Source organism: Streptomyces sp. NPDC037126 (assembly GCF_055605965.1).
Map to the genome: position 1 here is coordinate 509,944 of NZ_JBVJTD010000003.1, position 110,815 is coordinate 620,758.

Below are 110,815 nucleotides of genomic sequence, written 5' to 3' on the forward strand. Positions count from 1 at the left end.
GGACGCACGCGCGCCACAGGTCGGGCGAGCGCCGGACGATCCCGGGCAGCGAGGTCAGCCCGCCGAACAACGGGCCGGTGCGGCGCGGGCGGTGTTCCGCCGGGAGGGCCCGGGCGGTGGCCAGCCCCAGCAGCGCGGTCAGGACGGCGGCACCGGCGAAGACCACCCGCCAGCCGAAGGCCTGCCCGATCAGCCCGCCGAGGACCCGGGCGGCCACGATGCCGGTGAACAGCCCCGCTATGACGGCGGCGACATGACGGGCCCGCCGGTCCTCGGGGGCGCGGGCGGCCACCAGCGGGACCAGCAGCTGGGGCACGACGGTGGCGGCTGAGGCCACCAGGACGGCGGCCGCGAGCGCGGTGCTCCCGGGCGCCGCCGCGCCGGCCGCCAGCGCGGCCGCGGCCACCAGCGAGAGCACGCCGACCAGCCGGCGCCGGTCGACGCCGTCGCCGAGCGGGGCGAAGAAGAGCAGGCCGGCCGCGTAGCCGAACTGGGCGACCGAGGCGATCCAGGCCTCCGCCTGGGGTGTGGCGCCGAAGTCGTGGGCGATCAGCGGGAGAAGCGGGGCCGCGAGGTAGATGTTCGCGGCGGTGACAGCGGTGCAGGCGGCGATCAGGGCGAGGAGGAGTCCTGGGGCTCGGGTGCCCCTGCCGGGCGCGGATGCCCGGACCTCGCGGCTGGTGGCGGTGCTTGGCTGCGGCATGAGCGGGAGACCCCTTTGCGCCCGGTCTAGCAACTAACTGGTTGGTTGGACAATGCCGGAACAGTCTGCGAGTGGACGGAATTCCGTGTCAACCAAATAGTTGGTTCCTTGCCTGTGCGCCCCTACCCTGTCCCCATGGCACCAGTGAGGGACCCCGAGGCGACCAAGGGCCGCATCTTCGACGCGGCCGTCGCCGAGTTCGCACGGCACGGCATCGCGGGTGCCCGCATCGACCGCATCGCAACCGCGGCGAAGGCCAACAAGCAGCTGATCTACGCCTATTTCGGAAACAAGGCGGAGCTGTTCTCGCAGGTCCTGGGCAGATGCATGGTCGATCTGGCGGCGGCCGTCCCGGTCGATCCGGACGACATCGACGGCTGGATCGACCGCCTCCTCGACTACCACGCCGCCCACCCCGAGCTGCTCCGCCTGCTCTTCTGGGAGGGCATCGAGTACGGCAGCGCCGAGCTGCCCGACGAGGCGGCCCGCCAGGAGCACTACGCGCGCAAGGTCGGCGCGCTCGCGGACGGCCAGGCCCGCGGGGTCGTCACCGACGCCATCCCGCCCGGCGACCTGCTGCTCCTGCTCGTCGCCCTCGCCAACTGGACGGTCGCGGTGCCGCAGATGCGGCGCATCGTGGCCGGCGGCGAGGACAGCGACCGCGAGCGCCTGCGGGCCTCGATCAAGGAGGCGGCCCGCAGGCTGGTCGCGAAGTGACCCAGGGCCTGTCGTTCGGATCATGCCGCGCGGCGCGGGGTGTGGCACGCGCATCTGGCGTTGTCGTCGCTCGCCGACGCTCCGCGTCGACTCCCTCCTCCGCCTCGCAGCTGCACGCACCACACCCCGCTCGGGTCGGCTGACAACGCACCGTGGGCCAGGCCGACCTGATCCGAACGACAGGCCCTGGCTAGTTGGTGCCGATCCGGGCCAGCAGGTCCACGATCCGCGCCTGCACCTCGGCGCTGGTGGACCGCTCCGCGAGGAACAGCACCGTCTCTCCCGAGGCCAGCCGCGGCAGGTCGGCCTGGTCGACGGCGGCGGTGTAGACGACGAGCGGGGTGCGGTTGAGCTGCCCGTTCGCGCGCAGCCAGTCCACGATCCCGGCCTGCCGCCTGTGCACCTGCATCAGGTCCATCACCACGAGGTTCGGCCGGAACTGGCCCGCCAGCGTCACCGCGTCGTTGTCGTTCGCGGCCCGCGCCACCTGCATCCCGCGCCGCTCCAGCGTCGAGGTCAGCGCCAGCGCGATCTCCGCGTGCTCCTCGATGAGCAGCACCCGCGGCGGATGCTGCTCGCTGTCCCGCGGAGCCAGCGCCTTCAGCAGCACGGCGGGGTCGGCACCGTACGCCGCCTCCCGCGTCGCCTGCCCGAGCCCGGCCGTGACCAGCACCGGAACCTCGGCGGCCACGGCGGCCTGACGCAGCGACTGCAGGGCGGTGCGGGTGATCGGCCCGGTCAGCGGGTCCACGAACAGCGCGGCAGGGAAGGCCGCGATCTGCGCGTCGACCTCCTCGCGGGAGTGCACGATCACCGGCCGGTAGCCGCGGTCGCTCAGCGCCTGCTGGGTGGTCACGTCCGGCGCGGGCCACACCAGCAGCCGGCGCGGATTGTCCAGCGGCTCCGGCGGCAGCTCGTCGTCGAGCGGCTGCGGACGCGGGTGGTCCGCCACCTCGACGGCACCGCCGGGACCGTCCAGCGGCTCGGGCCCCTCGGCCGCGTCGGCGTCCGGGGCGCCTATGGCGTACGACCGCCCGGCGCCCTCGGTGGCCGGGACGAGCCGGGACTGCCCGGCGAGCGAGGGCTGCGGTACGGGCGGCTGCGCGGCGGGCGACGGCTGCGCGGGCGCCGGATCGGCCGGCGGCTGCGCCTTGGCGGCCTGCTCCGGCTGCGGCTCGGGGCGCGCGGCCGGGTCGGGCGGGGTGCCCAGCTTGCGCCGCCGGCCGGAACCGCCCGGCGCGTGCGGCGGCGGGGTCGCCGTCGGCTGCTGGACCTGCAGGGCCTGCCGGGCGAACGGCACGCCCTGGCCGAGCGTCCGGACGCTGATCGCCCGGCCCTGCGTCGAGTTCGGGTCGGCCGCGGCCTCGGCGGGCAGCGGCTGCGCGGCACGCCCCGGCCGGGCGCCGGGGTCCGCCGCGGGAAGCGGGGTCCCGGACGCCGGGGTGCCGGCCGTGCCCGCCCGCGGTACGGGCGTGCCCGCGCCGGAGGTGTCGTCGGCGCCGGGCCACTGCGGCACGCCGGGCGCGGCCTGGCCGACCGCCGGCACCTGGCCGGAGACGGCCTCCGCGGGCAGCGGGCGGGCCGCCGGGGTGGCGGGCTGCCGCGCCTGAGCGGGGGCCTGCTGCCCGGGGGCCACCGGACTGCCCTGCTGGGGTGCGGGTGCCGCCTGCTGACCGGGGACGGCAGGCGGCACGGCCGCGCCCGGTGCCAGCGGAGCGGCCGCGCCGGGCTGTGCGCCGGGCTCCGCCTGCGCGGCCGCCGGGAGCGCGGCGGGCGCCTGCGCCGGAGCGGGGGCGGTGCCCTGTGCCGGAACGGCCTGGCCCGGGGTGCCCTGTCCGGGTGCCGGAGCCGTGGCCGCGCCCGCCGGGAGCGCACCGGGTACGGCCGTAGCCGCGGCTGTCTGCGGGGAACCCGCCTCGCCGGGAACGGCCTGGTCGGGGGCCTCCTGCGCGGTCTGGGCCGACGCGGCCACGGCACGGCGGCGCCGGCCGGTCGGGGCGCTGGTGGGATGCGGCTGCGGCGGGGTGTGGTCCTCGGACTGGCTCGGCGGCACGGCGTCGTGCCGGCCCTCGCCGGGGACGTGCCCGGCGGGCACCGGCGGCTGGGCGGGCACCTGCATCTGCCCGGGCACGCCGGCCGGAGCGAGCTCCGCGGCGCCCGGGCCCGGCGCCCCAGCGGGTTCCGGCGCGCGGTCGGCCTCGGCCGGCGGCAGGGCGAAGACCGTACGGACGCCCGCCTCCTGTGCCGCGGCACGCTCCGCGGCGGCGGCCAGCGCACGCCGGCGCCGCCCGGTCGGCTGCGCACCCTCGGGGTCGTCCTCGGTCCCGGCAGCCGACGCCGGCTCGCCGCCGGCCGCGGGCAGCGCGGGCGGCAGTGCGGCCTGCGGGGCGTCGGAGTCGCGGCGGGCACGCCGGCCCGTGGGCGCGGGCACACCCTGCGGCGGCACGGCCGCACCGAGTCCCGTGCCGGAGGCGGCGGCACCCGCGGCATGCTCGGCCGCGGTCATGACGGCACCCTCGGCCACGCCCGCGTCGTCACCGGCGCCGGTCTCGGCGGGCCGTCCACGGCGGCGCCCGGTCCCGTTCCCGCCGGACGCGGCGTCCGCGCCCTCGGCCGGGACCACGGCGGCCTCGTCGGCGGCCGTGCCCGCGCGCCTGCGGCGGCGGCCGGTCGGCACGCCTCCGTCCGGCTCACCGGCCTGGGCCGCGCCGGGCACGTCACCGTCCAGGAAGGCGTCCGTGGAGCCGCGCCGGGCCCGCCGCCGGCCGGCGACGGCGCCCTGCTCGGCCGCGGGAGTCCCGTCCGGGGGCGTCTCACCGGCGGCCGGTGCCGGCGTGGCGGGTGCCAGCGCGGCGGGCGCCTGCGCGGCGACGGCCCCGGCGCCACCGCCGAGCGGCACCTCCAGCACGTACGCGCTGCCGCTCATGCCCGGCACCTCGTGCGTCTGCAGCACACCGCCGTGGGCGCGCACGATCCCGCGCACGATCGGCTCGTGCACCGGGTCTCCCCCGGCGTACGGCCCGCGCACCTCGATCCGTGCGACCTCACCGCGCTGCGCGGCCGCGACCACGACGGTGTTGTCCAGGTAACCGCCCGCGGAGACGGGCGTGTTGCCGGTCGCGTCGACACCGGCGACATCCGCCACCAGATGCGCGAGCGCGGTGGCGAGCCGCTGCGGGTCGACCTCGGCCTCGATGGGCGGCGCGTGCACGGCGAACTGCACCCGGCCGGGGCCGATCAGCTCCACCGCGCCGTCGACTCCGGCGGCGACGACGGCGTCCAGCATCACCTTCGTGCGGGTGATGTCCTCGGCGCCCGCGTCGAGCCGCTGGTAGCCGAGGACGTTGTCGATGAGCGTCGTGATCCGCGCGTACCCGGCCGACAGGTGGTGCAGCACCTGGTTGGCCTCGGGCCACAGCTGCCCGGCGTCGTCGGCGGCCAGGGCGGCCAGTTCGCGCCGCAGCTCGTCCAGCGGCCCGCGCAGGGACTGCCCGAGCAGGGTCAGCAGCTGCTCGTGCCGGCCCGCCAGCGCCTCGTACCGGTCCTTCTCCCGCTCGCCGAGCGCGGCGTACCGCTCCTCGCCCGCCGCCAGCTCCTCCGCGTGCTTCTCCTGCAGCTCCTCCAGCTCGGTGACGTGCTGCTGGCGGAGCGCGGTGAGATCGGAGGCGTGCTCCTCGGAGAGCCGCTCCAGTTCCTCGGCGTGCGCCTTCTCCTGCGCGGCCTTCTCCTGCGACAGGCTCTCGTAGGGCCGCCGGTCGGCGAAGGTCATCACGGCGCCGACGAGCTGGTCCCCGTCCCGCACCGGAGCGGTGGTCAGATCGACCGAGACCTTCTTGTCGCCCTTGGACCACAGCACCTGCCCGCGCACCCGGTGCTTGCGCCCGGAGCGCAGGGTGTCGGCGAGCGGCGACTCGTCGTACGGGAAGGGGGAGCCGTCGGCGCGGGAGTGCAGCACGAGCGTGTGCAGCTCCTTGCCGCCGAGCTCCCCGGCGCGGTAGCCCAGGATCTGCGCGGCGGCCGGGTTGACGAGCACGATCCGCCCGTCGGTGTCGGTCCCCACGACGCCTTCGGACGCGGCGCGGAGGATCATCTCCGTCTGCCGCTGCGACCGCGCCAGCTCCGCCTCGGTGTCGACGGTCCCGGACAGGTCGCGTACGACGAGCATCAGCAGCTCGTCGCCCGTGTACCCGTAACCGTCGTACGCCTGCTGCCCGTTCTCCAGATTCGCGCTCGTGACCTCGACCGGGAACTCGGTCCCGTCGGTCCGCCGCGCGATCATCCGCGTCGGCTTGGTCCGGCCCTGCGGATCCATGTGATCGGGGCGCCGCATGGACCCGGGGATGAGCCGGGAGTCGAACTGCGGCAGCAGATCGAGCAGCCCTCGCCCGACCAGCGCGGTCCCCGGAGCCTCGAAGGCCTCCAGCGCGATGGTGTTGGCGTTGACGACGGTTCCGTTCGCGTTGACCAGCACCAACGCATCCGGCAGCGCGTCGAGTATGGCTGCGAGGCGAGCAGCGCCTCGGGATGGCCTGCTGCTCACGAGACGCTTCCTCCCTGTTACCGCACCTTGCCGACCGCTCGGGCCATCTTGCCAACCGGCCCGCGACGTGTCACGCGAGGGAGTCTAAGCGCACGCGTTGCGCTCGCGACGCCGGATGAGAGGGAGGTCCCACGAGGAAGTGACGCCGAAGCCGTGACCACGTGCTTCGGATGCACCGGACCTTCGCGGGACCTTTACCGCACCGGTGGGTCCGCCGGGCGGACCCCCTCTAGGCGGCGCCGCCGAGCGCCGGCAGCAGCGGCACCAGCCGGTCCCACCGCCCGATCTCGCACCCGTCGCCGCGGTCGTAGGAGGCGTCGACGGGCCGCCCGGCCCAGGTGCCGGTGACATGGGCGGTGGCCGGGCCGCCGTAGAGCATGGTGCAGACGCTGCCGGGCGGCACCGGGGCGAAGGTGTCCCGGCCCCACTGGGTGTTCGAGTCGAGCACCCGGCAGGCCCCCGCCACGTCCGGGTGACTGCCGCCACCCGGATGGCAGAACAGCTCGTACGTCCCGTTCCGCCCGGCGCCGGCGTGCCGGACGGTCACGGTGAGGTGATCACTGCGGACGCCGCCCGGCCGGGCGGCCGGGGCGAGGTGACCACCGTCCGGCTCCGGGGCCCGGTCCTCCGGCCGGACGGGCGGCGGTGCGGCACCGGCCGCGGCGGCGGGTACGGCGGTCAGCGGGACCAGTGGGACCAGGGAGGCCACGGCGGCGAGGGACGACACGAGGACGCGCCGCCCGGCGGCCGGCAGGACGGAAACCATGTCCTGCCCAACGCGCACGCGCCCCGGACGTTGCGCCGCAGGCGGTCCCCGGCGCCCCGCCGGAGGAAGCCCTTTGCCCTGCGGCCTGCCTGCCTAGTACCGTGGGGGGCGATTGGTGACACCGCACTCGACTGTGTCATCATCTGCACGCACCACTCGCGCGCTCGCGTGAGCGGTTGTGCTGGAGGCGTCGCCTAGTCCGGTCTATGGCGCCGCACTGCTAATGCGGTTTGGGCCTTAAAGCCCATCGAGGGTTCAAATCCCTCCGCCTCCGCACCGATCGCCGAAGCCCCGGTCCTCAGGACCGGGGCTTCGGTGTTCCCGGTGCTCTTCGCCGGACCCCGCCCCGTTTGACGTTTTCGCAGGTCACAAGGGGTGTGCGAATCGGATTTCACATGGCGGCGGCAGTCATGTAATGTTCTTCCTGTCGCCGCGAGCGGGCCGGAAGGGCCGGGAGCGAAGGCAAAACAAAAGAACAAGCACTCGTAGCTTAACGGATAGAGCATCTGACTACGGATCAGAAGGTTGCAGGTTCGAATCCTGCCGAGTGCACACAGATCAAAGGCCCCTCAGGTTCATCCTGAGGGGCCTTTGACATCAACGGCTGACATCAACGCGGCCCGAAGCGCCGTTCACTCCTCGGTGCGCGGCTCCCGCTCGTCGTCTGGTTCCTCCTCCGACTCGTCCAGTCCGAGGACATCGTCCGTCCGGTCGGCGGCGGCCTTGAGCGTCGTGCTCATCACGTGCGCGTACGTGTCCAGCGTCGTCGTGATCGTGCTGTGCCCGAGTGTTTCCATGATCGTGCGAGCGTCCACCCCCTGGGCGAGCAGAAGCGATGCGCACGTGTGCCGTAGATGCAGCTTCGGGAGGGAGATCAGCTCACGCCGGAGGCGCTGGACGTTCCGGCGGACGCGAAGCTGACCGTTCGTGAGGTCGGCGTCACGCGCCACTTCTCCACCCTGGCTTCGTGCCGCCACGACCCGCAGACGTGCGAAGTGCTGGAGAGTCGACGCGTCACTCCGCTGTACCGACACGAAGGCTGAGCATGCGCGTCGCCATTGACACCCAACCAGGTGGAGCCGCTCCCAACGAAGACCGGGTAGCCGGCACGCCGACGCTGGCCGTCGTGCTGGACGGAGTCAGCACGGCGGGGCTCGACACGGGATGCCGCCATGGCGGATGCACTCGAACGGGTGGCGGCACTGCATCCTGAATGCGACCTGGGCAACCCCGGAACACCCTCGGCGACAGTCGCGCTTCTCCGCCAACGGGAAGGGGGCCTGGACCATCTGGTCCTGGCGGATTCCCCCGTGGTTCTCGAAGGGCATCGCGGCTTCACTGTGATCACGGACCTGCGGGTTGACGAAGTTGTTCCCGAAACTACGGGCCGAGGCCGAGCAGTACGAGACCCATACGCCGGAGCACAAAGAGGCACTGCAACGATTCGTCACCGCACAGCGGCAGACCCGCAATACGCCTACCGGCGGTGCATCTCAAACCGGTTATGGCGGGATCCCGCTGAGTTACTCCTTCAGGCTGTCGTCACCGTCCTCAATTGGCGTGTCGGGAAACACCGCATAGTCGCCCCGTTACCGTGCGGGGGTCGCCACAAAGGACTGCCCGGCGGGTAAGGGCTCCCTCAGCCACGTAGCGGCGTAGCCCGATCGAGAGGATCTGGACCTTGAGTGATTTTTCCCGCCGCTACCTGCTCAGGGCGTCAGCGGCCGCCGGCGCCGGGGCGGTCGTCGTCCCGGGGCTTACGGCCGCAGGCGCGCCGGACATTGCGGCCGCGAGCACCTCGGGCCTCCTGGCCGCGAGCGACCCGACCAAGGGGTCGTCGAAATGTCCGCCGGCGAAGCTGACCGGTCGCGTCGTCCGCCCCGGTGACGCCTCGTACACGGATGATCGCATCGACTACGACCAGCTGTTCTCTCACTACCCGCTGGTCATCGTCTTCGCCCAGGAGACCCAGGACGTGGTGCACGCCCTCACCTGGGCGCGGCAGCACAACGTCGCACTGCGGGTACGCAGCGGCCGCCACGCCCTGGAGGGCTGGTCGAACATCGACAACGGCATCGTGATCGACGTCAGCCAGCTCAAGTCGGTCCACATCGACACCGGCGCTCGTATCGCGACGGTCGGCGCCGGCCTGACCCAGTTGGAGGCGGTGACGGCGCTCGCCAAGCAGAACCTCGCGGTGACGACCGGAAGCGAGGGCAGCGTCGGCTTGGTCGGTGCGACGGTCGGCGGCGGCCTCGGCCCCCTCAACCGCTGGCTCGGCATGGCCTGTGACAGCCTGATCGGGACCGAGGTCGTCGTCCCGTCGGGTCGCGACTGCGCCGAGGTGATCCGTGCCGACCTGAAGGACCACTCGGACCTGCTCTGGGCGCTCCGTGGGGCGGGAAACGGCAACTTCGGAATCGTCACGCAACTCACCTACAAGGTGCACCCGCTCAAGCGCATCGCCTATGTGCAGGCGACCTGGGACGGCCTTACGGACCTGCATGGGATCTTCGATGCGTGGCAGCGTACGGTACCGTTCGCCGACAACCGCCTCGGATCCGAAGTCGAATTCCACAAGTCCCAGATCCTGCTGTTCGCGTGGCTCGCGGAGGGCACGGAGGCAGAGGCCAGAAAGATGCTGGCCCCGATCCTGTCGATCGGCACGCCCGATGTGAAGGTGCAGGTCGGTAACTGGGGCCCCATCTTTGCCGGAGCCCAGGTCCCGCGCTCGCAGGAGCCCGCCAACGTCAAGTTCTTCTCACAGTTCGCCAAGAAGCTGTTCCCGAAGAAGGCGATCGACGTCATCGGCTACTACATGCGAAACGCTCCCACGGAGGACAGCAACTACTTCGTCGATGCCTTCCGCGGGGCGATCAAGAAGGAGCCCCGCGGCGGCACCGCGTTCTCGCACCGCGACGCGATCTTCTACGGCGAGATCGGCGCAGCCTGGGGGACTCCTTCAACGACACCGGGCGTCTGCGACCCGCTCACCTCGACGTGCCAGGCCTGGACCGCCGAATTCAGCCAGGCGATGCGCAGCTTCGTGGACGGCGCCTACGTCAACGTGCCGAACGTCGGCATGCAGGAGTGGGAGACCGCCTACTGGGGGAGAAGCCACTTCGAGCGGCTGCGCAAGATCAAGGCGAAGTACGACCCCGACAACGTCTTCCAGTACGAGCAGAGCATCCCGCCCGCGTCATGCTGATCGGCAGTTCGCCGTCGGGGCCCCGCCCTGGTCAGGCTCGGCCTTTCACGCAGAAGGGCCCGACGCAGTCGAAGGGGTGCCGTTAGCCTCGATCTTGCGTGAGGGATCGTCAGCCTGCTGACGATCCCAAGGCTGCAGGTTCGAATCCTGCCGAGTGCACACAGGTTGAAGGCCCCGGAGAGATCCGGGGCCTTCTGCGTTTTCCGGACGCCGGTGACGGAGAGAGCCCGCGGACTCCGCATCGATCTTCGTGCCCGCAGGCGCCCGGCCTCCGCGGGGCGCGGCGGCACGGCGTTGTCGGACCCGGCGCCTACCCTCACGGGTGATGGTGCGGACATGGAAGTGCTCGGGGTTGCGGTGGGCCGCCGACGGGCCCGGTCTGGTGTGGGACGGCGGGCGGCGCAGTGGGCTGTTTCGGGGGAAGCGGGTCGGCTTCGCCGTGCCGGAGGACGGCGTGCGGACGTGCGTGGGGGCGCGCGGGCACGCATGTCCGGTGAAGGCCGTCGTGCCGGGGCGCAGTACCGGTGCCCGGTGCGAGGAGTGCGCGCGGCTGGACCGGGCGCACTCGGTGGCCGCCGACACGCTCGCCGACGATCCCCGGCCGTACCGCGTGTACCTCGCGTGGTTCGGCCCGGGCATGGTCAAGGTCGGGATCACCGCCGTCGAGCGGGGCCCGGCCCGGCTGCTGGAACAGGGCGCCGTCGTCTTCAGCTGGCTCGGCACCGGTCCGCTGATGGCCGCCCGGCGCACGGAGGAGCTGCTGCGGGCCGCGCTGCGGGTCCCGGACCGGATCCCGTACGCCGAGAAACGGGCGGTGCGGTCGGCGCTGCCCGGCTCGGATGCGGAGCGCGCCGCCGAGGTGCGGGAACTGCACGCGCGCGCCGTCGCGCTCGCCAGGTGGCCCGAGTCCCTTCGCCCGGAGCCCTGCCAAGTCGAGGATCACACGGAGGTGTTCGGGATCGGCGATGCGCCGGCCGCCTTCGGCGACGTCGTGGAACTCGTCCCGGGCGGCGCCGTGAGCGGTGAGCTGGTCGCCGCCGCGGGACCGGATCTGCATCTGGCGGTCGAGGGCCGCGGAGTCGTCGTGCTCGACACCCGGCTCATGCGCGGATGGGAGCTGGCGCCGTCGGCCCCGGCCGCCGGACTCGGCTTCCCCGTCCGGGAGTTCACCCGCGGCCAGGAACAGGACGGTCTCTTCTGAGCCCCCGGGTAAAGACTCGGATCCCGCACGGATCCCTTTCGGCAAGGACCGTGGACGCCGTGGGGCCCCGCCCGCGACCGTGGTCGGCATGAGCGATCACCCCACTCCCGTCCTTCCCGAACCCCCCTACTACGCGGTCCTGTTCACCTCGCACCGCACCGACCAGGACACCGACGGATACCGCGAGACCGCCGAGCACCTCTCCCGCCTCGTACGGGACGTCCCCGGCTTCCTCGGCGAGGACTTCGCCCACACGCCCGGTGGACTCGCCATCTCCGTCGCCTACTTCCGCGACCTCGCCGGCATCGAGCGGTGGCGTCAGCATCCCGAGCACCTCACGGCCAAGCGGCGCGGGCGCGCGCACTGGTACGAGCGGTACGCGATCCACATCGCCCGGGTGGAGCACAGCCACGGCTTCGAGCGCTCCCGATGAGCTTCCCAGCGTTTGCCTGAGAGCCTCCTGTGTGTTTCTCAGGAAAAACACAGATTCGTGAAAGCGTGTTCTCAGAGGGCGCCGACATGGTGTCCACCATGACCACGACCTCGCCCCAGGGGCGCACCGAACTGCTGAGGCCGGACGGGAGCCCCGTCCGAGTGCTTGTGGTGGACGACGAGCTGTCGATCACCGAGCTGCTGAGCATGGCTCTTCGTTACGAGGGCTGGCAGATCAGGAGCGCGGGGGACGGGCAGGGAGCCGTCCAGGCGGCCCGCGAGTTCCGCCCGGACGCCGTCGTGCTCGACATGATGCTGCCCGACATGGACGGGCTCACCGTCCTCGGCCGGCTGCGCCGCGACCTGCCCGATGTGCCGGTCCTCTTCCTGACCGCCAAGGACGCCGTAGAGGACCGTATCGCCGGGCTCACCGCCGGCGGCGACGACTACGTCACCAAGCCGTTCAGCCTGGAGGAGGTCGTGGCCCGGCTGCGCGGGCTCATCCGGCGCTCCGGGGCCGCCGACCGACGGTCCGAGTCCGTGCTCGTCGTCGGTGACCTCACCCTGGACGAGGACAGCCACGAGGTCTCGCGGGCGGGGGACTCCATCCACCTCACCGCCACCGAGTTCGAACTGCTCCGGTTCCTCATGCGCAACCCCCGGCGGGTGCTCAGCAAGGCGCAGATCCTGGACCGGGTCTGGTCGTACGACTTCGGCGGGCAGGCCAACGTGGTCGAGCTGTACATCTCCTACCTGCGCCGGAAGATCGACGCCGGGCGCGAGCCCATGATCCACACCAGGCGTGGGGCCGGTTATCTGATCAAGCCCGCCGTGTCATGAGCGGACGACGACGGCCGCGTACGCGGAGGCGGCGCGCGGGACAGCCGCGCACCCTGCGGACGCGGCTCGTCGTCGCGTCCGTGGTGCTGATCGCCGTGGTGTGCGCGGTCATCGGCACGGTCACCACGCTGGCGCTGCGCTCGCATCTGTACGACCAGCTCGACGGCCAGCTGTTCGAGGTGGGAGCGCGGGCGTCCGGCGAGTTCGCCCCGCCAGGCCAGGGCAAGGACGGCATCGGGCCCGCAGAACGGCCGGACGACCGGCAGAACGGCCGGCCGGTCAACCTCGACCAGTTCGTGTCCCGGGGCCCGCAGCCGCCCGGCACTCTGGTGGCCCACATCGAGAAGGGCGAGGCGACCGAGGGCATGGTCGGGCACAAGTCCGACGACGACTTCTCGATGATCCCCAAGCAGCTGAACCGGGCGCAGCTCGCCGCGCTGGACACCGTTCCCCACGACATCCACAAGCACACCGTGGACGTCCCCGGCCTCGGCAGCTACCGCACCGCGTACGTCACCGGCCCGAACGGCACCTACTACGTCGCCATCCCGACCAAGGAGACCGACGACAACATCAACACGCTGATCCTCGTGGAACTCAGCGTCACCGCCGCCGGTCTCGTAGCCGCCGGCATCGCCGGCTTCGTGCTCGTCGGTGTCGCCACGCGCCCCCTGCGCAAGGTCGCCGCCACCGCCACCCGGGTCTCCGAACTCCCGCTGCACACCGGCGAGGTGAACCTCAGCGAGCGGGTCCCGGAGTCGGAGTGCGACCCGCACACCGAGGTCGGCCGGGTCGGCTCCGCGCTGAACCGGATGCTGGACCACGTCCACGGCGCCCTGCACGCGCGCCAGCAGAGCGAGACGCGGGTACGCCAGTTCGTGGCCGACGCCAGTCACGAGCTGCGCACACCGCTCGCCTCCATCCGGGGGTACGCCGAACTCACCAGACGGGGAAGGGAACAGGTCGGCCCCGACACCCGGCACGCCCTCGGGCGGATCGAGTCCGAGGCCGGGCGGATGACCCTCCTCGTGGAGGACCTGCTGCTCCTCGCCCGGCTGGACGCCGGACGCCCGCTGCAGTTCGGGCAGACCGACCTCATCCCGCTCGTCGTGGACACCGTCAGCGACTCCCGCGCGGCCGGCACGGACCACAACTGGCGCCTGGAACTGCCCGACGAGCCGGCCCTGGTCTCGGCCGACGCGGCCCGCGTCCAGCAGGTGCTGGTCAATCTGCTGGGCAACGCCCGCAAGCACACCCCGCCCGGTACGACCGTGACCGCGCGCGTGCAGCGGCGCGGGCCGTGGCTGTGCGTCGACGTCGAGGACAACGGGCAGGGCATCCCGCCCGACCTGCTGCCGCACGTCTTCGAACGGTTCGCCCGCGGGGACTCCGCGCGCTCGCGGGCCACCGGTTCGACCGGGCTCGGGCTCGCCATCGTGCAGGCGGTCGCGACCGCGCACGGGGGTGCCGTCACCGTCGACAGCGTGCCCGGCCGCACGGTGTTCACCCTGCACCTGCCGACGCTCACGCCCGCCCCCGAAGTCGACCGGCGGCCGCACTCACAGGCACAGCACAGCGCCACCACATCGGTGCGACAGGGCGCCTGACGAGAGTCGGTTCCATGCGAACCGACTCTTCTCCCGGCACCCTGCCGGCGCGGGAGCACCTCCCGGCCACAGACGCCGGAACGCCTGTCCTGGACGTAGTGATCCCCGTCTACAACGAGGAGAAGGACCTCCAGCCGTGCGTCCGCAGACTGCACGAGCACCTCACGCGCACCTTCCCGTACGCGTTCCGCATCACGGTCGCGGACAACGCGTCCACCGACACCACCCCGCTGGTGGCGGCGCGGCTGGCAGCGGAGCTTCCCGAGGTCGCCCACTTCCGCCTGGAGCAGAAGGGCCGCGGTCGCGCCCTCAGGACCGTGTGGTCCGCGTCCGAGGCGCCGGTCCTCGCCTACATGGACGTCGACCTGTCCACCGACCTCAACGCCCTGCTGCCGCTGGTGGCGCCGCTGATCTCCGGCCACTCCGATCTCGCGATCGGCTCCCGGCTCGCCCGCGCCGCCCGGGTGGTGCGCGGCCCCAAGCGCGAGTTCATCAGCCGGGCCTACAACCTGATCCTGCGGGGCTCGCTCCAGGCCCGCTTCTCGGACGCGCAGTGCGGCTTCAAGGCGATCCGGCGGGACGTGGCACAGGTGCTGCTGCCGCTGGTGGAGGACACCGGCTGGTTCTTCGACACCGAGATGCTGGTGCTGGCCGAGCGGGCGGGCCTGAGGATCCACGAGGTGCCGGTCGACTGGGTCGACGACCCGGACTCCACCGTGCACATCGTGCGGACCGCGACCGACGACCTGCGGGGCGTGTGGCGGATCGGCAGGGCGCTGGCCACCGGTTCGCTGCCGCTGGACCGGCTCACCCGGCCCTTCGGTGACGACCCGCGCGACCGTGAGCTGACCGACGTGCCCCGGGGCCTGGCCCGCCAGCTCGTCGGGTTCTGCGTGGTCGGCGGCCTGTCGACCCTCTTCTACCTGGCGCTGTACAGCCTCTTCCGGCAGTTCTCCGGCTCCCAGGTCGCCAACGCCCTCGCGCTGCTGGTGTCGGCGGTCGCCAACACGGCCGCCAACCGCCGGCTCACCTTCGGGGTGCGCGGCCGGGGCGGGGCGGTCCGGCACCAGGCGCAGGGACTGGTCGTCTTCGGCATCGGGCTCGCCCTGACCAGCGGCTCCCTGGCCGCCCTGAACGCGGCCGGCGGCAGCCCGGCGCACTCCACCGAACTGGCGGTGCTCATCGCCGCCAACCTCGCGGCGACCGTGCTGCGGTTCCTGCTCTTCCGCGCCTGGGTGTTCCCGGACCGGGGGGAGCCCGCCGCGTGCCCGCCGGTCACCGCGCACACCCCGGCCCCGCCGGACCGCGGCACGACGGCCGCGTACACACCGCGGCCGCTGCCGTACCGGCAGCCGTACCCGCAGCAGTCGTACCAGACCATCCAGGTCCGCGCCGGTGAGGCCGCGGACGGCAGCTGGAGGGACGCCACCATGAGCCTGCAGCCGGTGCGCCCTCACGACACCGACCCGGGGGATCCCCGATGACCACGCAGCAAGAGAACAGCTCGCCCGTCTGGGGCCCGCCCCCGGCCGCTCCCCCGCCGGCCCCCGGGACCGGCGAGCCCGGCCGCACCGCTCCACGCGGCCCGTGGCTGGGCCGGCCCGAGGACCCCCGCTGGGTCCGCCCGGCCTTCCTCGGCCTGCTGGCCGTCACCCTGCTGCTGTACCTGTACGACCTCAGCGCCTCCGGCTACGCCAACTCCTTCTACTCGGCGGCCGTCCAGGCGGGCAGCAGGTCCTGGAAGGCGTTCTTCTTCGGCTCGCTGGACGCGGGCAACGCCATCACCGTCGACAAGCCCCCGGCCTCGCTGTGGCCGATGGAGCTGTCGGTCCGCATCTTCGGGCTGAACTCGTGGGCGATCCTGACCCCCGAGGTGCTGATGGGCGTCGCGACGGTCGCCGTCGTGTACGCCGCCGTGCGCCGCCGGTTCAGCGCCGCGGCCGGTCTGATCGCGGGCGCGGTGCTCGCGCTCACCCCCGTCGCGGCGCTGATGTTCCGGTTCGACAACCCGGACGCCATGCTGGCCCTGCTGATGTCGGTGGCCTGCTACCTCGTCGTGCGGGCCGTGGAGGACGGCCGTACGAAGTGGCTGGTGTGGGCCGGGGTGGCGATCGGCTTCGCGTTCCTCGCCAAGACGCTCCAGGCGTTCCTGATCCTGCCGCCGCTCGCGCTGGTGTACGCGGTGTGCGCGCCGGTACCGCTGCGCAGGCGGCTCGGGCAGCTGGCCGCGGCGACGCTCGCGCTGGTCGTCTCCGGCGGCTGGTGGGTCGCGGTCGTCGAACTGTGGCCGGCCTCCTCCCGCCCCTACATCGGCGGCTCGCAGAACAACAGCTTCCTGGAGCTGACCTTCGGCTACAACGGCTTCGGCCGTCTCAGCGGCGACGAGACCGGCAGCGTCGGCGGGGGCGGCGGTGGCGCCGGCGGCACCGGGATGTGGGGCGCGACCGGGTGGGACCGGATGTTCAGCTCCGAGGTCGGCGGCCAGATCTCCTGGCTGCTGCCCGCCGCGCTGATCCTGCTGGCCGCGGGGATCGTGGTCACCCGGAGGTCGGGGCGCACATCCGTCACCCGGGCCTCGTTCCTGGTCTGGGGCGGCTCCCTGCTGATGACCGCGGCGGTCTTCAGCTACATGGCGGGCATCTTCCACCAGTACTACACGGTGGCCCTCGCCCCCTACCTGGCGGCCGTCGTCGGCATGGGCACCGGGCTGATGTGGGAGAGGCGGCGGCAGGCGTGGGCGTCGATCGCCCTGGCCGCCTCCGTGGTCGCGGCCGCGGCCTGGGGGTACGTCCTGCTCAACCGCACCTCCGGCTATCTGCCCTGGCTCAAGTGGCTGGTGCTGGTGGGCGGTCTGGCCGCGGCGCTGGGGCTGGTCTTCGCGGGCCGGGTCTCCCGGCGGCTCGCCCTCTGCGCCGCGGCGGTGGGCCTGGTGGCCGCGCTCGCCGGGCCGACGGCCTACACCCTCAGCACGGTCCGGCAGGGCCACACCGGCTCGATCGTCACGGCCGGTCCGGCGGGCGCGAGCACGATGGGCGGCCCGGGCGGCGGCCCCGGCGGCCGGGGCGGTATGCCGGGCGGCTTCGGCGGGGGCGTGCCGGGGCAGAGCCGGCAGGGTCAGGGGACCGGCAACGGCGGCACCCAGGGACTGCCCGGCCGGCCGGGCAGGCAGAACGGCAACGGGTTCCCGGGCGGTGGCTTCGGCGGGGGCGTGCCGGGCCAGAACCAGCAGGGCAGCCAGGGCAGCCAGGGCAGCCAGGGCGGCCCGGGACTGCGGAACGGCAACGGGTTCCCCGGCGGCGGCCGCACGGGCGAGGGCGGCACGGGCGGCGCCGGTGGCGCCGGCGGGCTGCTGAACGGCGCGAGCGTCTCCGCCGGGGCCAAGAAGCTGCTGGAGGCGGACGCCTCGAAGTACACCTGGGTCGCCGCGTCCGTCGGCTCCCAGAACGCGGCGAGCTACCAGCTCTCCACGGGCGACCCGGTGATGGCCATCGGCGGCTTCAACGGCACCGACCCCTCCCCGACCCTGGCCCAGTTCGAGAAGTACGTGGCGCAGGGCAGGATCCACTACTTCATCGCCGGCGGCGGCATGGGCGGGGGCATGGGCGGCGGCAACAGCGGGACCGCCTCGCAGATCAGCTCCTGGGTCGAGAGCACGTTCAAGAAGGTGACGGCGGGCTCGGCCACCTTCTACGACCTGACGCGGAAGAAGGCCGGCTGACGAGGAGGGCCGGTCGGCGGAGGAACACGTCGTACCCCGTATGGCGGTCGCCGTACGGGGTACGACATCTCGTCGTCGCGACGGCACCCGCGGCGTCGGCCGGTCCCGGCCACGGCCGCGCGGGGGTGCGGCCCCGCGCCCCTATGGTGGGGGCAGCGGCCGGAGTTCGGGAGGATGCGCCGATGGCTCAGCAGGATGCGCGGTCGGCGCGGGACAGCGTGTGGCTGCGGGAGAAGCCGCGGCGGGGCGGCCGCGCCGGGCAGCCCTCCGGACTGGACCGGGAGCGGATCACCGCGGAGTCGGTACGGCTGCTGGACGCCGAGGGGCTGGCGCGGTTCTCCATGCGGCGGCTGGCGGGTGAGCTGAACGTCACCGCGATGTCCCTGTACTGGTACGTCGACACCAAGGACGACCTGCTCGAACTCGCCCTGGACGCGGTGTACGGCGGGCTGCGGCTGCCCGCGCGGGAGGACGACGCCGACTGGCGGGAGCAGCTGCGGGCGCTCGCGGCCGAGTACCGGGCCCTGCTGGTGCGTCACCCCTGGCTGTCGCGGCTGGCCGGGCAGTACCTGAACATCGGCCCGAACTCGCTCGGCTTCTCCCGCAGTGTGCGGCGCACCCTCGGCCGCTCCGGGCTGCCGCCGCACCGGGTGATGGGCGCGATCTCGGCCGTCTTCCAGTTCGTGTACGGCTACGGCACCATCGAGGCCCAGTTCATGTCCCGGATCGCGGACTCCGGCCAGAGCGCGGACGACTACTACCGGCAGGCCATGAACTCGGTCCGTGAGGACCCGACGACCGCCGACTTCGTCCGCGAGTCCCAGCAGATCATGGACGCCCGCGGCGGCGGCACGGTCGCCGAGATGATGAACCGCGACTTCACCTTCGCCCTCGACCTGCTGATCGCCGGCATCGAGGCGATGGTCGACCGCGGCTGATCACTCGCCGTCCGACACCAGCCGGGCCGGGAAGCCGCCGGTGGCCACCGGGCCCCAGCGTTCCGGGGTGATGCGGATGATGGACTTGCCCTGCTTCAGCATCGCCGCGCGGTACTCGTCCCAGTCGGGGTGGTCGCCGGCGATGTTGCGGTAGTACTCGACCAGCAGTTCCACCGAGTCGGGGGAGTCGATGACCTCGGCGGTGCCGTCGATCTGCACCCAGGGGCCGTTCCACTCGTCGCTCAGCACGACCAGGGCGACCCGGGGGTCCCGCCTGGCGTTGCGGGTCTTGGCGCGCTCCGGGTAGGTGGAGACCACGATCCGGCCCGAGTCGTCGACGCCGCAGGTCAGCGGGGAGGCCTGCGGGGCGCCGTCGGCGCGGCGGGTGAGGAGCAGGGCGCGATGGCGGGGACGTACGAACTCCAGCAGCTCGTCCAGCGATACACGGGTGTTGGTCGCGATGTTGGAAGCCATGGGCGCAGCCTAGAGGCCGGGCCGGGCATTCAGCCTGACCCTGCTGGGCACAGGCTCGGCGCGTCCGTGTCCGGGCGCCGACCGAAGGTCACTTCACCGCAATGGAGCAGCTACAGTTCTGATGTCCTGTGCTCGCAGTCGGGAATGTGCTGCGGAGCTCTCCTGCGCATGGCCGTATGGCCATGTACGTCGAGAGGTTCGTGGTGGCTGCATCCGACTTTTCCGAAGTGTCCCGTTTTTCCGGTGGTCTTGAGCTGGCCGAGGCCCTCACCGCCGCGGCCCACGAGCTGCACACGACGACGACTCCCGGCGCCACGCTGAACACGGCGGTCCGCCTCGCGGTGAACCTGCTGCCCGGCGCCGAGCACGCCGGGGTCTTCGAGATCGAACGCGGGGACACGCTGCGCACGGTCGCCTGGACCGACGACATCGTGCGCGACGCCGAGACCCCGGACCGCCCGCACTGGGAGCGGCTGTGGACCTCGCCGGTGGTGCGCGTGGAGGACAGCGGCGGCCACGACGGCGAGCGGCAGGAGCTGCGCTCGGTGCTGTCCATGCGGCTGCGCGCGGACAAGAGACGGCTCACCGTGCTCACGGCCTACTCCCGGGAGCCGGGGGTCTTCGACGAGAGTGCCGCCCGCCTCGGCCGGCTGTTCACCGCGCATGTCAGCCTCGCCCTGAACTCGGTGACCGTACGCGAGCAGTTGACGGAGGCCATGCATACCCGGGACCTGATCGGACAGGCCACGGGTGTGCTGATGGAGCGCCTGGACATCGACGCGGCGGCGGCCTTCGAGAGCCTGGTGCGGGCCTCCCAGCGGGAGAACATCAAGCTCCGCGACCTGGCCCGCCGCATCGTCGGCGCGACGGAGAACTAGGCCGGGCTAGGCGGCCGGCAGCGAGTCGCCCTGGACCGCCTGGATGTCCAGTTCCACCTTCAGGGTGGTGCCGATGGCGGCGATGCCCGCCTGGAGGACCTGGTTGTAGTTCATCGCGAAGTCCTCGCGGTGCAGTTCCGCGGTGGCGCGGAAGGCGGCGCGGGTGCCGCCCCAGGGGTCCGCGCCGGTGCCGAGGTAGGCCAGGTCCAGGTCGACCGGGCGGACCACGCCGTGCATGGACAGCTCGCCCCGCACGGTCCAGCGGTCCGGGCCCGCCTGCGTCAGACAGGTCGAGCGGTAGGTGATCTCCGGGTGGCTCTCGACGTCGAGGAAGTCGCCGGAGCGCAGGTGCGTGTCGCGCATGCCGTTGCCGGTGTCGATGGAGGCCGCCCGGATCACCGCCTCCACCCGGGACTTGGTGACGTCGTCGGGCGCGATCTCGATCGTGCCGCCGAACTCCGTGAACCGGCCGTGCACGCTGGAGATGCCCAGGTGCTGGGCGACCGCGGCGACGGAGGAGTGGGCCGGGTCGATCGTCCAGGGGCCGGGCGGCGGCAGTTCGGTGCCGCCCTGGCGGGCCAGCGTCACGGTGCCCACCTCGGCCCGCCCGCTCGCGGTGACGATCGCGCTGGACGCGGCGGGCGCGTACCCGATGGCCGTCACGATCACGGTGTACGCCCCCGGCGCCAGCTCGGTGGCGTCCCGTACGGCGCCCTCGGCGTCCGCCTCGGCCCGCAGCACCTGCGTCCCGGTCATGTCGGTCACCGTGACGACCGCGTGCGACACGGCCCACCCGTCCCGCGTCCGGATCTTCGCGGACAGTCCCATCCCGTTTTCTCCCTGAAAAGCCTTGCAAAGCGGTCGTGTGCGACCGGCCCGTGGCGGGGGTGCGCCGCCGCTCGAGGCGCACCCCTCCACGGGCCGGGGTCCAACTACTCGCCGGAGTGGGCGAGTTCGATGTCGTGGCCGTCCGCTCCGGGGCCGGAGACGGTCAGCGCGGTCGCCACCGGCGGGTAGCCGGTCGCGATGACGGTGTAGTCACCACTGTCCAGATCGGTGAAGGCGTATGCACCGTCCGAGCCGGTGGTGGCGGTGCCGACCACGTTGCCGGCCTGGTCGACCAGGGTCACCCGGGCGTCGGCCAGCGGACCGTGCGGGGCCCGGACGAGACCCTGGAGCCGGGCGCCGGCGTCCAGGTCGACCTCGACCCGGGTGATCCCGGTGGCGCCGACCTCGACCGGCAGCGCCCGCGGCCGGAATCCGCCCGCGTTGACCGCGACGGTCACCGGGCCCGGCACCAGCTCGGTGAAGGCGAACTGGCCCTGCTCACCGGTGGCGGCGGTGGCCAGCAGGTCACCGCGCACATCGGTGACGATCACCATCGCGTCCTTGACCGGCAGCGCGCTCCCGGCGGCCCGGACCACACCGGTCAGCCCGCTGGTGCCGCTGAGCAGGATGTCGTACGACAGCGGTTCCCCGCCCACCACGATGGTGGAGGCCTGCGGCTGGTAGCCGTCGGCGGAGGCGATCAGGACGTAGCTGCCGGTGCCCGGGGCGTCGAGGCCGTAGGAGCCGTCGGCCTGGGCGACCGAGCGGCCCAGCTGGCGGCCGGACAGCGAGATCAGGGTGACCGCGGCCTGGGGGACCGGGGCGCTCTCGGCGCCGCGGACGTAGCCGTGCACCGGGGTGCCGCCGGAGGCACCGGGCTCCGCCACCGTGGCGAGGGCGGTCAGCTGACGGGTGGCCGTGGCCGTGGCCGTGCCGTCCGCCTGGGCGGCCGGCGCGGCCCAGCTGGACACGTTCTCCTGGACGGGTTCCTGCACGGTGTTCTCCATGACGTTCTCCACGCGGGCGACGGCCTCCGCGACCGCCCCGGCCTTCTCCTGCGCGGCCTGGGCCAGCGCGCCGGACGTCCGCAGCGGGACCTCCTTGATGAACAGCACCGTGACGAGCGCGATCAGCGCGAACGGGGCCGCGTAGAGGAAGACGTCCGCGATGCCGTGGCCGTAGGCGCCCTCCAGCCAGTTGCGCACCGGGGTCGGCAGCGCGTTCATGTCGGGCAGGTTGCTGCTGCCGGCGGCCTTGGCCGCGGCCTCCTGCGCCCTCGGGCTCAGTTCGGTGATGGTGTCCTTGGCGTGGTGGGTGATCCGCTCCGCCATGACCGAACCGAGCACGCCGACGCCGACCGCACCGCCGAGGGAGCGGAAGAAGCTGACCACGGAGGAGGCGGCGCCCAGCTCGCTCGGGGCGACCTGGTTCTGCGTGGACAGCACCAGGTTCTGCATCATCGTGCCGACGCCGATGCCCAGCAGCGCCATGTAGATCGACAGCTCCCAGTACGGGGTGTCGTAGCGCATCAGGCCGAGCAGGGCGAGGCCCGCGGTGAGGGAGACACCGCCGCCGACCAGCCAGCCCTTCCAGCGTCCCGTGCTGGTGATGAAGCGGCCGGAGACCATGGACGCGACGAACAGGCCGCCGATCATCGGGATGGTCATGACGCCGGACATCGTCGGGGACTTGTCACGGGCGAGCTGGAAGTACTGCGAGAAGAAGACGGTGCCCGCGTACATGCCGATTCCGACGAACAGCGAGGCCAGCGAGGCCAGCGTGATCGTGCGGTTGCGGAAGAAGCGCAGCGGGATGATCGGCTCGGCGGCCTTGGTCTCGGTGAACACGAACAGCAGCGCCAGCACGATCGTGCCGCCCACCATCGTGTACGTCTGCCAGGACAGCCAGTCGTACTTGTCGTTGGCGAAGGTGACCCAGACCAGCAGCAGCGAGGCGGCCGCGGTGATGAAGAAGGCGCCGGTCCAGTCGACCTTGACCTTCCGCTTGGCGACGGGCAGGTGCAGCGTCTTCTGCAGCACGACCAGCGCGATCAGCGCGAAGGGGATGCCGACGAAGAGGCAGTAGCGCCAGCCGAGCCAGGAGGTGTCGGTGATGACGCCGCCGAGCAGCGGGCCGCCGACGGTGGCGAGGGCGAAGGTGGCACCGGTGTAGCCGGAGTACCGCCCGCGCTCGCGGGGGGAGATCATCGCGGCCATGATGACCTGCACCAGGGCGGACAGACCGCCGGCGCCGAGGCCCTGGATGACACGCGCGCTGATCAGCATCGCCGGGTTCTGCGCGAGACCCGCGACGACCGAGCCGGCGACGTAGATCACCAGGGATATCTGGACGAGGGCCTTCTTGCTGACCAGGTCGGCGAGCTTGCCCCACAGCGGCACGGAGGCGGTCATGGCGAGCAGTGCCGCGGTGACGACCCAGGTGTAGGCGGACTGGCCGCCGCCGATGCTCTTGATGATCGTCGGCAGGGCGTTGGTGACGATCGTCGAGGAGAGGATGGCGGCGAACAGGCCCAGCAGCAGGCCGGACAGCGCCTCCATGATCTGCCGGTGCGTCATCGGGGCGTGGCCCGCCGAGGAGCCTCCCCCGTGCTTGGCGTGAGCCCGCACACCGGCTGGTGTGGTCGTTGCCATGGGCTTCCTTTGCTTACGTGCTTGCGGGTGTACGGGTGGTCTCTTCGACTACGGGAGCGGGCAGCCGGACCGGGGCGGACCGGCAGTCGCCGAAGGACGAGCGGAGCCGGGTCATCAGCCGGATCAGCTGGCCGACCTCCTCGTCGGTCCAGTCGCTCAGCCGCTCGGCGAGCAGATGCGTGGTCCGCAGCGACAGCTCGTCGAGCTGCGCGAGGCCCTCGGGCGTCAGGCGCAGGATGCGCGAGCGCTTGTCCGCGGGGTCCGGGTGCCGCTCGATCCAGCCGCGTGCGGCGACGTGCGCGACATGCCGGCTGGTCACCGACAGGTCCACCGCGAGCAGCTCCGCGAGCTTGCTCATGCGCATGTCGCCGTGGCGGCCGAGCAGGGTCAGCACGGCGGCCGAGCCGGCCGGGCAGTCGGGCGGCAGGATCCGCCCGAGGTCCCGTTTCACGGCACCGACGGCACTGAGCTGACGCGACAGCTCTTCGTACTGCGCCCGCTCGGCCATCACACCTCCCGTATTCGTTGCTTGGGGCAACCATAAGGGAGATTGGTTGCTGCAGGCAAATAAGTCAGGGGTGATCGGCGTAAAAACTCGGCAAAGACAAGTATTGCTCTCGCACATATGCAGGTCGGTGCGGGGCGAGGTGCCCCCGTCTGTCCCGGTGGCCCCCCACTTGGGCGGCCCGCCCCGTCTTCGCTAAGGTCTCGGGCCATGGCTAACACCCAGGGCCCCCAGGGCAATTACGACCCCGCCGGCAGCACCCAGATGTTCCGCGCGTTCGTCGACGAGGCTCCCCAGGGACGGCAGCAGCAGACGGCCGCCGCCTCCCCCTCCGGCCCCCGCGTCGGCGTGATCATCGGTGTCATCGTGGCCCTGGCCGTGGTGGCCGGCGTCGCCTGGCTGGCGCTCAAGTAGGGATCACTTCCACCGGACGGACACGTCCCGCGTCTCGATGTGCATGCCGAGCGGCACGCGCCAGGCGTCGACGCACACCGTCCAGGTGAGGTCCTTCCGCGCGCCCGGCGCGAGCGGCACGGGCAGGTCCACGGTCGACCCGATCGTCGCCCAGTCGATGCCGAGCGCGCCGATGACGTGCGTCCCGAACGTCACCGTGCCCGAACGCACCGCCGTGCCGCCCGAGTTGTGGAAGGCCACGGTCACCTTCTGGCACCAGCGCTGATCCGTCGCCTGCGTCGCCGGACCGCCCCAGGAGAGGTCGGCGGGCGCGGGCGCCCTTGTCCGGCTCGGTGCCGGGGCGGGCGAGGACGGATCCGGCGTCGTACGGCCGTCGCCGCCGGCCGGCCGCGGTGAGCCGGGGGGCGTGCCCGCGCCGGAGGGGCGTTCCGGCGTGCCCCGGTCCGGAACCCCGGCCCCCGTCCGCGCCGGGCCGCCGGACACCGAAGCGGCGTTACCCGAAGGGGAGTTGCCGGCGTCCTCCGTGCCCGCGCCCGTGCCGCCGTGTCCGCCCTTCGCCCCGTCCAGCGGCACCAGCGTCACCGACCCCGTCGGGGTGGCCGCGGCCGGGCTCACCCGGCCCGGGCCGCCCACCGCCACATAGCCGCCCCCGCCACCGGAACCGGCACACGCCCCCAGCGCCGCGCCCAGACACACGACGGCCGCCGATGCCCCCGCCAGGGCGCCTCGGCGGCCATGTGTCCATGTCGTCGTACGAAGCATTCCGGTACGAAGCATCCGGCCATGGTGGCTGACACCCCGTCAGATGGGAAGCCTCAGTCGGAGATCAGGCCCTCCCGCAGCTGGGCCAGGGTCCGGGTGAGCAGCCGGGAGACGTGCATCTGGGAGATGCCGACCTCCTCGCCGATCTGCGACTGGGTCATGTTCGCGAAGAAGCGCAGCATGATGATCCGCCGTTCCCGGGGCGGGAGTTTGGCCAGCAGCGGCTTGAGGGACTCGCGGTACTCCACGCCCTCCAGGGCCGAGTCCTCGTAGCCGAGCCGGTCCGCCAGGGAGCCCTCGCCGCCGTCGTCCTCGGGGGCGGGGGAGTCCAGGGAGGAGGCGGTGTACGCGTTGCCGACCGCGAGGCCGTCGACCACGTCCTCCTCGGAGACGCCGAGCACGGCGGCCAGCTCCGTCACCGTCGGGGAGCGGTCCAGCTTCTGGGACAGCTCGTCGCTCGCCTTGGTGAGGGCGAGGCGCAGCTCCTGCAGCCGGCGCGGGACGCGCACCGACCACGAGGTGTCCCGGAAGAAGCGCTTGATCTCGCCGACCACCGTCGGCATCGCGAACGTCGGGAACTCCACGCCCCGTTCGCAGTCGAAGCGGTCGATCGCCTTGATCAGGCCGATGGTGCCGACCTGGACGATGTCCTCCATCGGCTCGTTGCGCGAGCGGAAGCGCGCGGCCGCGTAGCGGACCAGCGGCAGGTTCAGCTCGATCAGGGTGTCCCGGACGTAGGCGCGCTCGGGGCTGTTCTCGTCGAGTGCGGCGAGCCGCAGGAACAGGGAGCGGGACAGGGTGCGGGTGTCGATGGCCTCACCCGCGGAGGGAGCGGCCGGAGCCGGGACGGCTTCGAGGGCCGTGACGCCCTCGATGCCGTCGAGGACGTCGAGAGCGTCGAGTTCCTTGGGCGCTGCCTCGCTCTTCGTGGGCGTCAGCACCTTCGAGCTGCCCTGTTCTGCGGACATGCCACCCCCTTTGGGTCGCGGGACGGTCGGGGCGGCGCCGTCATTCGAGCAACGCAGCCTTCACCTGAATACCGGCGCCGGGGCCCCGGCAAACGCGCTTCCCGCAGAATGTCACATGTCGGCAACACGCTGTAGTGACATGTCGACATGCAAGATGCGAATCGGCCCTGGGAAGAAGGGGTCTGACGCTTTTTCGGGAGGCAACTGTCGGCAACAGCCCTGGTGAGCGATTCGCTCGTGCCGGTGAGCGCTCGATCGGGTTTGCGATGCAACCCCATGGGGGCCGTGTGCTTCCGTGCGCCCGCTATGCATCGGCCCGGCGCACGCTATGCACCCGCCGGTATCTGTTACGCGTCGATCCGATTCGCGGACCGCAGCCGCTGGAAGCTACGCGCGAGTAGCCGCGAGACGTGCATCTGGGAGACGCCGAGTTCCGCGCTGATCTGTGACTGGGTGAGATTGCTGTAGTAGCGCAGCAGAAGGATTCTCTGTTCCCGCTCGGGAAGTTGGACGAGGAGATGGCGGACCAGGTCGCGGTGCTCCACGCCGTCCAGGGCCGGGTCCTCGTAGCCGATGCGGTCCAGCAGCCCGGGCAGCCCGTCGCCCTCCTGCGCGGCCTCCAGGGAGGTGGCGTGGTACGAGCGTCCCGCCTCGATGCAGCTGAGCACCTCCTCCTCGCTGATCCTGAGCCGTTCGGCGATCTCGGCGGTGGAGGGCGAGCGCCCGTGGAGCGTGGTGAGGTCCTCGGTCGCGCTGTTGACCTGCACCCACAGCTCGTGCAGCCGGCGCGGTACGTGCACCGTGCGCACGTTGTCCCGGAAGTACCGTTTGATCTCGCCGACCACGGTCGGCATCGCGAAGGTGGGGAACTGCACCCCCCGGTCCGGGTCGAAGCGGTCGATGGCGTTGATGAGGCCGATGGTGCCGACCTGGACGACGTCCTCCATGGGCTCGTTGCGGGAGCGGAAGCGGGCGGCCGCGTAGCGCACGAGCGGGAGGTTCGCCTCGATCAGCGCTCCCCGCACCCGGTTGTGCTCCGGCGTGCCGGGGGTGAGGTCCTTCAGCTCGGTGAAGAGCACCTGGGTCAGGGCTCGGGTGTCGGCGCCACGACGCTTCTCGGCGGTCGGAGGCGCGGGGGCGGGCGCCTCCTCCTGGGGCGGCGCAGTACTGGCCGACACGGTCAACGCCACCTCTTCGGTCAATCATCCGTCAAAAGCGGTCATAGCATCACAAGACATGTGCACTGTGTGCAAGCACCGCATAACGCCGTGTTGTGTTCAAATATCGACAAGTTGGGGCCCAGGGCGCAGTGAAGCCCCCCGCCGGAACGGCGGGGGGCTTTCGGGGCGCGGGGGCTAGAACTCGTAGTCGGCGATCACCCACGTGGCGAACTCACGCCACAGGGCGACGCCCGCCTGGTGGGCCGGGTGCTCCAGGTAGCGCTTCAGGGCGTCGGTGTCCTCGACCGCCGAGTTGATCGCGAAGTCGTGGGCGATCGGCCGGTCGCTGATGTTCCAGCCGCACTCCCAGAAGCGCAGCTCCTCGATCTGGCCGCCGAGCGCCCGGAAGGCCTCCACGCCGGCCACGACCCGCGGATCGTCGCGCTCGACGCCCTCGTTGAGCCTGAAGAGGACCAGGTGGCGGATCATGGGGCTACCTCAGTTCTTTCCGCCGTTGGCGAGCCACGTCATGAAGTCGCCTATGGCCTTGGCCGCGTCCGAAATGCCCTCGAAGCCTATCTGGACGTAGTCGGCCGCCTTGGCCGGGTCCGTGATGATCACGTAGAGCGCGAAGACCACGAGCGCGTACACGGCGATCTTCTTGGCGTTCACCGCCACCGCGGCCTCCCCTGTGTCCTGTCCGACGGGCCCCCTGCTGCCGGCGGCGAGTGTAACCTTCGCGCCTCGGCGGGTCGCCAACGGCCCGCCGGAGCAGGTCATTTGGGACGATATACGCGACATGCAGGAAGGGCCCCGCCGTGAGACGGGGCCCTTCCGAGAGCGGTAGCGGAGGGATTTGAACCCTCGGTGACTTGCGCCACACTCGCTTTCGAGGCGAGCTCCTTCGGCCGCTCGGACACGCTACCGAGGGAGACCCTACAGCAAGGTGGGGCAAGGTTTGAAATCGGTATTCACCGGTCCCGGAAAAACTCCGTGAGCAGCGCCCCGCACTCCGCGGCGAGCACGCCCTCGACGACCTCCGGGCGGTGGTTGAGCCTGCGGTCGCGCACCACGTCCCACAGCGAGCCGGTCGCGCCCGCCTTCTCGTCCCGGGCGCCGTAGACCAACCGGTCCACCCGGGACTGCTGGAGCGCGCCCGCGCACATGGTGCACGGCTCCAGGGTGACCACCAGGGTGCAGCCGGGCAGGCGCCACTCCCCGAGCTTCGCGGCGGCCCGCCGGAGCGCGAGTATCTCCGCGTGGGCCGTGGGATCGGCGGTGGCCTCGCGCTCGTTGTGCCCGGTCGCGAGCACCGTCGTACCGTCCGGGGACAGTACGACGGCGCCGACGGGGACGTCGCCGCCCCGCACGGCCAGCCGGGCCTCGTCCAGGGCGAGCCGCATCGCGGGCCGCCAGCGGTCGCGTACCGGGTCCGGGCCGGCCGGCGTGTCCCCGGCGGTCAGCGGACGGTCTCCAGCACCTCCGAGGCACCCAGGGCCTCGGCGATCGAGCTCAGCGCGTCGTCGGCGTCCAGGGCGCGCAGTTCCTTCTCGCTGATGCCCAGGTCGTCGAGGATCTCGCTGTCGCCCACCGGGCTGTGCGGCACCGCGTCGGCGGCGGCTCCCGTCTCCTCGGCCTCGTCGTCGGCCTCGGACTCACCGTCCTCGGTGCCGTCGAGGTCCAGGGAGTCCAGGTCGGGGCCGTCGTCGGCGCCCGGCTCCCGGCCCAGCAGCTCGTCGGTGAGCAGCAGCTCACCGTAGGCGCTGCGGGCCGCGGCGGCCGCGTCCGAGACGTAGATGCGAGGGTCGTCCTCGCCGTCCACGCGGACGACGCCGAACCAGGCGTCCTCCTGCTCGATCAGGACGAGCACCGTGTCCTCTTCGGGAGAGGCTTCCCGGGCCAGGTCGGCCAGATCCGACAGGGTCTCCACATCGTCGAGCTCTGTGTCGCTCGCTTCCCACCCGTCTTCGGTGCGCGCGAGCAGTGCGGCGAAGTACACCGTGACTCTCCCACTGGTCATAGGCGTGCCGGTTGGGGGTCCCCCCGGCGGAGGTTCTTGGGTGGAGAGAGCTGGGCTCCGAGCCCCACCCACTCGGAATCGTGGCAGAAACAAGGCGTTCAGGGGACGTCTTCGGCTCCCTGTGTCTGGCTGTTTCGATCGTGATTGGTCCATCGGCCCAACCGACCACTCGTTGCCGCCACCTGCGGATCGTACGCGGCTTTTCCCAGCGCCAACGCACGCCCACCTCGGAAACGTCGGCATGCGCGTCGATCTTCCTCACCCGGTTTTTGCCTTCCGGGCCTTGCTCACGTTTCCTTCCTACCAGCGGAAGGTCCGCATGCGCATCGCATGACGCAGCCGGGCCGCCTTGGCGCGTCGCGGCTGGACCCGGGCACGCAGGGCGCGGGCCTCGGCGAGTTCGCGCAGGAACCGGGCGCGCCGCCGGCGGCGCTCGGCGTCCGTCTCGGGCCCGGCCGTCTCGTGGTCGGCCGCGTCGTCGGGCACATCAGGCAGGTCAGGCACGTCGCACACCACCCCAGTCCGTCCCTCCCACCTTCCCCCGGACGGGCGGTTTGACGCCAGCAGCAGGGGGTCCGGGGCGCAGGTACCGTTATGGGCATGCGTCTCCACGTCGTCGACCACCCCCTGGTCGCCCACAAGCTCACCACGCTGCGCGACCAGCGCACCGACTCCGCGACCTTCCGCCGGCTCGCCGACGAGCTGGTCACCCTGCTCGCCTACGAGGCCACGCGGGACGTGCGCACCGAAGCCGTCGACATCAACACGCCGGTCGCGCGGACCACCGGCGTCAAGCTCGCCCGGCCGCGTCCGCTGGTCGTGCCGATCCTGCGCGCCGGCCTCGGCATGCTGGACGGCATGGTGCGGCTGCTGCCGACCGCCGAGGTGGGCTTCCTGGGCATGATCCGCAACGAGGAGACGCTGCAGGCCTCCACGTACGCCTCACGCATGCCGGAGGACCTCTCGGGCCGCCAGGTGTACGTCCTCGACCCGATGCTGGCCACGGGCGGCACGCTGGTCGCGGCCATCCAGGAGCTGATCAAGCGCGGCGCCGACGACGTGACCGCCGTGGTGCTGCTGGCCGCGCCCGAGGGCGTCGAGCTGATGGAGCGCGAACTGGCCGGCACCCCGGTCACGGTCGTGACGGCCGCGGTGGACGACCACCTCAACGAGCACGGCTACATCGTCCCCGGTCTCGGGGACGCGGGCGACCGGCTGTACGGCGCGGCGGAGTAGGCCGCACCCTTCGGGGGCTCAGCGGAGCAGGCCGCACCCCCGGGGGCTCAGCAGCCCTTCTTCGCCGTGGGCGACGCCGTCGGTGCGGGGGCGTTCAGCCTGGCCAGCGCCTGTTCGGCGTCCGCCGGCCGCGCCAGGCCCCTGAAGCCGTCGCCGAGGATGAGGTCGAGGTCGGCGCCCTTGCGGGCGTCGGCGCGGCTCTCGGCGTCGGCGAGCTGGGCGCCCAGCACCGGCAGCGAGGTGTTCAGCGCGGCGGCGGGGCCCACCAGTACCCCGGTGCCCTTCACCTTCTTGTCGTACTGCTTGGCCGCGTTGCCCACGGCACCGATCTTGAAGCCGCGCTTCTTCAGCTGGTCCGCCGTGTCCTTGGCGAGGCCGGCGCGGGCGGTGGCGTTGTAGACGTTCACGGTGATCTGGCCGGGCCGGGGCAGCGCCTTCGCCTCGGCCGCCGCGGCCGTCCTCGTCCGGCAGTGCGCCGCGGTGCCGGCCTGCGCCGAGCTGCCGCCGCCGGTGAAGACGTCGATGAGCTGCAGAACGCCCCAGCCGAGCAGGCCGAGCGCGCACGCGGACGCGACCACTACGGCGACCAGCCGGCCGCGCCGCCGGGGCGGGCGCATCCGCGGGTACTTGTCCCCCGTGATGCGGTACTGGCCACCCATGCCGGGGGGAGTCAGCATGCTCATGGGCGCAGCGTAGTGCGCCGGGGCGGCGATGCCTATTAGATGATCAGTCGAGGCCGCTCAGCGGAACCCGAAAGGGTCAAAGGCCGTGTCGGCCGGGTCAGTCGAGTTCGAGCACGCGCGCGTGCAGCACCTGGCGCTGCTGGAGGGCGGCGCGGACGGCGCGGTGGAGGCCGTCCTCCAGATAGAGGTCCCCCTGCCACTTCACGACGTGCGCGAAGAGGTCGCCGTAGAACGTCGAGTCCTCCGCGAGCAGGGTCTCCAGATCGAGCTGCTGCTTGGTGGTCACGAGCTGATCGAGGCGGACCGGGCGCGGCGCGACGTCCGCCCACTGCCGGGTGCTTTCCCGGCCGTGGTCGGGGTACGGCCGGCCGTTTCCGATGCGCTTGAAGATCACACGGAAAGCCTACCGGTCAAGACGTTCCGGGCGCAGCCATGGCGGGCGAGTGCGACCCTTGAAAAGATGCCGCAAAACAGTCATACGGGCTACTACCGGGAAGCGGGGCCCCGAGATGAGTGACAGCGACACCGCGCCGCTCGCCACCCCCGAGGGGGTTCCCGGGCTCCCCGCCGAGGCGCGCGAGATCGCCTCCGGGTACGCCTTCACGGGCCCCGCACTCGACCTCGGCGCGCTCCTGTGGGACGGGCGGTGCCACCCCGACGCCCCCGTCCGCATCCCGCTGCCGATGCTCAACCGGCACGGTCTGGTCGCGGGCGCCACCGGCACCGGCAAGACCAAGACCCTCCAGCTGATCGCCGAGCAACTGTCCGCGCAGGGCGTGCCGGTGTTCCTCGCGGACATCAAGGGGGACCTGTCCGGGATCGCGCGGCCGGGGCAGGACGGCGACCGGGTGCGCGGGCGGGCCTCGGAGACGGGGCAGCGGTGGACGCCGGCCGGCTTCCCGGCGGAGTACCTCGCGCTCGGCGGCCTCGGCCACGGCATCCCCGTGCGGGCCACCGTCACGAGCTTCGGGCCGGTGCTGCTGGCCAAGGTGCTCCAGCTCAACCGGACCCAGGAGCAGTCCCTCGGTCTGATCTTCCACTACGCCGACACCAAGGGCCTGGAGCTGATCGACCTCAAGGACCTGAGGGCGGTCGTCGCCTTCCTGACCTCCGACGAGGGCAAGCCGGAGCTGAGGAACATCGGCGGGCTGTCCACCGCCACGGCCGGGGTGATCCTGCGCTCGCTCACCGCCTTCGAGGCCCAGGGGATGGCGGACTTCTTCGGGGAGCCGGAGTTCGACACGGCGGACCTCCTGCGTACGGCCGGGGACGGCCGGGGCGTCGTCTCGGTCCTCGAACTCCCCGCGGTGCAGGACAGACCGCAACTGTTCTCCACGTTCCTGATGTGGCTGCTGGCCGACCTCTTCCACGACCTGCCCGAGATCGGCGACGTGGACAGGCCCCGGCTGGTGTTCTTCTTCGACGAGGCGCACCTGCTGTTCAACGGCGCCTCCAGGGCGTTCCTGGACTCGATCACCCAGACCGTGCGGCTGATCCGCTCCAAGGGGGTCGGGGTCTTCTTCGTGACCCAGACGCCGAGGGACGTGCCCGCCGACGTGCTCGGCCAGCTCGGCAACCGCGTCCAGCACGCCCTGCGCGCCTTCACCCCCGAGGACCAGAAGGCCCTGAAGGCCACCGTGCAGACCTTCCCGAGGTCGGCGTACGACCTGGAGGAGCTGCTGACCGGCCTCGGCACCGGCGAGGCCGTGGTCACCGTGCTCAGCGAGAACGGCGCCCCGACCCCGGTCGCCGCCACCCGGCTGCGCGCCCCGGAGTCCCTGATGGGCCCGGTGGACGCGGCCGGTCTGGACGACGCGGTGCGGGCGTCGCCGCTGTCCGGCCGTTATGCACAGGCTGTGGACCGGGAGTCGGCGTACGAGAAGCTCACCGCCCGGCCGGTGCAGCCCGCTGCCGCGCCGCGGTCCGGGGCGCCGCGGTCCGGGGCGCCGTCCAAGGAGGAGCCGTCGCTGGTCGAACAGGTCGTCGCCAGCGGGATGTTCAAGTCCCTGGCCCGTTCCGTCGGCACCCAGATCGGCCGTGAGATCACCCGCTCCCTCTTCGGCACGGCCCGGCGGAGGCGGTAGCCCGCCTCCGCCGGTGTCTCGGCGACCCTGCTCCTTCGCGGGCCGCCGGGGTTCGGGTCGTTGCGGCTCCGGGGCGCGGCGTGTGCCGCGCCCGGCCTCCACGCGCAGCAGGGTGCGCAGGGCTGCGCAGGGGTCCGTGGGCATGACTGTGCTGCTCCTTGTGTGTCGAACCGGCCGTGTGCGGGGCGCGGGTCCCTCGGCAGCGCAGGACGACGGTGCGGAGCAGGAGCGGGGCGTGCGGCGCCCGCGGTGCGGCGGGGCACGGGGGCGCCGCCGGCCGGGTGGGCGCCGGGCCGGGGAGGGGGGCCGGGCGCTCGGGCGCGTCGGCCCGGTGGACGGCGGCGGGCGGCCGCAGCGCCGTGTTGAGGACGTCGTGCTCGGCGGCGGCGCCCGCGGTCAGGGCGGGGGCCGCCTGGGCCCACGCATGGGCGGCGGGCACCCACAGGGCGAGGAGCAGCGTCAGCACCCGCAGCCAGGTGCGGCCACGGCGGCCGGTCGCGCTCCTGTTCACGCCGGGTGTCTGCCCGGCGCCGGCCGGAGGGTGCAGCACCCCGCACACCGGATGCGCCCGCACGGCGTATCCGTGCGCCGCGCGGTTGACGCCGTTCACACGTTCCGCGGCAGCCTCTGGGACCGGCCGCGGATGCGGAACGCGGTGACGATCTCGGTGACCCCCACCAGGAGCAGCCAGATGCCGCCGACCAGGGTCAGCACGGCGACCGAACGGAACGGGGAGTCGATGAGCACGATCCCGGCGACGAAGGTGAGGATCCCGAGGCTGATCTGCCAGCCCCGGGCGGGCATCCCGGAGTCGGACACGGCGGCCACGACCTGGGTGATCCCGCGGATCAGCCAGCCGATGCCGATCCACAGGGCGAGCAGCAGGATCGACTGCATGGGCCCGCGGAAGCAGAACAGGCCGAGCACGATCGACAGGGCGCCGCTGATGAACGCCAGCACCCGCAGCGAGGTCGCCCGGTGTGTGCCGAAGGCGGCGACCAACTGGAAGACGCCGCTGATCACGAGGTAGACGCCGAAGAAGACACCGACCACGACCAGGGTCTCGCGGGGCCACACGAGGACCAGGACGCCGAGGACCAGCGAGACGATCCCGGTGCAGAGGACGACCTGCCAGGCGGCCCGGGACAGGGCGTGCAGGGGGCCCTCGAAGGGCGGTTCCGGTTCATGGTGCTCGTGCCGGGCGCCGGGCGGGTGCCCCGCGTGGACGCGCTGGTCGTCGTACTCACGGCCGCCGGGGCCGCTGCTCGGTACCTCGGTCATGCTCCATGCTCGGACCGGCGCCGCGCTCTCCGCCACCCGGGTGGGCCGGCGGGCTTACCTCCCCCCGGCCTTGGCGGCCTTCGCCGCCGCCTTCATCTCCTGCTTGTGGGCGCGCACCTTGGCCAGCGACTCCGGTCCGGTGATGTCGGCGACGGACCGGAAGGACGCGGCCTCGCCGTAGGCCCCGGCGGCCTCGCGCCACCCCGAAGGCGCGACCCCGAGCTGCTTGCCCAGCAGCGCGAGGAAGATCTGCGCCTTCTGCCGGCCGAAGCCCGGCAGGTCCTCCAGCCGCTTCAGCAGTTCCGCCCCGCTGCCGACGCCCCGCCAGACCGCCTCGGCGTCCCCGTCGTAGTGCTCGACCAGGTACTGGCACAACTGCTGGATCCGCTTGGCCATCGAGCCCGGGTAGCGGTGCACGGCCGGCTTCTCGGAGAGCAGCGCCGCGAAGGCCTCCGGGTCCGCCGCGGCGATGTCGTGCGCGTCCAGGTCCCGGGCGCCGAGCCGGTCGGCGATGGTCCGGGGCCCCTTGAACGCCCACTCCATGGGGACCTGCTGGTCGAGCAGCATCCCGGTCAGCGCGGCGAGCGGGGAGCGCCCGAGCAGCGCGTCCGCGTCGGGGTCCTGGGCGAGGTGCAGGGTGACGTCCATGCGTCGATGATCCCGCGCGCCGTCCGGCGCCGCGCGCCGGTACCGTACGATGCCAGTAACTTAGGCAAGGCTAACCTAAAGTGAAGGGAGGTCCGGGGTGACCGCCGAGACCTACCGCGACGCCTGGGGCATCCCCCATCTGCGCGCGGCCGGAGTCCGTGAACTCGCCCGCGCCCAGGGCCGCGTCACCGCGCTCGACCGGGCCTGGCAGCTGGAGGTGGAACGCCACCGCTCCCAGGGCACCTCGGCCTCCTTCCTCGGCGCCACCGCGCTCTCCTGGGACGTCCTCGTCCGCCGCGCCCGCCTCGACGACACCGCGCGCCGCTGCTTCACCGCGCTGGAGCACCGGGACCCCGAGACGGCGGACTGGGTCCGGGCGTACACCGACGGCGTCAACGAGGGTCTGGGCCACGGCGCCCGCCGCGCCCCGGAGTTCGCCCGCACCGGCCTCGCCCCCGGCCGCTGGCGGCCCTGGACACCGCTGGGCGTCTGGCTCGCCACCCACCTCCTGTTCGCGGGCCTTCCCGCCAAGCTCTGGCGCGAGCGGGCGACCCGGCACCTGGGCCCGGACGCCGTGCGCCTCTTCGCGACCGACGGCCCCGGCACGGCAGGCAGCAACGGCTGGCTCGTCTCCGGCGAGCGCACCGCCACCGGCCACGCCCTGATCGCCGGCGACCCGCACCGCTTCATCGAGGACCCCGGCGTCTACCAGCAGATCCGCCTGTCCTGCCCCGAGTTCGACGTCGTCGGCCTCGCCGTGCCCGGCGTCCCCGGCATCGCCCACTTCGGCCACACCGGCACGGTCGCCTGGGCCATCACCAACGCCATGGCCGACTACCAGGACCTCTACCGCGAACGGCTCCGCCGCACCGGCGCCGGCGTCGAGGCCCTCGGCCCGGACGGCCGCTGGCACCGCGTCCACCGCCACACGCAGACCGTGCACGTCGCGGGCGAACCCCCGCTCGACGTCGAGGTCGTCGAGACACCCAGGGGACCCGTGATCGCGGGCGGCCCGGAGGGCCCGCCCGACGGCGAGGGCGAGGGGCTCGCCCTGCGCCACCCGCCCCGCGTCACCGAGGACCTCGGGTTCGGCGCCCTGCTCCCGCTCCTGCGGGCCACCCGGGTCGCCGACGTCGACCGGGCCCTGGACGCCTGGACCGAGCCGGTGAACGTCGTCCAGGCCGCCGACACCGCGGGCGGCACCCTGCACCGCGTCGCCGGCCGCGTACCGGTGCGCGCGCAGGCCAACCGCCTCCACCCGGTCCCCGCCTGGCGCCCCGGACACGAGTGGCAGGGCTGGCACGAGACGCCGTACGCGACCCTCACGGACGGCGTCGCCGTGATGGCCAACCAGCGCGGGCCCGCGGCCCCCCTCGGTGTCGAGTTCGCCCCGCCGCACCGCGCCGACCGCATCTACGCCCTCCTCGACGCCCGCCGCACCTGGACGGCCGAGGACATGCCGGCCGTCCACACCGACACCCACCTCGCCTCCGCCGCCCCCCTCCTCGACCACCTCGCGGCGCTGCGCGGCCTCACCCCCGAAGCGGCCCGGCTGCGCGACCGCCTGCTCGCCTGGAACCGCCGCATGGACGCCGACAGCGCCGACGCGGCGGCCTACGCGGCGCTGCGCGGCACGGTCGTGCGCCACCTCGCCGCCCACCCCGTGTTCGCCCCGCTGACCGAACCCCCGGCCTGCCCGGAGGTGCTGCGCCCGTGGCTGGCGCTCGTCCCCCGCATCGGGTACGCCCTGGAGCACCTGCTGCGCGCCGAGGAGCTGTACGGCATCGACCGCCCCGCCCTGGTCCGCGCGGCCCTTGAGGAGTCCGCCGCCGCGGCTCCCGCCGGGGCCTGGTCGGCGACCCACCGGCTGGCCGCCTGGCGGGCCCTGCCGGGGGAGCCGTACGACCCGCCCGGCCTGGCCGGCGACCACGACTGCGTGCTGTGCACCTCGGCCGTCCCCGGCCTCACCGACCTCGCCGCGCGCGGCCCGGCCGCCCGCTACGTCTGGGACCTCGCCGACCGGGACAACAGCCGCTGGGTGGTGCCCTTCGGCGCCGACGGCGTTCCCGGCAGCGCCCACCACCACGACCAACTCCCCTTGTGGCTCAGGGGGGAACTGGCCCCGATCCGCACCGACTGGACCCTGCTCACCCGCGACCGCACCGAGGAAACCGATGACCACTGACCCGGCCGACCCCTACGAGCAGCACGTCGACGGCTTCGGCACCGTCCGCGTCCGCCCCCTCGACCCCGCCGCCGACGCGGACGTGGTGCACTCCTGGGCGAGCGGGGAACGCGCCGTCTTCTGGGGCATGAACGGCCTCACCAGGGACCAGGTCGCCGGGATCTACGCCCACCTGGCGGACCTCGACACCCACCACGCCCACCTGGTCACCAAGGACGGCGCACCGACGGCCCTGTTCCAGACGTACGAACCGGCCGCCGACCGGGTGGGCGAGTGCTACGACGTGCGCCCCGGCGACCTCGGTGTCCACGTCCTGCTCGCCCCCGCCGGCGCGGCAGGCCCGCGGCCCGGCTGGACGTCCGCGCTGCTGGGGGTGATGACGGCGTACGCGCTCAGGGGCCTGGACCGGCAGCGGCTCGTGGCCGACCCGGACGTGCGCAACACCAGGGCCGTCGACCGCTTCGTGCGCCAGGGCTTCGTGCCCGGACCGGTGGTCGTCCTCCCCGAGGTGGACGTCCCCGGCGTGTACCTGCCGGAGAAGCGCGCCCAACTCGCCTTCCTGGAACGGCGGGTAGCCTTCCCCGGGTGACGATGACGCCGGACGAGCTGATCGCCCACTACGGACTCGAACCGATCCCCCGCGAGGGCGGCCTGTACCGGCAGACCTGGGCGGGGCCGGAGCGGCCGGACGGCCGGCCCGACGGTGCCGCCATCGTCGCGCTGCTCACGGCGGACGACCACTGCGCCCTGCACCGCCTCCCCTACGCCGAGGTCTGGCACTTCTATCTCGGCGACCCGCTGGAACTGCTGCTCCTCGCCCCCGACGGCACCACCCGCACCGCCGTCCTCGGGCCCGGACTGCCCTCGGGCCAGCACGTCCAGCTCACCGTGCCGGCCCGCACCTGGATGGGCGCACGGGTGGCCCCGGGGGGCGCGTGGACGCTCTTCGGCTGCACGACGGCCCCCGGATTCACCTACGCGGACTACGAACACGGGAACGCGGAGGACCTGACGGCGCGTTACCCGGCCGAGGCGGACCGGATCGGGAAACTCTGCCGCCCATGAGGCTGCTCGACGGACAGACCGCCCTGGTGACCGGCGCGGGCGGCGGCATCGGCCGCGCCATCGCCCTGCGGTTCGCCCAGCAGGGCGCGGCGGTGGCCCTGCACTGCCGTACGTCGGTCGCGGTGGCCCGCGAAGCCGCCGGGCGCATCCGGGACGCGGGCGGCGAGGCGGTCGTGCTCCGCGCGGACCTGACGGACGAGGAGGCCTGCCACCGGCTGGTGCGCGAGACCACGCGGTGGTCGGGCGGCCGGCTCACCGCCGTCGTCAACAACGCGGCAATCCAGCCGGTCCGGGCGCTGCCCGGCATGACGGCGGCCGAGTGGCGCACCGTCGTCGACACCAACCTCACCAGTGTCTTCGCCTGCACCCAGGCCGCCGCCGCCCATCTGCGCGCGCACGGCGGGGGCACCATCACCCACATCGCCTCCATCGAGGCCGCCCACCCCGCGCCCGGCCACGCCCACTACGGCGCGGCGAAGGCGGCGGTGGTCATGCACGCCCGCGCGGCCGCCCTGGAGTACGGCGCGGACGGCATCCGCGTCAACACGGTCTCGCCCGGCCTCGTCGAGCGCGAGGGCCTCGCCGACGACTGGCCGGACGGCGTACGCCGCTGGCTCGCCGCCGCCCCCACCGGCCGCCTGGGCCGCCCCGACGACGTGGCCGACGCCTGCGTCTTCCTCGCCTCCCCCCTCGCGTCCTGGATCACCGGCCACGACCTGGTCGTGGACGGCGGGGTGTCGGCCCGGCCGACCTGGTGAGCCCCCCGGGGGTGACGGGTTCGGCAACGGGCAGCGGGTGGCCCCGTGGGGGAGGACCGCTGCGGGGCGACGACGGATCGGGCGAGCGGTGTTCTTCCGGGCCCGGCGGTGAGCGGAGTGGGCGGGGGATGCGTATGTAAGCGGAGGCGGCCGGGGACGGAGGGGTGAGGTGGGCGAGGGACATCGGCGGGTGCGACGACTGACGCTGCTGTGCGCGGGGCTGCTCCTGCTGCTGCTCGGCACCGCGGCCCCCGCGTCGGCCCACGCGGCGCTCCGCGCGACCGACCCCGCCGACGGCACCGTCCTCGCGGCGGCCCCCCGGCACGTGACGCTCACCTTCAGCGAGTCGGTCGGCCTGCTCACCGACTCCTTCCGGGTGTACGACCCCGGCAACCACCGGGTGCGCACCGGCCCCGCGGGCCACGCCCCCGGCCGCTCCGACACGGCGCGCGTCTCCCTCCCGGCCCGGCTCGCCACCGGCACCTACACGGTGGCCTGGCGGGTCGTGTCGGCCGACAGCCACCCCGTGTCCGGCGCGCTCACCTTCTCCGTCGGCAAGCGCACGGCGACCACGGTCGCCGCGGCCCCGGACACCACCGAGAACCCCGCCACGACGGCCCTCTACAACATCGCGAGCTACCTGGCGTACCTCTCCCTGGCCGGCCTCCTCGGCACGGCGGCGTTCGTGGCGTACTGCCGCCCGCCGACGGTGGCCCAGCTGCGCACCCCGGCCCTGGCCGCCGCCTGGACCCTCGTCGCCTCGACGGCCGTCCTGTTCCTGCTGAGGGTGCCGTACGAGGAGGGCACCTCCCCGCGGGCCGCCCTCTCCATGGCCGCCCTCGCCCACACGGCGGCGACCCGCCCCGGCGCCCTCCTCCTCGCCCGGCCGGCCCTGCTGCTCCTCGCCGGAGCCGGCGCGGCGCTCCTGCGGGCCCGCCGCAGAAGGCTCCCCCGGCGCGAGACGCTCGTCCTGGCCGCCGCGGTGTCCGTACCCCTCGCCCTGACCTGGGCCGCGGCCGAACACGCCGCGGCCGGCATCCAGGTCCCCGTGGCGATCACTGCGGCGACCCTGCACCTGCTGGCCATGGCGGCCTGGCTGGGCGGTCTGGCCGCGCTGCTGCGCACCCTGAACCGCACACCGGCCCTCCCGGCCTCCGTCCCGGCCCGCTTCTCCCGGCTGGCCCTCACGGCGGTGACCGTCCTGGTGCTCACCGGCGTCTACCAGTCCTGGCGGGGCCTCGGCTCCCTGCAGGCCCTGACGGACACGACGTACGGCCGTACCCTGCTGGCCAAGCTGGCGGCCGTCGCCGCCCTGCTGCTCGCCGCGGCCTGCTCCCGTACCTGGACGGCCCGGCTGGTCCAGGGGGCCCGGACCCGGACGACCGCGCCCGACCGCGTCCCCGCGGCGGTCGGCGGCCCCCCGCCCCCGGAGCCGCCGGACGCCCCCGAGCCGCCCTCCGCCGTCGTCGTCCAGCTCAGGCGCTCGGTGCTGGCCGAGGCGGCCGTGGCCGTCGTGGTCCTGCTCCTGACGACGCTGCTGACCAGCACGGTCCCGGGCCGTACGGCGGAGACCGCCCCCACGGCGGCCACGGCCGGCATCCCCGCCGCATCGGTCCTCACCATCCCCTTCGACGTGGGCACCCCCGGCGGTCACGGCAAGGTCCAGATCACCCTGGACCCGGGCCGGGTCGGCCGGAACTCCGTCCAGGCGGTCGTCTACGGCCCCGACGGCGGACTCGCCACGGTCCCCGAACTCCGCGTCACCCTGACCCTTCCCGCCCAGCGGATCGGCCCCCTGGACACCCGGATCACCGACCGCGGCGGCTACTGGGCCACCGACTCCCTCGACATCCCCCTGCCCGGCACGTGGACGCTGAAGGCGACCGTGCGGGTGTCCGAGGTGGACCAGGCGACGGTCTCCAGGACGGTGCGCGTGCCGCGGTGACGGCACGCGCACGCGGTCCGCTCACAACTCGCTGTCGTCGAACTGCTCGAGGAGGAAGTCCACCGGCGTGTGCCCCATGGCGGCGGAGCCGCCGTCCTGGAGGGTCTGTTCCGCCCAGATGACCTTGCCGCGGGTCGTGTACCGCGTTCCCCAGCGCTGGGCGAACTGCGCCACCAGGAACAGCCCCCGGCCGCCCTCGTCGGTGGTCGCCGCCCGCCGCAGACGCGGCGAGGTGCTGCTGCCGTCCGACACCTCGCAGATCAGACTGCGTCCGTGCAGCAGCCGCAGGGCGACCGGCGGCGAGCCGTACCGGATCGCGTTCGTCACCAGCTCGCTGACGATCAGCTCGGTGGCGAACACCGTGTCCTCGAGCCCCCATTCCAGCAGCGTGTCCCGACAGCGGGCCCGCACCGAGGGGACCAGCGCCGGATCCGACGACACGTCCCACTCGGCCACGCGCGAGGGCGGGTAGCACCGGGTGCGCGCCGTGAGCAGCGCGATGTCGTCGGAGCAGTGGTCCGGCTTCAGGGCGTCGATCACCGCCTGGCAGGTCTCCTCCGGAGTGCGGTCCCCGGATCCTTCCAGCGCCCTGCGCAGCCGTTCGAGTCCGACGTCGATGTCGCGGGTGCGGTCCTCCACCAGACCGTCGGTGTACAGCACCAGCTGGGAACCCTCGGGCAGGGACAGCTCGACGGTCTCGAAGGGGTAGCCGCCCAGGCCGAGCGGCGCCGAGGCCGGCACGCCCGGGCAGGTGACCGTTCCGTCCGGGAGCACCAGCACGGGTTCCGGGTGCCCCGCGCGGGCCATCGTGCAGACCCCGGTGACCGAGTCGTAGACCGCGTACAGACAGGTCGCCCCGGTCACCCCCGCCCCCTCGCGGCCCTCCGCCCCGTCCGTCTCCTCCTCGTCCATGCGGACGACCAGGTCGTCCAGGTTCCCGAGCACCTCGTCGACGGGCAGGTCCAGGGTGGAGAAGTTGTGCACGGCGGTGCGCAGCCGGCCCATGGTCGCCGCCGCGTGCAGCCCGTGACCGACGACGTCACCCATCACCAGCGCCACCCGGGCACCCGGCAGCGGGATGACGTCGAACCAGTCCCCGCCCACCCCCGCCTCCGCGGGCAGGTACCGCCAGGCCACCTCCAGCGCGTCCTGCTCCGGCTGCGCCCTCGGCAGCAGACTGCGCTGCAGCGTCACCGCCATCGCGTGCTCCCGGGCGTACCTGCGGGCGTTGTCGATGGCCACCGCCGCCCGCGCGGCCAGCTCCTCCGCGAAGAAGAGGTCTTCCGGCTCGAACGCCGGGGAGTCCTCGCTCCGGTAGAAGTTCACCACGCCGAGCGGCACGCCCCGCGCCCGCAGCGGCACGGTCACCAGGGAGCGCAGCCCGCGCTCCAGGGCACTCCGGGCGCGCACGGGATCCTGTTCCTGCCAGCCGTGCGCCTCGCGCAGGTCCGGCTCCAGCAGGCCGCGTCCCTCCTGGAGCGTGCGCATCTGCGGGGTGACCGGCAGGAACGCGATGACCTCGCCCAGCGGATACACCGGCACCTTCGACTGATCGCCGCCGATCGCCGCCCGGCGCAGGTGCCGCCAGCCCTCGGCCGTCGGCTCCCAGCCGCGCAGCACCGCGTCCAGCAGGTCCACCGTCACGAGGTCGGCGAACCGGGGGACGGTCACGTCGGCCAGCTCCTGGGCCGTGCGCTCGACGTCCAGCCTCGTCCCGATCCCCACGCCGGCGTCGTACAGCAGCTTCAGCCGCTCGCGCGCGGCCTCGGCCCGCCCGGTGACGGCCGCCAGCTCGGTGGTGTCCCGCAGCGTCACCACGCCGCCCTCCCGGTCGCCCCGCGGGTAGGTGCGCCGCTTGTTCACCGCCAGCCACCGGTCACCGACGAGGTGCACCTCGTCGGTGACCACGTCCGCAGACGTCAGCAGGCGCACGATCGGCTCCTCCAGGCCCAGCTCCCGCACGGGCTGCCCGCGTACGTCCGACGGCAGCCCGAGCAGCCGCGCCGCCTCGTCGTTGGCCAGCACCAGCTTGTCGTCCGCGTCGGTGATCAGCACCCCCTCCCGCACCGCGTGCAGCACCGCCTCGTGGTGCTCGTACTGCTGCGCGAGCTCCTCGGGGGCCAGACCGTGCGTCTGCCGCCGCAGCCGCCGGGACACCAGCGTCGTCCCGGCCACGGCGAGCGCCAGCGCCACCGCTCCGCTGCCGAGGATGATCGGCAGCTGGGGCATCCACAGCGCCGAGACGTTCCTGACCGTGATCCCGGCGGAGACGAGGCCGACGACCTTGCCATGGGCGTCCCGCACCGGGACCACCGCCTGCACGTCCGTCCCCCTGCCCGCGGGCAGCGGGGGCCCGCCGGCCTGCTCGACGACGGTGTGGCCCTTCAGCGCCGGCCCGATGGTGCCGACGAACTTCTTCCCGATCTCACTCGGGTAGGGGTACGTGTAACGGATTCCGTGCGTGTCCATGGCGACGATGAAGTCCAGGCCGGCGTGCTTGCGCGCCGCCTCGGCCCGCGGCTGGAGCACGGCCGACGGGTCCCGGCCCTGCATCGCCTCGGCCACCCCGGGGGCGTTCGCGAACGACTGGGCGGAGACGACCGACTCCCGCTGCCCCTGCTGCAGCGCGTCGTGGGCCGCCTGGATCAGCATGGCCGCCACCCCGGCCGCGACCAGCAGCACCACGACGACGACCTGGAGAAGGAACACCTGACCGGCCGCGCTGCGCACGTCCAGCAGGGGAGCGCTGCGCCGCGGGCGTCCGGTGGGCGGATGACCCTCCGGGCCCCTGGGGCGCCCGGAAAATACTCCCATACACCCTTCATAACACTCTGTACGGACGCCGACCGGGTCATTCGCCCGATGCCGCCCGCGCCGAGACCACGCGGAAAGCCGGCCGGGCCGGGGCAGAGGGAGGCCCGTCCGGCCGCGCCCGGTGCTCCGGAGGGCGGCTCGAGTGGCGGACCACGGGCCGCGACGCGAGGGTGACTCTCGGGGAGCATCACAGAAAGAGCGAGAGATGCCCGAAGTCACCACTCCGTACCCGACCGGCACCCCGTGCTGGGTCGATCTGATGTCGCAGGACCAGCAGGCGGCGCTGGACTTCTACCGCGACCTGCTCGGCTGGCAGGGCCGGCCCGGTCCGGCCGAGTTCGGCGGATACGCCGTCTGCGAGCTGGGCGGCAGGGCCGTGGCCGGGGTCGGCCCGGCGGCGGCTCCCGAGGGGATGCCGGAACCGCCGACCCTGTGGACCAGTTATCTCGCCAGCACCGACGCCCAGGCCACCCAGGACCAGATCGTCGCCGCGGGCGGCACCCTGCTGGTCCCGGTGGTGGACGTGGGCGACCTCGGCCGGATGCTCGTCGCCGCCGACCCGCAGGGCGCGGTGTTCGGCGTCTGGCAGCCGGGCGAGTTCTTCGGCGCCCGGGTGGTCAACGAGGCCGGCGCGCTGACCTGGAACGAGCTGCACACGAGCGACGTGGGCGCCGCCACCGCCTTCTACGGCGAGGCGTTCGGCATCCAGATCGAGCCGCTGGAGGGCGCGGACGCCTACTGGGAGCTGCGGGTCGGCGGGCGCGCGGTCGGCGGTGTCACGCTGCTGGCCAACGACCCGCCTGGCACCCCCGCCCACTGGCTGACCTACTTCGCGGTCGACGACGTGGACTCCACCGTGGACGCCCTGGTCAAGCGCGGCGGCAACGTCCTCGTCCCGCCGTTCGACATGATGGCCGGCCGCATGACCGTGGTCACCGACCCGCTCGGCGCCCCGTTCGCGATGATCAGGCCGACTCCGATGTAGTCCACGGCCCCCGAATGTGACGGGAGTCATTCCATCGGGAGACGGAGAGCCCGGCCGGAGAACCGGAAAGCCGGGCCGCGCGGACGCCGGGGACCGGACGAACGCCAGAGGGCCGGGCCGCTTTCGCGACCCGGCCCTCTGAACCGGCGGAGGATACGAGATTCGAACTCGTGAGGGGTTGCCCCCAACACGCTTTCCAAGCGTGCGCCCTAGGCCTCTAGGCGAATCCTCCGCCGGAAACATTACATGACCGAGGGGAGTGCTCGCGAACTCGTTCCGGCCGGTCCGCATCGGGGTACTGACCGTCGGCCGGGATCGGGTACTGTGGGGCGCAGCCCCTCACGTGGCGCTATCTGACTGAACTCCCCCAGGGCCGGAAGGCAGCAAGGGTAGGTCGGCTCTGGCGGGTGCGTGGGGGGCCCTTGCGTTCCCGGGCGGGACCGGTTGTCGGTGGGCGCCTATAACCTCGTAAGCGTGTCGTCTCTCGCGCTGTACCGCCGCTATCGCCCGGAGACCTTTTCCGAGGTCATCGGGCAGGAGCATGTCACCGACCCGCTGCAGCAGGCGCTGCGGAACAACCGGGTCAATCACGCGTACCTGTTCAGCGGTCCGCGTGGCTGCGGCAAGACGACCAGCGCACGCATCCTCGCCCGCTGCCTCAACTGTGAGCAGGGTCCCACCCCGACCCCGTGCGGCGAGTGCCAGTCCTGCCGCGACCTGGCGCGCAACGGGCCGGGCTCGATCGACGTCATCGAGATCGACGCCGCATCCCACGGTGGTGTGGACGACGCCCGTGAGCTGCGCGAGAAGGCCTTCTTCGGCCCCGCGGGCAGCCGGTACAAGATCTACATCATCGACGAGGCCCACATGGTCACGTCGGCCGGTTTCAACGCGCTGCTGAAGGTCGTCGAGGAGCCGCCGGAGCACCTCAAGTTCATCTTCGCGACGACCGAGCCCGAGAAGGTCATCGGGACCATCCGGTCCCGGACCCACCACTACCCCTTCCGGCTGGTGCCGCCCGGCACCCTGCGGGAGTACCTCGGAGAGGTCTGCGGGCGGGAGGACATCCCCGTCGCGGAGGGCGTCCTGCCCCTCGTCGTGCGCGCGGGCGCGGGTTCCGTGCGTGACTCCATGTCCGTCATGGACCAGCTGCTCGCCGGCGCCGGAGCGGAGGGTGTGACGTATGCCATGGCCACGTCCCTCCTCGGCTACACCGACGGCTCGCTCCTCGACTCCGTGGTCGAGGCCTTCGCCACCGGTGACGGCGCGGCCGCCTTCGAGGTGGTCGACCGTGTCATCGAGGGCGGCAACGACCCCCGCCGCTTCGTCGCCGACCTGCTGGAGCGGCTGCGGGACCTGGTGATCCTCGCGGCCGTGCCGGACGCCGTCGACAAGGGCCTGTTCGACGCCCCGGCCGATGTCCTGGAGCGGATGCAGGCCCAGGCCTCCACCTTCGGCGCGGCCGAGCTGAGCCGCGCGGCCGACCTGGTCAACGAGGGCCTGACCGAGATGCGCGGCGCCAACTCGCCCCGCCTCCAGCTGGAACTCATCTGCGCCCGCGTGCTGCTCCCGGCCGCCTACGGCGACGCGCGCTCCGTCATGGCCCGCCTCGACCGCCTCGAACGGGGCGTCGGCTTCTCCGGGGGCGGCGGCGCGCCCGCCATGGGTTACGTCCCCGGTCCCGAGGCCCACGGCGGCGCGGGCACGGCGGCCGGCGCGCCCGTGACCCCCGGCGGCGGTCCCGCGGCGGCCCGCGCGGCCGTACGCGCGTCCGGCGGACCGGCCGGCCCCGGGCCCGGTGGCCCGGCTCCGGCCGCCCCGGCGCCCACGGCTCCGAGCGCCCCCGCTACGGCGCCCGCCCCTGCCCCGGTCGCCCCGGCAGCGGCGGCTCCCGCTCCCGCCGCCCAGACCCCGGCGCCCGCCGCGGAGGCTCCCGCGCCTGCCGCGGCCCCGGCCCCCGGCCCCCAGACCCCCGCCGCTCCCGGTGCTCCCGGCGCGTGGCCGACCGCCGCCGCCGTCGGAAGCGGCCGGCGACCCGGTGGCTGGCCGACGGCCGCCGCGGCGGGAGGCGGGCAGCAGGGCCAGGCCCCCGCCCGGCCCCCGGCCGCCCCGCAGCCGTCCCCGGCGGCCTCCGCATCGGCCGCCCTCTCGGCACCGCAGCCGCCCGCGGCCGCCCCCGCCGGCGGGCTCGACCCCCGCATGCTCTGGCCGAACATCCTGGAGGCCGTCAAGAACCGCCGCCGCTTCACCTGGATCCTGCTCAGCCAGAACGCCCAGGTGACCGGCTTCGACGGCACCACCCTCCAGCTCGGCTTCGTCAACGCCGGTGCCCGCGACAACTTCTCCGGCAGCGGCAGCGAGGACGTGCTGCGGGCCGCGCTCGCCGAGCAGTTCAACGTGCAGTGGAAGATCGAGGCGGTCATCGACCCGTCCGGCGGCACCGCCGCGCCCCCGGCGGGCGGCTCGTCCGGCTACGGCGGCGGGGGCGGCGCGCCCGCGGGAGGCGGTGGCTACGGCGCCCCTTCGGCACCGCGTCCCGCGTCCCCCCAGCCTGCCCCGCAGGCGCCCGCCCCGGCACACGGCGGTCCCGCGTCAGCCTCGGCCGCCCCGGCGCCCCAGCGCCCGTCGGCCCCCGAGCCGCCCCCCGTCGCCCCCGAGGACGACATCCCCGAGGACGACGACCCCGACCTGGACGAGTCGGCCCTGTCCGGCCACGAACTGATCGTGCGGGAACTGGGGGCGACCGTGGTGGAAGAGTTCTCGAACGAGTAAGCGAGCGGCGCGCGGGCAAGCCGAGCGGGACTAGGGCTGGCGGCGGGTAGGCCTAGCGGCGAGTGGGCCGAGCGGGCAGCCGAGCGGGCCGAACGGCGAGCGGCCGAGTGGCGAATCGGCCGAGCGGGCTCGCGGGCCGGGCGGCGGGTAGGCCGAATGTCGAGCGGGCGAGCGGGCCGAACGGCGAATAGGTCGAGTCGAGCAGGCCGAGCGGGCAGGCGAGTGGGTCAAGCGGCGAACAGGCCGAATGTCGAGCGGGTGAGCGGTGCATGGGCCGAATGGCGAGCGGGCGAGCGGCGAATGAGCCGAACGTTGAGCGGGCGAGCGGGCCGAACGGCGAATAGGTCGAGTCGAGCAGGCCGAGCGGGCAGGCGAGTGGGTCAAGCGGCGAACAGGCCGAATGTCGAGCGGGTGAGCGGTGCATGGGCCGAATGGCGAGCGGGCGAGCGGCGAATGAGCCGAACGTTGAGCGGGCGAGCGGCCTGAACGGCGTAGGCCGAGTCGAGCAGACCGAGCGGCGAGCAGGCCGAGCGGCGGCCAGGCGAGCGAGCCGAGCGGTGAACAGCGAACGGCGCGAGCGGTCGGCAGACCCCTGCGGTGGGCCCCGTGAGAAGCGCTCGCCGGCGTCGTTGGTAGGAACGCACAGCTTCCCCGGGCCCGGGTCTTCGGCGACCTTGCCAGTAGGCTGACCCCGTGAAGGTCCTCGTCATCGGCAGCGGCGCCCGCGAACACGCCCTGTGCCGCTCCCTGTCCCTCGATCCCGACGTCACCGCGCTGCACTGCGCCCCCGGCAACGCCGGCATCGCCGAGGTGGCCGAGCTGCACCCGGTCGACGCGCTCGACGGCACGGCGGTGGCCGCGCTGGCCACCGGCCTCGGTGCCGAGCTGGTCGTCGTCGGCCCGGAGGCCCCGCTGGTCGCGGGGGTGGCCGACGCCGTCCGCGCCGCGGGCATCCCGGTGTTCGGCCCGTCCGGCCAGGCCGCCCAGCTGGAGGGGTCCAAGGCCTTCGCCAAGGACGTCATGGCCGCGGCCGGGGTGCCGACCGCCCGGTCGTACGTCTGCACCACCGCCGAGGAGGCCGCCGAGGCCCTCGACGCCTTCGGTGCCCCCTACGTCGTCAAGGACGACGGACTCGCCGCCGGCAAGGGCGTCGTCGTCACCGCCGACCTGGAGGCCGCCAAGGCGCACGCGGCGGCCTGCGAGAGCGTGGTGATCGAGGAGTTCCTCGACGGACCCGAGGTGTCCCTGTTCGCCGTCACCGACGGCGAGACCGTCGTCCCGCTGGTGCCCGCGCAGGACTTCAAGCGCGCCCTGGACGGCGACGAGGGCCCGAACACCGGTGGCATGGGCGCCTACTCGCCGCTGCCCTGGGCCGACCCCAAGCTGGTCGACGAGGTGCTGCAGACCGTGCTGCAGCCGACGGTGGACGAGCTGCGGCGCCGCGGCACCCCGTTCTCCGGCCTGCTCTACGCCGGCCTGGCGATCACCGGCCGCGGGGTGCGGGTCATCGAGTTCAACGCCCGCTTCGGCGACCCCGAGACCCAGGTCGTGCTGGCCCGCCTCAGGACTCCGCTGGCCGGCCTGCTGATGGCCGCCGCCACCGGCAACCTCGCGGACCTCCCGCCCCTGCGCTGGAGCGAGGACGCGGCCGTCACCGTCGTCGTCGCCTCGCACAACTACCCCGGCACCCCGCGCACCGGCGACCCGATCACCGGTCTGGACGAGATCGCCGCCGAGGACGCCCCGCACGCCTACGTGCTGCACGCCGGGACCCGGCGCGACGGCGACGCGGTCGTCAGTGCGGGCGGACGCGTGCTGTCCGTCACGGCCACCGGCGCGGACCTGACCGAGGCGCGCGAGCGGGCGTACCGGGCCGTGGACCGGATCCGGCTGGACGGTTCGCAGCACCGCACGGACATCGCGGCGAAGGCGGCCGAAGGCCTCTGACCTGCCCGCACACCGCCCAGGCCCCGGATGCCCATCCGGGGCCTGATCTTTGCTTTCTGTCACCCAGCTCTGACCAAAGCCATTCCATCGGGTGAGCGATCGTCCATCCGGCTGACGCGGGCCGAGGCCCCAACTAGGGTGCCGCGCAAGCGTTCCGGCACTTGGCCCACCGGCATTGCGTTGTCAGTGGCGGGTGCCACAGTGGGGGAGTGAGCAGCACCAGGACAGCACGCCATCGGCAGGGAGGGGGTGAGGTCGGCACGTGACCGGAATCGGAGTGGAAGCGGGCGCGCAGGCCGCGCGCTCCCGGGCCCTCGGGGTGTTGCGGGTCCGGGGCCGGGCGCTGGCCGTGGCCGTGCTGCCCGCGGGCGTCGCGGTGATCCTGCTGGCCGGAGGTTCCACCGGCCATCTCGTCGGCCCCGGCTGGGACGCCGCGCGCTGGGCGGTGGGCGTGCTCGCCGTGCTGGTGCTGCTGGCCGCCGCCGGGGTCGCCCTGGTCGTCGCCCGGGCCCGCCCCGCCATGAGTCCCACGGTGTCCGTCGCGGAGGAGTCCGCCCCGGACCTGTACCGGATGGTCCGCGACCTCGCCGACCGCCTGGACGTGCCGGCACCCTCGGCGATAGCGCTCACCCCGGACTGCGACAGCTGGCTGGAGGACCGCACCCACTCGGCCCACGGCCCGCCCCCGCGCCCAGCGCCGGACGAGTTGGAGGGTCCCGGCCCCCGCGCCCAGCGCCGCGCCCCCGTCGCGCCGGTCCTCGTCATCGGCTCCCCCTTCCTGTGGTGGATGCGGGTCGGCGAGCTGCGCGCGGTCCTCGCCCCGGTCATCGCCGGTACGGGCCCCTCCGCGCACCCGGACATAGCCGCGGCCCGCCGCTTCGTCCGCGGTCTCGACGCGACGGTGGCGGTCGCCGCCACCCCCGGCCGCTGCCGGCTGACCCGTGGGGTGTGCGCGGCCCTCGGCTGGGTGGCCCGGCTGCTGCTGCGCGGCTGCCGGGAGCACGCGGCGCAGATGGAGCGCGGGGTCGCCGCGGCGGCGGCCGAGCGCGCACAGGCGGTGGACTACGGCCTGCGGATCGTCGCCCAGGAGCAGGTCGGCCTCGCCTACGCCGGCTGGGACCGGCTGCTGACCAGGGTCGCCCTGCCCGCCTGGCGCATGGGCCGGTGGCCCTCCCGGCTGGACGCGGGGGTGGTGGCCGCCCTCACCGAACTGTCCCGGCGCGACCGGCTCGCCGAGGGCTTCGCCTCGCGCCTTGGCGAGCGCCCCGCCTGCGACCTGCTGGAGGAGCCCGGCGCGGTGGACGAGGCCGCTTCCCTGCTCGCCGCCCGTCTCTTCCACGGCGGCCCCGCCGAATGCGGCCCCGACTGGGCTCCGGTGGACTGGGGGTCGTATCCGGAGGAGGTCGTGGACCGCACCTGGCGGGCGAACGCGGCCCGTCTCCACCGCGTCCTCGACGCCCTCGGCGTCCGCCCGGGGCCGAACCCCGGGGCCCCCTCCGGCGGCCCCACCCTGGCCCGTGTCCTGGACCACCTCGCCGAGCCCGCCGGCTCCTCGCCGCACCGGGCCGCGCCCGTCTGCGAGGACGGGGACGAGGACGACGACACCGAGCCCGGCACGGAGCGCAGCGCCGCCCTCGCCGCGGGGCTGAGCGCGCAACTGGCCCGGGAGGAGGCCGCCGCGCCCAGGGGCGCCACCGCGGCGGGGCAGAGCCCGCAGAGCGCCCTGTGGGACGACGGCGGGCTTCCGCTGCTCCCCCTGCAGCCCCCGCGCACCGCCCGCGAACTGCTGGCCGACCACGTCACGGCCATGGTGTGCTGCTCGGCCGTGGACACCGCGGGAGCGGTCCCCGCCCTCGACTGGCTGGACGGCCCGTCCCTGCTGCTGCACGGTGAGAGGGCGGCCGATCTGACGCCCAAGGTGCTGAGCCTGATCGAGGAAGGGGACCCGGGCCCGCTGCGTGACTGGCTGGCCGCGTCGGGCATACGCCCGGAGAAGCCGGTTCGGCTCGTTTAACGGGAGTAGCGTCTTCCACTTCAGGTCAATTCGCAACGAGTAGTGACCGAGCCCGTGCGTTATGTGATGTGCTGGGAGCGACCAAGCACCTGGCAAAGGCGTGCGACATACGACAGCACGGTCGAGCGCCGCCACGAGCCACGAGCGCAAGAGCACAGCGAGCACCACCGAGACAGGACTGCACGGGGGTATCGAGGGAGGGGAGCGATCATGGCCTCGGACCACATCCGCCGCTGGGAGTCCGGAGCACTCGCGCACGCCGTCACGGACCCCTTCGGTCAGGGCCCGGTTCCCTGGCTGCGCGGCAGTGAGACCTACTTCGACGACACCGGTCACGTCGTGCCCTGGTACCTCGACGCGGGCACCCAGCAGCACACCACGGGAGCCGCGCGCGTCCCCGCGCCGCGCTCCTCCTCCGGCGGCCCCCGCTCGGCCGACGACGTGCACCGGCAGATCAAAGGTTTCACCGCCACCGGCGCGGTCGCGCCCGGCGCGGCGATCGACTTCCACATCACGGTCGACCCGCCGCAGGAGTTCGGCGTCGACATCTACCGGATCGGCCACTACGCCGGGGACGGCGCCGCCAAGATCACCACGAGTCCGCGGCTCTCCGGCATCGTCCAGCCCCCGCCGCTGACCGCCGACCGCACCGTCTCCTGCCACCACTGGTGGCTGTCCTGGCGCCTGCAGGTCCCCGCCACCTGGAACATCGGGGCCTACGTGGCCGTCCTGACCACCGCCGACGGCTACCGCTCCCACGTGCCGTTCACGGTCCGCGACGACCGCCCCGCCGATCTGCTCCTGCTGCTGCCCGACATCACCTGGCAGGCGTACAACCTGTACCCGGAGGACGGCCGCACCGGCGCCAGCCTCTACCACGCGTGGGACGAGCGGGGCCGGCTGCTCGGCGAGGCGGACGCGGCGACCACGGTGTCCTTCGACCGCCCCTACGCGGGCGCGGGCCTCCCGCTCCACGTGGGGCACGCCTACGACTTCATCCGCTGGGCCGAGCGCTACGGATACGACATCGCCTACGCCGACGCCCGCGATCTGCACGCCGGCCGCGTGGACCCGGCGCGCTACCGGGGCCTGGTCTTCCCCGGCCACGACGAGTACTGGTCCGTGCCGATGCGCCGCACGGTCGAGCGGGCCCGCGACCGCGGCACCTCGCTGGTCTTCCTGTCCGCCAACACCATGTACTGGCAGGTGGACCTGGGTCCCTCCCCGTCCGCCGTCCCGGACCGGCTGCTGACCTGCCGCAAGCGCAAGGGCCCCGGCAGGCCGGTGCTGTGGCGGGAGATCGACCGGCCCGAGCAGCAGCTGGTCGGCATCCAGTACGCGGGCCGCGTACCCGAGCCGCACCCGCTGATCGTCCGCAACGCCGGCCACTGGCTGTGGGAGGCGACCGGCGCGCACGAGGGCGACGAGATCGAGGGCATGGTCGCGGGCGAGGCCGACCGGTACTTCCCGCGCACCCCGCTGCCCGAGCACGAGGAGCGCGTCCTGCTCGCCCACTCCCCCTACACCGACGGCGACGGCGCCCAGCGCCACCAGGAGACCTCCCTGTACCGGGCCCCGTCCGGCGCCTGGGTGTTCGCCTCCGGCACCTTCGCCTGGTCCCCGGCCCTGGACCGCCCCGGTCACGTCGACCCCCGCATCCAGCGCGCCACGGCGAACCTGCTGGACCGCATCTGCAAACGCGACTGACCGCCGGCGGACCGCGGCGGACCCCCTGGCCGAAACCGATCACCCGCATAAGGGAGAATCGAGGCACTTGGACAGAACCACGGGGAGGAACCGTGTCCGGATTCGTAGAAAAGCCCGAACCGATCCAGGTTCCGGGCCTGGTGCACCTGCACACCGGAAAGGTGCGCGAGCTGTACCAGAACGAGGCGGGTGACCTCGTGATGGTCGCCAGCGACCGCATGTCCGCCTACGACTGGGTGCTGCCCACCGAGATCCCCGACAAGGGCCGCGTCCTCACCCAGCTCTCCCTGTGGTGGTTCGACCAGCTGCGCGACCTGGCCCCCAACCACGTGATCGGCACCGAGCTGCCCGAGGGCGCCCCCGCCGACTGGGCGGGCCGGACGCTCGTGTGCAAGTCGCTGAAGATGGTCCCGGTCGAGTGCGTGGCCCGCGGCTACCTCACCGGCTCCGGGTTGCTGGAGTACGAGGAGTCCCGGACGGTCTGCGGCCTCGCCCTCCCCGAAGGCCTCGTCAACGGCTCCGAGCTGCCCGCCCCGATCTTCACCCCGGCCACCAAGGCCGAGGTCGGCGAGCACGACGAGAACGTCCCCTACGAGGAGATCGCCCGGCAGGTCGGCGCCGAGACGGCCGCCCAGCTGCGCCAGGCCACGCTCGCCGTGTACTCCCGGGCCCGGGACATCGCCCGCGACCGGGGGATCATCCTGGCCGACACCAAGTTCGAGTTCGGCTTCGACGGGGACGACCTCGTCCTCGCCGACGAGGTGCTCACCCCGGACTCCTCCCGCTTCTGGCCGGCCGACCGGTGGCAGCCGGGCCGCGCGCAGCCGTCGTACGACAAGCAGTTCGTGCGTGACTGGCTGACCTCCGCGGAGTCCGGCTGGGACCGCAGGAGCGAGCAGCCCCCGCCGCCGCTGCCCGAGGAGGTCGTCCAGGCGACCCGGCAGAAGTACGTGGAGGCGTACGAGCGGCTGACGGGCCTCGCCTGGCACTGACGTGCGAGCCCCCGGCGGCCGCCGGGGGCAACGCGAGAAGGCCCCCGGTGACCGGGGGCCTTCTTCATGGAGCGGACGACGAGGCTCGAACTCGCGACCTCAACCTTGGCAAGGTTGCGCTCTACCAACTGAGCTACGTCCGCATTGCGCCGTGGCGCGAGAGCAACTATACCCAACCTCGCTCCCGTGCGAGACGCACTGCCGCATGACGGTTCTCGGCGCCGAGTTTCGTGACGGCCGAGGAGAGGTAGTTCCGCACGGTCCCCTGGGACAGCGCGGCCCGCTCGGCGATCTCCGCGACCGGCGCCCCGTCGGCGGCCAGCTCCAGCACCTCGGCCTCCCGCGCGGTCAGCGGGGAGTCCCCGGCGGAGATCGCGTCGGCGGCCAACTCCGGGTCGACGTACCGGTTCCCGGCGTGCACGGTCCGGATGATCTCGGCGAGCCGCTGGGCGCTGACGGTCTTCGGGACGAACCCGCGCACACCGGCCGCGAGCGCCCGCTTCAGGTGCCCGGGGCGCCCGTGCCCGGTGACGATCAGGACCCGGCAGCCGGGCAGTTCGGCGCGCAGGGATGTGGCGACCTTCACACCGTCCGCGCCGGGCATCTGGAGGTCCAGCACGGCCACGTCGGGTTCGTGGGCGCGTGCCATGGCCAGTGCCTCGGGCCCGCTGGCCGCCTCGGCGACCACGAGGAGGTCGTCCTCCAGGGAGAGCAGCGCGGTCAGGGCGCCGCGGATCAGATGTTCGTCGTCGGCGAGCAGCAGCCGTACCGGAGCGTTCACGGGGTGACTCCTCCCACCGTCGTCAGGGGCACCTGGGCCACCACCCGGAAGCGGTCCGTGCCGCCGTCCACCAGTCCCGCCTCCAGCGTCCCGCCCACCGCGGCGAGCCGTTCCCGCAGCCCGGCGAGCCCCGAGCCACCGGGACCTCCCGGTGCCACGGCGCCGTCGTTCTCCACCGTCAGCACCACATACCCCTCTCGCATCCACAGCCCCACCTCGCACCGGCCCGCGTCCCCGTGCCGCAGCACGTTGGTGGTCGCCTCCCGCACCACCCAGCCGAGCGCGGACTGCACCTGCCCGGGCAGCCCGGCGGCCTCCGCGCGGACCTCGCACGCGATGCCGGCCGCCGCCAGCACCCCCTGGGCGCCGGTGAGTTCGGCCCCGAGATCGGCCTCGCGGTAGCCGCGTACGACGGCCCGCACCTCGCGCTGGGACTCCTGCGCGATGCGCTGCACCTCGATCATCTGGTCCACGGCCTCCGGCCGCCCGCGCCGGGCCAGTTGCACCGCCAGCTCGCTCTTGAGGGAGATCACGGACAGGTTCCGCCCCAGCACGTCGTGCAGATCCCGGCCGAACCGCAGCCGTTCCTCGGCGACGGCGAGCCGGGCCCGGGTCTCACGCGCCTCGTCGAGCTCGTAGACGGCGTTGAGCAGCCACACGGAGAAGAGACCCGTGAAGGCGAGGAATCCGGCGCCCAGGAACACCAGGACCGCGCCGGCCAGGGCGAGCGGCCCGGGCACCCCGAGCGGGAAGGAGACCAGCCCGGCCCCGCACGCGAAGCCGGCGACGACGGCGAACATGCGCAGCCGGTTGCGCACACCGAGGGTCAGAGTGCCCCCGCCGAAGGAGAGGATGCCGCCGAAGACCGTGCCGGCGGCGCTCCCCGCGCCCCTGCCGGTCGGGCCGTACTGGTGCAGCGCGAGCGCGGCCACCGCGAGCGCGAAGGTGAGGGCGCCGAGCACCCACAGGACCCGCACCGGCTGGGCGCGCCGGCCGAGGGTCCAGTCCAGGGCCCGGGAGGCGGTGACCCCGCACACCACCGCGTGCACGGTGACCAGGGCGATCAGCCAGCAGGCGAGCCAGGTCGACACCTGCCCGAGGGCGGGGAGCCCGATCGCGGTGATCTCCACGAGCGCGAAGAAGTGGAACGACCACCGCGTGTACGTCTCCACCTTCGCCGGCGTGGTCTTGCCCCGCCACCAGCCGCTCGGCCCGCTCATCCTCGTGTCCCCCGGGTCATGTCCCGCCCTCTCACCGCCGCGGCTCCCACCGGAACCGCCGCCGTACAGCAAACACCGCCACGATCGCCCAGGCCAGGGCGGTCGCGAGGGCGACGAGGGTGTCGTACCCGCTCAGCCGCCCCGTCCAGCCCCCGCGGAAGAGCCGGATCGCCGGGGACAGCGGGAGCAGTTGGCAGAGGTCCGCCAGTCTGCCGGGCAGGATCTCGACCGGGAACGTGATCCCGGAGCCGATCATCGACACGAACATCAGCGGCAGCGTGGTGACCTGACTGCTCTCCACGGTCCTGGTGAAGGAGGCGGTGAGCGCGGCGAGGGCCGCGCTGACCACGAGTCCGGCGGCCAGTCCGGGCAGGAGCAGGTACGGTGCCCTGGGCGCCCCGGTGTGCAGCAGGGTCGCGCACCCGGCGCAGAGCAGCAGCGCCTGCGCGAGTCCGATGCCGGCCGCGGGCAGGGCGGTGCCGACGAGGATCTCCGGGTCGGAGAGTTCGCCGGTGCGCAGCCGCTTGAGGACGAGTTCCTCGCGGCGGGCGACGTAGACGTTCACCAGGGACGAGTACACCGCGAAGAGGAACGAGAAGCCGACCGCACCCGTCAGCAGCGTGGTGGCGACGGTCAGCCCGTGCTGCTTGAGATCCAGCTGGTCGAGGGCCGGCCGCACCGTCAGGGGCAGGGTCAGCGGCACGAACAGCGCGGTGACCACGACTCCGCGGTTGCGGCCGAGCAGGGCGAGTTCGGCCTGTCCCAGCGCCCGCAGCCGGCGCAGCGCGGGCCCGGAGGCCGCCAGGGTCACGCCGCTCATGCCGCCACCTCCCGCTCCCGCGCGATCCCCAGGAACGTCTCCTCCAGTGAGGCGGAGCGCAGGTCGAGGCCGCCCAGTTCGACGCCGGCCGCCTCCGCCCAGGCCAGCACCCGGGTGGCGGTGCGCTGCAGCTGTGTGGTGCGCAGCCGTACGACCCTGCCCTCGGTCTCGTGCCCGCAGACGCCGATGTCGGCGAGCGGCGGCAGATCGCCGAGGAAGTAGCCGGCGGGCAGCTCGAAGGACATCCGCGAGGGCCGGCCGGCGGTGACCTCGGCCGGTGTGCCGGCGACGGCGATGCGGCCCTCGTGCAGAATGGCGAGCCGGTCGGCGAGGCCCTCGGCCTCCTCCAGGTAGTGCGTGGTGAGCAGCACGGTGGTGCCCGCGTCGCGTAGTGCGCGCACCAACCGCCAGGTGTCCCGGCGGCCTTCGGCGTCGAGCCCGGTCGTCGGCTCGTCGAGGAACAGCACCTCGGGCTCGCCGAGCAGGGCGAGCGCGAGGTCGAGGCGGCGCCGTTCGCCGCCGGACAGCTGCTTGACCCGCACCTCCCGCTTGCCCGAGAGCCCGACGAGCGCCAGGGTCTCCGCCTCCGGCCGCGCCCCGCTGGTGCATCCGGCCCACATGCGGGCGGTCTCGGCGACCGTCAGCTCGGAGGGGAAGCCGCCCTCCTGCAGCATCACGCCGGTGCGGGGTCGTACGGCGGCCCGCTCGTGGAACGGGTCGTGGCCGAGGACCCGGATCCGGCCCGAGGCGGGGGCGGCTAGCCCCTCCAGCAGTTCCACCGTGGAGGTCTTGCCGGCGCCGTTGGTGCCCAGCAGGGCGAAGATCTCCCCGCGCGCCACGGAGAAGGTGATGCCGCGGACGGCCTCGAACTCGCCCCCGTAGACACGCCTGAGGTCGGTGACCTCGATCACGTGCTCGTGCTCGTCGATGTTCATGCCCTCAGCGTTCCCGCGGCGGGGGCGGACCGGCAGTGCGTGGTGTCATCGCCCGGCATGACAAATGTCAGAGCGGATCACGGCAACGAAAAGACCCCGGTCCAGTGGACCGGGGTCTTTTTCCCGAGCGGACGACGAGGCTCGAACTCGCGACCTCAACCTTGGCAAGGTTGCGCTCTACCAACTGAGCTACGTCCGCACTGCTCCCGACCGGCTCCCACCGATCGGTGCGAGCACCAGCCTACCTGATCCACAACAGTGGTCGTGTCGGCGGTGCAGAGCGGGTGACAGGAATCGCACACTGCGCCTTCCCCCTGGAAGGGGGATGTTCTGCTACTGAACTACACCCGCATGGTCCTCGGGATTCGGCCTTCGGCCTCGCCCCTCGGTGTGTCCCAGACATTAGCTGATCAACAGGGGGGTAGCGCAAGTCGGTTCCCCCGGCGGCCCTCCGTACGGCCAAGTGCACAGCCCTCAGGGTCCGCTGACGGACCCTGAGGGCTGCCCCTTCGCGGGCCTCACTGCGCGGCGCTGAACGCCTCGTAGACCTTCTTGGGGATGCGTCCGCGGGCGGGGACGTCCATCTTGTTGGCCTGGGCCCAGGCGCGGACGGCCGCCGGGTCGGGGGCGACCTCCGTCTGCTTGTACGCCTTGCCGGACCGCGACCGCTTGCGGCCGGCCTCGACGTAGGGCGCAAGTGCCTTGCGCAGTTTCTTGGCGTTGGTTTCGTTCAGGTCGATCTCGTACGACTTGCCGTCGAGTCCGAAGGCGATCGTTTCCGCCGCTTCCGAGCCGTCGATGTCGTCAAAGAGAGTGACCACGACCTTTTGCGCCACGAATATCGGTCCCTTCGTGCGGCACGTCGATACAGCTCATCGGCGATGACGTGCCGAGTATCGGCTATTGCCAATTCATTTGTACAGTGCCCGGCAATGCAAAGTGAAGCCCGACTAAATCCGCCCGCGTGTCCGAGCACAATAGGCGGATCGGGCGACCTGTCGAACTTTCCCAGAACTTTTCACGACGGCAGGGCTCCGACACCCGATCGTGATGCGCCTCACGTAGTTTCCTACAACTCTACCCGCGTAGAAATTTCGTGCGGGTAGTCTGAAGGAACCTGCTCAGCACCACACACCGGGAGTGCCAGTGGCACGCGTCGTAGTCGACGTCATGCTCAAGCCGGAGATCCTCGACCCCCAGGGCCAGGCGGTCCAGCGTGCGCTGCCGCGCCTGGGTTTCGAGGGGATCTCGGACGTACGTCAGGGAAAGCGTTTCGAACTGGAAGTTGACGGGCCGGTTGACGAGGCCGCGCTCGCCCGCATCCACGATCTTGCGGAATCCTTCCTCGCCAACACCGTGATCGAGGACTTCACCGTCAAGGTGGAAGAGGCGGCGGAAGTCGCGGAGGCCTCGAAGTGACCGCTCGTATTGGCGTCGTCACTTTCCCGGGGAGCCTCGACGACCGGGACACGCAGCGCGCGATCCGCCTCGCGGGTGCCGAACCCGTCGCCCTGTGGCACAAGGACAAGGACCTCAAGCAGGTCGACGCCGTGGTACTTCCCGGCGGATTCTCCTACGGCGACTATCTCCGCGCCGGTGCCATCTCCCGGTTCTCGCCGGTGATGGAGTCCGTGATCGAGCAGGCGAAGGCCGGCCTTCCCGTCCTCGGTATCTGCAACGGTTTCCAGGTCCTCACCGAGGCCCACCTCCTCCCGGGCGGGATGCTCGGCAACGACCACCTCCACTTCATCTGCCGCGACCAGAAGCTGCGGGTGGAGAACGCGGAGACCTCCTGGACCGGCGACTACCGCCAGGGCCAGGAGATCCACATCCCGCTGAAGAACATGGACGGCCGGTACGTCGCCGACGAGTACACGCTCGACAAGCTGGAGGCGGAGGGCCGCGTGGTCTTCCGTTACCTCGACTTCAATCCCAACGGCTCGCTGCGGGACATCGCCGGCATCACCAACGAGGCCGGGAACGTCGTCGGCCTCATGCCGCACCCCGAGCACGCCGTCGAGCCGCTGATCGGTACCGGCCGTACCGACGGGCTCCCGTTCTTCACCTCGATCCTCAAGAAGCTGGTGGGCGCATGAGCCGGACGCCTCTGGACACGGTCGAGCACGCGGCCGCGACCCCCGACGTCGAGCTGCCCTGGGCCGAACTCGGCCTGAAGAAGGACGAGTACGAGCGGGTGGTGGAGATCCTCGGCCGCCGCCCGACCGGCGCCGAGCTCGCCATGTACTCGGTCATGTGGTCCGAGCACTGCTCGTACAAGTCCTCCAAGGTGCACCTGCGCCAGTTCGGCGAGAAGGCGCCCCAGTCGGACGCCATGCTCGTCGGCATCGGCGAGAACGCCGGTGTGGTGGACGTCGGCCAGGGCTACGCGGTCACCTTCAAGGTCGAGTCGCACAACCACCCCTCCTACGTCGAGCCCTACCAGGGCGCGGCCACGGGCGTCGGCGGCATCGTCCGCGACATCATCGCGATGGGCGCCCGCCCGGTCGCGGTCGTGGACCCGCTGCGCTTCGGCGCGGCCGACCACCCCGACACCAAGCGCGTCCTGCCGGGCGTCGTCGCCGGCATCGGCGGCTACGGCAACTGCCTGGGCCTGCCCAACATCGGCGGCGAGGTCGTCTTCGACTCCTGCTACCAGGGCAACCCGCTGGTCAACGCCGGTGCCATCGGCGTGATGCGGCACGAGGACATCCACCTCGCCAAGGCCTCGGGCGCCGGCAACAAGGTCATCCTGTACGGCGCCCGGACCGGCGGCGACGGCATCGGCGGCGCCTCGATCCTGGCCTCCGAGACCTTCGACGACGCCAAGCCCTCGAAGCGTCCCGCCGTCCAGGTCGGCGACCCCTTCCAGGAGAAGCTCCTCATCGAGTGCACCCTGGAGGCCTTCAAGGAGAAGCTGGTCGTCGGCATCCAGGACCTGGGCGCGGCAGGCCTGTCCTGCGCGACCAGCGAGCTGGCCTCGAACGGCTCCGGCGGCATGCGCGTGACGCTGGACGACGTACCCCTGCGCGACTCGACGCTCTCGCCCGAGGAGATCCTCATGAGCGAGTCGCAGGAGCGCATGTGCGCCGTGGTCGAGCCGGAGAAGGTCGACCGCTTCCTGGAGATCTGCGCCAAGTGGGACGTCATCGCCACGGTCATCGGTGAGGTGACGGACGGCGACCGCCTCGAGATCTTCTGGCACGGCGGGAAGATCGTCGACGTCAACCCGCGCACGGTGGCCCACGAGGGCCCGGTCTACGAGCGTCCGTACGCGCGCCCCGAGTGGCAGGACGCGCTCCAGGCCGACGACGCGAACAAGCTGCCGCGCCCGGCCACTTCGCAGGAGCTGCGGGACCAGGTCCGCCGGCTGGTGGCCTCCCCGAACCAGGCCTCCAAGAAGTGGATCACGTCGCAGTACGACCACTTCGTGCAGGGCAACACCGTCCTCGCGCAGCCGGAGGACTCCGGCATGATCCGCGTGGACGAGGAGACCGGGCTCGGGGTCGCGATCGCGACCGACGGCAACGGCCGCTACGCCAAGCTGGACCCGTACACGGGCGCGCAGCTGGCACTGGCCGAGGCGTACCGCAACGTCGCCACCACGGGTGCGAAGCCCCTCGCGGTCTCCGACTGCCTGAACTTCGGCTCGCCGGAGGACCCGGCGGTGATGTGGCAGTTCGCGGAGGCCGTGCGCGGTCTGGCGGACGGCTGCCTCCAGCTCGGCACCCCGGTGACCGGCGGCAACGTCTCGCTCTACAACCAGACGGGCGAGGCGGCGATCCACCCGACCCCGGTCGTCGCGGTCCTCGGCGTGATCGACGACGTGGCCCGCCGCACCCCGGTCGCCTTCCAGGAGGAGGGCCAGCTGCTCTACCTCCTCGGCGACACCCGCGAGGAGTTCGGCGGCTCGGCCTGGTCCCAGGTGATCCACGACCATCTGGGCGGCCTGCCCCCGAAGGTCGACCTGGAGCGTGAGCGGCTGCTCGGCGAGATCCTGATCTCCGCCTCCCGCGACGGCATGATCGACTCCGCGCACGACCTGTCCGACGGCGGCCTGATCCAGGCGGTCGTGGAGTCCGCGCTGCTCGGCGGCAAGGGCGCGCGGCTGGTCGTCCCGGACGGTCTGGACGCCTTCACCTTCCTCTTCTCCGAGTCGGCGGGGCGCGCGATCGTCGCCGTGCCGCGCTCCGAGGAGCTCCGCTTCAACGACATGTGCGGTGCGCGCGGCCTCCCGGTCACCCGCGTCGGTGTCGTGGACGGCGACTCGGTGGAGCTGCAGGGTGAGTTCACCCTCTCGCTCGCGGAACTGCGCGAGGCGCACGAGGGGACCATCCCGGCCCTGCTCGCGTAGCGGTCCGTACGGCTCAGGGGCCCGCCCGGAACTCCCGGGCGGGCCCCTCGCCGTCGCCGGGGGCCAAGGCGGCTCCCGTGAGGGCGAGTCGGCGCACGTGCCGAGAGGCCCGGGGGAACGCGCGGGCGGGGCTGGGGCCTGTCGTTTGGATCAGGCCCCGCGCCACGCGACATGATCCGAACGGCAGGCCCTAGGCTCGCCGTCATGCCACCGGCCAAGAAGCGCGCGCGCAGTTACGACCCCGCCAGGACCCGAGCCGCGGTCCTCGCCCAGTTCGACCACGTACGGGAAGCCGTGCGCGGGCTCACCGGCGAGCAGTTCGCGCTGCCCACCCGGCTCGGCGACTGGACCGTGCGGGACCTGGCCGCCCACTTCGGCATGGCGCTCACCGCCGTGCGGCGCGCCCTGGAGCTGCCGGCCCCGCCCCGGCAGGAGGTCACCCCGGCCGAGTGGGCGTTCTCCACCGTCCGGCGCGCCGGTGCCATCGCCGCTCTCGCCGGTGAACTCGCCGGGGCCCACCCCGATCTCGACACCTACCTCGCCGACGTCGGCACCGGCCTGCGCGCCCTGCTCGCCGAGCACTCCGGCGGCCGGCTGCTGGACACCGGGGCGGGCGCGATGCCCCTGGACGACTACCTGGTCACCCGTACCGTCGAACTCGTCGTCCACACCGACGACCTCAACGCCGCGGTCCCGGGACTTGAGGTGCCCTACGATCGCCAGGCCCTGGCCGCCGCCACCCGGCTGCTCGCCGACGCCCTCGCCGTGAAGGCGCCCGGCGGCTCCACGGAGGTGCGGGTGCCGCCGTACGCCGTCGTGCAGTGCGTGGAGGGCCCCCGGCACACCCGTGGCACCCCGCCCAACGTGGTCGAGACCGACCCGCTGACCTGGCTGCGGCTCGCCACCGGGCGGCTGGCCTGGAAGGACGCCCTGGCCGAGGCCAGGGTGAGCGCCAGTGGGGAGCGGGCGGACCTCGGTCCGCTGCTGCCGCTGATGTCGTGACGGAACCGGCGGCACCGGTTCGCCGTCGAATCCGTATGAACCGGCACAAGCAGCACATGACCCTGGCGGTGGCGTCCCTGCTCGTCCCGCTCACGGTGGCCTGCGGCAACGAGATGGCGGAGAGTGGTGCGGTGACCTCCGGTGAACCGGTGACCGGCGTCGAGTGGCGCGTCGTGAGCGTCACCGCCGACGGCACCACCCACAGCGCCCCCGCCGTCGCCCGCCTGCGCATCGACCCCGACGGCGGGGCGGCGGGCAACCTCGGCTGCAACACCTTCAGTGCAACGGCCACCGTGAACGGCGACCGGATCACCTTCGGCGCCCTGCGCACGACCAAGATGGCCTGCGACAGCGCTCGGATGGCGTTCGAGCGGCTCCTCGCCCGGGCGCTCGGCGGCCAGACGCTCACCGGTACGAGCGAACACGGGGGGCTCACGCTCACCACGAGTCACGGCGAGCGCGTGAACCTCACCCGTGGCGCCTCCGAATGATGTGCGACACCTCACTCACGTACCCGGCGAACAACCCGGAGAGCGGCCCCCGCCGGCGGTGAGGCGACCGCCCCTGCGTCCATGAAATCTGGCTGACCTGCGGAAACGCAGAAACCACCAAGGTGATCGCGATCGGTGGCCTCGTCGGGACCGCCCATCCCCAATTCGGACCAGTGGTCGACCTCGCCTACACTCGGTGCCGTGCCACGTGGTGACGGTCGACTCAATCACGATCTGCTTCCCGGCGAAAAAGGCCCCCAGGACGCTTGCGGCGTCTTCGGTGTCTGGGCTCCTGGTGAAGAGGTCGCAAAGCTCACGTACTTCGGGCTCTACGCCCTCCAGCACCGGGGTCAGGAATCCGCGGGAATCGCGGTCAGCAACGGCTCCCAGATCCTCGTCTTCAAGGACATGGGCCTGGTCTCCCAGGTCTTCGACGAAACCTCGCTCGGTTCGCTCCAGGGTCACATCGCGGTCGGACACGCCCGCTACTCGACCACCGGCGCCTCCGTGTGGGAGAACGCCCAGCCGACGTTCCGCGCCACCGCGCACGGCTCGATCGCGCTCGGCCACAATGGCAACCTGGTCAACACGGCGCAGCTCGCCGAGATGGTCGCCGAACTCCCGAACGACAACAACAGCCGCTCCACCCGCGTCGCGGCCACCAACGACACCGACCTGCTGACGGCCCTGCTGGCCGCCCAGGTCGACGAGGACGGCAAGCCGCTGACCATCGAGGAGGCCGCCCACACGGTCCTCCCGAAGGTGCGGGGCGCCTTCTCCCTCGTCTTCATGGACGAGCACACCCTCTACGCCGGCCGCGACCCGCAGGGCATCCGCCCGCTGGTCCTCGGCCGCCTGGAGCGCGGCTGGGTGGTCGCCTCCGAGTCCGCCGCCCTCGACATCTGCGGCGCGAGCTTCGTGCGCGAGATCGAGCCGGGCGAGTTCGTCGCCATCGACGAGAACGGCCTGCGCAGCTCCCGATTCGCGGAAGCGAAGCCCAAGGGCTGTGTCTTCGAGTACGTGTACCTGGCCCGCCCGGACACCGACATCGCCGGCCGGAACGTGTACCTCTCCCGCGTGGAGATGGGCCGCCGGCTCGCCAAGGAAGCCCCGGTCGACGCCGATCTGGTCATAGCGACGCCGGAGTCGGGCACCCCGGCCGCCATCGGCTACGCCGAGGCCTCCGGCATCCCCTTCGGCAGCGGCCTGGTGAAGAACGCCTATGTGGGCCGTACGTTCATCCAGCCCTCGCAGACCATCCGCCAGCTGGGCATCCGCCTGAAGCTGAACCCGCTGAAGGAAGTCATCAAGGGCAAGCGCCTGGTCGTCGTGGACGACTCGATCGTGCGCGGCAACACCCAGCGGGCCCTGGTCCGCATGCTCCGCGAGGCGGGCGCGGCCGAGGTCCACATCCGGATCTCCTCGCCGCCCGTGAAGTGGCCCTGCTTCTTCGGCATCGACTTCGCCACCCGCGCCGAGCTGATCGCCAACGGCATGTCGATCGAGGAGATCGGCACCAGCCTCGGCGCCGACTCCCTCTCTTACATCTCCATCGACGGCATGATCGAGGCGACCACCATCGCCAAGCCGAACCTGTGCCGCGCCTGCTTCGACGGCGAGTACCCGATGGAGCTGCCGGACCCGGAGCTGCTCGGCAAGCAGCTGCTGGAGACCGAGCTGGCGGCCGGTCCCGCCGCCACGGCCGCGGCCGACGCGATCCGTCGCCCGTAAGCCCCGTAGAAACCAACCCGAAAGATCCCAGGCAATGTCTGAGAGCCGTTCCACCGGTGCTTCCTACGCGGCTGCCGGAGTCGACATCGAGGCGGGCGACCGCGCCGTCGAGCTGATGAAGGAGTGGGTGAAGAAGACCCAGCGCCCCGAGGTCCTGGGCGGCCTCGGCGGCTTCGCCGGACTCTTCGACGCCTCCGCCCTCAAGCGCTACGAGCGCCCGCTGCTCGCCTCCGCCACGGACGGCGTCGGCACCAAGGTCGATGTCGCGCGCCGCATGGGCGTCTACGACACCATCGGCCACGACCTGGTCGCCATGGTCATGGACGACATCGTGGTGTGCGGTGCCGAGCCGCTGTTCATGACCGACTACATCTGCGTCGGCAAGGTCCACCCCGAGCGGGTCGCCGCCATCGTCAAGGGCATCGCCGAGGGCTGTGTGCTGGCCGGCTGCGCGCTGGTGGGCGGCGAGACGGCCGAGCACCCGGGCCTGCTCGGCGAGGACGACTTCGACGTCGCCGGCGCCGGCACGGGCGTCGTGGAGGCCGACCGGCTGCTCGGCGCGGATCGTATCCGCAAGGGTGACGCCGTGATCGCCATGGCGTCCTCCGGGCTTCACTCGAACGGGTACTCCCTGGTCCGCCACGTCCTGCTGAACACCGCGGGCCTGGCCCTGGAGTCGGAGGTGGCCGAGCTGGGCCGCACCCTCGGCGAGGAGCTGCTGGAGCCCACCAAGATCTACTCGCTGGACTGCCTGGCGCTGACCCGCACCACCGACGTGCACGCGTTCTCGCACATCACGGGCGGCGGCCTCGCGGCCAACCTGGCCCGGGTGATCCCGGACGGCCTGCACGCCGTGGTCGACCGCGCCACCTGGACCCCCGGCGCGATCTTCGAGCTGGTCGGCAGCACCGGGAACGTCGAGCGCCTGGAGCTGGAGAAGACCCTCAACATGGGCGTCGGCATGATGGCGATCGTCCCCGAGGAGTCCGCCGAGGTGGCCCTGGCGACGCTGGCCGACCGTGGTGTCGACGCATGGGTGGCCGGCGAGATCACCGACCGCGGTGACCGGGAGACCGGCGCCGAGCTGGTCGGTACGTACGCGGTCTGAGGCGCCGGGCGCTGAACCCGCAGGTAGCACAGAACCCGGTCGGTGGCAGTGCCACCGACCGGGCGGGTGCTAGTACTGGGTCAAGCGCCGCGACGGTGCTGTGAGGGACCCTCGTCCTCGTCCTCGTCGTCGTCCTCATAGAGGTCGGCGTAGCGAGAATAGAGATCGTCGTCGTCGTTCTCATCGTCCTCGAACGGCTCGCCGTTCGGCGGCTGGCTCGAAGTCGATGCGCCCAGTTCACTGGCCAGACGTGACAGATCAGTCCCACCGCTGTTGTACTTCAGCTGGCGGGCGACCTTTGTCTGCTTGGCCTTGGCCCGGCCGCGCCCCATGGCTCGACCCCCTCGGTGACGGGGCTCGACGGCCCCAGAGTCTGACACGCGTTCATGATCCGGAACGGACCCTCCGTAGAGAGGCCGGTCCGTAGGGCTTCCACGGTACCTGAGCCCGCGCCCATACGGTACGTCGCCCGCAGCACGCGCGTGTGCACAGGACCTTCGAGGCGCCCCGTCCTCGCTGGTCAGTGGCGATTTTAACCACTTATCGGGGAACGACCCGCCGGTGGGAGTGAGAGTTCTCTCTAAGTTCCCGCCGGCGGGTACCGCTCACGTGTGCGACGGAGTCACCGGGCGGGGTGGCCCGCGCGTGCCTCGGCCATCCGCTGCTCGGCGATCCGGTCGGCCGCGGCGGCCGGCGGAATCCCGTCTTCCTTCGCACGTGCGAATATGGCCAGCGTGGTGTCGAAGATCCTCGCCGCCTTGACCTTGCACCGGTCGAAGTCGAACCCGTGCAACTCGTCGGCCACCTGGATGACCCCGCCCGCGTTCACCACGTAGTCCGGCGCGTAGAGGATCCCGCGGTCGGCGAGGTCCTTCTCCACGCCCGGGTGGGCGAGCTGGTTGTTCGCGGCGCCGCACACCACCCGGGCGGTGAGCACCGGCACGGAGCCGTCGTTCAGGGCGCCACCGAGGGCGCAGGGGGCGTAGACGTCCAGTCCCTCGACCCGGATCAGCGTCTCGGTGTCGGTGACCGCCGTGACGCCCTCGGGGTGCTGGTCGAGGATCCGCCGGACGGCGTCCGCGCGCACGTCCGTGACGACGACCTCGGCGCCCTCGTCCAGCAGGTGCCGGACCAGGTGGTGGCCGACCTTGCCGACACCGGCGACGCCGACCTTGCGGCCGCGCAGCGAGGGGTCGCCCCACAGGTGCTGGGCGGAGGCGCGCATGCCCTGGTAGACGCCGAAGGCGGTGAGCACGGAGGAGTCGCCGGCGCCGCCGTTCTCGGGGGAGCGGCCGGTGGTCCAGCGGCATTCGCGGGCGACCACGTCCATGTCGGCGACGTACGTGCCGACGTCGCACGCGGTCACGTAGCGACCGCCGAGCGAGGCGACCATGCGCCCGTAGGCGAGGAGCAACTCGTCGGTCTTGTCGCGCTCCGGGTCGCCGATGATCACGGCCTTGCCGCCGCCGTGGTCCAGACCGGCCATGGCGTTCTTGTACGACATTCCGCGCGCGAGGTTGAGGGCGTCGGCCACGGCGGCGGCCTCGGTCGCGTACGGGTAGAAGCGCGTCCCGCCGAGGGCCGGGCCCAGGGCGGTGGAGTGGATGGCGATCACGGCTTTGAGGCCGGTGGCGCGGTCCTGGCAGAGCACGACCTGCTCATGGCCGCCCTGGTCCGAGTGGAACAGGGTGTTCAGGACATCAGCAGACGCGCCGGTTACGTCGGTCACTGTGGTGACTCCTGTGTAAGTAGCGGCGAGTGGGGACGGACCCCGTGCGGGTGGCGGGGTGCCGTGGCATGAGCGTAGAGCCTCGGCACGACCACCATCCGCGCAGTGTTCAGGATCACTCTCCCGTGGCGTTCGCGCACGCATGAGCGTGGCACGATTTGCAGTGTTTCGAGCCGGGTCCGATGGGGAGGGAGCAGGCGTGCCGAAGGTGTCCCCCGTGGTCGTCCCCTATGCCGCGTACCTGCGCGTGTACGAGCCGCTGGCCGCCTTCCCGGAGCCGGAGCGCAGCCACTGGGCGCGCTACGCCGGCCGCCCAGGGCGTCCCTCCTATCAGGACGAACTGCGCCGCTCCCTCGCCGACTTGCTGCCCACCCCGCCGGTCGCGGTGCCGGTGCACGAGAGCAGCGACGCCTTCGTGCTGGAGGTCGACGGGGTGACCTGCGTGTGCCCCTGGCGGACCAGGCTGCGCGGCTGGCAGGCGCTGGAGGACCTGCCGGGGGAGCTGCCCCCGACGGTGCTGGACGCGGTGCTGCCCCCGGTGGTGCGCAGGCAGGCGGCCCAGGACTACGAGCGCTGGCTGGCCCGCAATCCCGACGCCCGCCCGTGGATCCGCACGTCGACCTGGCAGGTGCCGCTGAACTGGTTCGTGCTGGTCTCGGACGAGGAGCGCCTGCACGAGAAGGGGACCGCCGAGGTGCCCCCGGTGCTGCGCTACCGCACGCCCATGGTCCAGGCCCGGCGCCGGGTGGCGCGGGCGCTGCGCACCCTGAAGGACACCGTCGAGGAAGGCCCGCTGATCGACGGCCTGGTGGACGTCGGCCGCTGGCTCGAGGAGTTCCACCCGCGCTCGTTGGTGGAGCTGGACTACGGCGGTCTGGTGCACGTGGTGCCGGCCGGTGAGCTGGAGGACGACCGCTCGGCGGCGGACGTGGCCGCCGGCATCGAGGCGCTGCGCCGGGGCGACGGGGCGGCGGCCGGGGAGGCCTACACCCGGCTCGTGGAGCGGTGGCGGGCGGTCCGGGACCTGCGTTCGGCGAACTGACGTTTCAACAGAAACGCCACGAACGTGGCGCACGTCACAGCTGAGACGGCGTCGAACAGCGTACGGTCAAGGGCACTTCACCCCAGCTGACGAGATGTCCGCCCTGATCCGGGCGATTGCGTCAAGGATGGCTGAAGGGTGACGGACCGCACGTACGGGGCTCTTGCGCCTCTTCCCCCTCCTCATGCCAAAATAGGACAAGGAGTCCGGGGAGGGCTCCTTCCGCCCAACTGTGGTGCACTATGGGCGGAATCTCAGCATTGCACGCTTTGGGGGGTCTGGTGACTCCTGATCGTCCTGTGACTGATCGTCACAGTGGCGTGACTGTCCGCTATGGCATGGTCCATCGGCTTCCGTCGCTGATGAACACCTGGGAGGGCAATTCCATCGGTTTGGCCGACCGGGCTGGACAGATGGTGTAGTTGTAGTGCCGAGGACAAGCCGTTCGTCCTATAACCGACTCGACTCGCGTCCGCCATTTCGGGCAACGCGGGTCAAGGTGCAGAATTTAGAGGAAAGAACCGAGAAGGTTCGGTTCTCCCGAGGAGGCCGCTCATGACCGCTCGCACCCCTGATGCCGAGCCGCTGCTGACCCCGGCTGAGGTCGCCACCATGTTCCGTGTCGACCCCAAGACGGTCACGCGGTGGGCGAAGGCCGGCAAGCTCACTTCGATCCGCACGCTCGGCGGGCACCGCCGCTACCGCGAGGCCGAGGTCCGTGCCCTGCTCGCGGGCATCCCGCAGCAGCGTAGCGAGGCCTGAACAACTCAATACCGGGCAATACGGCAGGTCCCCCAACTGGCCGTGGCGCCCGAAACCCTAGCTCCAAGCGACGCGGGACCTGCCCCAACAGGACCCACGCCCAGGCCGAAGAGAACGTTGTAGGCAAGCGACACAGGGTGCGTCGTAGATCGCGCTGGACTCCGCCGGGTCCAGCGCGATCTTTTTTGTGCGCAGGTCGGGGGTGTGACGGCGGCTCTGTGGGGGGCCTTGTCGGAGTCTGGGGAGGGCTGTCGGAACGGCTGTGCGCGGCCCCGGGGAGCGGTGCAATTGCACATATTAAATTGACCCGTTGTAGGACGGGTGTAAATACCGCGGTTTTCAAAACTCATGCGGTGACTCCCGTCACATGCCGGGCCACTTGTTGCCTCCGGCATAGGTGCGCTAATGGAAGCGCCGGTTCCAGCGACCCGCGCGCACACGCGAGTTGGGGCCGCCGGCGGTCACGCCGTGCGGGGGCTCTCGTCCTCGGCGCTCTCCCCGTCGGCCTCCTGGGGGAGGGTGCCGGGGTCCATCGCCAGCCGCAGCAGGCGATGGCAGATCGGGCAGTGGCGGGTGAAGTGCCGGTAGGACGAGGCGGCCGACAGGTGTGCCCTCAGCAGCGCCCGCGTCTCGTGCCTGGCCGATGCCGCCATACGCCACCTCCGCGGACCGACGGGGGAACGGGCCCTGGTCCCTGGGTACCGGCGGAACGTGACGTCGTCAAGGGCGCGGGCGGCCGCCGGGACCGTGTCCGGCGCCCTCGGGCGGGTCCGGGGCGGTCACCGGCTCCTCGCCCGCCGCGCGGGCCCGCGCGCCATGCCCCCGGCCGCTCCCTCGGCCGCGTGGGCGGTGGCCTCGCGCGTCCCTGGTGCGGACGCACGACGAGGCCCGCATCCCCAGGGGATGCGGGCCTCGTTCGCTGTGCGGTCCTGACGGGATTTGAACCCGCGGCCTCCACCTTGACAGGGTGGCGAGCACTCCAAACTGCTCCACAGGACCAGGTTTCGCTTCGCTCCGCTTGCCGCGTTGCGCTGCGAGAACAGACTGTACAGGAGGGTGAGCCCCCTGGTCGAACTCACCCTCCGTGCGGGCCCGGCTACGGAACGGCCGCGTCGATCGCCTTCACGATCCGCTTGTCGGAGACGGGGTACGCGGTGCCCAGCGCATGGGCGAAGTAGCTCACCCGCAGCTCCTCGATCATCCAGCGGATGTCCAGGACCGAGGACGGCACCGGGCGGCCCTTGGGGAGCTGCTCCAGCAGCCAGGCGTACTCGTCCTGCATCTCGTGGACCTTCTCCATGCGGGTGGTGTCCCGCTGGACGCCCGTCGGCATCTGCTGCAGCCGCCGGTCGGCGGCCACCAGGTAGCGCATGAGGTCGGGAAGCCGGCGTATGCCCGCCCATGTGACGAAACCGGGCTTCACGAGGGCGTCCAGCTGCCCCCGTACGTCCGTCAGGTTCGCCAGCAGGGCGGGGCTGCGCGTCGCCTTCAGACGGCGCTCACAGGCCCCCCAGGCCGCCAGGACCTGCTGCACCTGGCCGACCGTGCGCACGGTCGTGTCCACGATCTCGGCGCGCACCTTGTCGTACAGCTTCCGGTACGACTCCTCGTCCCAGACGGGCCCGCCGAAGTCCGCGATCAGCTTGTCCGCCGCGGCCGTCGCGCAGTCGTCGAACAGGGCCTGGACGGACCCGTGCGGGGTGGCGGACAGGCCCAGCTTCTGCTGGTTGGTCAGCTTGTCGGACGCGAACTTCGCCGGGTTCACCGGGATGTTGCGCAGGATCAGGCGCCGGGTGCCCTTCCACATCGCCTCGGCCTGCTCGGCCTCGGTGTCGAAGAGGCGGACGGAGACCGTGTCGCCGTCGTCCACCAGGGCCGGGTACGCCTTCACCGGCTGGCCGGCCCGCCGGGTCTCGAAGACCCGGGAGAGCGTGCCGATCGTCCAGTCGGTCAGGCCCTTGCGCTCCAGGGACTCGCCGCCCTCGCGGGAGGCGGTGGCCGCGGCGGCCTGGGAGAGCGCCTTGCGGGCCTTCGGTTTCAGGCCGATCTTCAGCGACTCCAGGTCCTTGTCCTCGGCCAGCTTCCGGCGCCGTTCGTCGACGACCCGGAAGGTGATCCTGAGGTGGTCGGGGATCCTCGCGAGGTCGAAGTCCTCCGCCTCGAAGGGGACGCCGACCATGCGCCGCAGCTCCCGCGCCATGGTCACCGTCAGCGGCTCCTGCAGGGGCACCGCCCGCTCCAGGAACGCCCGCGCGTAGTTCGGCGCGGGCACGTAGTTCCGCCGGATCGGCTTGGGCAGGGAGCGGATCAGCTCCGTCACCAGCTCCTCCCGCAGGCCCGGGATCTGCCAGTCGAAGCCCTCCTCCGTGACCTGGTTGAGGACCTGCAGCGGGATGTGCACCGTGACGCCGTCGGCGTCCGCCCCCGGCTCGAACTGGTACGTCACCCGGAACGTGAGCGGGCCCTGGCGCCAGGAGTCGGGATAGTCGGCCTTGGTGACCGCCTCCGCCGACTCCCGGATGAGCATCTCCCGCTCGAAGTCCAGGAAGTCGGGCTGCTCATGGCGCTTGTGCTTCCACCAGGAGTCGAAGTGGGCGCCGGAGACCACGTGCTCGGGCACCCGCTGGTCGTAGAAGTCGAACAGCGTCTCGTCGTCCACGACGATGTCCCGGCGCCGGGCCCGGTGCTCCAGCTCCTCCACCTCGCTGAGGAGCCTGCGGTTGTCGGCGAAGAACTTGTGGTGCGTGCGCCAGTCGCCCTCCACGAGCGCGTTGCGGATGAACAGCTCGCGGGAGACCTCGGGGTCGATCCGGCCGTAGTTCACCTTCCGCTGGGCGACGATGGGGACGCCGTACAGCGTGACCTTCTCGTACGCCATCACGGCCGCCTGGTCCTTCTCCCAGTGCGGTTCGCTGTAGGTCCGCTTCAGGAGGTGCCCGGCGAGCGGCTCGACCCACTCCGGCTCGATCTTCGCGTTGACCCGCGCCCACAGCCGGCTGGTCTCCACCAGCTCGGCCGACATCACGAACTTCGGCTGCTTCCGGAACAGCGACGAGCCCGGGAAGACGGCGAACTTGGCGTTGCGGGCGCCCAGGTACTCGTTCTTGTTGCCGTCCTTCACGTCCTTCATGCCGACGTGGGAGAGGAGGCCGGCGAGGAGGGAGACGTGCACGCGGTCGGCGGGCGCCTCGTTCTCGTCGAGGTGGATGCCCATCTGCTTGGCGACCGTGCGCAGCTGGGTGTAGATGTCCTGCCACTCGCGGATGCGCAGGAAGTTCAGGTACTCCTGCTTGCACATCCGGCGGAAGGAGCTGGAGCCCCGCTCCTTCTGCTGTTCGCGGACGTACCGCCACAGGTTGAGGTAGGCGAGGAAGTCGCTGGTCTCGTCCTTGAAGCGGGCGTGCTGCTGGTCGGCCTGGGCCTGCTTGTCGGCCGGTCGCTCGCGCGGGTCCTGGATGGACAGCGCGGCCGCGATGACCATGACCTCCCGGACGCAGCCGTTCTTGTCGGCCTCCAGGACCATGCGGGCCAGGCGCGGGTCGACGGGCAGCTGGGCCAGTTTGCGGCCGGTGTCGGTGAGCCGCTTGCGGGGGTCCTTCTGCTCCGGGTCCAGCGCGCCCAGTTCCTGGAGCAGCTGGACGCCGTCGCGGATGTTGCGGTGGTCCGGCGGGTCGATGAAGGGGAACTTCTCGATGTCCCCGAGGCCGGCCGCGGTCATCTGGAGGATGACGCTCGCCAGGTTGGTCCGCAGGATCTCGGCGTCCGTGAACTCGGGGCGGGTGAGGAAGTCGTCCTCGGAGTACAGCCGGACGCAGATGCCGTCGGAGGTACGGCCGCAGCGGCCCTTGCGCTGGTTGGCGCTGGCCTGCGAGACCGGTTCGATGGGCAGCCGCTGGACCTTGGTGCGGTGGCTGTAGCGGCTGATCCGGGCGAAGCCGGGGTCGATGACGTACTTGATGCCGGGGACGGTCAGGGAGGTCTCGGCCACGTTCGTGGCCAGCACGATCCTGCGCCCGGTGTGCTGCTGGAAGACCCGGTGCTGCTCGGCGTGCGAGAGCCGCGCGTACAGCGGCAGGACCTCGGTGAACCGGTACTTCTTCTTCTCCAGCGCGTCCGCCGTGTCCCGGATCTCCCGCTCACCGGAGAGGAAGACGAGGATGTCGCCCTGTCCCTCCGCCATCAGCTCCTCGACGGCGTCGGTGATGGCCGTGATCTGGTCGCGGTCCGCGTCCTCGGACTCGTCCTCCAGGAGCGGCCGGTAGCGCACCTCCACGGGGTACGTCCGGCCGCTGACCTCGATGATCGGGGCGTCCCCGAAGTGCCGGGAGAAGCGCTCGGGGTCGATGGTCGCCGAGGTGATGACGACCTTCAGGTCGGGCCGTCTGGGCAGCAGCTGGGCGAGGTAGCCCATCAGGAAGTCGATGTTGAGGGACCGCTCGTGGGCCTCGTCGATGATGATCGTGTCGTAGGCGCGCAGCTCGCGGTCGGTCTGGATCTCCGCGAGCAGGATGCCGTCCGTCATCAGCTTGATGAAGGTGGCGTCCGGGTTCACCTGGTCGGTGAAGCGGACCTTCCAGCCGACGGACTCGCCGAGCGGCGTCCGCAGCTCCTCCGCCACGCGCTCGGCGACGGTGCGGGCGGCGATGCGGCGGGGCTGCGTGTGCCCGATCATCCCGCGCACCCCGCGCCCCAGCTCCACACAGATCTTCGGGATCTGCGTCGTCTTCCCGGACCCGGTCTCACCGGCGACGATGACGACCTGGTGGTCGCGGATGGCCGCCGCGATCTCGTCCTTCTTCTGGCTGACGGGCAGCTGCTCGGGGTAGGTGACGGCCGGTACGCGCACGCGCCGCTCGGCCATCCGGGCCTCGGCGCTGTCGATCTCACCCTCGATCTCGGTGAGGACGGCGGCACGGGCCTCCGGCTTGCGGATCTTGCGTGCGCCCTCGAGCCGCCGCCCGAGCCGGTGCGCGTCGCGCAGCGACAGCTCGGTCAGACGGGGGGCGAGGGTGCCGAGGGCGGGGGCGGGATGCGTAGACATACGCGATCCAGGATCTCACCCCGGCTGAAAAACACGCGAACGATTTGACCGGGGTGCGCGCGGCCCCTCCGGCACTCCCGGTGACATCCCGGCTTCTGTCCTAACTTGGTCGACATGCCGGACACACCGCACGGAGCGCACGGCCGGCCGCCCACCCGCGCCGAGCGCTGGGCGGCCTTCCGGGCGTCCCCCTTCCTGCCCGCCACCGTGCTGCTGCTGCTCATCGCCGCCGCGGCCGGGCTCTTCGCCGGTTCCTACACGTACGCCATGGCCAACCCGACCCCGCACAGCATCCCCACGGCGGTGACCGGCGCCCCCGGCCGTCCGGAGGCGCAGCGGTTCATCGCGGGGATGGAGCGGGCGCTGGACGCCTCGCTGCGGCTGCGCCCGTACGGCGGCCGGGCGGCGGCGGTGCGCGCGGTGGACGAGCAGCGGGTGTTCGCGGTCGTCGAGGCGCCCGCGGGCGGCCGGGTGGTCACGCTGGAGGTGTCGGGTGCGTCCGGCTCGACGGTCGCCCAGGTGCTCACGGAGGCGGCGGTGAAGGTGGGCGGCGCCACCGGCACGCCCGTCGTGGTCCACGATCTCAATCCGCTGCAGAAGGGCGATCCGCGGGGACTGGCGATCTTCTACATCTCGCTCGCCGCCGTGATCATCGGCATGGTCGGGTCGATCCAGCTCAGCGTGCACGCGCGAGCGCTGAACCCGCTGCAGCGCATCGGCGTCACCGTCGCCTACGCCGTGCTCGGCGGGTTCACCATCGCCGCGGTGGTCGACTGGTGGCTGGGGGCGGTGAGGCTGCCGTTCGTGCAGTCGTGGCTGATCCTCGCCCTGACGATGTTCACCACGGGCATGGTGTTCACGATGTTCAACACCCTGTTCGGGCGGTGGGCCATGCTGCCGACCTGGGGGCTGCTGGTGCTGCTCGGCAACCCCTCCTCCGGCGGTGCCGTGTCCTGGCCGCTGCTGCCGTCCCCGCTCGGGCTCATCGGCCGCTGGCTGCCGCCCGGCGCCTCGGTGAACGCCCAGCACACCGCGGTGTACTTCCGCGGCCACCAGCACGCGTTCCCGTTCCTGGTGCTGGCCGGCTGGGCGGCCGTCTCCTGCGCGGTCTTCCTGGTCCTGCGGGACCGGCACCCGGGCGGCCGCCCGGTCGGTCCCGTCGTCGTGGACTAGGGGGTGCGCTGGGCGGGCGGTGCCGAGGTGGTCGTGGCGGTCGTGGCCTCGGGGGGCCGGTGGGCCGCTCCGCCTCCCTGGGCGAAGGACTTCGCGGTGTTGGAGACGGCCTTGATGCCCAGGTAGGCGGTGGTCATGCTGCTCACCGCGGTGAAAGCGGCGGTGAGGATGCCGACGATCACCGACTTGTCGCCGTCGAGCCGCCAGACGCCGAAGATCGCGACCGCGGCGATGGCGAGGTTGCTGACCACGACCGCGAGCAGCCCGTAGCGCGCCCGGTCCTTCTCCAGCTCGACGTCCCCTGAGGATCCGGTCCCGCTGCTCATCGTCCCCCGCCTCGTAGCTGTGCCACCCGCGCGTCCACCTGCGCTCGGTCGTACCCACGCCGGACGACGTCGAAAACGGGCGCCTCGACCGCGGCGCCGGCGGCCAGGCGTGCCAGACAGGCGTCCACCTGGGCGCGGTCGTAACCCCGCCGCACGATGTCGAACCCCCGGAACCCGTCCCCCACATCGCCCCCCTGCGAACCGGCACGACGCCGCCCCAGACCCCGGCAGACCGCGCCCCGATCATAGGCCGCGCGCCCGGGTCCCGTGATCGCGTGCGGCCGAGGAAACTTCGACGCCGTACGCGTCCTTCCCCTGACGGATCAGGCCACCGTGCGAAACAGATCGAGACTGGATCGGCTTTCTGCCCGGCCTTCCGCGGCACATGCCCAGACCGTGGCCCCTGCCGATCACTAAGCTGTCGCCGGGCCCGCGGGACCACCTGCTCCCGGCCCACTCGGGGCCCGCGGATCGGCGCGCCGGTGAAGGGGACACGGACCAGGCCATGAGTGACGACAGCAGCGGTGAGATCCTCCACATCAAGATCGCCGATCTCAAGGCGACCGCACCGCACTTCCATACCCACGGCGCGGACTTGGCTAAGGCGCTCACGAAACTCAAGTCAGGTCTCGCGGGGGCCGGTTCACCCTGGGGTGACGACAGACAGGGCGCCGAGTTCCACAAACACTACGGCCCGCTGGTGACGAAGATGGAGAACGCCGCCGACATCCTGTCCCAGGGCCTGCAGAGCATCCATGACGCTATGAGTGACATGGCTGACGGCCACATCGACAACGAGGAACTCGTGCGCTCGATCTTCTCCCGAATCAGCATCAGGGGCGGTGACGCTGCCAAGTGAGTGCCGCGGACAAGGCGAAGGAGATCGTCAAGGACGTCACGGGCATGTGGTGGCCTGCAGCCGACGAGGACGCGCTGCGTGATGCGGCCAAGGTATGGCGGGCATTCGCCGACGACGTCGAGGATGTGCTGGTCGCGGCCAACAAGTCGGCCCGCGGCATTATCGAGCACAACAAGGGCGAAGCAATCAGCGCCTTCGACGACCCCTTCTGGCGGCGTTACTACCACGATGGCCACGGCTGGCTCAAGGACATGGTCGACGGCGCTCGGGACATGGCGAAGGCGCTCGACGGGTACGCCGATGCCGTACATGCCGCCGTCAAGCGGCTTGAGCAGGAACTGGAGATCGTCGGCGCGACCATCGTCGCCGGCACCGCGCTGGCCGTTTTCACTGCCGGTATCTCAGAGGCCGCCGCTGCGGCGGCGACCGCTGGCATCGTCGACCTCGCCGCCACGCTTGGCGTCACGGTCTCCACGGAGATTGCCACCATTGCGGGCACCACGCTTGCCACGGCCTCCATCGCGGGCATCGAGTCGGTCACCGTCGACTTGGCCGTCGCACAGCCGATGAAGATCGCCGCGGGGATGCAACGCGGATACAGCCTGGATGAGGCCAGCGACTCCGCGCTTACTGGCATGGCGTTCGGCGGCGTCCTGGGTGCCGGAGCCGGGGGAATTCAGGCAGCCGTCGACGCCGGGGGTGTCCGGAGCCTGTTCTTGGGAGCGGGTGCCGACCTGGACGGCCTGTCGACGGTGCCTGCCCCGCGTTTCAACGACGAATGGCTCACCGGAGCCCGCCGCCGCCCGCGCGACATCCTCGACGACCCGACCCAGACGCGATGGGCGGAAGCCGCCTACGACGACTTCCTGCAAAACCCGCGCGACATCCAGGCCATCAGCCGCAACACCCGAGGTGTGCCGCGTGCGAACGGTTCGACGGGGTTCTCCGAGCAAGAGATCGGCGCGATCAAGAAACACGTCTTCGACACCGAGCACCCGATCGAGGACTACGAGACGGGTCAGGTCGTCATCCGGAAATTCGACGCGGATGCCGAGATCGCGGATGCCTGGATCCGCCTTCGCTCGGGCAATGCGTTGCCCGAGGACCACGTTCTGCTGGAGCACGAACTGACTGAGCTCAGCTACCTGCGTGAACACCCCGGAGCCACCTACCAGGAGGCTCACCGTGTGGCGAACGAAACCTACAATTGGCAGAGCAAGGTTCCGCTGAACAAGCGCGAAGACTTCGAAGGTGAGTGGTGATGGCGTCCCTCGTCTACTTCAAGAAGGAGTCCGAGGACGGGGCGGTCATCCGCTACTCCTTCGGTGAGGACCCCGCGGAAATGACGCGGCTCCTGACCATGAACACGTATACGCGGACAGCTCAACCGGACGACGGTGACCTCGACTACACCTTCCTCAAGGCGTCCCGGAAGATCAACGCCGTGTATGACGAGCGGGCGCAGTGGCCGGAGCGCGGGATGAGCGTGAGCTGACCCCGAATCGGGTGCTTCCGAAGGCTATCGCCCCTGGTGAGGAGCGAGTCGGTGCCGACATGTGACGCAGGATGAACGTGCCGGAGCGGAGGAGGCCCGCGCAGGACGACTTGCCCGCGCCTACCGAAGCCGCGGGCATGATCGCCGGGCAGGTGGCGTCCGGCTGAGTGCCCCTGTCGTTCGCTGCGCCGGATGCCCTGGGCGGCGTAGACGGCACGAAAGAGCCCCTCTCCAGTGATGTCGGAGAGGGGCTCTTGCCCTGGTAGGGCTGTGGTGGCTGGGGCCGGGGTCGAACCGGCGACCTTCCGCTTTTCAGGCGGACGCTCGTACCAACTGAGCTACCCAGCCACGAGGTTTCCGGGGAAACCTCAGCGGTCCTGACGGGATTTGAACCCGCGGCCTCCACCTTGACAGGGTGGCGAGCACTCCAAACTGCTCCACAGGACCAAGCTGCTGCGTGCAACAGTGTCGCACACGATTCTGCGTGCCCCCAACGGGATTCGAACCCGTGCTACCGCCTTGAAAGGGCGGCGTCCTAGGCCGCTAGACGATGAGGGCTATCGGCCCGCCTGCGCGCTTCTCAGCGCGTCGGGGACGTGAGAAGCATATGGGATGGCGAGGGGTATCGCCAAAACGGTTTACGGACGGCCGCCGGAGGTCCCCGCTCCGCCGGACGCCGCGGGCGCGGGCCTCGCCCCCGGACGGTTGTCGTCGGCGAGGTGACGGCTGACCTCGGCCGTCGTCAGACCCAGCCCGCCCAGCTTGATCGCGTCCCAGGCCTGCAGCCTGTGGCTGTCCCGGTCGAAGTAGAGGACCGAGGCCTCGATCGGCGCCGGGTACTTGCCCTCCACCGCCCGCAGCCCGCTGCCGCCCGTCGAGCCCTCCATACGCAGCCGGGTCCCGTAGGGCAGCTTCTCGTCCCCCTCGTGGTGGAGGTGCCCGCACAGCACCAGCGGCACCTCGCCGTCCGTCTCGCGGGCCGCGGCCGGCTCGTGGGCGATGGCCACGTCCACGGGCGTGCCGGCCGCCCGCTGGGACCGCAGGGCGCTGGCCAGCCGGTCGCCCGCCAGCTGCTCGGACGCGTCGCCGCCGGGCACCACCGAGCGGTCGGGGGTGAACTGGGGGTCGCCGATGCCCGCGAAGCGCAGCCCGCCCACCGTCTGCGCGTGCCCGTCGTCCAGGACGTGGACGTTCCTCATGTGCTCCAGATATCCCTGGGTGGCCCTGGAGTCGTGGTTGCCCCGCACCCACACGTACGGCACGCCCAGGTCCGCGATCGGGTCCAGGAAGCCGTTCTCCGCGGCCGTGCCGTGGTCCATCGTGTCGCCCGAGTCCACGATCACGTTCACCTTGTACTGCTCCACCAGCGAGGCGATGATCTTCCAGCTCGCGGGGTTCAGATGGATGTCCGACACGTGCAGGACCCGGATGGTGGAGGGGTCCGGCTGGTAGGCGGGGAGCGTGGACGTGACGTCGTACAGCTTGGTCACGTTCGTCACCAGGCGGGCCAACTCCTGCTGGTAGACGTTGAATTCGGTGACGATGCTGCGCGCGTTGCCGATCACCGACGGCGCCGAGGACAGCAGCCCGGAGAACCTGGGCTCCAGCACCGACTTCGGGTTCCAGGTGGCGTACGCCGACGCGCCCGAGGCGGCGAGCAGCGCCAGGGCGAGTCCGCCGGCCGCGAGGGCCCGGCGCGGGCGCCGGTAGACCGCGAGGCCGAGGGCGGTGGCGCCGGCGACCACGGCGACGCAGGAGCGCACCGCGAGGTCGAGCGTGCCGTGCTCGACGTCGTGGACCACCTCGTCCTGGAGGCCGGAGATCCGCTCGGGGTGGTCGACCAGGGCCTGGGAGCGCAGCGGGTCCAGCTGGTCGACGTTCACGTCCAGGCGGACCGGGGCCACATGGCTGTCCAGGGTGAGCGCGCCCAGCGGGGACACGTTGATCTTCGTGCCGCCCGAGAGGGACGGGCGCAGCGCCATCGTCGTGTTCATCGGGCCGACCGGGGCCCGTACGTCGCCGACGACCAGCAGTCCCAGCCAGGCGCCGACGAGCACGACCGTCGCGAGGCCGAGCGCGCGGAGCCACGGCCTGGGCCGGGCGGCCAGTTCCAGGTCGGGGAGCGGGCGGGTGGGGCGGATGCGTGTCGAGGTCCGGTTCAGCATGCTCTTCAGCGCGACGGGGACACGGGCCATTGGTCCCGTATGCCCAAGCACGGGCGGGGCCATGCGACGATTCGCCCCTCTCGTACGGGGCCGCGTAACGGACAATGACCCTGTGCTGGAGATGACGCGCGAGGAGTTCGAGGAACTGGTCGCCGAGGCGCTCGACCGGATCCCGCCGGAGCTGACGCGGCTCATGGACAACGTGGCGGTGTTCGTGGAGGACGAACCGCCCACCGAAGATCCCGAGCTGCTCGGGCTCTACGAGGGAACCCCGCTGACCGACCGGGGCGAGTGGTACGCCGGGGTCCTGCCGGACCGGATCACGGTCTACCGGGGGCCGACGCTCAGGATGTGCGAGACCCGCGAGGACGTCGTCGCGGAGACGGAGGTGACGGTGGTGCACGAGATCGCCCACCACTTCGGCATCGACGACTCCCGGCTGCACACGCTCGGCTACGGGTGAGCGGCCGGGCCCGTCCCGTGGGCGGCCCGGGGGTGCGGCGGGCGAGTTGATGCGTACGCGGCGCGTGTCCTCCCGCGGGCGGCGGGAGTTGGTGAGGTTGACTCCTTTCCTTGCCCCCGGAGGTGGCCGCCGTGCGCCCCTTGTACGTACCCGCCCGTCTGGCCGTCACGGTGCTCGCCGTCTCCGTCGCCGCCGGCTGTGTGAACGTGGGCGACACCGCGGACCGGGTCAGGCCCTCGCACTCGGCGGGCCGGCACGGCGGCGAGGCCGCCGGCGGCGGCCCGGCGGCGGACGGCGTGGGCGGCCCCGGCCGCGAGGGCGCGGAGGGCGACGCCAAGCGCGGGCACGGCCGCAAGGCGAAGCCGGGGGAGTCGGGCTCGGCTTCCGCCACCCCCTCCGGTGGCGGCAGCGCCTCCGCGCCCCCGGCGAAGCCCCGGAAGTCCGGCGCCCCCGGGGACCCGGCGCCCAGCGAGGCCCAGCCGACGCCTCCGCCCACCACCGCCCCGCCCGCGCCGCCGGCCACCACCCCGCCGCCGCCCGTCTCGGACCCGCCCTCGGCCGAGCCGTCCTCGTCGGCGCACGAGGAGCCGGGGCCGCAGCTGGTGCAGCGCGAGCCCGCGCCGGAGCCCGTGGCGGGCCTGCCGGCCTGACCCGCGGGCGTGACCTGAGCCACTGCCGACCAGGGACTATGGGGCTCGGTTTGCGTTCAGGGGTGGTGGGTGCGTATGGTGGTAGATCGTTTGATCCCATTTGCCCGGCGCCACAGCAGAGCGCGCCGTGTGGCGCGTACTCTCCCTTGCCGTGGCGGACCGCATTGAGGCGGTCGTGTGCGAATCACGGAGTTGACGGGCGCGTGCCGACGAGACTCCGGAAGGTTTCGCATTCGCATGTCCGTGTCCAGTTCTGACCAGATTGTCATGTCCGAGAACGAGAACGAGTTCGAAGACGTGACGACCGAGACCACTGACACCCCTCAGATCACCTTCGCCGACCTCGGGCTCCCCGAGGGCATCGTGCGCAAGCTTGCGCAGAACGGCGTGACGACCCCCTTCCCGATCCAGGCCGCGACCATCCCGGACGCCCTGGCCGGCAAGGACATCCTCGGCCGTGGCCGCACCGGCTCCGGCAAGACCCTCTCCTTCGGTCTGCCGACCCTGGCCACGCTGGCCGGCGGCCGCACCCAGAAGCACAAGCCCCGCGCGATCATCCTCACCCCGACCCGTGAGCTGGCCATGCAGGTCGCCGACGCCCTCCAGCCGTACGGCGACGTCCTCGGCCTGAAGATGAAGGTCGTCTGCGGCGGCACCTCCATGGGCAACCAGATCTACGCCCTGGAGCGCGGTGTCGACATCCTCGTCGCCACCCCCGGCCGCCTGCGGGACATCATCAACCGCGGCGCCTGCTCCCTCGAGGACACCCAGATCGCCGTCCTCGACGAGGCCGACCAGATGTCCGACCTGGGCTTCCTGCCCGAGGTCACCGAGCTGCTCGACCAGGTCCCGGCCGGCGGCCAGCGGATGCTCTTCTCCGCCACGATGGAGAACGAGATCCAGACCCTCGTCGACCGCTACCTGAACAACCCCGTCTCCCACGAGGTGGACGCGGCCCAGGGCGCCGTCACGACGATGTCGCACCACATCCTCATCGTGAAGCCCAAGGACAAGGCGCCGGTCACCGCCGCGATCGCCTCCCGCAAGGGCCGCACGATCATCTTCGTCCGCACCCAGCTGGGCGCCGACCGCGTCGCCGAGCAGCTGCGCGAGGCCGGAGCGAAGGCCGACGCGCTGCACGGCGGCATGACCCAGGGCGCCCGTACCCGCACCCTGGCCGACTTCAAGGACGGTTACGTCAACGTCCTGGTCGCCACCGACGTCGCCGCCCGCGGCATCCACGTCGACGGCATCGACCTGGTCCTGAACGTGGACCCGGCCGGCGACCACAAGGACTACCTGCACCGCGCCGGCCGTACGGCTCGCGCCGGCCGCACCGGCACGGTCGTCTCCCTGTCGCTGCCGCACCAGCGTCGCCAGATCTTCCGCCTGATGGAGGACGCCGGCGTCGACGCCGCGCGCCACATCATCCAGGGCGCCGGCGCCTTCGACCCGGAGGTCGCCGAGATCACCGGCGCCCGCTCCATGACCGAGGTGCAGTCCGAGTCCGCCGCCAACGCCGCCCAGCAGGCCGAGCGCGAGGTCGCCCAGCTCACCAAGCAGCTGGAGCGCGCCCAGCGCCGCGCCGCCGAGCTGCGCGAGGAGGCCGACCGTCTGGTCGCCCGGGTCGCCCGCGACCGCGGCGAGGACCCGGAGGCCGCGGTGGCCGAGGCCCAGGCGACGGCGGCGCAGGAGCTGGCCGTCGTGGCCGAGGAGCCGGCGGAGCGGGAGACCGAGCGCGAGGAGCGTTCGTCGGCGGCTCCGTACGAGCGCCGGGAGCGCCGTGGCTACGAGCGCCGGGACGACCGGGGCGAGCGCGGTGACCGGGGTGGCCGTTCCTTCGAGCGCCGTGACGACCGCGGCGGCCGTGGCTTCGAGCGTCGCGACGACCGGGGTGACCGTGGCGGCCGTGGCTTCGAGCGCCGTGACGACCGTGGTGGCCGTTCCTTCGAGCGCCGTGACGACCGGGGTGACCGCGGCTTCGAGCGCCGTGACGACCGCGGTGGCCGTTCCTTCGAGCGCCGTGACGACCGCGGCTTCGAGCGTCGCGACGACCGGGGTGACCGTGGCGGCCGTGGCTTCGAGGGCCGTGACGAGCGCCGCCCGTTCGACCGTGACCGCGACCGCGGTGGGCGTTCCTTCGAGCGTCGTGACGACCGCGGTGGCTTCCGCCGGGACGAGCGCGGCGGGCACCGGGGCAGCGACCGGCCGTTCAACCGCGAGCGCCGCGACGACCGTCCGGGCTTCCGCTCCGGTGGCCACGAGCGCCCCTACGGCCGCCGTGACGACCACCGTGGCACCGGGTCCTTCGGCCGCCGCGACGACAAGCCGCGCTGGAAGCGCAACGGCTGACCTGAAGGCTGACGCGCCGGCCCGACCGGGTGGCGCGGACTGAGCCACGAAGGGCCCGTACGACCGACGTCGTGCGGGCCCTTCGCCGTGCCGCCTCCGCGGTCCCGGCCCGCGGCACGGCCGCCAAGTGACGCACGTCACGGTCCTGGTGGGGGAATCGGGGCCGACGCATGACGGATGACGCGAGAGCGGCTCGCCCCGGCGTGGCACCGGTTCCCCGGTCCGGTCCGCGCCCGTGTGTCCGAGCCGGTCGAAATCCGGCCATCCTCCCGCCTCGCCCGGTCCGACGCGGCCGGGGCACCGATACCCGATCGGAGACGCGGCCTCCTGCGGCTATGCTCGGACAGGCAACATCGCTTGGGCCCTTAGCTCAATTGGCAGAGCAGTGGACTTTTAATCCATTGGTTGTGGGTTCGAGTCCCACAGGGCCTACGGCTGCGGGACAGGGGGCACCCCCTCTGACCTGCCACGCGGCGCCCGGGTCGACTTCGGTCGGCCCGGGCGCCGTCTCGTTCCCGGGCACCCGCGCGCGAGCGGACGGGCCGGCGGCTGCCGGGCGGAACCGGGGGCGAGTTGTGCTCTTCCGGGCCGGCCGTCCCCACCGCACCGAAGACCGCCGGTGCCCATCAGGTGAAGACCACACCGCTGAGCGGTGGTCGTGCCCCGCGGATCCGTCACTTCCCAACGGGCCGGTGCCTGCTGGCGACTGCCGTCGACTCAGGACGGCCGGGCACGCCGCCCTGCCGCCCACGGCCCGCCTGGTCGGAACACGCCGTCCGCGCAACGCCCTTGCGAGGTCCTGGTTACCGCCGCGGCCGCGCGTGGTGGTCGCCGTCGCCGTCGCGGCGGTGATGGCGGCAGGGGCCGTGCCGGTGGTCGCCCGGCGGTGGTGCGGGCATGGCCGCCAGCAGGGCCGCGCACTGGGCCCGTTCGGCGCTGTCGACCATCCGGTCGTTGTCGGAGGCCGCGTTGGCGAGGCTCGCGCAGCACACCGTCAGCAGCGCGGCGCCGATGAGCAGGGGCAGGCTGCGCCGGGCGGGCGGGGGCGCGAGCAGGGCCCGTACCCGCTGGGGCACCTCCCCGCCGGTCGCGGCCAGCTGGGCGCGAGGCGGCGCGCCCGCGGAGGCGAGGGCGGCGCGCCCGACCGCGCGGGCGACGACGGCCCGGTCGCCGACCTGCGCGGCGGCCGTCTCGTCGGCCCAGCGCTCCAGGACGAAGGCGCCGGTGGCGGCCAGGGGGCGCAGCAGCGGGTTCAGGGCCGCGGTGAGCCGCCACAGGCCCAGGAACAGGTGGTGCCTGCCGCGGAGATGGGCCCGTTCGTGCGCCAGCAGCGCCGAGCGCTCGTCGTCGCCGAGGCAGCGCAGCATCCCCCGGGACACCACGATCCGTCCGGGCGCCCCGGGCAGGGCGAAGGCCAGCGGCGAGTCCTCGTCGACCACGGCCAGTTCCGTGTCGCCGGGCAGCCCGGCGCACTCCCGCCGGGCCCGTACGACCTGGCGGACCTGGCGGACGGCGGCCACGGCCAGCGAGACGGCGCTCACGGCCAGGGCGACCGCGCTGACCGCGGCGACGGCGAGGTCCACGGGGTCCTGCGCGCGCAGCACGGCCACCGACCAGTGGCCCTCGGCCGCGACCTGGGGGATCTGCGCGACGCCGGTGAAGGCCAGCAGGGCGAGCGAGCCCGTCCAGCCGACCGCCGTGACGAGCGCGGCGCAGGCCAGGGCCCAGGCGGCGGGACGCGGGGGGAGCCGCCGGGCCGGCCGGGGCGCGAGCACCGTGACCACGGCCGTGACGACGAACGGAACGTAGACGCTGATCAGCACCGGCTCAGGGCCTCCCCGTCTCAGGGCTCGTCGGGTGCGTCGTGCCCGGACAGCAGCTGGTGCAGCAACTGCTCGTCGTGCACGGAGAGTTCGGAGACGAAGCGGGTCAGCACCGCCTCGCGGTCGGACCCCTCGTCCAGCAGCGACCGCATGCGCCGGGCCGTGTGCGACGCCTCGTCCCGCACCGGTGCGTAGGCGTACCCGCGGCCCTGCCGGTGGCGTACGAGCATGCCCTTGTCGTGGAGCCGGGACAGGATCGTCAGGACGGTGGTGTACGCCAGGCCGTCCGGCAGGCGCTCCAGGGCCTGGCGGGCGGTCAGCGGGCCGTCGGCGGCCCACAGCGCGGCCAGCACCTCGCTCTCCAGCTCGCCGCGTGCCCGTCTGCCGGATCCGCCGGGAGTCTCCTCGTCCCTCGGGTCGCCCACTGTCCGTCCTTCCTCGCACCTCGCTCGCAGAGGCTACCCCCGGGCCGGGGAACCCGGGCGACCGCTGCGCACGGTGCCCGGTGGCGCGGGCTCCGGGAACACCCCGCGGCCGCCGTTCGTCTACAGTTCCGTAGACCGTCTACATTTTTGTAGTCATTCGTTTTCCGCCCGCTCACCCAGAGCGGCCCGTGGGCCGCAGGAGGGTCATGCGCCCCAGGATCCTTGTTGTCGAGGACGATCACGCCCTGCGCGACGTGCTGCGCCGGGGGCTGTACGACGAGGACTTCGAGCCCGTCCTGGCCGCCGACGGCGCCTCCGCCCTGCGGCTGGCCACCCCCGACATCGCCGCGGCCGTGCTGGACGTCGGCCTGCCCGACGCGGACGGACGGGACGTGTGCCAGGCGCTGCGCGCCAACGGCTTCCTCGCGCCGGTGATCTTCCTGACCGCCCGGCACCGGCTCACCGACCGGCTGTCCGGGTTCTCCGCCGGGGGCGACGACTACCTCCCCAAGCCCTTCCACCTCCCCGAACTCGCCGCCCGGCTGCGCGCCGCGCTCAGACGGGCCGCCCCCCGCCCCACCGCCGGAACCGGTGACCTGGTCCTGGACGCCGTGGACCACGGCGTGAGCGTGAACGGCGTCCGGGTGGCCCTGTCCCCGACGGAGTTCCGGCTGCTGGCCACGCTCGTCACCGCGGACGGGGCGCTCGTGCGCCGCCGCGAGCTGGTGCGGGCCGGCTGGCCGGAGGGTGCCCAGGTCAGCGACAACACCCTGGACCAGTACCTGAGCCGGCTGCGCCGCAAGCTGCGCGTGGCGGGCAGCGGCCTGACCATCGGCACGGCGCGGGGGATCGGACACCGCCTGTCATGAACCGTGTCCTGCGCACCGGCCGCCGGCTCGCCCCGCGCACCCTGCGCGGCCGGCTCTCCCTCGTGGCGCTGACCACCGCCGCGCTGCTGATGACGGTCCTGACCGTGGTGTTCAACGTCATCATGGACCGGCATCTGGAGCGGCAGGCGGACGACGAACTGCGCAACCGGGCGGTGGCGGTGGCCACGACCGTCGACACCAGCGGCCACCGCGTCCGTGTCCTGGAGACGGTCAACGACCGGCTCCTGGACTCGAACGTGTGGATCTACTCCGGCCCCCGCCTGCTGGAGAGGCCGCCGTCCACCACGGCGGCCAGTCCGCTGACCCGGACCGCCGGCCGGCTGGCCGCGCGACCGGGGCGCGCCTGCGCGACCGTCTCGGACCACGGCCGGCGGCCGGTCCGGCTGTGCTCCCACCCCGTCGCGGGCCGACACGCCACCGCCACCGTCGTCACCGCCCTCGACCTCGCGCCGTACCGCGGTTCGGCCCGCACCCTGCTGCTCGGCTCGCTGGTCCTGGACGCCGTGATGCTCGGCTGCACGTACCTGCTCACCCGCCTGTCCGTCGGCAGGGCGCTGCGCCCCGTGCGGACGATGACCGACCAGGCCACCCAGTGGAGCGCGGTCGGCTCCGACGAGCGTTTCGGCACCGAGGGCCACCCGGCCGAGCTCGCCCGCCTCGGCGCCTCGCTGGACGAGCTCCTGGACCGCATACGGACCGTGCTGCGCCACGAACAGCAGCTGACCGGAGAGCTGTCCCACGAACTGCGCACACCGCTCACCCGGATCATCATGGAACTCGACTGGTGGCGGGCCCGCCCCCGCACGGAAGCCGAGACGCGCGCCATCCAGGACGTGATCGCCGAGGCCGCCCAGTCCATGCGCACCATCTGCGACACCCTCCTGGACGACGCCCGCGAGAACGCGCTGAACCCGGCGACGGCCCCCGGGACGACCGACGTGCTCCCCGTCCTCGACGGCCTGCTCAAGCACCTCGACGTACCGGCCCGGCTGCGGACCGAGGTGGAGGCGGAGGCGCCGGTCGTGGAGGCGGGGGTCGCCGGCGCACTCCTGGAACGCATCCTCAGCCCCCTGCTCGCCAACGCCGCCCGCTACGCCGGCTCCCGTGTGACCGTGTCCGCGCGGCGTCTGCCGGGCGCCGTGCGGATAGACGTCGTCGACGACGGGCCCGGCGTACCGGCGGCGTTCGTGGGCGAGCTGTTCCAGCCGGGGCGGCGCGCCGACCCCGCCGACGGGCACGACGGCGCGGGCCTCGGGCTGCCGCTCGCGAGGCGCCTGGCCCGGGCCGTCGGTGGAGACGTGTCGTACGACGCCGGGTACGCGCCCGGGGCCAGGTTCACGGTCAGCCTGCCCGTGGCGTGAGCGGCTCCCGCTCCTCATGGGCCGGCCGGTCCGGGAGCTCTACTCCGCGGCCACGATCCGCTCCACCGCGGCCACGACCAGCCGGTCCCGTTCGGCCGGGGTCAGGACGTCCGGCAGGGTGAGCTGCTCGACGATCAGCCAGTTCAGGGCGAGGTACAGGAGCCTGACGGCCGTGGCGTCGCCGGGCAGGCCGGAGGCCTCGTGGTAGGCGACGTCGGCGTCGAGGTCGGCCCGGACCCGCTCGGTGAGCACCGCGCGCAGGGCGGGGCGGCGGGTGGCCTCCAGACGCAGTTCGAGCAGGGCGAGGTAGCCGGTGCGGAAGGCGGAGACGCGGCCGATCAGCTCCCGCATCAGCTGCGTGTACGTCTCCCGGTCCCGGCCGGCCGTGCGCTGGCGGGCGATGGTGGCCTCGTCCGGCCGGAGCCGTTCGTAGACCCGGGCGCCGGCCTGGGTGAGCAGATCGTCGCGGTTGGCGAAGTAGTTGGACGCCGTGCCGGTGGGCACGCGGGCCTCGGTGTCCACCGCCCGGAACGTCAGGCCCCGGGCGCCCTCCGCGGCCAGCACCTCGACCGCCGCGTCGACGAGCGCCGCGCGCCGCTGGTCGTTCCGTCTCACCATGTGCTTCGACTCCGCGTGCTCCCCCGTACCCAGACCACTGCGGTCAGAGTACTGAAGCCGGAGCCGGGCGCGGCGCCCGGACGGGGCTCAGCCCGCGCTCAGCTCCGTCAGTTCTGCCAGCGGCAGCGTGTGCTGGGTCTGGAGGACCTTCGCGCGCAGGTAGCGGACGTTGTGGGCCGTGGTGAAGACGCCGGTCGGCACCCGGTCCCGGACGGTCAGGCCCAGGGAGCGCAGCTGCCCGGCCTTGTCGGGGTTGTTGGACAGCAGGTCCAGCTCCCCGATGCCGAGGGCCCCGAGCATCTGTGCGGCGGCCGTGTAGTCGCGGGCGTCCTCCGGCAGGCCGAGCGCCGCGTTCGCCTCGTAGGTGTCGAGGCCCTGGTCCTGCAGGGCGTAGGCGTCGAGCTTGTTGTAGAGGCCGATGCCGCGGCCCTCCTGGCGCAGGTAGAGCAGGACGCCGCCGCGGTCGGCGATGCGCTCGGCCGCCTCGCGCAGCTGGGGTCCGCAGTCGCAGCGGGCCGAGCCGAAGACGTCGCCGGTCAGGCACTCGGAGTGCAGGCGGACCAGGGGGACGGGGCCGGGCTCGCCGAGGACGACGGCGACGTGCTCCTGGCCGTCGGTCAGGCCGTGGAAGGTGACGAGTTCGGCGTCGACGCCGTAGCCGTCGTGGAAGCGCAGCGGTACCCGGACACGGGCGCGCGGCGTGGCGGCGGGGAAGTCGGGCATGCGGGTCTCCGGGTTCCGTGCTCCGTCCATCTGCTTCAGATTTGAATCAGATGCTCGGTCCGGACCCTACCCCATGCTTAAAAGTTGAAGCAACGGATTTCCGGCACGGCTCACGGCGGCACGGCCCACGGGACCGGCTCGGCAACGGCCCGCCTCGCGGCGGGCGGTTTACGACGGCTCGTCCCGCGGCGGCGGGGCGGGCGGCCCCGAGCAGGGTGACGACCTGCGCCGCCACGGCACCTCCTCCGCGGCGGCCGACTCCTCGCCCTCCCCCTGGAGCCCGCGCGCGACCCCCGAGCAGATCTCCTCCAGCTGCCCCACCTGCTCCGGGGTGAGCCGGTCGAAGAGCGCGCCGCGCACCGTCTCGACATGGCCGGGCGCCGTACGCTCCAGCACGGCCGTCCCCGCGTCCGTCAGCACCGCGAGCAGGCTGCGCCTGTCCCACTCGCAGTCCTCCCGGCGCACCAAACCGTCCCGCTCCAGCCGGGTCACCGCGTACGTCAGCCTGCTGCGCGTGATCTTCAGCTTCTCGGCGAGGTCGGTCATGCGCAGGCGCCGGTCCGGGGCCTCGGACAGATTGGCCAGCACGGAGTAGAAAAGGTGCGGCATGCCGGCCTCCTGCTGGAGCTGCCGGTCGATCGCGTCCTCCAGCAGCTGGGAGGCGGCGATGTAGGCGCGCCAGGCGCGCTGCTCCTCGGGGGTGAGCCAGCGGGTCGTCATGCTGCCAGTGTAAGTTTGTTTCAAACTTGAACCAAGAAGCCTTCGCAGGGAGAGCGCGCCGATGTCGTACCCGTACGTGCTGCTGTCCGCCGCCGTCTCCCTCGACGGCTACCTGGACGACACCGGCCCGGACCGGCTGCTGCTGTCCAGCCCCGCCGACTTCGACCGGGTCGACGCGGTACGGGCGTCCGTCGACGCCATCCTGATCGGCGCCGGCACGATCCGCGCCGACAACCCACGCCTGCTGGTCAACTCCGCGGAGCGCCGCGCCGCCCGCACGGCCGAGGGCAGGCCCGCCTACCCGCTGAAGGTCACCGTCACCGCCTCCGGCGACCTCGACCCGAACGCCACCTTCTGGCACACCGGCGGCGACAAGCTCGTCTACACGACCGACAAGGGCGCCGAGCGGGCCGCCCGCGTCCTCGGCGGCACGGCCGACGTCGTCCCGCTCGGCCCGGACCTCGACTGGCGGACCCTGCTCACCCACCTGCACGACGTGCGCGGCGTGCGGCGCCTGATGGTCGAGGGCGGCGGCACCGTGCACACCCAGCTCCTCCAGCAGGGCCTCGCCGACGAACTCCAGCTGGTCCTCGCCCCGCTCTTCGTCGGCGACCCGGCGGCGCCCCGCCTGTTCGGGCCGGGGGAGTACCAGGGCGGCCGGCTGCGCCTGACCGAGACCCGCCGCATCGAGGACGTCGTCCTGATGCGCTACGAGCCCACCGCCCCCGGCACCGGCCCCGAGCCCACCGCCGCCGACCGCCACTGGCTGCGCACCGCCTGTGAACTCGCCGCCCTGTGCCCGCCCTCGGAGACGGCCTTCAGTGTGGGCGCGGTCGTGGTCGCCGCCGACGGCACCGAACTGGCCCGCGGCCACTCCCGCGAGGGCGGCGACCCCGTGGTGCACGCCGAGGAGGCCGCGCTCGCCAAGCTCGACCCCACCGACGCGCGCCTGCCCGGCGCCACCGTCTACAGCAGCCTGGAGCCCTGCGCCCGCCGCGCCTCCCGGCCCGCGCCCTGCGCCCGGCTCGTCCTCGGGGCAGGGGTGCGCCGGGTGGTGACCGCCTGGCGGGAGCCCGACACCTTCGTCGCCGGCGCCGACGGCACCGGCGTGCTGAGGGGCGCGGGCGCCCAGGTCGTCGTACTGCCCGAGTACGAGGCCCTCGCCAAGGCCCCGAACAGGCACCTGTCGGCCTGACCGGTCCGGACCGCGGAAAACCGGTGTGCTTCGCGCCCCGCGCATGTCGTACACTGGAGACACAACGACGCGGGGTGGAGCAGCTCGGTAGCTCGCTGGGCTCATAACCCAGAGGTCGCAGGTTCAAATCCTGTCCCCGCTACTGAAGACTCAGGGCCGGAATCCAGCAATGGATTCCGGCCCTGAGTGTTTTCCGCGCCGGCGCACCGGCTTTTCCCACCGACGCGCCCGCCTCCCGTGCCCGCCCGCCCCCGACACGCCGAGTGGCGTACGTCACAGCAGGTCACACGCTCGGTCCACAGCGGTCGCCCGCCGTCCCCGCTCCGGCCACGCTGGAGCCACGTCGGACATGTGGGAGACAAGCGGTGCGCCCTGGTGAGGTGGAGGAGGAGAGCGCGTACGCCAGGGCGGGCGGCCGGCTCCCCGGTGACCCCGTGCCCGACCCGGGCCTCGGTGACGTCGAGGTCGTGCCCGGACCTCCGCCCCGCCGCCCGCTCCCGCGCGTCCTGGCCCGCGCCCTGCCCGCCCTGCTGATCGCCGGCGGTGTCCTCTACGGCCTGCTCACCCCGAAGGAGTTCACCGCCGTCCCGTTCTTCACGGCCGCCGCGCTGATCGCCGCGCCCCTGGCCTCGCTGCGCACCACCGTCGTCACCGGCCTCGCGGCGCTCGCCGCGATCTACGCCGTGCACGCCGAGGCCGGCTTCGACCCGGCCGTCGCCACCGTCACCGACCTCGTCACCGTGGCCACCGTCGCCCTCCTGGCCGTCGCCATCAACCGCGTGGTCCGCCGCGGCGACCGGCGCCTCGCCTCCGCCCGGGAGATCGCCGAGGCCGCCCAGCGGGCCGTGCTGCCGGAACCCGCCGCGCGGATCGCCGGCCTCGACATCGCGGCCCGGTACGAGGCGGCCCAGCAGGACGCGTTCATCGGCGGCGACCTGTACGCGGTGCAGGACAGCCCGCACGGCGTCCGGCTGGTCGTGGGGGACGTGCGCGGCAAGGGCATGGGCGCGGTCGCCGCCGTGGCCGTGGTGATCGGGGCGTTCCGGGAGGCCGCCGAGCAGGAGGCCGGCCTGGAGGCGGTGGCCCAGCGGCTGGAGCGGGCGCTCGCGCGCGAGGGAACCAGGCGCGACGGCATCGACGCCTTCGAGGGCTTCACCACCGCCGTACTCGTCGAACTCCCGCACGACGAAGCGGTGGTGAGGATCGTCAACCGCGGTCATCCCCCGCCGCTGCTGCTGCACGCGGACGGCACCCTGCGCACCCTGGCCGCCCCCGAGGCCGCGCTGCCGCTCGGCATGGGCGATCTGGGCCGGTGGCCCGACCGCGCCCTGGAGTTCCCCTTCCCCGGCGGTGCCACCCTGCTGCTCCACACCGACGGCCTGTCCGAGGCCCGGGACGCCCACGGCCGGTTCTTCGACCCCGAACGGCGGCTCGCGGGGCGCGCCTTCCCCGGCCCCGGAGCGCTGCTCGGCCGGCTCGCCGAGGAGGTGCGGCGGCACTCCGGCGGCGGGATGGCGGACGACATGGCGCTGCTCGCCGTACGGCGCCCCTGATCGTCTTCACCCAGGGTGATCGGACGGATGCCCTCCGCATAACATCTGAGTCACCATCAAAAACGCCGTGACTCCTGAACCTCGGCCAACTCGCCCGTTTTGCAGGGATCCTGTCTGGAAAGTCCGCGACCGAAAGCGTTAATGATCAAGTGGAACGGCTTGGAAAGTGACAGTCGGGTCTATTAACGTTCGATAACGCAGCGCGGTCGTCCCAGCCGTCACAAGAGACGGCTCCGTGCGCACGCGCCGAATCCCGTAAGGGAACCGGGGAACCACCACCCTGGGGTGAATCACGCGGATGCCGTCATGGACTCTCCGAGTCGAGGACCGGTATACGCGCGTAGGAGACCTTCCTGCTCCGAACCCGTCAGCTAACCCGGTAGGCGGAGGAAGGAAAGGAGTACGCCCGCGTGGCGTCCAACCGGCCTGCCCCAGAAGCCCCGTTCGTGCCGGCTCAGCGTGAGCCCGAGCCCTTCGGCTACGGTTCCTTCCCCGCCGACGACGGCCCCTGGGAGGAGTGGAACCCCACCGAGGAATCCATCGCCTCCGTCCGCGGCCGGCACCGCGTCTCCAAGCAGCGCGGCGGCTTCGCGCGCAGCTCCACCGTCCTCGGCGTCGGCGTGATCGCGGCGGTCGGTGCGGGCGGCATGGCCAGCGCCAACACCGGCAAGCCGCCGGTCTCCATCTCCCTCCCGGACCTGTCCTCCGTCGAGCACATGTTCGGCGACGACTCCTCCGACGCGCACAATGCCGACACCACCGCGCTGAGCAGCGTCGGACGGACCGCCACCGACAGCGACAAGAGCACCGGCGCCGGCGAGGCACTGCGCAACCGGATCATGGCCCAGGCCGAGAAGCAGCAGGGCCAGGCCGACAGCAGGGCCACCGCCACCGCCCTCGCCGCCAGCGAGAAGCAGACCGCCGAGGCGGCCGCCAAGGCGGAGAAGGAGGCCGCCGCCAAGGCCGCCGACACCAAGCAGCAGGCGGAGGCCGACGCCAAGAAGGCGGCCGAGGCCAAGCGACTGGCCGAGCTGGCCAAGGAGTACACGCTGCCGGTCGTCTCGTACACGATCACCGGCACCTTCGGCCAGCCCGGCGCCATGTGGTCCTCCGGGTACCACACCGGCCTCGACTTCGCCGCCCCCACCGGCACTCTCATCAAGGCCGTCCACGGCGGCACGGTCACCCAGGCCGGCTGGGCCGGCGCCTACGGCTACCGCACGGTCGTCACCCTGGACGACGGCACCGAGCTGTGGTTCTGCCACCAGTCCTCGATCAACGTCTCGGTCGGCCAGAAGGTCTCCACCGGCGAGGTCATCGGGCGGGTCGGCGCCACCGGCAACGTCACCGGACCCCACCTGCACCTGGAGGTCCACCCGGGCGGCCAGGCCACCGCCATCGACCCGGCGCCGTGGCTGCGCTCCAAGGGCCTCAACCCCTGACGGGACGCCTGCGCGGCACGCGGGGCCTGCCCGGCGCGAAGCCGGGCCCGTCCCGCGGAAATGCGACGCCGGCGGCGGAATGCGATCATCCGCTGCCGGTGTTGACGTAGAGCATGACTTCTCTGCACAAACTCGGTTCCTCCGACCTCGAGGTCTTCCCGCTCTCCCTGGGCGGCAACGTCTTCGGCTGGACCGCCGACGAGGAGACCTCCTTCGGCGTCCTGGACGCCTACACGGCCGCCGGCGGCAACTTCGTCGACACCGCCGACGCCTACAGCGCCTGGATCGAGGGCAACAAGGGCGGCGAGTCCGAGACGATCATCGGCAGGTGGACCAAGGCCCGCGGCAACCGCTCCGACGTCGTCATCGCCACCAAGGTCAGCCAGCACCCCGAGTACCGGGGTCTGTCCGCGGCCAACATCAGGGCCGCCGCCGACGCCTCCCTGCGCCGTCTGGACACCGACTACATCGACCTCTACTACACCCACTTCGACCAGCCCGAGGTGCCGGTCGAGGAGATCATCGGCGCCCTGGACGAGCTGGTGAAGGCGGGCAAGGTCCGGCACATCGCCGCGTCCAACATCAGCGCCGAGCGGCTGCAGGAGTCCCTCGACTTCTCCGCCCGCGAGGGCCTGGCCCGCTACGTCGCCCTCCAGCCGCACTACAACCTGGTCTCCCGCGACACCTACGAGGGCCCGCTCCAGGACCTCGCCGCCCGCGAGGGACTGTCCGCCGTCCCGTACTTCTCCCTCGCCTCGGGCTTCCTGACCGGCAAGTACCGCCCCGGTACGACGGTCGAGAGCGCCCGCGCGGGCTCCGCCGCCCAGCACGCGGACTCCGAACGCGGCCGGCGGGTCCTCGCCGCCCTCGACGAGGTCGCCGCCGCCCACGCCGCGCCGGTCGCCACCGTCGCCCTCGCCTGGCTGGCCGCCCAGCCGACGGTCACGGCCCCCATCGCCTCGGCCCGGACGGTGGAACAGCTGCCGGCGCTGCTCGGCGTCGCGGAGCTGCGGCTGACCGACGAGGAACTGGAGCGGCTGACGCGCGCCTCGGCGTGACGCCGTGCGGCACATCCCGGCGTACGGCCACCCGCCGTGCGCCGGGTGCGCCGCATGCACGGCGGCCCTGACCTCCCGCGGCCCGGGCGGCTACGTCCGGTACGGGTTGTACGCCGGGTACGGCATCGCCGGATATCCGTACTGCGCCCAGTACGCGGGACGGGGAAGGGCGGTGCGGGCCGCGTACTCCAGAGCCGGCCGGGCCAGTTCCCTGCGCCGCCACAGCTCGTCCAGCAGCTCCCGCTCCCGTACGACGAAGTCGGCCCCGGCCCGTCCGCGCCTGCCCCGCCGCCGCAGCAGCGCCAGCGAGGTCGCGTACGCCTCGTACTGCGCCACCGCCCGCGCCGCGGGCCGTCCGGCGTGGTGGCGGGCGTAGTCCCGGGCCATCCGGCGGGCCCGCATCGAGCCGAGCGCCAGCGGTTCGGTCGGCCCCAGCCAGCCCACCGGGACGTACGCCGGCAGTTCCTCGCGCATGGTCCGCAGCTCCCGCTGCCGGGTCCAGACCGCGAGCCAGGTCAGCAGCCCGAACACCGGCACCATGAACGCGCCGTACACGGCGAAGAAGCCGTACGGGCCGAAGGTGGAGGAGCCGTTCCAGAAGGCGTGCATGCTCATCGCGAGCAGCAGCCCGCACAGCGGCACCAGCACCCGCCGGGCGTGCTGCCGTTCCCCGGACAGCGCGGCGACGCCGAAGCCGATGCCGGTGAGGGTGGTGAACAGGGGGTGCGCGAACGGGGACATCACGATGCGCACGAAGAAGGTGGCGGCGGTGACCGAGGCGATGCCGGTGCCCCCGCTGAGCTGGTCGGTCCCGAAGGCCGTGCCGAGGTAGAGGATGTTCTCGGTGAACGCGAACCCGGTGGCGGTGATCCCGGCTATCACCACCCCGTCCACGATCCCGGTGAAGTCGCGTCTGCGGAAGAGGAAGACCAGCAGCACGGCCGCGGCCTTGGCCGACTCCTCGACGATCGGCGCTATCACGGTCGCACCGAGGGTGTCGGCGCCCGCCGGGTCCGCGGTGGAGGTGGCTATCCACTTCGTCGCGAAGCTGTTGGCCACGATGGCTATGAGGGCGGCGGCGCAGGCGCCCCAGGCGAAGGCGAAGACCAGGTTCCGCCAGGGGCCGGGCGCCACCCGGTCCAGCCAGCGGAAGGCGGCTATCAGCCAGGGCACCGGCAGCACGGCCAGTCCGATACCCACCAGGAACCCCTCGGTGCCGGTCTGCCGGCGCACCAGCGCCAGGATGACCAGCCCGGACAGGGCCAGCAGCGTGATCAGCGCCCCGTACCGCACCCATGGGCGCTGCCACCAGTGCGGGTGGCGGAGCACGCCGTCGCCGGGGTTCGGCGGATACGTCGGATACGGAGGAACGGTGGCCACGGCATCGACCCTAACGGGGACGGGGCGAGGGGCTGGAGCGTTTATCGGTCCTGGTGACGGGCCGGACGGTCGGCCCGGTCGTCGGCCGGGCGAACGGCCCGGCCGCGGTCCCGGTGGGGTACGCGGCGGAAGAGCAGATCGTTCACCACATGACCCTTGTCCAGTCCCTGTCCCTCGAAACGGGTCAGCGGACGGAACTCGGGCCGGGGCGCGAAACCGCCGTCCGCCTGCGTGTTCTCGAAGTCGGGATGCGCACCGAGCACCTCCAGCATCTGCTCGGCGTACGGCTCCCAGTCGGTCGCGCAGTGCACGATCGCGCCGGGGCGCAGCCGCGTCGCGGCGAGGGAGAGGAACTCGGGCTGGATCAGCCGCCGCTTGTGGTGCCGCTTCTTGGGCCAGGGGTCGGGGAAGTACACCCGCAGCCCGTCGAGCGCGTCGGGACGGAGCATCTCCCGGAGCAGGATGATCGCGTCGCCGTTGCCGACCCGGACGTTGGACAGCCCGTTGCGGTCGGCGAGGTTGAGCAGGTTGCCCTGGCCGGGGGTGTGCACGTCGACGGCCAGGACGTTCGTGCCGGGGTCGGCGGCGGCCATCTGCGCGGTGGCCTCGCCCATCCCGAACCCGATCTCCAGGACGACGGGACGGTCGTTCCCGAACAGCTCGCCGAGGTCGATCACCTGCTGCCCGTCGATGTCCAGCCCCCAGTCGGGCCACAGCCGCTGCAGCGCGTCCGCCTGCCCGGCCGTCACCCGGCTGCGCCGCGGCTGGAAACTCCGGATCCGCCGCTCGAAGTGCGACCCGGCGGGGTCCGCCTTGGGCCCGTCCGGGAACCGCGGCTCACCCTTGTCCCGGGAGTGCCGGATGGAGACACCGGGGGCGTGCGGTGCCGCGGGCAGGGCTTCGGGGGCGTTCAGCGAATCAGACACAGTAATCCAATTTTAGGGCGCGCCCGCGGCCCGTCCGACCGACGGCCCGCACCAGGCCCCCGGGCGGGCACCGGTACACCGGCTGCACTGAACCGGTCTGCAGCGACCTGGCCCGCGCTGAGCGGCCCGCAGCGACCCGGCCCGCAGCGACCCGGCCCGCAGTGACCCGGCCCGTAGTGACCCGGCCCGCACCGACCCGGCCCGCACCGAGCCGGTCTGCAGCGACCCAACCCGCACCGAGCCGGCCCGCGCCGGGCCGCGGCCTACAGTGACCCGAGCATGTCGAGCACCCTGCGGCCGACCTCGCGGCCGATCGGCAGGGAGGCGGTGGCGGCGGGCGACGGTGCGTTCAGCACGTGCACCGCCCGGGCTCCCTCCCGGATCAGGAAGTCGTCCACCAGCGTCCCGTCCCGCAGCACCGCCTGTGCCCGCACCCCGGCGGGCGCCCGCACCAGGTCCCCGGACTCCGCCGCGGGCAGGAGTCTTCGCACCGCCCGCAGGAACGCCGCCCTGGACACCGAGCGGCCCAGCTCCCCCGCGCCGTACCGCCAGTGCCGGCGCGCGATCGCCCAGGAGCCCGGCCACGCCATCGTCCCGGCGAGTTCCCGGGGGCGGACGACCCCCCAGCCGTACCCCTCCCGGGCCAGAGCCGGCACCGCGTTCGGCCCGATGTGCACGCCGCCGTCGATGCCCCGGGTCAGATGCACACCGAGGAACGGGAACGCCGGGTCCGGCACCGGATACACCAGCCCGCGCACCAGCTCGGGCCGCGCCAGCTCGTAGTACTCCCCGCGGAACGGCACGATCCGCACCCCGGGCTCGTCCCCGGTCAGCCGGGCGACCTCGTCGCAGTACAGGCCGGCGCAGTTCACCAGCACCCGACCGCGCACGACGTCCCCGCCCGCGGTGAGCACGGCCACGCCCCGGTCCGGGCGGCGGTCGACGCGGACGACCCGGGCGCCGTACCGGATCTCGGCGCCCGACGCGCGCGCGAGCTGCCGGGCGACCCCGACGAAGTCGCACACGCCGGTCGTGCCGACGTGTATGGCGGCCAGGCCGCGCACCTCCGGCTCGTACTCGGTGATCTGGGCGGGGCCCAGCTCGCGCACCGGGATGCCGTTCTCCCGGCCCCGCTGCACGAGGGCGTGGAGCCGCGGCAGCTCCTCCCGCTCGGTGGCGACGATCAGCTTGCCGGTGACGGCGTGCGCGATGCCGTACTCGGCGCAGAACTTCACCATCTCGGCGGCGCCCCGCACCGCGTACCGCGCCTTGAGCGAGCCGGGCCGGTAGTAGATCCCGCTGTGGATGACCCCGCTGTTGCGCCCCGTCTGGTGCCGGGCCGGTCCCGGCTCCTTCTCCAGCACGGTCACCCGCGTGCCCGGCGCGGCGCGCGTGATCGCGTACGCCGTCGACAGCCCGACGATCCCCCCGCCGATCACCAGCACGTCGCAGTCGTACGCACCCACCCGCACCTGCACCACCTCCCACCTCGATAGTGCACTGCGCCACTGACAACGCCTTCAAACGCGGCCGGTGTGCGGTGTTCGCTACGGTCGGCGGGCCGGCCGGGTCAGGCGGGGGCCATCATCAGCAGTGGGCGGGCCCGCTCCCGCAGCTCCACCACCCGCGGCTCGTCCCCGTACGGCTCCAGCCGGTGCAGCAGGTCCTTCACGTACTCCGTGGTGCGCGCGGAGGAGATCCGCCCGGCCACCTCCACGGCCCGCACCCCCTGCTCGCAGGCGGCGTCCAGGTTGCCCGACTCCAGCTCGGCGACGGCCGAGACGACCAGCCGCAGCCCGTGCGAGCGCACGAACTCCTCGGTCGGCTTCGACAGCGCCTGCTCGGTGAACCGGCGGACCTGGCGTGGCGCCTTCAGGTCCCGGTAGCACTCGGCGGCATCCGCGGCGAACCGGTCGTAACCGTAGAAACCCAGCCAGGACGGGTCGTTGTCCCCCTCCCGGGACCGCTCCAGCCAGCCCTCGGCGGCCTTCAGGGCGCCGCCCGCCGCCTGCGCGTCTCCCGCGCGCGCGTGGGCCCGCGCCTCGACCAGCCGGAAGAAGCTCATGGTGCGGGCCGTCGCCAGCCCCCGGTTGCGCTCCAGGGCGGCCTGCGCCAGGTCGACGCCCTCGTCGCCGAACCCGCGGTACGTCGCCTGCAGCGACATGGAGGCGAGCACGTACCCCCCGAGCGGCACGTCGGCCGCCGCGCGCGCGAGGCGCAGCGCCTGGATGTAGTACCGCTGCGCGGCCTCCTGCTGGCCGGTGTCGAAGGCCATCCACCCGGCGAGCCGGGTGAGTTCGGCGGAGGCGCCGAACAGGGCCCGGCCGACCTCGTCGGAGTAGGCGCCGAGCAGCAGCGGCGCGGCCTCCACCCGCAGGCACTCCGGCACCATCGACGAACGCCAGTCGCCGCCCCCGTACTTGGAGTCCCAGCGCCTGGCGTCCTCGGCGGCCTCCCGCAGCTTCTGCACATCGCTGTGGCCGACTTTGATCGGTGCGCAGGACTCCTCGGCGGAGCCCGCCTCCCGCGCGACCGAGCTGTCGGCGGGGGTTATCAGCCATCGTGAGGCGGGCGTTGCGTATGCGCTCACTGCGAACGATCCGGCGAGGGACTGCCAGATGCCGCCGGAGCCGGCCCGGCGGCCGGCGAGGTCGAGGCGGTACAGCTCCGTGGCCGAGCGCACCGCCTGCCCCACGTCCCTGGGGAAGGCGAGGCCCACTTCGGGGGCGGGATCCGCGTCCGCCAGGCCGATCTCGTGGAGCGGCACCGGGCGGCCGAGCTTCTGGCCGATGGCGGCCGCGATGAGGTGCGGCGCCGCGCCCTGCGGCACCATCCCCTTCGACACCCAGCGCGCCACCGAGGTCTTGTCGTAGCGAAGAGTCAACCCGCGTTGAGCGCCAAGGTCGTTGACGCGTCGCGCGAGTCCTGCGTTGCTGATTCCCGCGAGGGCGAGAACGGCGCCGAGCTTTTCGTTCGGCCCGCGTTGCTCCCTGGACATGCGCCACCCCTCGACACAGACGGCTGCCGCGCTGGCATAACCACGCGGCATTCGTAAACCCAGCGTAGTTCGCCGCATCCCAAGCGTTAAGGGGCATTGTTCCGGTTGGCGGGATTGTGGTCCGTACGGAAGTGCGGTCCTGTACGCACCGTGCACGGCCGGTCGCCCTCGTGCCCCCGCCCGTGTGGCCGTGCGCCCGTCCGTGCGCTCTTCTCCGGCCAAGTGGGGAGCGGTTCCATGGGTCTTGCGTGGGTCGGCCCGCTGTACTGGATCCAGTGGGCTGGGGGACACCGCCACCTTCATCCCCGCGGGTGGCGGACCGGTCCGGGAGGCGATGCCCGCCTCCCGGACCGTGCGCGTGCCCGGGGCGCCGCGCGCTCCGCGGGCCTGTACGGAGCGTGCTCACGTCGGCCGTGCCGCTCCGTGTTTGGCCGAAAATCGACCCCGGTGCGGACGCTTGATTTCCGTCCCCACCACGGAAGTTGAGGGCGCGAAGGGCGTTTTCGGGGAGCGTTTCGGGGGCGCATTCGAGTCGCACCCGTGCGGAGCCGCCCGGGGCCGTGCCCCGCGGACGTACGTCAACTTCCTTTGCCGTCCCACGATCGAAGGCGGTGTCACCGCCGCTCCAGAGCGCTTCCTTCATGGCAGCATGGGGAACCGGTTCGTACGGTGCACTGGTTGTCCACAGTCTGTGGAGGCGTCGATGCGGTGGTTGGTGGGTTGGAGCAGCACCGCCGCGGGCGTCGCCGGGTTCGGCTCCGCGGGTGCCATGGGGTACGACGGCGAGACCCTGCACCCGGTCGGCTCGCAGCTCCTGTGGGGCGACCCCGACCCGCTGTGGGCCGTCGGCGACTGGCGCCCGGACGAGGTGCGCGTGGTCCGGGCCGACGCACAGAACCGGATCGCCGTCCTCGGCATCTGCGGCGCCTCCGACGAGGAGCTGCGGCGCGGCCTGTTCACCGCGCGCGGGGGCGCGCTGCGCCATCTGACGAACTGGCCCGGCAGCTACACGGCCGTCGTCCAGGTAGGCCGCCGCATCACGGTCTGCGGCGATCTCGCGGGCGCGCGCCCGGTGTTCCACACCCCCTGGGCCGGCGGCACGGCCTACGCCACCGCCGCGCTGCCCCTGGCCGACCTCATCGAGGCCAACCTGGACTTCGGCCACCTGGCCGCCCTGCTCGCCGCCCCCGACGTACCGGCGGCGCTCGGCGACACCACCCCGTACGAGGGAGTACGGCGGATCCCGCCGGGGCACGCGCTGGTGCTGCGCGCCGGGGCGCGGGAGATCGCCGGGTACGAGCAGGTCGCCTCCCTCGCCGTGGCCGCGCCCCCGGCCGACGCCGGCCGGGCCGTGGACCCCGTACGGGACGCCCTCGTGGAGGCGGTCCGCACCCGGCTGTCGGCGCCCCGGCACGTACCCGACCTCGACCCCGGTCCGGTGCCCGGGATGGGCCCCGCCGAGCGGCGGGCCCGGCGCGGGATGCCGGTGCCCGGCATCGGCGCCGACCTGTCCGGCGGGCCGGCCTCCGGCACCCTCGCGCTGCTGGCCGCCGGGCTGCCCGGCCGGCCCGGCACCCTTCTCGGCCACGGCACGGGCGCGGGCGAACGGCTCCTCGCCGTCACCTTCAACGACCTCGCCGTGGGCGGCCGGGAGGCCGAACTCGAGCGCGCCGGCGCCCTCGCCGCCAACCCCCGCCTGCACCACGTGGTGGTCACCGGAGGCGAGGACGTCCTGCCCTACGCCGAGCTCGACGGCCCCCTCACCGACGAACCCGGGCCCTCGCTGGCCTCCGCGGCCCGGCACCGCGCCCGGCTCGCCGCCGGCAGCGCCGACCACTTCACCGGCCACGGCGCCCGCCAGGTCCTCGACGCCCACCCCGCCCGGCTCGCCGACCTCCTGATGGACCGGCGGCGGCGCCATCTGGTCCGGCCGGTCGCCGCCCTCGCGCGGGCCGACGGCTCGGTGATGGTCCCCGCGCGCGTGTACGGCGCGGCCAGACGCCTCGCCCGCACCCCCTACCGGACGGGCCTGGAGGCGCTGGCCGAGCGGCTGATGCGGCGCCGGTTCGACGAGCCCAAGGGGGCGGTCGGCGCGTCCCTGGCCGCGCTGACCTGGGCCAGACCCGGGCCCGCCGCCCGCTGGCTGACGGGTGAGGCACTGGCTGAAGTATCGGTTCTGCTGGGGAGTGCGGCGGACCGCTCCGGCACCGGCGCCCAGCGCCCCGGCGACCACCGCGCGCGTGCGGCGCTCGCCCGCTACGCCGCCGACCTGCGCGTCCTGGAACAGGCCGCAGAGATCCGCTCCCAGCGTCTGCACGCGCCCTTCCTGGACAACCAGGTCGTGCGCGCCTGCCGCGAACTCCCCGAGGCGCTGCGCGTCCAGCCCGGCGCACGGGCCGCCATCCTCCGTACGGTCCTGGAGGGCGCCGGCGTCACCGACCTCCCGCCCGGCTGGGGCGCCCCCTCCCACGCCTCCTCCGCGGCCGCCGCGCGCGCGGGCCTGCGCACGGCCGCCGACCCGCTCCTCGACCTGTTCTCCAGCCCTCTCCTGGCCGACGCGGGCCTGGTGGAGGCCCGGGTGGTCCGCAAGGCCGTCCGCGCCGCCGCGGCCGGCGAACCCCTGCCCCTGGACGGGCTCGCCGAGCTGGTCTCCCTCGAACTCTGGCTCCGCCGCCTCCTCTCCCGCCGGGGCACCTGCTGGACGGGCACCCCGGCCCGCTCCCGCGCGGTGCCGTCGGGAATCCAGCCGAGGAGGGACGCGCTGGCCTCCGGCGCCTGAGCGGTGGCGGCCCGGGCACGTGGTTCCCGGTACCGCCGGGGTCCGCGGTGGCGGCCACCGTGCGCCTGTGGCGGTCGCCGCGGCCGGTAGCGCAGTTCCCCGGGGTCGCCGCTGTAGCGCAGTTCCCCGTGTGCCCCGGGCCACGCGGTGCCGGCGCCGCGAGGTGCCACCCGTAAACCCGCGTGCCGGGTTCGCCGGGCCCCCGACACAATGGCCTGGTGCGGTACAGAATCCTGGGCGTGACCCGAGCGACGGACGGCCGGGGAGCCCCCGTACCCATCGGCGGTCCCCGGCTCCGCGCGCTGCTCGCCGCCCTCGCCCTCCGCCCCGGCCGCACCATCACCCCCGAGACCCTCATCGGCGAGGTCTGGGCGGACGACCCGCCCCAGGACGCCCCCGCGGCCCTCCAGGCCCTCGTCGGCCGGCTCCGCCGTGCCCTCGGCCGGGACGCCGTCGCCTCCACTCCCGGCGGCTACCGCCTCGAAGCCACCGAGGAGGACGTCGACCTCCACGTCTTCGAACGCCTCGCCCACACCGGCACCAAGGCCCTCACCGACGGCGACCCCGCCACCGCCCACCGCACCCTCACCGAGGCCCTCGCCCACTGGCACGGCCCGGCCCTCGCCGACCTCCCCGACCGCGGCGCCGCCACCCGCCCCGAGGCCCTGCGCCTGGAGGCGACCCGCGCCCGCGCCGCCGCGGCCCTCGACCTGGGCCGCGCCCGGGACGTCGTACCGGACCTGAAGGAACTGACCGCGGCCCACCCCTGCGACGAGCCGCTGCACGCCCTCCTGATCCGCGCCCTGCGCGACACCGGCCGCCCCGCCGACGCCCTCGCCGCCTACGAGTCCGCCCGCCGCACCCTCGCCGACACCCTCGGCGCCGACCCGGGCCGGGAACTGCGCGCCCTGCACGCCTCGTTGCTGCGGCAGGAGGAACCCGGGCCGGCGAGGGCGCCGGCCCCCGCCCAGCCGCCGGAGCGCAGGGGCAACCTCCGCCCCCGCCTGACGTCCTTCGTCGGGCGGGAACCGGAACTCGAAGCCGTTCGTTCCGACTTGCACAGGGCCCGCCTGGTCACGCTCACCGGACCGGGCGGCTCGGGGAAGACCCGCCTCGCCGAGGAGGCCGCCGAGGCCCTCTCCCCGGCCTGGCTGGTCGAGCTCGCCCCGCTCGACCATCCGGAGGCGGTGCCCGGCGCGATGGTCAGCGCGCTCGGTCTGCGCGAGACCGTGCTGCTGAGCACCGACCTGGCGACCCCGCAGGCCGACCCCACGGCCCTGCTGATCGAGCACTGCGCCACGCGCAGCGAGCTCCTGATCCTCGACAACTGCGAACACGTCGTCGGCGCGGCAGCCGCCCTCGCCGAGACCCTCCTCACCCACTGCCCCGGGCTCACGATCCTCGCGACCAGCCGTGAACCCCTCGGCGTCCCCGGTGAGTCGGTGCGCCCGGTCGAGCCCCTCCTCCCGGAGCAGGCGCACCGCCTCTTCGCCGAGCGCGCGAAGGCCGTCCGTCCCGACGCCGACGCGGTGCTCCGCGACACCGCGGCCGTGGCGGAGATCTGCCGCCGCCTGGACGGGCTGCCGCTCGCCATCGAGCTGGCCGCGGCCCGGCTCCGGCTGCTGACCCCGCGCCAGATCGCCGGCCGGCTCGACGACCGCTTCCGCCTGCTCACCTCCGGCAGCCGCACGGTCCTGCCCCGCCAGCAGACCCTGCGCGCGGTCGTCGACTGGTCCTGGGAACTGCTGGACGAGCGCGAGCGCACGGTGCTGCGCGAGATGTCGGTCTTCGCCGGCGGCTGGGACCTCGCGGCGGCCGAGGCCGTGTGCACCGGCCCGGCGGCGGACCTCGTCGGCGCGCTGGTCGACAAGTCCCTCGTCGTCGCCGCCCCCGACGGCACCGGGGCGTCCGGCGGCATGCGCTACCGCATGCTGGAGACCATCCACGAGTACGCCACCGAGCGCGCGGCCGAGCTCCCCGGGCCGCGCGCCGCCGCGGAGCTGCGCCATCGCGCCTGGGTGCGCGCCCTGGTCGAGGAGGCCGATCCGCGCCTGCGCTCCGCGGACCAGCTCCCCTGGATCTCCCGCCTGGAGACCGAACTGGACAACATCCGGGCGGCCCTGGACCGCGCCGTGCGCACCGGTGACGAGGCGGAGGCGGGCGCGATCGCCCTGGCCATGGGCTGGTTCTGGTGGCTGCGCAACTACCGCCTGGAGGCGGTGGCCTGGGTCCGCCTGCTGCTGCGCCTGGGCGTGGCCCTGGACACCCCGGCCGACCGGCGGGCCGGCGGGGACCTGGCCGCACGGGTGGAGTCGGCCGACCCGGTCGACGCCCTGCTCACCGCTCCCGACGGTGAGGCCGGGCATCCGCTGCGGCAGCTGCGCATGGACCTGCGGATGCTCGACCTGTTCCTGACGGCCGAGTCGAACGCGGAGAGCCTCGCCGCCGACGACCGGGCCCCGCGGTACATCGCGCGCGTACGGGCGGCGTACGAGGGCGGCGGACCGCAGGCCGCCCGGCTCCCGGGCATCGTCTGGCCGATGACCGCGTACCACCTGGGCAGCCCGGCGGACATCGGCCCCGACATGGCCGCGGTGGTCGCCAACTGCCGTGCGTACGGCGGCGGCTGGGAGATCGGCGTCTCACTGATGTACCGCACCCACGTGCTCGTCGACTCGCCGGGCAACCTGCGGGGCGTGGACGAGGACCTGGCCGAGCTGCGCACGCTCAGCCGGCGGATCGGGGACCGCTGGATGCGCGCGCAGGTGTGCAGCGCGGCGGGTGAGGCGGCCATGGCACGCGGCCGTTTCGACGAGGCCCGCGGTGAGTACGAGGAGGCGCTGCGGCTCGCCTACGAGGTGGGCGCCTACGCGGAGTCGCCGTTCCTGCTGGCGCGGCTCGCCGAGATCGCCTACCGCTCCGGCGACCGGGAGGCCGCGCTGGCCGCCCTCGACGCGGCGGGCACGGCCGCCGACCGGTACGGAGTGGGGGAGGCCCGGGCCTTCGTGCTGCTGATGCGCGCCCACATCACGCTGTACGACGGCCACACCGCCCGCGCCCGCGAGCTGTTCGAGGCGGCCCGCGAGCTGGACCGGGGCGGTACCGGCACCCCGCCACCGCAGTTCGAGGCGTTGCTGCGGGCGGTCGAGGCACTGCTGACGGCCGCGGAGTCGGGCCCGGAGCAGGGCCTGGCGATCGCCGCCGAGGCGCTGCGGCACGCGGTGGCGCAGCGGTGCGCGGAGTCGGTCACCGGGGGACTCGTGGATGTCGCGGCCGGTCTGCTGGCCCGGCTCGGCGACCTGCCGGGCGCGGTCCGCCTGTACGAGGCCTCCGACCGGCTGCGCGACGGCCTCCCCCGCCCGGAGCCGGAGCGCGGCGAGGCCGGCCGGGTGCTCGCCGGCGCCCGTGCGGCCCTGCCCGCCGACCGCTACGCGGCCGAGTGCGCCCGGGGCGCGTCCTACGGCGTGGCGGACGTGCTGCGGGACCTCGCGGCGAGGACGCCCACCGAGGGCGGGAGTTAGGGCCCGCTACCGGCAGGTGAACCGGGACTCCGCCCAGTCCGCGAGCGCGACCCGGTCCAGGGCGTGGTCGTGCGGTGCCACGACGAGCCGTACGGTGCTGCGCCCGGCGAGGTCCACGTGGACGGGGACGGCCCCCTCCCCGCCCCTGACCGTCCCGGAACGCCAGAGCCGGACCCCGTCGGCGTAGACGGAGAAGGTGACCTTGCCGAGGCCGAGGGTCATGTCGTCCACACCGGCCAGGGCGTCGTAGGCGGTGCACCGCCGGTTGAGGGAGACGGTGACGGAGGAGCCGCCGTGCACGGTCGCCCCGCGCGCGTACTCCTTGCCGCCGATCGACATGCCGTAGCGCTGCCACACCCAGCTGCTCCCGCCCAGCGCGATCTCGGGCCGGGTGCCGTCGCCCACGACGTCGTACCTCAGGTCGCTCAGCTCGTAGACCACGGGAGCGGGCGGTGGCGGGGTGGGCGTCGGGGTCGGCGCGGGCGTCGGCCTGGGGCCGGGCTCAGGGGCGGAGGTGGGGGCCGGCCTGGGCGTGGGCGTCGGCGTGGGTGCCGGGCCGGGTGCGGGAGGGGGCGTGGGCGTGGGTGTGGGGGCCGGCTCGGGAGCGAGCGCCACCGGCTCGGGGGTGGGCTTCCGCCTCGGCGGGGTGGGCTTCGGGGAATGGGGCCGTACGAGCGGCGCGGACGGCGACGGCTCGGCGGTCTCCTTCGCCGGATGGCCGTGGTTCACCAGGGCGATCGCCGCCGCGGCCGCCGCGACCGCGACGACACCGGCCGCGATCCCCGCCTTCACCGGTGCCGCGAGCCCCTCCGAGGCGGCGGCGCCCGCGCCGCCGGAGGACCCGCCGGCCGCGGCTGCGGCGCCCGCGGCCCCGGCGCCGCCGGCCACGATGCCGAGCGCCTTGGCGTATCCGGCGGCCCCGAACCAGCCGATGACCGCGACCGGGACGACACCGGGGATGCCGCTCGCGACCTCCTCGATCTGCGCGGCCGCGAGCCGGCACCTGGCGCACTCCTCCAGGTGCTTGCGCAGGCCCCGCTCGGCGCGGATGCGCAGCTTGCGGCGGGCGTAGGTGCCGAGCTGGTCGGCGTAGCGGGCGCACTCCTCGTCGTCGGCGAGGGTGGCGCTGACATGAGCCTGGAGGTACGCCTGCTTCAGCCCCTCACGCGCGCGGCTGGCGAGCACGCGCGTGCCGTTGGCGTCCAGCCCGAAGAGAACGGCGACCTCGCTCGGGGACTCGTCCTCCACCTCGGTGTGCCACAGCACGGCCTGCCAGCGCTCGGGCAGGGAGCGGAAGGCCCGCATGGCCATGGACTGCTCGGCCTCGTGCAGGGCGCGCACGTCGGCACCCAGGTCGTGGGTGGCGCCGTCGGAGACCTCCGGCGACCGGGCGGACTGCTGGGCGAAGGTGGCGAAGTCGTCGACGAGGTGCTCCCGCCGGGCGGACCTGGTCCAGTGCGCGGCGACGCGGCGGACCGAGGTCAGCAGATAGGCGCGTACGGCGTGCTCGGGACCGGAGCCGCCGCGCACCGCCTGCAGCATGCGGGCGAAGACCTCGGCGGTGAGGTCGTCGGCGGTGTGTCCGTCGCGGCAGCAGGTGCGCGCGTACCGCCGGACCGCGTCGGCGTGCCGCCGGTACAGCTCCGCGTACGCGGAGTCGTCGCCGGCTCGCATGCGCTCGATCAACTCGCCGTCCGCGGGCGGCATTTCGCGAGGCGGTGGCAGGACGCTGCCCTCGCGCTGGGCGGGTACGCCCCCGCCGGCCGGGAGGCGCTCCGGCTCCGCCGGGCCGCCCTGACTCGGCACCTGCGGTGAGTTCAGCCCCACGGTGTCCGCGTCGTCGTCACCGCGTGACTCGTCCCACCCGTCAACGCCCATCGCGGAAAGCCCCCGGCACCGGCCCAGCCCAACCCGTCACCGGCTCAGAGTGCCACATTGTCTATCTTTCAAGGACCCCTCCGACGCCCTGTCACCCGTCCGAGCGCCCCACCGGCGACCACCCCCGAAAACCACCCGAACGAGTGAGACCCCCGGCGAAACGCGGCACCCACAACACAGCCCGACCAGCCCCACCGCCCTGCCCCGGCCCGATCAGCGGCGCGCGCTCCCGCTCACGAGCCCCCCCGAGGCGAACGCACCCCGCGGAGCCACCGCCCCGCCCCGAACCGAGCGCCCGCCCCGGTCGCGGCCCGCCGCAGGCGTACGCGCTCCGAGGCGGCCGGGCTGCTGAGCACGGCGTACGCCCCCACCGCCGCCCGGCGGCGAACGCGCCCCGCGGAGCCGGCGCCACCGCCCCGCCCTGCCCCGGCCCGATCAGCGGCGCGCGCTCCCGCTCACGAGCCCCCCCGAGGCGAACGCACCCCGCAGAGCCACCGCCCCGCCCCGAACCGAGCGCCCGCCCCGGTCGCGGCCCGCCGCAGGCGTACGCGCTCCGAGGCGGCCGGGCTGCTGAGCACGGCGT

At 73.0% G+C, this 110,815-nt stretch carries 90 protein-coding genes, 13 tRNA genes, 1 other RNA gene and 1 riboswitch (1 of these 105 cut by a window edge); of the genes, 53 read left to right on the forward strand and 51 right to left on the reverse strand.

Annotated features, from left to right (window positions below):
• A protein-coding gene (locus ACZ7FF_RS10950; protein WP_470811277.1) for an MFS transporter crosses the window boundary here: on the reverse strand, positions 1 to 703 show its 5' portion. The gene continues 524 nt to the left of window position 1, outside the view; the window shows 703 of its 1,227 coding nt (coding positions 1–703); it begins with the start codon at positions 701 to 703; its stop codon lies beyond the left edge, outside the window.
• 135 nt (positions 704 to 838) lie between these two features.
• On the opposite strand from ACZ7FF_RS10950, the gene ACZ7FF_RS10955 reads away from it, so the two are divergent.
• Positions 839 to 1,420, forward strand: coding sequence for a TetR/AcrR family transcriptional regulator (locus tag ACZ7FF_RS10955; RefSeq protein ID WP_470811279.1), 582 nt, complete (start codon positions 839 to 841; stop codon positions 1,418 to 1,420).
• Between the two features lie 190 nt (positions 1,421 to 1,610).
• Here the strand turns inward: ACZ7FF_RS10955 and ACZ7FF_RS10960 are convergent, their stop codons facing one another.
• Both ACZ7FF_RS10960 and ACZ7FF_RS10965 read right to left on the reverse strand, forming a co-directional pair.
• Positions 1,611 to 5,960: a PAS domain-containing protein gene (locus ACZ7FF_RS10960; RefSeq protein ID WP_470811281.1), complete on the reverse strand. Its 4,350-nt coding sequence runs from the start codon at positions 5,958 to 5,960 to the stop codon at positions 1,611 to 1,613.
• Between the two features lie 229 nt (positions 5,961 to 6,189).
• Positions 6,190 to 6,726, reverse strand: coding sequence for an SSI family serine proteinase inhibitor (locus ACZ7FF_RS10965; protein ID WP_470811464.1), 537 nt, complete (start codon positions 6,724 to 6,726; stop codon positions 6,190 to 6,192).
• A 183-nt stretch (positions 6,727 to 6,909) separates the two neighbouring features.
• On the opposite strand from ACZ7FF_RS10965, the gene ACZ7FF_RS10970 reads away from it, so the two are divergent.
• Together ACZ7FF_RS10970 and ACZ7FF_RS10975 are read left to right on the forward strand one after the other, a co-directional pair.
• A tRNA-Ser gene (locus tag ACZ7FF_RS10970) sits at positions 6,910 to 7,000 on the forward strand.
• A 205-nt stretch (positions 7,001 to 7,205) separates the two neighbouring features.
• Positions 7,206 to 7,278 (forward strand) — tRNA-Arg (locus ACZ7FF_RS10975).
• A gap of 80 nt (positions 7,279 to 7,358) precedes the next feature.
• Here ACZ7FF_RS10975 and ACZ7FF_RS10980 read toward each other — a convergent pair.
• Positions 7,359 to 7,760, reverse strand: a complete 402-nt coding sequence (locus ACZ7FF_RS10980; protein WP_470811283.1) for a tyrosine-type recombinase/integrase — start codon at positions 7,758 to 7,760, stop codon at positions 7,359 to 7,361.
• A gap of 647 nt (positions 7,761 to 8,407) precedes the next feature.
• Here ACZ7FF_RS10980 and ACZ7FF_RS10985 point away from each other — a divergent pair.
• The 8 genes from ACZ7FF_RS10985 to ACZ7FF_RS11020 all read left to right on the forward strand — a co-directional run bounded on the left by ACZ7FF_RS10985 (position 8,408) and on the right by ACZ7FF_RS11020 (position 18,670).
• Positions 8,408 to 9,934: an FAD-binding oxidoreductase gene (locus tag ACZ7FF_RS10985; protein WP_470811285.1), complete on the forward strand. Its 1,527-nt coding sequence runs from the start codon at positions 8,408 to 8,410 to the stop codon at positions 9,932 to 9,934.
• Positions 9,935 to 10,259: 325 nt separating this feature from the next.
• A complete protein-coding gene (locus tag ACZ7FF_RS10990; protein WP_470811287.1) occupies positions 10,260 to 11,135 on the forward strand; it encodes a DUF2797 domain-containing protein in 876 nt (291 codons plus the stop codon).
• 88 nt (positions 11,136 to 11,223) lie between these two features.
• Positions 11,224 to 11,568 carry an antibiotic biosynthesis monooxygenase family protein gene (locus ACZ7FF_RS10995; RefSeq protein WP_470811288.1) on the forward strand — a complete coding sequence of 115 codons (345 nt, stop codon included), beginning with the start codon at positions 11,224 to 11,226 and terminating at the stop codon, positions 11,566 to 11,568.
• Between the two features lie 98 nt (positions 11,569 to 11,666).
• Positions 11,667 to 12,407 carry a response regulator transcription factor gene (locus ACZ7FF_RS11000; RefSeq protein WP_470811290.1) on the forward strand — a complete coding sequence of 247 codons (741 nt, stop codon included), beginning with the start codon at positions 11,667 to 11,669 and terminating at the stop codon, positions 12,405 to 12,407.
• Positions 12,404 to 14,014 carry a sensor histidine kinase gene (locus ACZ7FF_RS11005; protein WP_470811292.1) on the forward strand — a complete coding sequence of 537 codons (1,611 nt, stop codon included), beginning with the start codon at positions 12,404 to 12,406 and terminating at the stop codon, positions 14,012 to 14,014. Before ACZ7FF_RS11000 ends, ACZ7FF_RS11005 begins: the two co-directional genes overlap by 4 nt.
• A 14-nt stretch (positions 14,015 to 14,028) precedes the next feature.
• Positions 14,029 to 15,498, forward strand: coding sequence for a bifunctional glycosyltransferase family 2/GtrA family protein (locus ACZ7FF_RS11010; protein WP_470811294.1), 1,470 nt, complete (start codon positions 14,029 to 14,031; stop codon positions 15,496 to 15,498).
• On the forward strand, positions 15,495 to 17,732 hold the full coding sequence (locus tag ACZ7FF_RS11015; RefSeq protein WP_470811296.1) for an ArnT family glycosyltransferase: 2,238 nt from the start codon (positions 15,495 to 15,497) through the stop codon (positions 17,730 to 17,732). The genes ACZ7FF_RS11010 and ACZ7FF_RS11015 overlap by 4 nt, the downstream gene beginning before the upstream one ends.
• 182 nt (positions 17,733 to 17,914) lie before the next feature.
• Positions 17,915 to 18,670, forward strand: a complete 756-nt coding sequence (locus ACZ7FF_RS11020) for a TetR/AcrR family transcriptional regulator (RefSeq protein WP_470811298.1) — start codon at positions 17,915 to 17,917, stop codon at positions 18,668 to 18,670.
• On the opposite strand, the gene ACZ7FF_RS11025 is transcribed toward ACZ7FF_RS11020, so the two are convergent.
• Complete coding sequence (locus tag ACZ7FF_RS11025; protein WP_470811300.1) at positions 18,671 to 19,144, reverse strand: PPOX class F420-dependent oxidoreductase; 474 nt, start codon at positions 19,142 to 19,144, stop codon at positions 18,671 to 18,673. It abuts the gene before it with no gap.
• Between the two features lie 227 nt (positions 19,145 to 19,371).
• Between ACZ7FF_RS11025 and ACZ7FF_RS11030 the strand changes: the two genes are divergently transcribed.
• A complete protein-coding gene (locus ACZ7FF_RS11030; protein WP_470811302.1) occupies positions 19,372 to 20,022 on the forward strand; it encodes a GAF and ANTAR domain-containing protein in 651 nt (216 codons plus the stop codon).
• Between the two features lie 6 nt (positions 20,023 to 20,028).
• Here the strand turns inward: ACZ7FF_RS11030 and ACZ7FF_RS11035 are convergent, their stop codons facing one another.
• The 3 genes from ACZ7FF_RS11035 to ACZ7FF_RS11045 all read right to left on the reverse strand — a co-directional run bounded on the left by ACZ7FF_RS11035 (position 20,029) and on the right by ACZ7FF_RS11045 (position 24,009).
• The gene (locus ACZ7FF_RS11035) at positions 20,029 to 20,850 is read right to left on the reverse strand and encodes a YceI family protein (RefSeq protein ID WP_470811304.1); all 822 of its coding nucleotides are present in this window, start codon (positions 20,848 to 20,850) and stop codon (positions 20,029 to 20,031) included.
• Between the two features lie 104 nt (positions 20,851 to 20,954).
• Positions 20,955 to 23,426, reverse strand: coding sequence for an MFS transporter (locus ACZ7FF_RS11040; protein WP_470811466.1), 2,472 nt, complete (start codon positions 23,424 to 23,426; stop codon positions 20,955 to 20,957).
• Between the two features lie 88 nt (positions 23,427 to 23,514).
• Complete coding sequence (locus ACZ7FF_RS11045) at positions 23,515 to 24,009, reverse strand: MarR family winged helix-turn-helix transcriptional regulator (RefSeq protein ID WP_470811306.1); 495 nt, start codon at positions 24,007 to 24,009, stop codon at positions 23,515 to 23,517.
• A 207-nt stretch (positions 24,010 to 24,216) separates the two neighbouring features.
• Here ACZ7FF_RS11045 and ACZ7FF_RS11050 point away from each other — a divergent pair, with 207 nt between their 5' ends.
• Positions 24,217 to 24,420 (forward strand): hypothetical protein, encoded by a 204-nt coding sequence (locus ACZ7FF_RS11050; protein WP_470811308.1) that lies wholly within the window; start codon positions 24,217 to 24,219, stop codon positions 24,418 to 24,420.
• A 3-nt stretch (positions 24,421 to 24,423) separates the two neighbouring features.
• Here the strand turns inward: ACZ7FF_RS11050 and ACZ7FF_RS11055 are convergent, their stop codons facing one another.
• The 9 genes from ACZ7FF_RS11055 to ACZ7FF_RS11095 form a co-directional block, all read right to left on the reverse strand.
• Complete coding sequence (locus ACZ7FF_RS11055; RefSeq protein WP_470811310.1) at positions 24,424 to 25,197, reverse strand: hypothetical protein; 774 nt, start codon at positions 25,195 to 25,197, stop codon at positions 24,424 to 24,426.
• Positions 25,198 to 25,235: 38 nt separating this feature from the next.
• Positions 25,236 to 26,150: an RNA polymerase sigma factor SigF gene (locus ACZ7FF_RS11060; RefSeq protein WP_470811312.1), complete on the reverse strand. Its 915-nt coding sequence runs from the start codon at positions 26,148 to 26,150 to the stop codon at positions 25,236 to 25,238.
• Between the two features lie 347 nt (positions 26,151 to 26,497).
• Positions 26,498 to 27,334, reverse strand: coding sequence for an RNA polymerase sigma factor SigF (locus ACZ7FF_RS11065; protein ID WP_470811314.1), 837 nt, complete (start codon positions 27,332 to 27,334; stop codon positions 26,498 to 26,500).
• A gap of 171 nt (positions 27,335 to 27,505) precedes the next feature.
• Positions 27,506 to 27,799, reverse strand: a complete 294-nt coding sequence (locus ACZ7FF_RS11070) for a Dabb family protein (RefSeq protein ID WP_470811315.1) — start codon at positions 27,797 to 27,799, stop codon at positions 27,506 to 27,508.
• A gap of 9 nt (positions 27,800 to 27,808) precedes the next feature.
• Positions 27,809 to 27,988 carry a hypothetical protein gene (locus ACZ7FF_RS11075; protein WP_470811317.1) on the reverse strand — a complete coding sequence of 60 codons (180 nt, stop codon included), beginning with the start codon at positions 27,986 to 27,988 and terminating at the stop codon, positions 27,809 to 27,811.
• A gap of 163 nt (positions 27,989 to 28,151) precedes the next feature.
• Positions 28,152 to 28,236, reverse strand: a tRNA-Ser gene (locus ACZ7FF_RS11080).
• 45 nt (positions 28,237 to 28,281) lie between these two features.
• A complete protein-coding gene (gene tadA / locus ACZ7FF_RS11085) occupies positions 28,282 to 28,713 on the reverse strand; it encodes a tRNA adenosine(34) deaminase TadA (RefSeq protein WP_470811318.1) in 432 nt (143 codons plus the stop codon).
• A gap of 56 nt (positions 28,714 to 28,769) precedes the next feature.
• A complete protein-coding gene (locus ACZ7FF_RS11090) occupies positions 28,770 to 29,309 on the reverse strand; it encodes a tRNA adenosine deaminase-associated protein (protein WP_470811468.1) in 540 nt (179 codons plus the stop codon).
• A 321-nt stretch (positions 29,310 to 29,630) separates the two neighbouring features.
• Positions 29,631 to 29,825 (reverse strand): hypothetical protein, encoded by a 195-nt coding sequence (locus ACZ7FF_RS11095; RefSeq protein WP_470811470.1) that lies wholly within the window; start codon positions 29,823 to 29,825, stop codon positions 29,631 to 29,633.
• A 105-nt stretch (positions 29,826 to 29,930) separates the two neighbouring features.
• Here ACZ7FF_RS11095 and upp point away from each other — a divergent pair, with 105 nt between their 5' ends.
• On the forward strand, positions 29,931 to 30,566 hold the full coding sequence (gene upp / locus ACZ7FF_RS11100; RefSeq protein WP_452977553.1) for a uracil phosphoribosyltransferase: 636 nt from the start codon (positions 29,931 to 29,933) through the stop codon (positions 30,564 to 30,566).
• Between the two features lie 47 nt (positions 30,567 to 30,613).
• Here upp and ACZ7FF_RS11105 read toward each other — a convergent pair whose 3' ends face one another.
• Positions 30,614 to 31,225, reverse strand: a complete 612-nt coding sequence (locus tag ACZ7FF_RS11105; RefSeq protein ID WP_470811471.1) for a LytR C-terminal domain-containing protein — start codon at positions 31,223 to 31,225, stop codon at positions 30,614 to 30,616.
• Positions 31,226 to 31,346: 121 nt separating this feature from the next.
• Positions 31,347 to 31,643 (reverse strand): type II toxin-antitoxin system VapB family antitoxin, encoded by a 297-nt coding sequence (locus ACZ7FF_RS11110; protein ID WP_004943146.1) that lies wholly within the window; start codon positions 31,641 to 31,643, stop codon positions 31,347 to 31,349.
• Positions 31,644 to 31,758: 115 nt separating this feature from the next.
• Here ACZ7FF_RS11110 and ACZ7FF_RS11115 point away from each other — a divergent pair, with 115 nt between their 5' ends.
• Entirely contained in the window at positions 31,759 to 33,333 is a 1,575-nt protein-coding gene (locus ACZ7FF_RS11115; protein ID WP_470811321.1) for a helicase HerA-like domain-containing protein, read from the forward strand.
• A 606-nt stretch (positions 33,334 to 33,939) separates the two neighbouring features.
• Here the strand turns inward: ACZ7FF_RS11115 and ACZ7FF_RS11120 are convergent.
• Both ACZ7FF_RS11120 and ACZ7FF_RS11125 read right to left on the reverse strand, forming a co-directional pair.
• Complete coding sequence (locus ACZ7FF_RS11120; protein ID WP_470811323.1) at positions 33,940 to 34,614, reverse strand: HdeD family acid-resistance protein; 675 nt, start codon at positions 34,612 to 34,614, stop codon at positions 33,940 to 33,942.
• Positions 34,615 to 34,668: 54 nt separating this feature from the next.
• Complete coding sequence (locus ACZ7FF_RS11125; protein ID WP_470811325.1) at positions 34,669 to 35,262, reverse strand: HhH-GPD-type base excision DNA repair protein; 594 nt, start codon at positions 35,260 to 35,262, stop codon at positions 34,669 to 34,671.
• A gap of 97 nt (positions 35,263 to 35,359) precedes the next feature.
• Between ACZ7FF_RS11125 and ACZ7FF_RS11130 the strand changes: the two genes are divergently transcribed.
• From ACZ7FF_RS11130 to ACZ7FF_RS11150, 5 genes are all read left to right on the forward strand, one after another.
• A complete protein-coding gene (locus ACZ7FF_RS11130) occupies positions 35,360 to 37,447 on the forward strand; it encodes a penicillin acylase family protein (RefSeq protein ID WP_470811327.1) in 2,088 nt (695 codons plus the stop codon).
• Positions 37,437 to 38,036, forward strand: coding sequence for a GNAT family N-acetyltransferase (locus tag ACZ7FF_RS11135; RefSeq protein WP_470811329.1), 600 nt, complete (start codon positions 37,437 to 37,439; stop codon positions 38,034 to 38,036). Before ACZ7FF_RS11130 ends, ACZ7FF_RS11135 begins: the two co-directional genes overlap by 11 nt.
• Before the next feature lie 2 nt (positions 38,037 to 38,038).
• On the forward strand, positions 38,039 to 38,512 hold the full coding sequence (locus ACZ7FF_RS11140) for a cupin domain-containing protein (RefSeq protein ID WP_470811472.1): 474 nt from the start codon (positions 38,039 to 38,041) through the stop codon (positions 38,510 to 38,512).
• Complete coding sequence (locus ACZ7FF_RS11145; protein WP_470811331.1) at positions 38,509 to 39,270, forward strand: SDR family NAD(P)-dependent oxidoreductase; 762 nt, start codon at positions 38,509 to 38,511, stop codon at positions 39,268 to 39,270. The genes ACZ7FF_RS11140 and ACZ7FF_RS11145 overlap by 4 nt, the downstream gene beginning before the upstream one ends.
• 190 nt (positions 39,271 to 39,460) lie before the next feature.
• Positions 39,461 to 41,215 (forward strand): copper resistance CopC/CopD family protein, encoded by a 1,755-nt coding sequence (locus ACZ7FF_RS11150; RefSeq protein ID WP_470811333.1) that lies wholly within the window; start codon positions 39,461 to 39,463, stop codon positions 41,213 to 41,215.
• Positions 41,216 to 41,236: 21 nt separating this feature from the next.
• Here ACZ7FF_RS11150 and ACZ7FF_RS11155 read toward each other — a convergent pair whose 3' ends face one another.
• Positions 41,237 to 44,029, reverse strand: a complete 2,793-nt coding sequence (locus tag ACZ7FF_RS11155; RefSeq protein WP_470811335.1) for a SpoIIE family protein phosphatase — start codon at positions 44,027 to 44,029, stop codon at positions 41,237 to 41,239.
• A gap of 205 nt (positions 44,030 to 44,234) precedes the next feature.
• On the opposite strand from ACZ7FF_RS11155, the gene ACZ7FF_RS11160 reads away from it, so the two are divergent.
• A complete protein-coding gene (locus ACZ7FF_RS11160) occupies positions 44,235 to 45,014 on the forward strand; it encodes a VOC family protein (protein ID WP_470811337.1) in 780 nt (259 codons plus the stop codon).
• A gap of 147 nt (positions 45,015 to 45,161) precedes the next feature.
• Here ACZ7FF_RS11160 and ACZ7FF_RS11165 read toward each other — a convergent pair.
• A tRNA-Ser gene (locus ACZ7FF_RS11165) sits at positions 45,162 to 45,246 on the reverse strand.
• A 99-nt stretch (positions 45,247 to 45,345) separates the two neighbouring features.
• Here ACZ7FF_RS11165 and ffs point away from each other — a divergent pair.
• From ffs to ACZ7FF_RS11195, 6 genes are all read left to right on the forward strand, one after another.
• Positions 45,346 to 45,440: signal recognition particle sRNA small type (gene ffs / locus ACZ7FF_RS11170), an RNA gene on the forward strand.
• A 48-nt stretch (positions 45,441 to 45,488) separates the two neighbouring features.
• Positions 45,489 to 47,786 carry a DNA polymerase III subunit gamma and tau gene (locus tag ACZ7FF_RS11175; RefSeq protein WP_470811339.1) on the forward strand — a complete coding sequence of 766 codons (2,298 nt, stop codon included), beginning with the start codon at positions 45,489 to 45,491 and terminating at the stop codon, positions 47,784 to 47,786.
• Positions 47,787 to 48,479: 693 nt separating this feature from the next.
• Positions 48,480 to 49,733 carry a phosphoribosylamine--glycine ligase gene (purD, locus tag ACZ7FF_RS11180; protein WP_470811341.1) on the forward strand — a complete coding sequence of 418 codons (1,254 nt, stop codon included), beginning with the start codon at positions 48,480 to 48,482 and terminating at the stop codon, positions 49,731 to 49,733.
• 262 nt (positions 49,734 to 49,995) lie between these two features.
• Positions 49,996 to 51,747, forward strand: a complete 1,752-nt coding sequence (locus tag ACZ7FF_RS11185; RefSeq protein WP_470811343.1) for a M48 family metalloprotease — start codon at positions 49,996 to 49,998, stop codon at positions 51,745 to 51,747.
• 210 nt (positions 51,748 to 51,957) lie between these two features.
• Positions 51,958 to 53,454 carry a N,N-dimethylformamidase beta subunit family domain-containing protein gene (locus ACZ7FF_RS11190; RefSeq protein ID WP_470811345.1) on the forward strand — a complete coding sequence of 499 codons (1,497 nt, stop codon included), beginning with the start codon at positions 51,958 to 51,960 and terminating at the stop codon, positions 53,452 to 53,454.
• A 92-nt stretch (positions 53,455 to 53,546) separates the two neighbouring features.
• Complete coding sequence (locus ACZ7FF_RS11195; protein ID WP_470811347.1) at positions 53,547 to 54,446, forward strand: phosphoribosylaminoimidazolesuccinocarboxamide synthase; 900 nt, start codon at positions 53,547 to 53,549, stop codon at positions 54,444 to 54,446.
• 67 nt (positions 54,447 to 54,513) lie between these two features.
• Here the strand turns inward: ACZ7FF_RS11195 and ACZ7FF_RS11200 are convergent.
• The 8 genes from ACZ7FF_RS11200 to ACZ7FF_RS11235 all read right to left on the reverse strand — a co-directional run bounded on the left by ACZ7FF_RS11200 (position 54,514) and on the right by ACZ7FF_RS11235 (position 59,038).
• A tRNA-Gly gene (locus ACZ7FF_RS11200) sits at positions 54,514 to 54,589 on the reverse strand.
• 23 nt (positions 54,590 to 54,612) lie between these two features.
• Entirely contained in the window at positions 54,613 to 55,227 is a 615-nt protein-coding gene (locus ACZ7FF_RS11205) for a response regulator (protein ID WP_470811349.1), read from the reverse strand.
• Positions 55,224 to 56,447, reverse strand: coding sequence for a sensor histidine kinase (locus ACZ7FF_RS11210; RefSeq protein ID WP_470811351.1), 1,224 nt, complete (start codon positions 56,445 to 56,447; stop codon positions 55,224 to 55,226). The genes ACZ7FF_RS11205 and ACZ7FF_RS11210 overlap by 4 nt, the downstream gene beginning before the upstream one ends.
• Positions 56,448 to 56,478: 31 nt before the next feature.
• Positions 56,479 to 57,267 (reverse strand): ABC transporter permease, encoded by a 789-nt coding sequence (locus tag ACZ7FF_RS11215; RefSeq protein WP_470811353.1) that lies wholly within the window; start codon positions 57,265 to 57,267, stop codon positions 56,479 to 56,481.
• Positions 57,264 to 58,202, reverse strand: coding sequence for an ABC transporter ATP-binding protein (locus ACZ7FF_RS11220; RefSeq protein WP_470811355.1), 939 nt, complete (start codon positions 58,200 to 58,202; stop codon positions 57,264 to 57,266). Before ACZ7FF_RS11220 ends, ACZ7FF_RS11215 begins: the two co-directional genes overlap by 4 nt.
• Before the next feature lie 126 nt (positions 58,203 to 58,328).
• Positions 58,329 to 58,401: transfer RNA gene (locus ACZ7FF_RS11225), tRNA-Gly, on the reverse strand.
• An 80-nt stretch (positions 58,402 to 58,481) separates the two neighbouring features.
• A tRNA-Gly gene (locus ACZ7FF_RS11230) sits at positions 58,482 to 58,553 on the reverse strand.
• 167 nt (positions 58,554 to 58,720) lie between these two features.
• Positions 58,721 to 59,038 (reverse strand): histone-like nucleoid-structuring protein Lsr2, encoded by a 318-nt coding sequence (locus ACZ7FF_RS11235; RefSeq protein WP_031164632.1) that lies wholly within the window; start codon positions 59,036 to 59,038, stop codon positions 58,721 to 58,723.
• Between the two features lie 310 nt (positions 59,039 to 59,348).
• On the opposite strand from ACZ7FF_RS11235, the gene purS reads away from it, so the two are divergent.
• From purS to purM, 7 genes are all read left to right on the forward strand, one after another.
• On the forward strand, positions 59,349 to 59,621 hold the full coding sequence (gene purS, locus ACZ7FF_RS11240; RefSeq protein WP_470811357.1) for a phosphoribosylformylglycinamidine synthase subunit PurS: 273 nt from the start codon (positions 59,349 to 59,351) through the stop codon (positions 59,619 to 59,621).
• A complete protein-coding gene (purQ, locus tag ACZ7FF_RS11245) occupies positions 59,618 to 60,298 on the forward strand; it encodes a phosphoribosylformylglycinamidine synthase subunit PurQ (RefSeq protein ID WP_470811359.1) in 681 nt (226 codons plus the stop codon). Before purS ends, purQ begins: the two co-directional genes overlap by 4 nt.
• Positions 60,295 to 62,553: a phosphoribosylformylglycinamidine synthase subunit PurL gene (gene purL, locus ACZ7FF_RS11250; protein ID WP_470811360.1), complete on the forward strand. Its 2,259-nt coding sequence runs from the start codon at positions 60,295 to 60,297 to the stop codon at positions 62,551 to 62,553. Before purQ ends, purL begins: the two co-directional genes overlap by 4 nt.
• A gap of 204 nt (positions 62,554 to 62,757) precedes the next feature.
• Positions 62,758 to 63,555 carry a maleylpyruvate isomerase family mycothiol-dependent enzyme gene (locus ACZ7FF_RS11255; RefSeq protein WP_470811362.1) on the forward strand — a complete coding sequence of 266 codons (798 nt, stop codon included), beginning with the start codon at positions 62,758 to 62,760 and terminating at the stop codon, positions 63,553 to 63,555.
• A gap of 35 nt (positions 63,556 to 63,590) precedes the next feature.
• Positions 63,591 to 64,046 carry an META domain-containing protein gene (locus ACZ7FF_RS11260; protein ID WP_470811364.1) on the forward strand — a complete coding sequence of 152 codons (456 nt, stop codon included), beginning with the start codon at positions 63,591 to 63,593 and terminating at the stop codon, positions 64,044 to 64,046.
• 201 nt (positions 64,047 to 64,247) lie between these two features.
• Positions 64,248 to 65,777, forward strand: a complete 1,530-nt coding sequence (gene purF, locus ACZ7FF_RS11265) for an amidophosphoribosyltransferase (RefSeq protein ID WP_470811366.1) — start codon at positions 64,248 to 64,250, stop codon at positions 65,775 to 65,777.
• Between the two features lie 34 nt (positions 65,778 to 65,811).
• Entirely contained in the window at positions 65,812 to 66,885 is a 1,074-nt protein-coding gene (gene purM / locus ACZ7FF_RS11270; RefSeq protein ID WP_470811368.1) for a phosphoribosylformylglycinamidine cyclo-ligase, read from the forward strand.
• An 80-nt stretch (positions 66,886 to 66,965) separates the two neighbouring features.
• Here purM and ACZ7FF_RS11275 read toward each other — a convergent pair whose 3' ends face one another.
• Together ACZ7FF_RS11275 and ACZ7FF_RS11280 are read right to left on the reverse strand one after the other, a co-directional pair.
• Positions 66,966 to 67,217 carry a DUF3073 domain-containing protein gene (locus ACZ7FF_RS11275; protein ID WP_470811369.1) on the reverse strand — a complete coding sequence of 84 codons (252 nt, stop codon included), beginning with the start codon at positions 67,215 to 67,217 and terminating at the stop codon, positions 66,966 to 66,968.
• Positions 67,218 to 67,507: 290 nt separating this feature from the next.
• A complete protein-coding gene (locus ACZ7FF_RS11280; protein WP_470811370.1) occupies positions 67,508 to 68,614 on the reverse strand; it encodes a Leu/Phe/Val dehydrogenase in 1,107 nt (368 codons plus the stop codon).
• Positions 68,615 to 68,813: 199 nt separating this feature from the next.
• Between ACZ7FF_RS11280 and ACZ7FF_RS11285 the strand changes: the two genes are divergently transcribed.
• Both ACZ7FF_RS11285 and bldC read left to right on the forward strand, forming a co-directional pair.
• Complete coding sequence (locus tag ACZ7FF_RS11285) at positions 68,814 to 69,656, forward strand: DUF8083 family protein (RefSeq protein WP_470811371.1); 843 nt, start codon at positions 68,814 to 68,816, stop codon at positions 69,654 to 69,656.
• A 555-nt stretch (positions 69,657 to 70,211) separates the two neighbouring features.
• The gene (bldC, locus tag ACZ7FF_RS11290) at positions 70,212 to 70,418 is read left to right on the forward strand and encodes a developmental transcriptional regulator BldC (protein ID WP_003949541.1); all 207 of its coding nucleotides are present in this window, start codon (positions 70,212 to 70,214) and stop codon (positions 70,416 to 70,418) included.
• A 461-nt stretch (positions 70,419 to 70,879) separates the two neighbouring features.
• On the opposite strand, the gene ACZ7FF_RS11295 is transcribed toward bldC, so the two are convergent.
• The 3 genes from ACZ7FF_RS11295 to hrpA all read right to left on the reverse strand — a co-directional run bounded on the left by ACZ7FF_RS11295 (position 70,880) and on the right by hrpA (position 75,459).
• Positions 70,880 to 71,071: a DUF6274 family protein gene (locus tag ACZ7FF_RS11295; protein ID WP_470811373.1), complete on the reverse strand. Its 192-nt coding sequence runs from the start codon at positions 71,069 to 71,071 to the stop codon at positions 70,880 to 70,882.
• Positions 71,072 to 71,342: 271 nt separating this feature from the next.
• Positions 71,343 to 71,417: transfer RNA gene (locus tag ACZ7FF_RS11300), tRNA-Asp, on the reverse strand.
• A 97-nt stretch (positions 71,418 to 71,514) separates the two neighbouring features.
• The gene (gene hrpA, locus ACZ7FF_RS11305; RefSeq protein WP_470811375.1) at positions 71,515 to 75,459 is read right to left on the reverse strand and encodes an ATP-dependent RNA helicase HrpA; all 3,945 of its coding nucleotides are present in this window, start codon (positions 75,457 to 75,459) and stop codon (positions 71,515 to 71,517) included.
• A 114-nt stretch (positions 75,460 to 75,573) separates the two neighbouring features.
• Here hrpA and ACZ7FF_RS11310 point away from each other — a divergent pair, with 114 nt between their 5' ends.
• Entirely contained in the window at positions 75,574 to 76,632 is a 1,059-nt protein-coding gene (locus tag ACZ7FF_RS11310; protein ID WP_470811376.1) for an ABC-2 transporter permease, read from the forward strand.
• Here the strand turns inward: ACZ7FF_RS11310 and ACZ7FF_RS11315 are convergent.
• Positions 76,629 to 76,958 carry a hypothetical protein gene (locus ACZ7FF_RS11315; protein WP_470811378.1) on the reverse strand — a complete coding sequence of 110 codons (330 nt, stop codon included), beginning with the start codon at positions 76,956 to 76,958 and terminating at the stop codon, positions 76,629 to 76,631. The genes ACZ7FF_RS11310 and ACZ7FF_RS11315 overlap by 4 nt on opposite strands.
• A 505-nt stretch (positions 76,959 to 77,463) precedes the next feature.
• On the opposite strand from ACZ7FF_RS11315, the gene ACZ7FF_RS11320 reads away from it, so the two are divergent.
• From ACZ7FF_RS11320 to ACZ7FF_RS11330, 3 genes are read left to right on the forward strand one after another with little or no spacing between them, the layout of a single operon-like run.
• A complete protein-coding gene (locus tag ACZ7FF_RS11320; RefSeq protein WP_470811379.1) occupies positions 77,464 to 77,817 on the forward strand; it encodes a WXG100 family type VII secretion target in 354 nt (117 codons plus the stop codon).
• A complete protein-coding gene (locus ACZ7FF_RS11325) occupies positions 77,814 to 79,079 on the forward strand; it encodes a WXG100-like domain-containing protein (protein ID WP_470811381.1) in 1,266 nt (421 codons plus the stop codon). Before ACZ7FF_RS11320 ends, ACZ7FF_RS11325 begins: the two co-directional genes overlap by 4 nt.
• Positions 79,079 to 79,312, forward strand: a complete 234-nt coding sequence (locus tag ACZ7FF_RS11330) for a hypothetical protein (RefSeq protein WP_470811382.1) — start codon at positions 79,079 to 79,081, stop codon at positions 79,310 to 79,312. The genes ACZ7FF_RS11325 and ACZ7FF_RS11330 overlap by 1 nt, the downstream gene beginning before the upstream one ends.
• 271 nt (positions 79,313 to 79,583) lie before the next feature.
• Here ACZ7FF_RS11330 and ACZ7FF_RS11335 read toward each other — a convergent pair.
• The 4 genes from ACZ7FF_RS11335 to ACZ7FF_RS11350 all read right to left on the reverse strand — a co-directional run bounded on the left by ACZ7FF_RS11335 (position 79,584) and on the right by ACZ7FF_RS11350 (position 81,507).
• Positions 79,584 to 79,660: transfer RNA gene (locus tag ACZ7FF_RS11335), tRNA-Phe, on the reverse strand.
• A 24-nt stretch (positions 79,661 to 79,684) separates the two neighbouring features.
• A tRNA-Asp gene (locus ACZ7FF_RS11340) sits at positions 79,685 to 79,759 on the reverse strand.
• Between the two features lie 38 nt (positions 79,760 to 79,797).
• Positions 79,798 to 79,870: transfer RNA gene (locus tag ACZ7FF_RS11345), tRNA-Glu, on the reverse strand.
• An 80-nt stretch (positions 79,871 to 79,950) separates the two neighbouring features.
• Positions 79,951 to 81,507 carry a metallophosphoesterase family protein gene (locus ACZ7FF_RS11350; protein WP_470811384.1) on the reverse strand — a complete coding sequence of 519 codons (1,557 nt, stop codon included), beginning with the start codon at positions 81,505 to 81,507 and terminating at the stop codon, positions 79,951 to 79,953.
• Between the two features lie 82 nt (positions 81,508 to 81,589).
• On the opposite strand from ACZ7FF_RS11350, the gene ACZ7FF_RS11355 reads away from it, so the two are divergent.
• From ACZ7FF_RS11355 to ACZ7FF_RS11370, 4 genes are all read left to right on the forward strand, one after another.
• On the forward strand, positions 81,590 to 81,940 hold the full coding sequence (locus ACZ7FF_RS11355; protein ID WP_470811385.1) for a metallopeptidase family protein: 351 nt from the start codon (positions 81,590 to 81,592) through the stop codon (positions 81,938 to 81,940).
• Between the two features lie 131 nt (positions 81,941 to 82,071).
• Entirely contained in the window at positions 82,072 to 82,590 is a 519-nt protein-coding gene (locus ACZ7FF_RS11360) for a hypothetical protein (protein ID WP_470811387.1), read from the forward strand.
• 237 nt (positions 82,591 to 82,827) lie between these two features.
• Positions 82,828 to 84,942: a DEAD/DEAH box helicase gene (locus ACZ7FF_RS11365; RefSeq protein ID WP_470811389.1), complete on the forward strand. Its 2,115-nt coding sequence runs from the start codon at positions 82,828 to 82,830 to the stop codon at positions 84,940 to 84,942.
• 359 nt (positions 84,943 to 85,301) lie between these two features.
• Positions 85,302 to 85,374 (forward strand) — tRNA-Lys (locus ACZ7FF_RS11370).
• Positions 85,375 to 85,745: 371 nt separating this feature from the next.
• Here ACZ7FF_RS11370 and ACZ7FF_RS11375 read toward each other — a convergent pair.
• Positions 85,746 to 86,765, reverse strand: a complete 1,020-nt coding sequence (locus tag ACZ7FF_RS11375; protein ID WP_470811390.1) for a M56 family metallopeptidase — start codon at positions 86,763 to 86,765, stop codon at positions 85,746 to 85,748.
• Between the two features lie 20 nt (positions 86,766 to 86,785).
• A complete protein-coding gene (locus ACZ7FF_RS11380; protein WP_470811391.1) occupies positions 86,786 to 87,190 on the reverse strand; it encodes a BlaI/MecI/CopY family transcriptional regulator in 405 nt (134 codons plus the stop codon).
• Positions 87,191 to 87,396: 206 nt separating this feature from the next.
• Between ACZ7FF_RS11380 and ACZ7FF_RS11385 the strand changes: the two genes are divergently transcribed.
• On the forward strand, positions 87,397 to 88,059 hold the full coding sequence (locus tag ACZ7FF_RS11385; RefSeq protein WP_470811393.1) for a response regulator transcription factor: 663 nt from the start codon (positions 87,397 to 87,399) through the stop codon (positions 88,057 to 88,059).
• Complete coding sequence (locus ACZ7FF_RS11390) at positions 88,056 to 89,441, forward strand: sensor histidine kinase (protein WP_470811394.1); 1,386 nt, start codon at positions 88,056 to 88,058, stop codon at positions 89,439 to 89,441. Before ACZ7FF_RS11385 ends, ACZ7FF_RS11390 begins: the two co-directional genes overlap by 4 nt.
• Positions 89,442 to 89,480: 39 nt before the next feature.
• Here the strand turns inward: ACZ7FF_RS11390 and ACZ7FF_RS11395 are convergent, their stop codons facing one another.
• From ACZ7FF_RS11395 to ACZ7FF_RS11405, 3 genes are all read right to left on the reverse strand, one after another.
• Positions 89,481 to 90,059, reverse strand: a complete 579-nt coding sequence (locus ACZ7FF_RS11395; RefSeq protein WP_470811396.1) for a TetR/AcrR family transcriptional regulator — start codon at positions 90,057 to 90,059, stop codon at positions 89,481 to 89,483.
• A gap of 87 nt (positions 90,060 to 90,146) precedes the next feature.
• Entirely contained in the window at positions 90,147 to 90,782 is a 636-nt protein-coding gene (locus tag ACZ7FF_RS11400; protein WP_470811474.1) for a GTP cyclohydrolase II, read from the reverse strand.
• A gap of 168 nt (positions 90,783 to 90,950) precedes the next feature.
• A complete protein-coding gene (locus ACZ7FF_RS11405) occupies positions 90,951 to 91,502 on the reverse strand; it encodes a MarR family winged helix-turn-helix transcriptional regulator (RefSeq protein WP_470811397.1) in 552 nt (183 codons plus the stop codon).
• Positions 91,503 to 91,563: 61 nt separating this feature from the next.
• Between ACZ7FF_RS11405 and ACZ7FF_RS11410 the strand changes: the two genes are divergently transcribed.
• From ACZ7FF_RS11410 to ACZ7FF_RS11430, 5 genes are all read left to right on the forward strand, one after another.
• Positions 91,564 to 92,697, forward strand: a complete 1,134-nt coding sequence (locus tag ACZ7FF_RS11410; protein WP_470811398.1) for a dihydrofolate reductase family protein — start codon at positions 91,564 to 91,566, stop codon at positions 92,695 to 92,697.
• 68 nt (positions 92,698 to 92,765) lie between these two features.
• Positions 92,766 to 92,839 (forward strand) — tRNA-Met (locus tag ACZ7FF_RS11415).
• A gap of 223 nt (positions 92,840 to 93,062) precedes the next feature.
• On the forward strand, positions 93,063 to 94,250 hold the full coding sequence (locus ACZ7FF_RS11420) for a PP2C family protein-serine/threonine phosphatase (protein WP_470811400.1): 1,188 nt from the start codon (positions 93,063 to 93,065) through the stop codon (positions 94,248 to 94,250).
• 234 nt (positions 94,251 to 94,484) lie between these two features.
• Positions 94,485 to 94,651, forward strand: a riboswitch (cyclic di-AMP (ydaO/yuaA leader).
• A 9-nt stretch (positions 94,652 to 94,660) separates the two neighbouring features.
• The gene (locus ACZ7FF_RS11425) at positions 94,661 to 95,692 is read left to right on the forward strand and encodes a M23 family metallopeptidase (RefSeq protein ID WP_470811401.1); all 1,032 of its coding nucleotides are present in this window, start codon (positions 94,661 to 94,663) and stop codon (positions 95,690 to 95,692) included.
• Between the two features lie 113 nt (positions 95,693 to 95,805).
• Positions 95,806 to 96,750 carry an aldo/keto reductase gene (locus ACZ7FF_RS11430; protein ID WP_470811402.1) on the forward strand — a complete coding sequence of 315 codons (945 nt, stop codon included), beginning with the start codon at positions 95,806 to 95,808 and terminating at the stop codon, positions 96,748 to 96,750.
• A 90-nt stretch (positions 96,751 to 96,840) separates the two neighbouring features.
• Here the strand turns inward: ACZ7FF_RS11430 and ACZ7FF_RS11435 are convergent, their stop codons facing one another.
• The 4 genes from ACZ7FF_RS11435 to ACZ7FF_RS11450 form a co-directional block, all read right to left on the reverse strand.
• A complete protein-coding gene (locus ACZ7FF_RS11435; protein WP_470811403.1) occupies positions 96,841 to 98,130 on the reverse strand; it encodes a PrsW family intramembrane metalloprotease in 1,290 nt (429 codons plus the stop codon).
• Between the two features lie 41 nt (positions 98,131 to 98,171).
• Positions 98,172 to 99,056: a tRNA (guanosine(46)-N7)-methyltransferase TrmB gene (gene trmB, locus ACZ7FF_RS11440; RefSeq protein ID WP_470811405.1), complete on the reverse strand. Its 885-nt coding sequence runs from the start codon at positions 99,054 to 99,056 to the stop codon at positions 98,172 to 98,174.
• A 263-nt stretch (positions 99,057 to 99,319) separates the two neighbouring features.
• Positions 99,320 to 100,537: an L-2-hydroxyglutarate oxidase gene (lhgO, locus tag ACZ7FF_RS11445; RefSeq protein WP_470811406.1), complete on the reverse strand. Its 1,218-nt coding sequence runs from the start codon at positions 100,535 to 100,537 to the stop codon at positions 99,320 to 99,322.
• A gap of 89 nt (positions 100,538 to 100,626) precedes the next feature.
• Positions 100,627 to 102,054: an MFS transporter gene (locus ACZ7FF_RS11450; protein ID WP_470811408.1), complete on the reverse strand. Its 1,428-nt coding sequence runs from the start codon at positions 102,052 to 102,054 to the stop codon at positions 100,627 to 100,629.
• A gap of 703 nt (positions 102,055 to 102,757) precedes the next feature.
• Here ACZ7FF_RS11450 and ACZ7FF_RS11455 point away from each other — a divergent pair.
• On the forward strand, positions 102,758 to 104,833 hold the full coding sequence (locus ACZ7FF_RS11455; protein ID WP_470811409.1) for an asparagine synthase-related protein: 2,076 nt from the start codon (positions 102,758 to 102,760) through the stop codon (positions 104,831 to 104,833).
• Between the two features lie 218 nt (positions 104,834 to 105,051).
• The gene (locus ACZ7FF_RS11460) at positions 105,052 to 108,354 is read left to right on the forward strand and encodes an AfsR/SARP family transcriptional regulator (protein WP_470811411.1); all 3,303 of its coding nucleotides are present in this window, start codon (positions 105,052 to 105,054) and stop codon (positions 108,352 to 108,354) included.
• Positions 108,355 to 108,360: 6 nt separating this feature from the next.
• Here the strand turns inward: ACZ7FF_RS11460 and ACZ7FF_RS11465 are convergent, their stop codons facing one another.
• The gene (locus tag ACZ7FF_RS11465; protein ID WP_470811412.1) at positions 108,361 to 110,232 is read right to left on the reverse strand and encodes a sigma-70 family RNA polymerase sigma factor; all 1,872 of its coding nucleotides are present in this window, start codon (positions 110,230 to 110,232) and stop codon (positions 108,361 to 108,363) included.
• Between the last annotated feature and the right edge of the window lie 583 nt (positions 110,233 to 110,815).

Bases quoted from the DNA above. Each gene is read 5' to 3' on its own strand.
- ACZ7FF_RS10955 (WP_470811279.1), top strand. From the start codon at position 839: ATGGCACCAGTGAGGGACCCCGAGGCGACCAAGGGCCGCATCTTCGAC.
- ACZ7FF_RS10965 (WP_470811464.1), bottom strand. From the start codon at position 6,726: ATGGTTTCCGTCCTGCCGGCCGCCGGGCGGCGCGTCCTCGTGTCGTCC.
- ACZ7FF_RS10990 (WP_470811287.1), top strand. From the start codon at position 10,260: ATGGTGCGGACATGGAAGTGCTCGGGGTTGCGGTGGGCCGCCGACGGG.
- ACZ7FF_RS10995 (WP_470811288.1), top strand. From the start codon at position 11,224: ATGAGCGATCACCCCACTCCCGTCCTTCCCGAACCCCCCTACTACGCG.
- ACZ7FF_RS11000 (WP_470811290.1), top strand. From the start codon at position 11,667: ATGACCACGACCTCGCCCCAGGGGCGCACCGAACTGCTGAGGCCGGAC.
- ACZ7FF_RS11005 (WP_470811292.1), top strand. From the start codon at position 12,404: ATGAGCGGACGACGACGGCCGCGTACGCGGAGGCGGCGCGCGGGACAG.
- ACZ7FF_RS11010 (WP_470811294.1), top strand. From the start codon at position 14,029: ATGCGAACCGACTCTTCTCCCGGCACCCTGCCGGCGCGGGAGCACCTC.
- ACZ7FF_RS11015 (WP_470811296.1), top strand. From the start codon at position 15,495: ATGACCACGCAGCAAGAGAACAGCTCGCCCGTCTGGGGCCCGCCCCCG.
- ACZ7FF_RS11020 (WP_470811298.1), top strand. From the start codon at position 17,915: ATGGCTCAGCAGGATGCGCGGTCGGCGCGGGACAGCGTGTGGCTGCGG.
- ACZ7FF_RS11025 (WP_470811300.1), bottom strand. From the start codon at position 19,144: ATGGCTTCCAACATCGCGACCAACACCCGTGTATCGCTGGACGAGCTG.
- ACZ7FF_RS11035 (WP_470811304.1), bottom strand. From the start codon at position 20,850: ATGGGACTGTCCGCGAAGATCCGGACGCGGGACGGGTGGGCCGTGTCG.
- ACZ7FF_RS11040 (WP_470811466.1), bottom strand. From the start codon at position 23,426: ATGACGCACCGGCAGATCATGGAGGCGCTGTCCGGCCTGCTGCTGGGC.
- ACZ7FF_RS11045 (WP_470811306.1), bottom strand. From the start codon at position 24,009: ATGGCCGAGCGGGCGCAGTACGAAGAGCTGTCGCGTCAGCTCAGTGCC.
- ACZ7FF_RS11050 (WP_470811308.1), top strand. From the start codon at position 24,217: ATGGCTAACACCCAGGGCCCCCAGGGCAATTACGACCCCGCCGGCAGC.
- ACZ7FF_RS11055 (WP_470811310.1), bottom strand. From the start codon at position 25,197: ATGCTTCGTACCGGAATGCTTCGTACGACGACATGGACACATGGCCGC.
- ACZ7FF_RS11060 (WP_470811312.1), bottom strand. From the start codon at position 26,150: ATGTCCGCAGAACAGGGCAGCTCGAAGGTGCTGACGCCCACGAAGAGC.
- ACZ7FF_RS11070 (WP_470811315.1), bottom strand. From the start codon at position 27,799: ATGATCCGCCACCTGGTCCTCTTCAGGCTCAACGAGGGCGTCGAGCGC.
- tadA (WP_470811318.1), bottom strand. From the start codon at position 28,713: ATGCGGCTCGCCCTGGACGAGGCCCGGCTGGCCGTGCGGGGCGGCGAC.
- upp (WP_452977553.1), top strand. From the start codon at position 29,931: ATGCGTCTCCACGTCGTCGACCACCCCCTGGTCGCCCACAAGCTCACC.
- ACZ7FF_RS11105 (WP_470811471.1), bottom strand. From the start codon at position 31,225: ATGGGTGGCCAGTACCGCATCACGGGGGACAAGTACCCGCGGATGCGC.
- ACZ7FF_RS11115 (WP_470811321.1), top strand. From the start codon at position 31,759: ATGAGTGACAGCGACACCGCGCCGCTCGCCACCCCCGAGGGGGTTCCC.
- ACZ7FF_RS11120 (WP_470811323.1), bottom strand. From the start codon at position 34,614: ATGACCGAGGTACCGAGCAGCGGCCCCGGCGGCCGTGAGTACGACGAC.
- ACZ7FF_RS11125 (WP_470811325.1), bottom strand. From the start codon at position 35,262: ATGGACGTCACCCTGCACCTCGCCCAGGACCCCGACGCGGACGCGCTG.
- ACZ7FF_RS11135 (WP_470811329.1), top strand. From the start codon at position 37,437: ATGACCACTGACCCGGCCGACCCCTACGAGCAGCACGTCGACGGCTTC.
- ACZ7FF_RS11140 (WP_470811472.1), top strand. From the start codon at position 38,039: ATGACGCCGGACGAGCTGATCGCCCACTACGGACTCGAACCGATCCCC.
- ACZ7FF_RS11145 (WP_470811331.1), top strand. From the start codon at position 38,509: ATGAGGCTGCTCGACGGACAGACCGCCCTGGTGACCGGCGCGGGCGGC.
- ACZ7FF_RS11155 (WP_470811335.1), bottom strand. From the start codon at position 44,029: ATGGGAGTATTTTCCGGGCGCCCCAGGGGCCCGGAGGGTCATCCGCCC.
- ACZ7FF_RS11160 (WP_470811337.1), top strand. From the start codon at position 44,235: ATGCCCGAAGTCACCACTCCGTACCCGACCGGCACCCCGTGCTGGGTC.
- ACZ7FF_RS11190 (WP_470811345.1), top strand. From the start codon at position 51,958: ATGGCCTCGGACCACATCCGCCGCTGGGAGTCCGGAGCACTCGCGCAC.
- ACZ7FF_RS11210 (WP_470811351.1), bottom strand. From the start codon at position 56,447: ATGAGCGGGCCGAGCGGCTGGTGGCGGGGCAAGACCACGCCGGCGAAG.
- ACZ7FF_RS11215 (WP_470811353.1), bottom strand. From the start codon at position 57,267: ATGAGCGGCGTGACCCTGGCGGCCTCCGGGCCCGCGCTGCGCCGGCTG.
- ACZ7FF_RS11220 (WP_470811355.1), bottom strand. From the start codon at position 58,202: ATGAACATCGACGAGCACGAGCACGTGATCGAGGTCACCGACCTCAGG.
- purL (WP_470811360.1), top strand. From the start codon at position 60,295: ATGAGCCGGACGCCTCTGGACACGGTCGAGCACGCGGCCGCGACCCCC.
- ACZ7FF_RS11255 (WP_470811362.1), top strand. From the start codon at position 62,758: ATGCCACCGGCCAAGAAGCGCGCGCGCAGTTACGACCCCGCCAGGACC.
- ACZ7FF_RS11260 (WP_470811364.1), top strand. From the start codon at position 63,591: ATGAACCGGCACAAGCAGCACATGACCCTGGCGGTGGCGTCCCTGCTC.
- purM (WP_470811368.1), top strand. From the start codon at position 65,812: ATGTCTGAGAGCCGTTCCACCGGTGCTTCCTACGCGGCTGCCGGAGTC.
- ACZ7FF_RS11275 (WP_470811369.1), bottom strand. From the start codon at position 67,217: ATGGGGCGCGGCCGGGCCAAGGCCAAGCAGACAAAGGTCGCCCGCCAG.
- bldC (WP_003949541.1), top strand. From the start codon at position 70,212: ATGACCGCTCGCACCCCTGATGCCGAGCCGCTGCTGACCCCGGCTGAG.
- ACZ7FF_RS11295 (WP_470811373.1), bottom strand. From the start codon at position 71,071: ATGGCGGCATCGGCCAGGCACGAGACGCGGGCGCTGCTGAGGGCACAC.
- hrpA (WP_470811375.1), bottom strand. From the start codon at position 75,459: ATGTCTACGCATCCCGCCCCCGCCCTCGGCACCCTCGCCCCCCGTCTG.
- ACZ7FF_RS11310 (WP_470811376.1), top strand. From the start codon at position 75,574: ATGCCGGACACACCGCACGGAGCGCACGGCCGGCCGCCCACCCGCGCC.
- ACZ7FF_RS11315 (WP_470811378.1), bottom strand. From the start codon at position 76,958: ATGAGCAGCGGGACCGGATCCTCAGGGGACGTCGAGCTGGAGAAGGAC.
- ACZ7FF_RS11320 (WP_470811379.1), top strand. From the start codon at position 77,464: ATGAGTGACGACAGCAGCGGTGAGATCCTCCACATCAAGATCGCCGAT.
- ACZ7FF_RS11330 (WP_470811382.1), top strand. From the start codon at position 79,079: ATGGCGTCCCTCGTCTACTTCAAGAAGGAGTCCGAGGACGGGGCGGTC.
- ACZ7FF_RS11350 (WP_470811384.1), bottom strand. From the start codon at position 81,507: ATGGCCCGTGTCCCCGTCGCGCTGAAGAGCATGCTGAACCGGACCTCG.
- ACZ7FF_RS11365 (WP_470811389.1), top strand. From the start codon at position 82,828: ATGTCCGTGTCCAGTTCTGACCAGATTGTCATGTCCGAGAACGAGAAC.
- ACZ7FF_RS11385 (WP_470811393.1), top strand. From the start codon at position 87,397: ATGCGCCCCAGGATCCTTGTTGTCGAGGACGATCACGCCCTGCGCGAC.
- ACZ7FF_RS11390 (WP_470811394.1), top strand. From the start codon at position 88,056: ATGAACCGTGTCCTGCGCACCGGCCGCCGGCTCGCCCCGCGCACCCTG.
- ACZ7FF_RS11395 (WP_470811396.1), bottom strand. From the start codon at position 90,059: ATGGTGAGACGGAACGACCAGCGGCGCGCGGCGCTCGTCGACGCGGCG.
- ACZ7FF_RS11400 (WP_470811474.1), bottom strand. From the start codon at position 90,782: ATGCCCGACTTCCCCGCCGCCACGCCGCGCGCCCGTGTCCGGGTACCG.
- ACZ7FF_RS11405 (WP_470811397.1), bottom strand. From the start codon at position 91,502: ATGACGACCCGCTGGCTCACCCCCGAGGAGCAGCGCGCCTGGCGCGCC.
- ACZ7FF_RS11410 (WP_470811398.1), top strand. From the start codon at position 91,564: ATGTCGTACCCGTACGTGCTGCTGTCCGCCGCCGTCTCCCTCGACGGC.
- ACZ7FF_RS11430 (WP_470811402.1), top strand. From the start codon at position 95,806: ATGACTTCTCTGCACAAACTCGGTTCCTCCGACCTCGAGGTCTTCCCG.
- ACZ7FF_RS11450 (WP_470811408.1), bottom strand. From the start codon at position 102,054: ATGTCCAGGGAGCAACGCGGGCCGAACGAAAAGCTCGGCGCCGTTCTC.
- ACZ7FF_RS11455 (WP_470811409.1), top strand. From the start codon at position 102,758: ATGCGGTGGTTGGTGGGTTGGAGCAGCACCGCCGCGGGCGTCGCCGGG.
- ACZ7FF_RS11465 (WP_470811412.1), bottom strand. From the start codon at position 110,232: ATGGGCGTTGACGGGTGGGACGAGTCACGCGGTGACGACGACGCGGAC.